The sequence below is a fragment of the Pseudomonas sp. GW822-FHT02G04 genome, from assembly GCF_058802085.1.
The window spans coordinates 1-112854 of the sequence record NZ_JBXANU010000001.1 but is presented as its reverse complement, the minus strand read 5'-3'; the positions used below and the strand labels follow the sequence as shown (position 1 = coordinate 112854).

Annotated in this window: 105 protein-coding genes, 2 tRNA genes and 2 pseudogenes (1 of these 109 only partly in view); 48 read left to right on the top strand and 61 right to left on the bottom strand. The window is 60.1% G+C overall.

Going from position 1 to position 112854, the window contains the following annotated elements; all coding sequences use genetic code 11:
* Positions 1 to 10 carry the 5' end (the start) of an ABC transporter substrate-binding protein gene (locus AC1RO5_RS00545; RefSeq protein WP_493171793.1) on the bottom strand. 938 nt of this gene lie to the left of the window's left edge, so 10 of the gene's 948 nt are visible here — the first part of the coding sequence; its start codon is at positions 8 to 10; its stop codon lies beyond the left edge, outside the window.
* Between the two features lie 295 nt (positions 11 to 305).
* On the opposite strand from AC1RO5_RS00545, the gene AC1RO5_RS00540 reads away from it, so the two are divergent.
* The 3 genes from AC1RO5_RS00540 to AC1RO5_RS00530 are packed head-to-tail and all read left to right on the top strand — an operon-like array spanning position 306 to position 2897.
* The gene (locus tag AC1RO5_RS00540; RefSeq protein ID WP_493171791.1) at positions 306 to 1292 is read left to right on the top strand and encodes an aliphatic sulfonate ABC transporter substrate-binding protein; all 987 of its coding nucleotides are present in this window, start codon (positions 306 to 308) and stop codon (positions 1290 to 1292) included.
* Between the two features lie 51 nt (positions 1293 to 1343).
* A complete protein-coding gene (locus AC1RO5_RS00535; protein WP_493171789.1) occupies positions 1344 to 2180 on the top strand; it encodes an ABC transporter permease in 837 nt (278 codons plus the stop codon).
* 3 nt (positions 2181 to 2183) lie between these two features.
* Positions 2184 to 2897, top strand: a complete 714-nt coding sequence (locus AC1RO5_RS00530; protein ID WP_493171787.1) for an ABC transporter ATP-binding protein — start codon at positions 2184 to 2186, stop codon at positions 2895 to 2897.
* Positions 2898 to 2950: 53 nt separating this feature from the next.
* Here the strand turns inward: AC1RO5_RS00530 and AC1RO5_RS00525 are convergent, their stop codons facing one another.
* From AC1RO5_RS00525 to AC1RO5_RS00515, 3 genes are all read right to left on the bottom strand, one after another.
* Entirely contained in the window at positions 2951 to 3109 is a 159-nt protein-coding gene (locus tag AC1RO5_RS00525) for a hypothetical protein (RefSeq protein WP_493171785.1), read from the bottom strand.
* Between the two features lie 61 nt (positions 3110 to 3170).
* Complete coding sequence (locus AC1RO5_RS00520; protein ID WP_162830927.1) at positions 3171 to 3482, bottom strand: AzlD domain-containing protein; 312 nt, start codon at positions 3480 to 3482, stop codon at positions 3171 to 3173.
* Positions 3482 to 4180, bottom strand: coding sequence for an AzlC family ABC transporter permease (locus tag AC1RO5_RS00515; protein ID WP_007936007.1), 699 nt, complete (start codon positions 4178 to 4180; stop codon positions 3482 to 3484). The genes AC1RO5_RS00520 and AC1RO5_RS00515 overlap by 1 nt, the downstream gene beginning before the upstream one ends.
* Positions 4181 to 4597: 417 nt before the next feature.
* Here AC1RO5_RS00515 and dapA point away from each other — a divergent pair, with 417 nt between their 5' ends.
* Both dapA and AC1RO5_RS00505 read left to right on the top strand, forming a co-directional pair.
* Positions 4598 to 5473, top strand: a complete 876-nt coding sequence (gene dapA, locus AC1RO5_RS00510) for a 4-hydroxy-tetrahydrodipicolinate synthase (protein WP_493171783.1) — start codon at positions 4598 to 4600, stop codon at positions 5471 to 5473.
* Between the two features lie 60 nt (positions 5474 to 5533).
* Positions 5534 to 5929 (top strand): DUF2784 domain-containing protein, encoded by a 396-nt coding sequence (locus AC1RO5_RS00505; protein ID WP_493171781.1) that lies wholly within the window; start codon positions 5534 to 5536, stop codon positions 5927 to 5929.
* 2 nt (positions 5930 to 5931) lie between these two features.
* On the opposite strand, the gene AC1RO5_RS00500 is transcribed toward AC1RO5_RS00505, so the two are convergent.
* The 3 genes from AC1RO5_RS00500 to AC1RO5_RS00490 form a co-directional block, all read right to left on the bottom strand.
* Complete coding sequence (locus tag AC1RO5_RS00500; protein WP_493171779.1) at positions 5932 to 7509, bottom strand: sensor domain-containing diguanylate cyclase; 1578 nt, start codon at positions 7507 to 7509, stop codon at positions 5932 to 5934.
* Between the two features lie 247 nt (positions 7510 to 7756).
* A complete protein-coding gene (locus AC1RO5_RS00495; protein WP_493172416.1) occupies positions 7757 to 8536 on the bottom strand; it encodes an ABC transporter substrate-binding protein in 780 nt (259 codons plus the stop codon).
* Between the two features lie 90 nt (positions 8537 to 8626).
* The gene (locus AC1RO5_RS00490; RefSeq protein ID WP_493171777.1) at positions 8627 to 9796 is read right to left on the bottom strand and encodes a M20 aminoacylase family protein; all 1170 of its coding nucleotides are present in this window, start codon (positions 9794 to 9796) and stop codon (positions 8627 to 8629) included.
* A gap of 120 nt (positions 9797 to 9916) precedes the next feature.
* Between AC1RO5_RS00490 and AC1RO5_RS00485 the strand changes: the two genes are divergently transcribed.
* On the top strand, positions 9917 to 10870 hold the full coding sequence (locus AC1RO5_RS00485) for a LysR family transcriptional regulator (protein ID WP_493171775.1): 954 nt from the start codon (positions 9917 to 9919) through the stop codon (positions 10868 to 10870).
* Positions 10871 to 10876: 6 nt separating this feature from the next.
* On the opposite strand, the gene AC1RO5_RS00480 is transcribed toward AC1RO5_RS00485, so the two are convergent.
* Positions 10877 to 11404, bottom strand: a complete 528-nt coding sequence (locus AC1RO5_RS00480) for a DUF3087 domain-containing protein (RefSeq protein ID WP_096480646.1) — start codon at positions 11402 to 11404, stop codon at positions 10877 to 10879.
* A 228-nt stretch (positions 11405 to 11632) separates the two neighbouring features.
* Here AC1RO5_RS00480 and ppnN point away from each other — a divergent pair, with 228 nt between their 5' ends.
* Positions 11633 to 13006 (top strand): nucleotide 5'-monophosphate nucleosidase PpnN, encoded by a 1374-nt coding sequence (gene ppnN, locus AC1RO5_RS00475; RefSeq protein WP_096480647.1) that lies wholly within the window; start codon positions 11633 to 11635, stop codon positions 13004 to 13006.
* A 139-nt stretch (positions 13007 to 13145) separates the two neighbouring features.
* On the opposite strand, the gene AC1RO5_RS00470 is transcribed toward ppnN, so the two are convergent.
* The 8 genes and pseudogenes from AC1RO5_RS00470 to AC1RO5_RS00435 all read right to left on the bottom strand — a co-directional run bounded on the left by AC1RO5_RS00470 (position 13146) and on the right by AC1RO5_RS00435 (position 28423).
* Complete coding sequence (locus tag AC1RO5_RS00470; RefSeq protein WP_493171773.1) at positions 13146 to 13505, bottom strand: DUF6124 family protein; 360 nt, start codon at positions 13503 to 13505, stop codon at positions 13146 to 13148.
* A 452-nt stretch (positions 13506 to 13957) separates the two neighbouring features.
* Positions 13958 to 14374, bottom strand: a complete 417-nt coding sequence (locus AC1RO5_RS00465) for a hypothetical protein (RefSeq protein WP_493171771.1) — start codon at positions 14372 to 14374, stop codon at positions 13958 to 13960.
* A gap of 709 nt (positions 14375 to 15083) precedes the next feature.
* On the bottom strand, positions 15084 to 15719 hold the full coding sequence (locus AC1RO5_RS00460) for an SMI1/KNR4 family protein (protein WP_493171768.1): 636 nt from the start codon (positions 15717 to 15719) through the stop codon (positions 15084 to 15086).
* Between the two features lie 3 nt (positions 15720 to 15722).
* A complete protein-coding gene (locus AC1RO5_RS00455; protein ID WP_493171766.1) occupies positions 15723 to 24008 on the bottom strand; it encodes a two-partner secretion domain-containing protein in 8286 nt (2761 codons plus the stop codon).
* A 31-nt stretch (positions 24009 to 24039) separates the two neighbouring features.
* The gene (locus tag AC1RO5_RS00450) at positions 24040 to 25749 is read right to left on the bottom strand and encodes a ShlB/FhaC/HecB family hemolysin secretion/activation protein (protein WP_493172410.1); all 1710 of its coding nucleotides are present in this window, start codon (positions 25747 to 25749) and stop codon (positions 24040 to 24042) included.
* Between the two features lie 400 nt (positions 25750 to 26149).
* Complete coding sequence (locus AC1RO5_RS00445) at positions 26150 to 27577, bottom strand: FAD/NAD(P)-binding protein (protein ID WP_493171763.1); 1428 nt, start codon at positions 27575 to 27577, stop codon at positions 26150 to 26152.
* Between the two features lie 14 nt (positions 27578 to 27591).
* Positions 27592 to 27727 (bottom strand): annotated as a pseudogene (locus AC1RO5_RS00440) (ABC transporter ATP-binding protein); the annotation flags it as partial.
* A gap of 132 nt (positions 27728 to 27859) precedes the next feature.
* Positions 27860 to 28423 (bottom strand): helix-turn-helix domain-containing protein, encoded by a 564-nt coding sequence (locus AC1RO5_RS00435; RefSeq protein ID WP_493171761.1) that lies wholly within the window; start codon positions 28421 to 28423, stop codon positions 27860 to 27862.
* Between AC1RO5_RS00435 and AC1RO5_RS00430 the strand changes: the two genes are divergently transcribed.
* The 7 genes from AC1RO5_RS00430 to AC1RO5_RS00400 all read left to right on the top strand — a co-directional run bounded on the left by AC1RO5_RS00430 (position 28418) and on the right by AC1RO5_RS00400 (position 35764).
* Positions 28418 to 29446, top strand: a complete 1029-nt coding sequence (locus AC1RO5_RS00430) for a DMT family transporter (RefSeq protein ID WP_493171759.1) — start codon at positions 28418 to 28420, stop codon at positions 29444 to 29446. The two genes, AC1RO5_RS00435 and AC1RO5_RS00430, sit on opposite strands and share 6 nt — an antisense overlap.
* Before the next feature lie 242 nt (positions 29447 to 29688).
* Positions 29689 to 32619: a monovalent cation/H+ antiporter subunit A gene (locus AC1RO5_RS00425; RefSeq protein WP_493171757.1), complete on the top strand. Its 2931-nt coding sequence runs from the start codon at positions 29689 to 29691 to the stop codon at positions 32617 to 32619.
* Positions 32619 to 32963 carry a Na+/H+ antiporter subunit C gene (locus AC1RO5_RS00420; protein ID WP_019649262.1) on the top strand — a complete coding sequence of 115 codons (345 nt, stop codon included), beginning with the start codon at positions 32619 to 32621 and terminating at the stop codon, positions 32961 to 32963. The genes AC1RO5_RS00425 and AC1RO5_RS00420 overlap by 1 nt, the downstream gene beginning before the upstream one ends.
* Positions 32960 to 34645, top strand: a complete 1686-nt coding sequence (locus AC1RO5_RS00415) for a monovalent cation/H+ antiporter subunit D (RefSeq protein ID WP_493171755.1) — start codon at positions 32960 to 32962, stop codon at positions 34643 to 34645. Before AC1RO5_RS00420 ends, AC1RO5_RS00415 begins: the two co-directional genes overlap by 4 nt.
* Complete coding sequence (locus tag AC1RO5_RS00410; protein WP_493171753.1) at positions 34642 to 35130, top strand: Na+/H+ antiporter subunit E; 489 nt, start codon at positions 34642 to 34644, stop codon at positions 35128 to 35130. The genes AC1RO5_RS00415 and AC1RO5_RS00410 overlap by 4 nt, the downstream gene beginning before the upstream one ends.
* Positions 35127 to 35405: a K+/H+ antiporter subunit F gene (locus AC1RO5_RS00405; RefSeq protein ID WP_493171751.1), complete on the top strand. Its 279-nt coding sequence runs from the start codon at positions 35127 to 35129 to the stop codon at positions 35403 to 35405. Before AC1RO5_RS00410 ends, AC1RO5_RS00405 begins: the two co-directional genes overlap by 4 nt.
* Positions 35402 to 35764, top strand: coding sequence for a Na+/H+ antiporter subunit G (locus tag AC1RO5_RS00400; RefSeq protein ID WP_493171749.1), 363 nt, complete (start codon positions 35402 to 35404; stop codon positions 35762 to 35764). The genes AC1RO5_RS00405 and AC1RO5_RS00400 overlap by 4 nt, the downstream gene beginning before the upstream one ends.
* Before the next feature lie 83 nt (positions 35765 to 35847).
* Here AC1RO5_RS00400 and AC1RO5_RS00395 read toward each other — a convergent pair whose 3' ends face one another.
* Complete coding sequence (locus tag AC1RO5_RS00395; protein ID WP_493171746.1) at positions 35848 to 36285, bottom strand: DUF3995 domain-containing protein; 438 nt, start codon at positions 36283 to 36285, stop codon at positions 35848 to 35850.
* A 95-nt stretch (positions 36286 to 36380) separates the two neighbouring features.
* On the opposite strand from AC1RO5_RS00395, the gene AC1RO5_RS00390 reads away from it, so the two are divergent.
* On the top strand, positions 36381 to 36767 hold the full coding sequence (locus tag AC1RO5_RS00390; RefSeq protein WP_493171744.1) for a DUF2946 domain-containing protein: 387 nt from the start codon (positions 36381 to 36383) through the stop codon (positions 36765 to 36767).
* 89 nt (positions 36768 to 36856) lie between these two features.
* Positions 36857 to 38990, top strand: a pseudogene (locus tag AC1RO5_RS00385) (TonB-dependent receptor).
* Positions 38991 to 39128: 138 nt separating this feature from the next.
* Here the strand turns inward: AC1RO5_RS00385 and AC1RO5_RS00380 are convergent.
* From AC1RO5_RS00380 to AC1RO5_RS00370, 3 genes are all read right to left on the bottom strand, one after another.
* On the bottom strand, positions 39129 to 40145 hold the full coding sequence (locus AC1RO5_RS00380; protein WP_493171742.1) for an ABC transporter substrate-binding protein: 1017 nt from the start codon (positions 40143 to 40145) through the stop codon (positions 39129 to 39131).
* Between the two features lie 119 nt (positions 40146 to 40264).
* Positions 40265 to 40468: a hypothetical protein gene (locus AC1RO5_RS00375; RefSeq protein ID WP_007935975.1), complete on the bottom strand. Its 204-nt coding sequence runs from the start codon at positions 40466 to 40468 to the stop codon at positions 40265 to 40267.
* Positions 40468 to 40938, bottom strand: coding sequence for a hypothetical protein (locus tag AC1RO5_RS00370; protein WP_493171740.1), 471 nt, complete (start codon positions 40936 to 40938; stop codon positions 40468 to 40470). The genes AC1RO5_RS00375 and AC1RO5_RS00370 overlap by 1 nt, the downstream gene beginning before the upstream one ends.
* A 410-nt stretch (positions 40939 to 41348) precedes the next feature.
* On the opposite strand from AC1RO5_RS00370, the gene AC1RO5_RS00365 reads away from it, so the two are divergent.
* From AC1RO5_RS00365 to AC1RO5_RS00355, 3 genes are all read left to right on the top strand, one after another.
* Positions 41349 to 41597: a hypothetical protein gene (locus tag AC1RO5_RS00365; RefSeq protein WP_493172408.1), complete on the top strand. Its 249-nt coding sequence runs from the start codon at positions 41349 to 41351 to the stop codon at positions 41595 to 41597.
* 159 nt (positions 41598 to 41756) lie between these two features.
* Positions 41757 to 41987: a hypothetical protein gene (locus tag AC1RO5_RS00360; protein ID WP_018928020.1), complete on the top strand. Its 231-nt coding sequence runs from the start codon at positions 41757 to 41759 to the stop codon at positions 41985 to 41987.
* Positions 41988 to 42126: 139 nt separating this feature from the next.
* Positions 42127 to 42366 carry a DUF2789 domain-containing protein gene (locus AC1RO5_RS00355; RefSeq protein WP_493171738.1) on the top strand — a complete coding sequence of 80 codons (240 nt, stop codon included), beginning with the start codon at positions 42127 to 42129 and terminating at the stop codon, positions 42364 to 42366.
* A gap of 9 nt (positions 42367 to 42375) precedes the next feature.
* Here the strand turns inward: AC1RO5_RS00355 and AC1RO5_RS00350 are convergent, their stop codons facing one another.
* The 15 genes from AC1RO5_RS00350 to AC1RO5_RS00280 form a co-directional block, all read right to left on the bottom strand.
* Positions 42376 to 42579 (bottom strand): hypothetical protein, encoded by a 204-nt coding sequence (locus AC1RO5_RS00350; RefSeq protein ID WP_018928022.1) that lies wholly within the window; start codon positions 42577 to 42579, stop codon positions 42376 to 42378.
* A gap of 310 nt (positions 42580 to 42889) precedes the next feature.
* Positions 42890 to 44113: a methyl-accepting chemotaxis protein gene (locus tag AC1RO5_RS00345; RefSeq protein ID WP_493172406.1), complete on the bottom strand. Its 1224-nt coding sequence runs from the start codon at positions 44111 to 44113 to the stop codon at positions 42890 to 42892.
* A gap of 630 nt (positions 44114 to 44743) precedes the next feature.
* Positions 44744 to 45148 (bottom strand): TraR/DksA family transcriptional regulator, encoded by a 405-nt coding sequence (locus tag AC1RO5_RS00340; RefSeq protein WP_007935965.1) that lies wholly within the window; start codon positions 45146 to 45148, stop codon positions 44744 to 44746.
* A gap of 326 nt (positions 45149 to 45474) precedes the next feature.
* Positions 45475 to 46497: an ABC transporter permease gene (locus AC1RO5_RS00335; RefSeq protein ID WP_018928024.1), complete on the bottom strand. Its 1023-nt coding sequence runs from the start codon at positions 46495 to 46497 to the stop codon at positions 45475 to 45477.
* Between the two features lie 57 nt (positions 46498 to 46554).
* The gene (locus tag AC1RO5_RS00330) at positions 46555 to 48120 is read right to left on the bottom strand and encodes a sugar ABC transporter ATP-binding protein (protein ID WP_493171736.1); all 1566 of its coding nucleotides are present in this window, start codon (positions 48118 to 48120) and stop codon (positions 46555 to 46557) included.
* A gap of 69 nt (positions 48121 to 48189) precedes the next feature.
* Positions 48190 to 49116 (bottom strand): sugar ABC transporter substrate-binding protein, encoded by a 927-nt coding sequence (locus tag AC1RO5_RS00325; RefSeq protein WP_493171734.1) that lies wholly within the window; start codon positions 49114 to 49116, stop codon positions 48190 to 48192.
* 367 nt (positions 49117 to 49483) lie between these two features.
* Positions 49484 to 50536, bottom strand: a complete 1053-nt coding sequence (locus AC1RO5_RS00320) for a Gfo/Idh/MocA family protein (RefSeq protein WP_493171732.1) — start codon at positions 50534 to 50536, stop codon at positions 49484 to 49486.
* 130 nt (positions 50537 to 50666) lie between these two features.
* Entirely contained in the window at positions 50667 to 51527 is an 861-nt protein-coding gene (locus AC1RO5_RS00315; protein WP_493171729.1) for a sugar phosphate isomerase/epimerase family protein, read from the bottom strand.
* 137 nt (positions 51528 to 51664) lie between these two features.
* On the bottom strand, positions 51665 to 52690 hold the full coding sequence (iolG, locus tag AC1RO5_RS00310) for a bifunctional inositol 2-dehydrogenase/D-chiro-inositol 1-dehydrogenase (RefSeq protein ID WP_493171727.1): 1026 nt from the start codon (positions 52688 to 52690) through the stop codon (positions 51665 to 51667).
* Positions 52691 to 52722: 32 nt separating this feature from the next.
* Positions 52723 to 54654: a 3D-(3,5/4)-trihydroxycyclohexane-1,2-dione acylhydrolase (decyclizing) gene (gene iolD / locus AC1RO5_RS00305; protein WP_493171725.1), complete on the bottom strand. Its 1932-nt coding sequence runs from the start codon at positions 54652 to 54654 to the stop codon at positions 52723 to 52725.
* A gap of 31 nt (positions 54655 to 54685) precedes the next feature.
* Complete coding sequence (locus AC1RO5_RS00300; protein ID WP_493171723.1) at positions 54686 to 55507, bottom strand: TIM barrel protein; 822 nt, start codon at positions 55505 to 55507, stop codon at positions 54686 to 54688.
* 25 nt (positions 55508 to 55532) lie between these two features.
* Entirely contained in the window at positions 55533 to 57035 is a 1503-nt protein-coding gene (locus AC1RO5_RS00295; protein WP_493171721.1) for a CoA-acylating methylmalonate-semialdehyde dehydrogenase, read from the bottom strand.
* A 30-nt stretch (positions 57036 to 57065) separates the two neighbouring features.
* The gene (gene iolB / locus AC1RO5_RS00290; RefSeq protein ID WP_493171719.1) at positions 57066 to 57875 is read right to left on the bottom strand and encodes a 5-deoxy-glucuronate isomerase; all 810 of its coding nucleotides are present in this window, start codon (positions 57873 to 57875) and stop codon (positions 57066 to 57068) included.
* The gene (gene iolE, locus AC1RO5_RS00285) at positions 57872 to 58765 is read right to left on the bottom strand and encodes a myo-inosose-2 dehydratase (RefSeq protein WP_493171717.1); all 894 of its coding nucleotides are present in this window, start codon (positions 58763 to 58765) and stop codon (positions 57872 to 57874) included. The genes iolB and iolE overlap by 4 nt, the downstream gene beginning before the upstream one ends.
* A 202-nt stretch (positions 58766 to 58967) precedes the next feature.
* Positions 58968 to 60905, bottom strand: coding sequence for a bifunctional 5-dehydro-2-deoxygluconokinase/5-dehydro-2-deoxyphosphogluconate aldolase (locus AC1RO5_RS00280; RefSeq protein ID WP_493171715.1), 1938 nt, complete (start codon positions 60903 to 60905; stop codon positions 58968 to 58970).
* Between the two features lie 311 nt (positions 60906 to 61216).
* Between AC1RO5_RS00280 and AC1RO5_RS00275 the strand changes: the two genes are divergently transcribed.
* Both AC1RO5_RS00275 and AC1RO5_RS00270 read left to right on the top strand, forming a co-directional pair.
* A complete protein-coding gene (locus tag AC1RO5_RS00275) occupies positions 61217 to 62137 on the top strand; it encodes a MurR/RpiR family transcriptional regulator (RefSeq protein ID WP_007939390.1) in 921 nt (306 codons plus the stop codon).
* Between the two features lie 109 nt (positions 62138 to 62246).
* Positions 62247 to 62858 carry a glutathione S-transferase gene (locus AC1RO5_RS00270; protein ID WP_493171713.1) on the top strand — a complete coding sequence of 204 codons (612 nt, stop codon included), beginning with the start codon at positions 62247 to 62249 and terminating at the stop codon, positions 62856 to 62858.
* 148 nt (positions 62859 to 63006) lie between these two features.
* Here AC1RO5_RS00270 and AC1RO5_RS00265 read toward each other — a convergent pair whose 3' ends face one another.
* Together AC1RO5_RS00265 and AC1RO5_RS00260 are read right to left on the bottom strand one after the other, a co-directional pair.
* Positions 63007 to 64248, bottom strand: a complete 1242-nt coding sequence (locus tag AC1RO5_RS00265) for a M20/M25/M40 family metallo-hydrolase (RefSeq protein WP_493171711.1) — start codon at positions 64246 to 64248, stop codon at positions 63007 to 63009.
* 84 nt (positions 64249 to 64332) lie between these two features.
* Entirely contained in the window at positions 64333 to 65406 is a 1074-nt protein-coding gene (locus AC1RO5_RS00260) for a diguanylate cyclase (protein ID WP_493171708.1), read from the bottom strand.
* A gap of 245 nt (positions 65407 to 65651) precedes the next feature.
* On the opposite strand from AC1RO5_RS00260, the gene AC1RO5_RS00255 reads away from it, so the two are divergent.
* From AC1RO5_RS00255 to hglS, 5 genes are all read left to right on the top strand, one after another.
* Entirely contained in the window at positions 65652 to 66596 is a 945-nt protein-coding gene (locus tag AC1RO5_RS00255) for an alpha/beta fold hydrolase (RefSeq protein ID WP_493171706.1), read from the top strand.
* A 63-nt stretch (positions 66597 to 66659) separates the two neighbouring features.
* Entirely contained in the window at positions 66660 to 68159 is a 1500-nt protein-coding gene (gene glcD / locus AC1RO5_RS00250; RefSeq protein WP_493171703.1) for a glycolate oxidase subunit GlcD, read from the top strand.
* Positions 68159 to 69208, top strand: a complete 1050-nt coding sequence (gene glcE, locus AC1RO5_RS00245; protein ID WP_493171701.1) for a glycolate oxidase subunit GlcE — start codon at positions 68159 to 68161, stop codon at positions 69206 to 69208. The genes glcD and glcE overlap by 1 nt, the downstream gene beginning before the upstream one ends.
* Position 69209: 1 nt before the next feature.
* Positions 69210 to 70427 (top strand): glycolate oxidase subunit GlcF, encoded by a 1218-nt coding sequence (gene glcF, locus AC1RO5_RS00240; protein WP_493171699.1) that lies wholly within the window; start codon positions 69210 to 69212, stop codon positions 70425 to 70427.
* Positions 70428 to 70556: 129 nt separating this feature from the next.
* Positions 70557 to 71948, top strand: coding sequence for a 2-oxoadipate dioxygenase/decarboxylase HglS (gene hglS / locus AC1RO5_RS00235; protein ID WP_493171697.1), 1392 nt, complete (start codon positions 70557 to 70559; stop codon positions 71946 to 71948).
* A gap of 159 nt (positions 71949 to 72107) precedes the next feature.
* Here the strand turns inward: hglS and AC1RO5_RS00230 are convergent, their stop codons facing one another.
* Positions 72108 to 72890 (bottom strand): tellurite resistance TerB family protein, encoded by a 783-nt coding sequence (locus AC1RO5_RS00230; RefSeq protein ID WP_493171695.1) that lies wholly within the window; start codon positions 72888 to 72890, stop codon positions 72108 to 72110.
* A 107-nt stretch (positions 72891 to 72997) separates the two neighbouring features.
* Between AC1RO5_RS00230 and AC1RO5_RS00225 the strand changes: the two genes are divergently transcribed.
* The 3 genes from AC1RO5_RS00225 to AC1RO5_RS00215 all read left to right on the top strand — a co-directional run bounded on the left by AC1RO5_RS00225 (position 72998) and on the right by AC1RO5_RS00215 (position 74680).
* A complete protein-coding gene (locus AC1RO5_RS00225; protein ID WP_493171693.1) occupies positions 72998 to 73363 on the top strand; it encodes a VOC family protein in 366 nt (121 codons plus the stop codon).
* A 196-nt stretch (positions 73364 to 73559) separates the two neighbouring features.
* Positions 73560 to 74282, top strand: a complete 723-nt coding sequence (gene pcsA / locus AC1RO5_RS00220) for a phosphatidylcholine synthase (RefSeq protein WP_493172404.1) — start codon at positions 73560 to 73562, stop codon at positions 74280 to 74282.
* An 11-nt stretch (positions 74283 to 74293) separates the two neighbouring features.
* Positions 74294 to 74680 carry a DUF488 domain-containing protein gene (locus AC1RO5_RS00215; protein ID WP_493171691.1) on the top strand — a complete coding sequence of 129 codons (387 nt, stop codon included), beginning with the start codon at positions 74294 to 74296 and terminating at the stop codon, positions 74678 to 74680.
* Here the strand turns inward: AC1RO5_RS00215 and cuyB are convergent.
* A complete protein-coding gene (gene cuyB, locus AC1RO5_RS00210; protein WP_493171689.1) occupies positions 74677 to 76176 on the bottom strand; it encodes a cysteate racemase in 1500 nt (499 codons plus the stop codon). The two genes, AC1RO5_RS00215 and cuyB, sit on opposite strands and share 4 nt — an antisense overlap.
* Positions 76177 to 76187: 11 nt before the next feature.
* On the bottom strand, positions 76188 to 77480 hold the full coding sequence (locus AC1RO5_RS00205; protein ID WP_493171686.1) for a dicarboxylate/amino acid:cation symporter: 1293 nt from the start codon (positions 77478 to 77480) through the stop codon (positions 76188 to 76190).
* 233 nt (positions 77481 to 77713) lie between these two features.
* On the opposite strand from AC1RO5_RS00205, the gene AC1RO5_RS00200 reads away from it, so the two are divergent.
* Complete coding sequence (locus tag AC1RO5_RS00200; RefSeq protein WP_493171684.1) at positions 77714 to 78649, top strand: LysR substrate-binding domain-containing protein; 936 nt, start codon at positions 77714 to 77716, stop codon at positions 78647 to 78649.
* A gap of 79 nt (positions 78650 to 78728) precedes the next feature.
* Positions 78729 to 79655, top strand: coding sequence for a universal stress protein (locus AC1RO5_RS00195; RefSeq protein WP_493171682.1), 927 nt, complete (start codon positions 78729 to 78731; stop codon positions 79653 to 79655).
* Between the two features lie 181 nt (positions 79656 to 79836).
* Here the strand turns inward: AC1RO5_RS00195 and AC1RO5_RS00190 are convergent, their stop codons facing one another.
* The gene (locus AC1RO5_RS00190; protein WP_493171680.1) at positions 79837 to 80649 is read right to left on the bottom strand and encodes a class I SAM-dependent methyltransferase; all 813 of its coding nucleotides are present in this window, start codon (positions 80647 to 80649) and stop codon (positions 79837 to 79839) included.
* A gap of 37 nt (positions 80650 to 80686) precedes the next feature.
* Positions 80687 to 80959 (bottom strand): DUF4242 domain-containing protein, encoded by a 273-nt coding sequence (locus tag AC1RO5_RS00185; RefSeq protein WP_258673350.1) that lies wholly within the window; start codon positions 80957 to 80959, stop codon positions 80687 to 80689.
* Positions 80960 to 81192: 233 nt separating this feature from the next.
* Between AC1RO5_RS00185 and AC1RO5_RS00180 the strand changes: the two genes are divergently transcribed.
* Positions 81193 to 81651: a GNAT family N-acetyltransferase gene (locus AC1RO5_RS00180; protein ID WP_493171677.1), complete on the top strand. Its 459-nt coding sequence runs from the start codon at positions 81193 to 81195 to the stop codon at positions 81649 to 81651.
* Between the two features lie 17 nt (positions 81652 to 81668).
* Here the strand turns inward: AC1RO5_RS00180 and AC1RO5_RS00175 are convergent, their stop codons facing one another.
* The 3 genes from AC1RO5_RS00175 to AC1RO5_RS00165 form a co-directional block, all read right to left on the bottom strand.
* A complete protein-coding gene (locus AC1RO5_RS00175; RefSeq protein WP_493171675.1) occupies positions 81669 to 82880 on the bottom strand; it encodes a cytochrome c biogenesis protein DipZ in 1212 nt (403 codons plus the stop codon).
* An 88-nt stretch (positions 82881 to 82968) separates the two neighbouring features.
* A complete protein-coding gene (locus AC1RO5_RS00170; RefSeq protein WP_493171670.1) occupies positions 82969 to 83241 on the bottom strand; it encodes a hypothetical protein in 273 nt (90 codons plus the stop codon).
* 49 nt (positions 83242 to 83290) lie between these two features.
* The gene (locus AC1RO5_RS00165; protein WP_493171666.1) at positions 83291 to 83554 is read right to left on the bottom strand and encodes a DUF2790 domain-containing protein; all 264 of its coding nucleotides are present in this window, start codon (positions 83552 to 83554) and stop codon (positions 83291 to 83293) included.
* 317 nt (positions 83555 to 83871) lie between these two features.
* Between AC1RO5_RS00165 and AC1RO5_RS00160 the strand changes: the two genes are divergently transcribed.
* Both AC1RO5_RS00160 and AC1RO5_RS00155 read left to right on the top strand, forming a co-directional pair.
* A complete protein-coding gene (locus AC1RO5_RS00160; RefSeq protein WP_026345826.1) occupies positions 83872 to 84612 on the top strand; it encodes a response regulator in 741 nt (246 codons plus the stop codon).
* Positions 84609 to 85928 (top strand): ATP-binding protein, encoded by a 1320-nt coding sequence (locus AC1RO5_RS00155; protein WP_493171664.1) that lies wholly within the window; start codon positions 84609 to 84611, stop codon positions 85926 to 85928. The genes AC1RO5_RS00160 and AC1RO5_RS00155 overlap by 4 nt, the downstream gene beginning before the upstream one ends.
* A gap of 120 nt (positions 85929 to 86048) precedes the next feature.
* Here the strand turns inward: AC1RO5_RS00155 and AC1RO5_RS00150 are convergent, their stop codons facing one another.
* Positions 86049 to 86807: an HvfC family RiPP maturation protein gene (locus tag AC1RO5_RS00150; RefSeq protein ID WP_493171662.1), complete on the bottom strand. Its 759-nt coding sequence runs from the start codon at positions 86805 to 86807 to the stop codon at positions 86049 to 86051.
* On the bottom strand, positions 86800 to 87639 hold the full coding sequence (locus AC1RO5_RS00145; RefSeq protein ID WP_493172401.1) for an HvfB family MNIO-type RiPP peptide maturase: 840 nt from the start codon (positions 87637 to 87639) through the stop codon (positions 86800 to 86802). Before AC1RO5_RS00145 ends, AC1RO5_RS00150 begins: the two co-directional genes overlap by 8 nt.
* 300 nt (positions 87640 to 87939) lie before the next feature.
* On the opposite strand from AC1RO5_RS00145, the gene AC1RO5_RS00140 reads away from it, so the two are divergent.
* Positions 87940 to 88986 (top strand): class I SAM-dependent methyltransferase, encoded by a 1047-nt coding sequence (locus AC1RO5_RS00140; RefSeq protein WP_007939004.1) that lies wholly within the window; start codon positions 87940 to 87942, stop codon positions 88984 to 88986.
* A 230-nt stretch (positions 88987 to 89216) separates the two neighbouring features.
* On the opposite strand, the gene AC1RO5_RS00135 is transcribed toward AC1RO5_RS00140, so the two are convergent.
* Positions 89217 to 90110: a LysR family transcriptional regulator gene (locus AC1RO5_RS00135; RefSeq protein WP_019649313.1), complete on the bottom strand. Its 894-nt coding sequence runs from the start codon at positions 90108 to 90110 to the stop codon at positions 89217 to 89219.
* 153 nt (positions 90111 to 90263) lie between these two features.
* On the opposite strand from AC1RO5_RS00135, the gene AC1RO5_RS00130 reads away from it, so the two are divergent.
* The 3 genes from AC1RO5_RS00130 to AC1RO5_RS00120 are packed head-to-tail and all read left to right on the top strand — an operon-like array spanning position 90264 to position 92857.
* Positions 90264 to 90962, top strand: a complete 699-nt coding sequence (locus tag AC1RO5_RS00130; RefSeq protein WP_018928063.1) for a CoA transferase subunit A — start codon at positions 90264 to 90266, stop codon at positions 90960 to 90962.
* Between the two features lie 36 nt (positions 90963 to 90998).
* Positions 90999 to 91664: a CoA transferase subunit B gene (locus AC1RO5_RS00125; protein WP_018928064.1), complete on the top strand. Its 666-nt coding sequence runs from the start codon at positions 90999 to 91001 to the stop codon at positions 91662 to 91664.
* A gap of 11 nt (positions 91665 to 91675) precedes the next feature.
* A complete protein-coding gene (locus AC1RO5_RS00120; protein WP_493171659.1) occupies positions 91676 to 92857 on the top strand; it encodes an acetyl-CoA C-acetyltransferase in 1182 nt (393 codons plus the stop codon).
* Between the two features lie 194 nt (positions 92858 to 93051).
* Here the strand turns inward: AC1RO5_RS00120 and AC1RO5_RS00115 are convergent, their stop codons facing one another.
* Positions 93052 to 94371: an Nramp family divalent metal transporter gene (locus AC1RO5_RS00115; protein WP_493171657.1), complete on the bottom strand. Its 1320-nt coding sequence runs from the start codon at positions 94369 to 94371 to the stop codon at positions 93052 to 93054.
* 147 nt (positions 94372 to 94518) lie between these two features.
* Between AC1RO5_RS00115 and AC1RO5_RS00110 the strand changes: the two genes are divergently transcribed.
* Both AC1RO5_RS00110 and AC1RO5_RS00105 read left to right on the top strand, forming a co-directional pair.
* Positions 94519 to 95301 carry a hypothetical protein gene (locus tag AC1RO5_RS00110; RefSeq protein ID WP_493171655.1) on the top strand — a complete coding sequence of 261 codons (783 nt, stop codon included), beginning with the start codon at positions 94519 to 94521 and terminating at the stop codon, positions 95299 to 95301.
* Positions 95302 to 95380: 79 nt separating this feature from the next.
* Positions 95381 to 95968: a DcrB/PsbP domain-containing protein gene (locus AC1RO5_RS00105; protein WP_493171653.1), complete on the top strand. Its 588-nt coding sequence runs from the start codon at positions 95381 to 95383 to the stop codon at positions 95966 to 95968.
* Positions 95969 to 95979: 11 nt separating this feature from the next.
* Here AC1RO5_RS00105 and AC1RO5_RS00100 read toward each other — a convergent pair whose 3' ends face one another.
* Both AC1RO5_RS00100 and AC1RO5_RS00095 read right to left on the bottom strand, forming a co-directional pair.
* Entirely contained in the window at positions 95980 to 96696 is a 717-nt protein-coding gene (locus AC1RO5_RS00100; protein ID WP_493171651.1) for an alpha/beta hydrolase, read from the bottom strand.
* A gap of 158 nt (positions 96697 to 96854) precedes the next feature.
* On the bottom strand, positions 96855 to 97634 hold the full coding sequence (locus AC1RO5_RS00095; protein ID WP_493171650.1) for an ABC transporter substrate-binding protein: 780 nt from the start codon (positions 97632 to 97634) through the stop codon (positions 96855 to 96857).
* 320 nt (positions 97635 to 97954) lie between these two features.
* Here AC1RO5_RS00095 and AC1RO5_RS00090 point away from each other — a divergent pair, with 320 nt between their 5' ends.
* Positions 97955 to 98599, top strand: coding sequence for a type 1 glutamine amidotransferase (locus tag AC1RO5_RS00090; RefSeq protein WP_493171648.1), 645 nt, complete (start codon positions 97955 to 97957; stop codon positions 98597 to 98599).
* Positions 98600 to 98755: 156 nt separating this feature from the next.
* Here the strand turns inward: AC1RO5_RS00090 and AC1RO5_RS00085 are convergent, their stop codons facing one another.
* Entirely contained in the window at positions 98756 to 99190 is a 435-nt protein-coding gene (locus AC1RO5_RS00085; RefSeq protein ID WP_493171647.1) for a rhodanese-like domain-containing protein, read from the bottom strand.
* A gap of 101 nt (positions 99191 to 99291) precedes the next feature.
* Between AC1RO5_RS00085 and ftrA the strand changes: the two genes are divergently transcribed.
* The 5 genes from ftrA to AC1RO5_RS00060 all read left to right on the top strand — a co-directional run bounded on the left by ftrA (position 99292) and on the right by AC1RO5_RS00060 (position 103627).
* On the top strand, positions 99292 to 100263 hold the full coding sequence (ftrA, locus tag AC1RO5_RS00080) for a transcriptional regulator FtrA (protein WP_493171645.1): 972 nt from the start codon (positions 99292 to 99294) through the stop codon (positions 100261 to 100263).
* 228 nt (positions 100264 to 100491) lie between these two features.
* Complete coding sequence (locus AC1RO5_RS00075) at positions 100492 to 100680, top strand: DUF1843 domain-containing protein (RefSeq protein WP_413697660.1); 189 nt, start codon at positions 100492 to 100494, stop codon at positions 100678 to 100680.
* 41 nt (positions 100681 to 100721) lie between these two features.
* Positions 100722 to 101357: a DUF1842 domain-containing protein gene (locus AC1RO5_RS00070; RefSeq protein ID WP_413697661.1), complete on the top strand. Its 636-nt coding sequence runs from the start codon at positions 100722 to 100724 to the stop codon at positions 101355 to 101357.
* Positions 101358 to 101411: 54 nt separating this feature from the next.
* On the top strand, positions 101412 to 101993 hold the full coding sequence (locus AC1RO5_RS00065; RefSeq protein WP_493171642.1) for a DUF1842 domain-containing protein: 582 nt from the start codon (positions 101412 to 101414) through the stop codon (positions 101991 to 101993).
* Between the two features lie 170 nt (positions 101994 to 102163).
* A complete protein-coding gene (locus tag AC1RO5_RS00060) occupies positions 102164 to 103627 on the top strand; it encodes a GDL motif peptide-associated radical SAM/SPASM maturase (protein ID WP_258673305.1) in 1464 nt (487 codons plus the stop codon).
* A 95-nt stretch (positions 103628 to 103722) separates the two neighbouring features.
* Here AC1RO5_RS00060 and AC1RO5_RS00055 read toward each other — a convergent pair whose 3' ends face one another.
* On the bottom strand, positions 103723 to 104088 hold the full coding sequence (locus AC1RO5_RS00055; protein WP_493171640.1) for an SPOR domain-containing protein: 366 nt from the start codon (positions 104086 to 104088) through the stop codon (positions 103723 to 103725).
* Between the two features lie 250 nt (positions 104089 to 104338).
* Between AC1RO5_RS00055 and csrA the strand changes: the two genes are divergently transcribed.
* A complete protein-coding gene (gene csrA, locus AC1RO5_RS00050; RefSeq protein ID WP_007938114.1) occupies positions 104339 to 104533 on the top strand; it encodes a carbon storage regulator CsrA in 195 nt (64 codons plus the stop codon).
* 201 nt (positions 104534 to 104734) lie between these two features.
* Here the strand turns inward: csrA and AC1RO5_RS00045 are convergent, their stop codons facing one another.
* The 4 genes from AC1RO5_RS00045 to AC1RO5_RS00030 form a co-directional block, all read right to left on the bottom strand.
* Positions 104735 to 105190: a DUF2214 family protein gene (locus AC1RO5_RS00045; RefSeq protein WP_493171638.1), complete on the bottom strand. Its 456-nt coding sequence runs from the start codon at positions 105188 to 105190 to the stop codon at positions 104735 to 104737.
* A gap of 170 nt (positions 105191 to 105360) precedes the next feature.
* The gene (locus AC1RO5_RS00040; protein ID WP_493171637.1) at positions 105361 to 105936 is read right to left on the bottom strand and encodes a hypothetical protein; all 576 of its coding nucleotides are present in this window, start codon (positions 105934 to 105936) and stop codon (positions 105361 to 105363) included.
* A 178-nt stretch (positions 105937 to 106114) separates the two neighbouring features.
* Positions 106115 to 106582, bottom strand: coding sequence for an anti-virulence regulator CigR family protein (locus AC1RO5_RS00035; RefSeq protein WP_493171635.1), 468 nt, complete (start codon positions 106580 to 106582; stop codon positions 106115 to 106117).
* 200 nt (positions 106583 to 106782) lie between these two features.
* Positions 106783 to 106859: transfer RNA gene (locus AC1RO5_RS00030), tRNA-Val, on the bottom strand.
* A gap of 183 nt (positions 106860 to 107042) precedes the next feature.
* Here AC1RO5_RS00030 and AC1RO5_RS00025 point away from each other — a divergent pair.
* Entirely contained in the window at positions 107043 to 108326 is a 1284-nt protein-coding gene (locus AC1RO5_RS00025; RefSeq protein WP_493171633.1) for an NAD(P)/FAD-dependent oxidoreductase, read from the top strand.
* Between the two features lie 79 nt (positions 108327 to 108405).
* On the opposite strand, the gene AC1RO5_RS00020 is transcribed toward AC1RO5_RS00025, so the two are convergent.
* From AC1RO5_RS00020 to AC1RO5_RS00005, 4 genes are all read right to left on the bottom strand, one after another.
* Positions 108406 to 110829, bottom strand: a complete 2424-nt coding sequence (locus AC1RO5_RS00020) for a TonB-dependent siderophore receptor (protein WP_493171631.1) — start codon at positions 110827 to 110829, stop codon at positions 108406 to 108408.
* Between the two features lie 67 nt (positions 110830 to 110896).
* Positions 110897 to 111847 (bottom strand): FecR domain-containing protein, encoded by a 951-nt coding sequence (locus tag AC1RO5_RS00015; protein ID WP_493171630.1) that lies wholly within the window; start codon positions 111845 to 111847, stop codon positions 110897 to 110899.
* Positions 111844 to 112353, bottom strand: a complete 510-nt coding sequence (locus AC1RO5_RS00010; RefSeq protein WP_493171628.1) for a sigma-70 family RNA polymerase sigma factor — start codon at positions 112351 to 112353, stop codon at positions 111844 to 111846. Before AC1RO5_RS00010 ends, AC1RO5_RS00015 begins: the two co-directional genes overlap by 4 nt.
* A 259-nt stretch (positions 112354 to 112612) precedes the next feature.
* A tRNA-Asp gene (locus AC1RO5_RS00005) sits at positions 112613 to 112689 on the bottom strand.
* Positions 112690 to 112854: the final 165 nt, after the last annotated feature.

The following is a 112854-nucleotide window of genomic DNA, read 5'->3' as shown; positions in this document are numbered from 1 at the left end:
ACAGGTTCATAGAGGGCTCCTGGAACGTTATTTTTATAGACCATAACGCTCTTACAGATACCAAATTAAATTCTATTTATGCATAAGCTCATGACCGGGAACAATCGGTGTCTGCCCAGCAACAGCGACTCAACAGACTGTTTTCCCCGGTGCATTCCGATCCCCCTTCATCCGCCCCAATCCCCGATAAACCGGCAATTCCAGGACATGGCACAGAGCCTGCAATATTCCCATTACGCAGGACGCACTCAAGAAAAATGATTTTTCGGAAATAAGAATCTCGCCGCCTTGCCTGGAGCTGTCCCATGAAACCGATCTTCCGTTTTGCCAACGTCAGGTATCTGCTCAGCGCCTGCGCTCTGGCCCTGAGTTTGCCGACCTTCGCCCAGACGGCTGAAACGCCGCCGGCCGAGGTGCATCTGGACTACGCCTATTACTCGCCGGTCAGCCTGGTGCTCAAGCACTTCGGCTTTCTGGAAAAGGCCCTGCCACAGACCAAAGTCAGCTGGGTGCTGAGCCAGGGCAGCAACCGTTCGCTGGAATACCTCAACAGCGGCGGCGTCGATTTCGCCTCGTCCGCCAGCCTCGCCGCAGTGCTCAGCCGGGCCAACGGCAGCCCGATCAAATCGGTTTACGTGTACAGTCGCGCCGAGTGGACAGCGTTGGTGGTGCGCAAGGACTCGCCGTACAAAACCGTGGCCGACCTCAAAGGCAAAAAAATCGCCGCGACCAAAGGCACCGACCCGTACCTGTTCACCCTGCGCAGCCTGCAACAGGCCGGCCTGACCAAGGACGATGTGGAGCTGGTGCACTTGCAGCACCCGGACGGTCGCACCGCGCTGGAGAAAGGTGATGTCGACGCCTGGGCCGGGCTGGATCCGCACATGGCCGCGAGTGAAGTGCAGGCCGGTTCGCGCCTGCTGTACCGCAACACCCACTTCAACAGTTACGGCGTGGTCAGCGTCACTGAGACCTACGCCAAAGAACATCCGGAAACCATCGAAACAGTACTGAGTGCCTACGAAAAAGCGCGCGACTGGGCGGTGAAAAACCCTGACGAACTGGCGAAGTTGCTCGCCACCGAGTCCGGTCTGCCGCTGGAAGTGGCCAAGCTGCAACTGTCGCGCACCGACCTGAGCAGCCCGCAATTGACCGCCAGGGATGTGATCGCCTCCAAGGCTGCCGCGCCGATTCTGGTCTCCGAGGAACTGGTTCGCCGTGGGGTAAATGTCGATCAAGTGATCGATCAGTTGATCGACACCGGCTTCAAAGAAACCGTGGCCCGTCAGTAACGATTGCCGAATCCGCGCCTGGCGCGAATTCGTCGTCACTGGAGAACACCCATGACCAGCAACAGCAAAGACCTGCCCACCAGCCTGACGCTCCCCGCGCCGCGTCGCCTGAGCAACGCCTGGCCATTGCGCCTCAAGGGCCTGGCCCTGCCAGTACTGATCGTCCTTGTGCTGGAATTCGTCGTGCGCATCGGCTGGCTGCCGTCCTACCAAATGCCCGCCCCGAGCGACATCGCGTTGACGTTGAGAGATCTCGCCGAAGGCACACTCTGGAAGCACATCAGCGCCAGCCTGCTGCGGGTGCTGCTGGGGTTCGCCATTGGCGCCAGCCTGGCGCTGGTGTTCGCCGCATGGGTCGGTTTGAGCCGTGAAGCCGAAGCGTATCTGGAACCGACCTTTGCCGGCCTGCGCTCGATTCCGAGCCTGGCCTGGGTACCGCTGTTGTTGCTGTGGCTGGGCATCGACGAGACCTCGAAAATCGTCTTGATCGCCATTGGCGCGTTCTTTCCGGTGTACCTCAACGGCGTCGCGGCGATCCGCGACATCGATCGCAAACTGGTGGAAGTCGGGCAGATGTACGGTTTCAGCCGGCGTCGACTGGTACGGCGGATTCTGCTGCCCGCCGCCCTGCCCGGCCTGTTCACCGGGTTGCGCAGCGGCATGAGCCTGGCCTGGATGTTTCTGGTGGCCGCCGAGCTGATCGCCGCGACCAAAGGCCTCGGTTATTTACTCAGCGACGGGCGCGAAACGTCACGCCCGGACATCGTGCTCGCCGCGATCATCGTCCTGGCACTGCTGGGCAAACTCAGCGACGGCCTGCTCGCTGGCCTGGAGAAACGCTTCCTGGCCTGGCGCGACACCTTCAACGGCCAAAGCGCAGAGGATTGAGCCATGACCGAACACCTGCTGGACATTCGCCTCGAGCGCAAAGCCTTCGCCGCCGCCACCGTCCTGAAAAACATCCACCTGCAATTGCAACCCCGGGAAACCGTCAGCCTGCTCGGCCCCAGCGGTTGCGGCAAAAGCACCTTGCTGCGGATCATCGCCGGCCTGGAAAAAGACTTCCTGGGGGAGCTGCGCAACAACGCCGGCGAAGTCGCCTTCGTGTTTCAGGAACCGCGGCTGATGCCCTGGCTGACGGTCGAGCAAAACATCGGTTTCAGTGCCGACAGCGATTACGACAAGGCCTGGGTCGCGCAACTGATCGAAGAAGTCGGCCTCAGCGGTTTCGCCCAAGCCCTGCCCAAAGCGCTCTCCGGCGGCATGGCGCAACGGGTCGCCATCGCCCGCGGCCTCTACTCGCGACCGCAGGTTTTGCTGCTGGACGAACCCTTCAGCGCGGTGGACGCCTTTACCCGGATGAAACTCCAGGACCTGTTGCTGCAACTGGCCGAGCGCCACGCCATCGCCCTGTTGCTGGTGACTCACGACGTCGATGAAGCGCTGTACCTCAGCGACCGCGTGCTGGTGATGGACAACCGCCCCAGCAGCATTCGTCAGGAACTGGCGGTGGAACTGGCGCATCCCCGTGACCGGCGCGATCCCTTGCTCGCGCGGCTGAAGGCATTGTCGTTGACCGAGTTGCAACGGGCGCATGTCATCTGAAACTAAAAAGCCCCGCCATCAATTGGCGGGGCTTTTGGCTATGTGCAAGCGGATCAGGGCTTCAGCGGGCGTTCCTGGTCGCGGTCCGACAGTTCTTTACCGTCGTCGGGGTGCTTCCAGTCCGGCGTCGAACGCTTCTGCCGCTCGATTTCTTCTTCCGTCGGTTCATCGGTGTCTTCATCCAGGTCCGGACGCTTTGGTTCAGTGGCCATGTCCACCTCCCGTCCTCAAGGGATCATCCGTTAAGCGTAGAACAGTTTCACGCCGGACGACTCAGAGCCACCAGCGCAGCAAAAAGAAAAAGCCCATGCTCAACAACATGCTGAGCAGAGTATTGCGGGTGTAAAGCACCAGGCCCACGGCCACCAGCGAACTGATCAGGTAGGGGTTGTCCCACTGCAGGTTCAACTGTTTGTCGGGCATGAACACAATCGGCCCGCAGATCGCGGTGAGCATGCCCGGGACCGCGAAACCGAGGAACTGCCGGGCATTGCTGCTCAAGCGCACCGGCAGCCGAGGTTCGAGAAATACGTAGCGGTTCAGGAATACCAGCAGGCCCATCCCGATAATCACAGCCCAGACCATCATGTGCGCCCCACGTAGAGTTTGTTGCAGATAAACCCTGCAGTCATGCCCGCCAACCCCGACAGCACCAGCGCCGAGCCCCATTGCCAATAGCTGAACAGCACCGAACAGAACAGCGAGACCGCCACGCAAACCACCGTCGGCACGTTGCGCACCACCGGCGTGATCAAGGCGATAAAGGTCGCCGCGATGGAGAAGTCCAGCCCGAGGTGTTCAAGGCCCGGAATGCTGCTGCCCAGCACAATGCCCGCCAGGGTGAAGAGGTTCCATGCGATGTAAAACGTCAGGCCCACACCGAGGGCGTACCAGCGATTGAACTGCTGCTTGTCATGCTGGCTGGTCAGGGCGAACAACTCGTCGGTGAGCAAAAAGCCCAGCCCGATACGCCAGCGGCCCGGCAATGGGGAAATCACCGAACGCATGCTCATCCCGTACAGCAAATGCTGGGAGGTCAGCAGCAACGTGGTCAACAGAATCGAAAAGACCCCGGCGCCGCCCTTGAGCATGCCAATGGCGACCAATTGCGCCGCGCCGGCAAACACGATGCTCGACAGCCCCTGGCCTTGCAGGGGCGTGAGGTTGGCCTCGATGGCCATGGAACCGGCCAGCAATCCCCAGGGCGCGGTCGCCAGGGACAACGGCATGATGGCCGCGGCGCCACGAAGGAATGCACTGCGCGGCATGAGTAAGTTGGACATAACGCTCTACAACCAGGGAAAGACTTCAGACTGTGCCAGCAGTCATGGCCGATGGCTTGAACAATCTTGCGCACTTGCGAGACCACGTCTTGTTTTGCTGTTTATGTGCCGGGTCCGCTGATTTCACGATTGACAAATACTCCGCCGGCTTTTAAAACTGGGCGCCTCATTCAGGGTGTAAGCAACCATGTCCGCAACCTTCAACCTCAACACTGTCGTCATTGGCTTGATTGCCAAGGCGCAAGGTTGCGTTGCGCACGCCCCTAAATCGAAGAAACAGTCGCTCATGTGACCGGGGCGCGCTGTCCCGTCAGATGAGCTGACAGGACATTGAGCGCGACGGACACCCCTCCTCTTGCTGACTTCCTTCTACGCTTCTGACGGTGACGAAATCGGTCAACCTTCAGGAGAAAGTGCATGTCATCGTTTCAAGGTATCTGGGTTCCCATCGTTACGCCGTTTCACAACGGTGCGATCGACTTTGCCGGGCTGCGACGGCTGGTCAGTCATCTGCTGGAAAAAGGCGTCGATGGCATAGTCGTCTGCGGCACCACCGGGGAAGCCGCGGCGCTGGGTAAACACGAGCAACTGGCCGTGCTCGATGCGGTGCTGGAACAGGTTCCGCCAGAACGCGTGGTGATGGGCCTGGCCGGCAACAACCAAACCGAGTTGCTGCAATTTCAGAGCGAAATCCTGAAACGTCCCCTGGCGGGCTTGCTGGTGCCGCCGCCCTACTACATCCGCCCTTCCCAGGCCGGCCTCGAAGCCTTTTTCAAGACCGTCGCCGATGCGTCCAGCGTCCCGATTATTCTCTACGACATTCCCTATCGCACCGGCATAGCCTTCGAGCAGGCGACCCTGCTCCGGATCGTCGCCCATGAGCGGATCGTCGCGATCAAGGACTGTGGCGGCAACCCAGCCAACACCTTCGCGCTGCTCTCCAGCGGTAACGTCGACGTACTGTGCGGTGAGGACAATCAGATCTTCGGCGCACTATGCCTGGGTGCCAAAGGCGCGATTGCCGCCTCGGCCCATGTTCATCCCGAACTGTTCGTGACGCTGTATCAACAGATTCGCGACAACCGTTTAGCGGCCGGCCGAACGACCTTCTTCCAGTTGCTGCCGCTAATCCACAGCCTGTTCATCGAGCCCAATCCCGCTCCGGTGAAAACTGCCCTGGCCCTTGGAGGATTGATCCACGACGAGCTGCGAGCGCCAATGCAACGCAGCAGTGAAAGCACGACGGTGCGTTTGAAAGAAGTACTGACAGCGCTTGAAGGCGGCAATCGATAGAGCACAAGCGTCCAGCCCGAGTACCATGGAGCGATTCACCTAACGCGTCAGGGAATCGACATGTTTTACCGGATCGCCGCCGACGGGCTGGTGCTGTCTCACTTGTTGTTCATTCTGTTCGTGCTGTTCGGCGGGCTGCTGGTGCTCAAATGGCGCCACCTGATCTGGTGGCACCTGCCCGCCGCTGCATGGGGCGTGATCGTGGAAGTCTTTCACCTGGCGTGCCCGCTCACCGAATGGGAAAACCGCATGCGCCACGCGGCCGGGCAAACCGGTTACGGCGGCGGTTTTATCGAACATTACGTGTGGCCGATCATTTATCCGGCCGGGCTGACGCCCACGATTCAGCTGGGGCTGGGTAGCGTGGTGCTGGCGCTCAACGTGTTGATCTATGCGCGGCTGTTCCGGCAATGGAAGCATCCGACCCGTTCAGGCAGTAACCACCGCGCCGGTTGAACTCAGTTGGCAATGACGCTCATGTTCCGGCCACTGGCCTTGGCCACATACAGCGCCTTGTCCGCGGCACCGACGACGTCGTCGGGCTGGGCTTGCGAAGCCGGGTCGTAGGCGCAGACGCCCAGGCTGACCGTGACTACGCCTTCTACGCCTCCAACGTGTTTGATGTCGGCCTGTTGAACCGCACGGCGGATATTTTCCGCCACCAGAAATGCCCCCACATAATCGGTGGCGGGCAGCACCACCGTGAACTCCTCACCACCGAAGCGGGCCGCGAGATCGCCGGGGCGCTTGATGTTTTCGGTGATGATCGTGCTGATTTTGCGCAAACACTCATCACCCGCCAAATGACCATAGTGGTCATTGAAGCTCTTGAAGTGGTCGACATCGATCATCAGCAGCGCAAGATGGGTCTGGCTACGCCTGGCGCGGCCCATTTCCGCGAGAATGAACAGGTCGAATTGACGCCGGTTGGAAAGCCCGGTCAGTGCATCCTCCAGCGCCAGCAACTCAAGGCTGCGGTTGACCTCAATGAGTTTGTCCTGAGTCTCCAGCAGATTGTTCTGAATATGATTCTGCTGCTTCATGAGGCGGATCAGGCGATAACCGAGAGCCCCCAGAAACCCCAGCAGCAACAGGACGATACCCGCACTGAATATCGACTCCTGCCGCCAACTGGCCAGGACCTCATCCTTGTCGAGCGCGGCAAAGACGACAAGCGGATACCCCTCGACCCGCCGAAACCCCACGACCCGCACCACCCCATCCACATAAGACCTCACCGTTGCCGTACCGGAATCGCCCTTGGGCAACAGTTGGGTAAACAGCGGTCCTTTGGCGACACTGGTACCGATATCGGCTTCATTGAACGGGCGCCGAACGACGATGGTGGCGTCATCGGCGATCAGGTTGATCACCCCGTTATTGCCCATGTCGATACTGTTGTACAAATCCAGGAAATGCTTGAGGTAGATCGAAGCCACCACCACGCCGGCAAACCGGCCATCAGCGTGATTGATCCGGCGTGACACGGTCATGATCCACTCACCGGTCGACCGACTTTTTATCGACGGACCGATATGAGGACCGCGGTCGGGATGATCACGGTGGTAGATGAAATATTCACGGTCGGAATTATTGGCATTGGGCGGTATGACGTTAATGGCGTTGGCGAGCCAGCGTCCTTCTTCGTCGAACACGAACAGCCCATGGATCTGCGTCAGTTCACTGCGCTGGGCCTGGAGCAAACGTTGCAGCCGGGGAAATTTTTCCGGTTGCATGCCGTCGATTTCGAGGCGGTCCACCAGGGAAAACAACAGCGTGTCGGCCTGTTTGATCGATGCCTGCGCCTGCGAGGCCAGGGTTTGCGCCAGGTTGGACATCGCCACTTCGCTCTCACGCAGATGGTACTGACGCGAGTTCCAGCTTTCACCGATCACAATGGCCATCAAGGACAGGCACACCGCAATCAGCAGAGAAACCGCGTATCGAACCTTGAGTTTCGACTCAACCGGCTCGGGCACCCAAGGCGTGGCGAACCGGGTGTGTTCAATACGATCTTTGACGGACGGATGCCCCATGACGCTCCCTGAATCCCTTATGACATGGCGACTTTTCCCGTTCGCCCTTTTAGCGCCAGCCAGCCGTGACCGGCGCTCAAACCATTACAACCCGACACCGATACGATAGGTGATTTGCACGAGAACGCTCATCGAAATCATCCGCCGGATCAACAAGGATGATAGCACCCATTACTTAAGGCTCCCCGCCAGAAACTGCTTCAACCGCTCGCTCCGAGGCTGCTTCTGTTTCAGGTATCGAGAGGCGTCATTTCGCGCCGTAGACGTCGAAATCGAAGTACTTTTTGTTGATCCGCTCGTAAGTGCCGTTGGCCAGAATCGTCGCCAGCGCTTTGTTCAAGTCTTCGCGCAGCTCGACATCACTCTTGCGCAAGCCGATGCCGTCACCGACGCCGAAAAAACCGGGGTCATCCAGGGTGGCACCCGCAAATTCATAGTCCTTGCCCCGCGCAGTGTTCAGAAACCCGTAACTGGCCTGGATCGCGCCCTGCAGCGAGGCATCGAGTCGCCCCACTACCAGGTCGGCGTACACCTGGTCCTGATTCTGATAGGAGAGAATGTCCACGCCCTTCGAACCCCAGACAGCTTTGGCATAAGCCTCCTGGGTCGACCCCTGCTCCACGCCAATACGCTTGCCCTTGAGCGACTCCAGGGAGGGCAGCAAGCCCGATCCACGCCTGACCACCAAACGTGCCGGCGCATTGGACACCTTGTCGGTAAACGCAATCTGCTCCAGGCGCTTGGGCGTAATGGTCATCGACGAAGCCACCGCGTCGAACTTGCGCGCCAGCAGGGCCGGAATCATGCCGTCCCAGCTGCTTTCAACCCAGACGCAGCGAGCATGCAACTCGGCGCAAAGCGCCTCGGCGATGTCGACCCCGAAGCCGGTCAGCGTGCCATCCTGGTTCTTGTATTCCAGCGGTGGGTAGGTGGGGTCGATGCCCAGCTTCAATACTTTGCCGGACCAGTCGGCCGCCCCGGCCAGGCCGGATGCCGTGAACAACACCAGTGATACAGCCGCGATCATTTTATTCATTGTTATTTTTCCTCTATGGGCTCGCCGAGCCAGGTTACCGACAGCTTTTTGTACAACCGCAGCGCTTGAAAACGCCGCCGCTCAACGCAGAAAACCCTCGACCAGCTTCACCCAATAACTCGCCCCGATCGGCAGGCAGGCATCATTGAAGTCGTAGCCGGGGTTGTGCAGCAGACAGCCGCTGTCGCCCTGGCCATTGCCGATCACCAGATAGCTGCCCGGGCACTTTTCCAGGATGAAAGCGAAGTCCTCGCTGGCGGTGAAGGGGCGCAGGTCGTCAATCATTTGTCCTTCGCCCAGCCAGTCCTGCGCGACCTGACGGGCGAACGCTGTCTGCTCGGGATCATTGATCAACACCGGATGACAATGCTGATAGTCGATATGGGCCTGTGCGCCGAAACTGGCGGCCTGGCCCTCGACCAGCTCGGTAATTCTGAGCTCGAGCAGCCGGCGAACCTCAGGGGTCAACGCTCGCACGCTCAGGCTCATTTCGGCGAACACGGGAATGACATTCGAGGCGCTTCCGGCATGGATGGAACCCACCGTGATAATGGCCATGTCCTGTGGGTTGACGTTGCGCGACACGATGCTTTGCAAGGCAATCACGATCGAGGCGCACACCACCACCGGATCGATGGCCTTGTGCGGCACCGCGCCGTGGCCGCCGTGGCCGATGATTTTTATCGTCACCGTATCGGCAGACGCCATGAACGGGCCGCTGTAAAACCCCAGATGCCCGACGGGATAACCCGGTACGTTGTGCATGGCAAACACCGCCTCACACGGGAACCGTTCGAGCAGGCCGTCTTCAAGCATTTTCCTGGCACCGCCCAGCCCTTCTTCGGCCGGCTGGAAAATCAGATGCAATGTGCCGTTGAACGCCCGGGTTTGCGCCAGGTATCGAGCGGCCGCCAGCAAGGTTGCGGTATGCCCATCGTGGCCGCAGGCATGCATCACACCGTCAATCCGGCTGGCATACGGCAAGCCGGTGGTTTCCTGAATCGGCAGTGCATCCATGTCGGCGCGCAAGCCAACGGAGCGCCCCTCACCGTTTTTCAGCGTCGCGACAACCCCAGTCTGGCCCACACCGGTGCTGACCTCAAACCCCCACTGCGTCAAACACTGAGCAACCCGCTCACTGGTGGCGAATTCCTCAAAGCCCAACTCGGGGTGCGCGTGAATGCTGTGCCGCAAAGCGATCATTTCATCCTGGATCGCTGCAATACCAGGCAAGACAGGGCCGGCGTTCATTGTTGTATTCCCTCGATAGGTCTGGGCGGCTGTTGGGGTCGATCTTAGGGAACGGAATCCGGGCTGGGGAGACGCAGTTTGGTTATGATGACAACCATTGGTTGTCGTCATGGTGGGCATATGAAACTGCATCAACTACAAGCACTGATCGCCAGCGCCGAAACCGGCAGCATCCGCGCGGCCGCTCGCTCGCTGGATATGTCCCAGGCCGCGGTGACCAAAGCACTTCGCGAACTGGAAACCAGCCAGCAGTTGCCGCTGTTCACCCGAACGCCCAACGGCCTGAACTTCACGGAGTACGGCAAAGTGCTGCTGACTCACGCCCGGCTCGTGATCAAGCAACTCGAACATGCGCAGACAGAGCTCGATCACCTGCGAGGCAAGGCTCAGGGGCGGCTCTGTGTCGGGATCACGCCATGGATTGCCTTGACCTTCTTGCCCGAAGTGGTACTGGCCTTTCGGGAGCGAATGCCGGAAATCCGGCTGGAGTTGTTCGAAAGCCTGATGGCCGTGGCCCAACCGCTGCTGCGCGATGGCAGCATGGATTTTGCGATCGGCCAGCTTCACCCGGCGCAATCAACCCAGGAATTTGCCTGCGAAACCCTGCTCGATTACCAAACGTCGGTGTTGGTCCGCCAGGGCCATGCACAACAGAATGCTCGATCGATCCATGAGCTGCTGGAGCAGAACTGGACCTTGAACTACGCACCGGACGGTCACGATGGGCTGATGCAGGAGTTGTTCTGGAAACACGGTGCGCAGATTAATGAGAGCCGAATCGTCCGCGCCCATTCACTGGCCATCCTGCAAATGATGGTTGAGCGGGCCGACATGTGCACCTGGGGGCCCTCCATCGTGAGTATCGCCCCGCCCTTTCTCGGCCGAGTGGTTTCCCTGGGGCTGACCGAACAATTCGAACCCAGGCAGTTGAGCATCGTGACACGCCGCAATGGTGCGCTGAGCAATTCGGCACTGTGCTTCACCGATTGCCTGTTGCAGGTCATTCGGCGTCATGCCCGCTCGGCCAAAAAGGAAGACCGACAACTCTTTGAAACGCTGCACCTGCGGGTTTGAGAGAGATCAGGCGCGCGTCTGTTTCAATGACTCAAGCCAGGCCGGATTCAATTGCGTCTGCTCAGTATCGATGCCCAGTGCTTGCATCCGCGCCGCGTGTTGATCCATCTCGCGCGCCAGCTGACTATGATCGCTGGAGTTGCCGTCCAACTGGTGCATCTGGCTCAGCCCCAAGTGATAAAAACGCAGCAGTTTCATGGCGGCAGGGTCGCCCTGCTCCACCGCCGCCGTCACCTGATGCATGACGTTGGTGACGCTCATCAGGCTGCGCTTGAGCTGCCAACCATAGACCGCTGGCGCCATCCACTCCTGGCTCCAGAACTTGCCGCGCATCAGCGCCACCGTCAGCAACAACGCGGCAAACACACCGCCCACGTTGAACCGCAGATTATCGCCGCCGGGTTCACCGAACAACGTCACCGCCGCCGTCGACAGCACCATCGCCAGCGCCAGGAACATCAGGGCGATGATCACCGTGCTGCGCCGCGTCTGGCGTCGATAGGTTTCGGCATTCATTGGCTGGATTTCGAACATCGCGACGGGGTTCCTTGCATCGGTGGTAAAAGGCGCTGTGACAAAAAGACTGCGAGGCATTATCGCCTCCCGGAAGGATTTAGCTATGCTGGAGCTCCTTTTCATCTTTTCATCGTCAAACGGGAGCATGGCGATACAGCGCAGTTCGTGCCATCTTCATCATGGATACACACTATTCGGATGCCATGCGCCGTTGCTGGCGGGTGACATCGTTTTAAGGATCATTGAATGACCCAACGACATGTAATCAACGCCTCGGTCAGCCCTAAAGGCAGCCTGGAAACGCTCTCCCAGCGTGAAGTACAGCAACTGAGCGAAGCTTCATCCGGCATCACCTACACCCTCTTCCGCCAGTGCGCCCTGGCCATCCTCAATACCGGCGCCCACGTTGATAACGCCAAGACCATCCTGGAAGCCTACAAAGACTTCGAAATCCGCATTCACCAGCAAGACCGTGGCGTACGCCTGGAACTGCTGAACGCCCCGGCCGACGCTTTCGTCGATGGCGAAATGATTGCCAGCACCCGCGAAATGCTCTTCAGCGCCCTGCGCGACATCGTCTACACCGAAAACGAACTCGACGCCTTGAGCATCGACCTGAGCACCTCCCAGGGCATCAGCGACTACGTCTTCCACCTGCTGCGCAACGCCCGCACCCTGCGCCCCGGCGTCGAGCCGAAAATCGTGGTGTGCTGGGGCGGCCACTCGATCAACACCGAAGAATACAAATACACCAAGAAAGTCGGCCACGAACTCGGCCTGCGCAGCCTGGACATCTGCACCGGTTGCGGCCCTGGCGTGATGAAAGGCCCGATGAAAGGCGCGACCATCGCCCATGCCAAGCAACGCATCCACGGCGGCCGTTACCTCGGCTTGACCGAACCTGGGATCATCGCCGCCGAAGCGCCAAACCCGATCGTCAACGAACTGGTGATCCTGCCGGACATCGAGAAACGCCTGGAAGCGTTCGTGCGGGTCGGCCACGGCATCATCATTTTCCCCGGCGGCGCGGGCACGGCCGAAGAGTTCCTGTACCTGCTCGGCATCCTGATGCACCCGGACAACCAGGACCTGCCGTTCCCGGTGGTCCTCACCGGGCCGAAAAGCGCCGCGCCGTATCTGGAGCAACTGCACGCCTTCGTCGGCGCAACCCTCGGTGAAGAAGCGCAGCAGCACTACGAGATCATCATCGACGACCCGGCTGAAGTGGCGCGGCAGATGACTCAAGGCCTCAAAGCGGTCAAACAGTTCCGCCGCGAGCGCAACGACGCGTTCCATTTCAACTGGCTGCTGAAGATCGACGAAGGCTTCCAGCGCCCCTTCGACCCGACCCACGCCAACATGGCCAACCTGCAACTGAGCCGCAACCTGCCGTCCCACGAACTGGCCGCCAACCTGCGCCGCGCGTTCTCCGGCATCGTCGCCGGCAACGTCAAGGACAAGGGCATCCGCCTGATCGAAGAACACGGGCCGTACCAGATTCGCGGTGATGCCGAGGTCTTGCAGCCTCTGGACCACTTGCTCAAAGCCTTCGTCGCCCAGCACCGGATGAAACTGCCGGGTGGTGCGGCGTATGTGCCGTGTTACCAAGTGGTGGCTTGATTCCACAGAGCTCCAGGATGATCGTTCCCACGCTCTGCGTGGGAATGCAGCCCGGGACGCTCTGCGTCCCCTGGGGAGCTGGAACGCGGAGCGTCCCTTGAGGCATTCCCACGCAGAGCGTGGGAACGATCAATCCTCGCTAGCCTTGTGGATCGAGGTTATCCAGCACCCGGTTGACGGCCAGTTCACCGAGCATGACCACCGATTGAATCCCCAACATCACATTGCGATGTGGCATGTCCATCAATCCGGCGAACTCACTGAGCATCATGCTCGCTGACGCCAGGGATTCGCAGGCGTTGACCAGCAGGGTTTCGTTATCGACCTTCGCACCCACATGGTAAATGGTGCTGGGTTTGCGCTTGGTGTCTTTGGGGATGGGCGGCTTGAGGTAGTGGTCGAGGGCGCGGTCGGCGGCTTCGTGGAGTTTTTTGGAATCGAGGGATTCGTAAGGGGAGACGTCGTCGGTTTCCGGCGGATTGGGTGTGGCTTTGAACATAGTGATGCTCCTTGATTAGTGGAGCCGCCACGGTTCGCTGCGAAACGAAGGGAGGTGGCAGCTGTACGCAGGTTCGCAGACCGGGAATCAAGGAACCCGGCAGACCCGAAGATCTCCCGCGCACAGCCGCCATAACGCAATCCAGTAGACGAAAAAAAGCGCCAACTGAAAGGGAACGGTGGCGCAATGCGCCTTGATTGACCCGGGCTGCGAAACCCGATCGCTGATTCATCAGCGACCCGCAAACGATAGAGCCCGGCCTCAAGGCGTACAAGCCGGCGGATTCTGGCGTAGTCGTAGGCAACGGCGCAAGGCTGTGTAGCCTGAGTGAGTATCTGGAGATGTCGATTAAACATCGCCTGTTTATCGGTCTCACTTTGGGTTTTGCGGTGGATAGGCTGGCCCCTCCCCCCCAATACAATCTCTTTTTACTCACATGAATCAGCCCATAACTAATAGCGAATCCACTTTCCCGTACTTATTATTTCCGGACTATTACAATCAACCAAATAAAGCCATTCTGGATCATGCCCTACCGTACCTACCAAGACCCCTAGCGCGTCAGGATGATTGGGCATTGCAGCGTAGTGGACGGCCCCTATATAACTGCCTTCACCCTCGGGATTGTGCAGTTGAAAACGTAATGAGCCGTCAGCATTATAAATCGCAGCGTTATTAGGAAAATCAAAAAACCAGGGAGCTTCAGGACAATTAAATCTTGAAGGCTCCTTATCAAAAACAACCAAAACGCCAGTTCTATCAGGAAGCAAATTAAGCCTCTCATGCACCGGCATACTAATTTCAACACCACCATTTAAAACTAAAACCTGCTTAACATTTACAACCCTATGCTCTTGAGCATAGATCATATTTTTTTGAGCTCATCGAAACCTGTACATACCCCATCCCAACGGACGAACTGTTCGAGGAGCTGCCCACCATCAAACTCCCTCCTTGTTCTAACCTCACTAATTAACTGCATCACTCCAGCAACCTCAACGAGTTCATATTAACTTCATACATTTCCGGGTTAGTTCGGGGCGCCTTATCCATAGCATTAGGGGACAGACCATGTTTTTGCTTACCCGTCAAAAGATAATCGTGGTCTATCCCCTATTCCCACTTCGGGTTTTGTGGTGGATGGGCTGAACTCATTGCGAGAGCCAATGCCAACGACAGCCCCGCTACTGCAGCTTCTCCACACCAAGCCATTTGCAGAATGTTTCATACACAAAATCGTATGCTTGCTCCTCTGTATCAAGCACCGCAAGCTCAGCAGGTTTGTCACGCTCTACAAAATAAACCTTCCACTTGTCATTCTCTGCAACGACGCACACACAATCGCTGTGTCGGATCTCACCCAAAGAATAGCTAGTCGCATTAACACCGATAGCAGAAAGATTAGACAGCAATTGTTCTTTTTTTTATTTTGAAGACCCTTTAAACATCTATTATCTAAATACCATTTAACTGAATTTAAAAACAAGGGGGCAGATTTATTTCCAGGCCACTACACCCTAAGCAAACAAATAAATCCGCCCCCCGCTTTTATATAAATCTGTTATCTGCCATCAAAAATTAGCTGTCAAGATTGAATCTAATCTGGGCACCGTCTGGCAGGCCTTTAATTTGACTGGCTATATCAGCTCTAAATCTCATCCCCTCCACAGCATCAGCCAAGTACAAATTATCCAACACAAATTCACCGCCCAGTACGAACGGAACCTTAGGTAACAAACGCTTCCCGGCAGGGAGCTGACCGTTCTGCTTTTGCCATTGATGCGCTAACGGATAGCCCGTAAGCACCTCATAATCACTGAGGAGCATTTGTACCCAGCTTTCAATATCATCAGCCAAGTACTCTAACGAGCCTGTTTCTGGGTCAAAGGTATAGACCTTGCTATCTTTAATGCAGAACTGCCCACCAAAAACATCTTCAGCAAAAAAAAGGCAACCATCGGCCAGGCCTTTGTAGCCACTGCGCCACAGAGTACTCTCGTTCCAATCACAAATACCAATTTCGTGCTGACTAGAGTGTGTTGGAAATACATGCAAAGCGCTTTCTAGAGCATAAAAACCATTACGCTGACACAGCATTCCCAAAAGTTGATCAGCTAAAGTTCCTGCCAATCTACGCGATTGCCCTAACATTTCCGGTTCATGCTCGCTCAAAGATGAACTTGCGTTCGATAACAATTTATCCAAGCTGGCCATATTCTAATCCACCACGTCTATTCGAACCTTCGTTCCGTTTGGTAACTCTCTACATTGAGCACCAATACAAGCACCTGCCCCACGGTTGTCGCTAGCGTTGATATGTCTTACAGAGGACCCTTGACCACCTTCTTGGAACATTGCAGGTGGATACTCATCACGATCAAGGCCTGGTTTGGTTTCAATACCGCGCAAAGAATCACGCCTACGTGATGTCGCATTCGCGCGATCTATGGTCAGAGTGTCAGGCTTACCCGCGTCAATAGCATCTTCGATGTGTTGTGCTGACTCAGGAAAGCGGCTTTTGCTGACTGATACAACCTTTTCAGCATCACTCCCAGCCGCACCTACCTCTTTTGCATCCCCAATCCTCGCCTCAGCCGCCACCAACTCCGCCAGATTACCCCCAGCCTTCGGCCTCAGTCCACCCTCGGCGGTTTCGTAATAAAAGACACCATCAGAGCCGACGACTTCAGTATTACCGGTCCTGGTATTAACGACCCGACGATAGCCATCCGGCAACGCCCCCGTCTCGTTAAATGCCGCTCCTGCTGAACTACCCTCACGATAACCCGCTGGAAGTACAACATTGTCAGCGGCTTTAGCGACCGCACTCTCCGCCCCCAATTTGGCCAGCGTCTTAACCCGGTTCACCGGCAGGAAGTTCAACGCAAATTCAACATCGCTTTGCGCCCGGATCGCGGCGCTGGCGGCGGTGTTGCCCTGCATGTCGTACAGGCTTGCCAACGCCGCTTTGGTTTGGCTCGCCTCGACGCTGCTCATCAACGAGTCCAGCGGATGTTTGGTCAGCCCGACCAGGCCATTGGCGATTTGTTCGCTGCCTTGCGCCGGATTGCTCAGCAAGGCCCACGCCGAACCCGCTGCCTCCGACAAAGCCTTTCCCGTGCCTTGGGCGCTGCCGGTTACCGTGCCCCAATCTGTCAGGCCCGGGCTGACAGCCAGGTTCTTGCGGTAGAAGTTGGCGTATTCACCACTGAGATCACCCGCGTAGAAGCCCTGCAGGTTGACGACGTTGATGGAGTTGTCCGCGTACTGCGCCGCATGGGTGCTGCTGTAGTTGGCGATTAACGCGGCGGTTTCGGTGGGGGTGTAGGTTTTCTCGGGACCGGTTGCCGGAATATCCGTCGCCGCTGCGGGTGCGTACGTGGCGCCCAGCGGTGCCAGCGCGATGCCCAAGTGTTTGACCGTCACAGCATCGGGCGCAGCACCTTGGCCGCTCAGCACACCGTTCCAATCTTTGTCGGTGTAATAAACCAGCGCTTTGGCCAGGCGTCTTTCCGCTTCTGCAGGGCTGAGTCCGGCTTCCTTCGCCAGACTGTCGGCCTGTTTCTTCAGAAGCGGAATTTCGTCTGGATGAAGTTGGCGGTTGTACTGATCGGCCATCAGCGAAACCCAGGCCGCTTTCTCGACATCTTTACCGGCAAGACCAGCGGCGGTCAGGCCGACGATTTGTGCGGCGGCCTCGCGATATTCCGGCTGCTTGCTGAAGACATCATTCAAGGCGCCAGCCATGGCCTGGCTGGCACCGGCGGCCACCGCACCGGTCGCGAAGTCGCCGCCCGTGGCTGAGGACATCGCGCCACCCATCATGGCGTGCAGCGCGGTTCGTCCGGCGCCACCCTCAGCCCACAGTGCCATGCCGACCGAGTCTTTATTGGCCGCAGCTTTGAGGTACTCTTTTTGGGCGAAGCTGCCGACCTGGCTGAACCCCACCGCCGCGGCAACGGTCCCGGCCTGGGTCACAAGTTCATCGACCAGGTTGTCGCCCAGGCTGCCACCGTTGACCGCGGTTTTGACCACGCCCGAGGTAACGCCTTGTGCGCCGGCATGCACGGCGAAACCACCTATGCCCTCAAGGGTGGATAAGTCGAAACCCTTGGTGATGCTGTTGTAAGGCTTGGTTGTCCCGCCCAATTTCGGGTCGATCACGCCGGTGGTAAACCCGGCGACCATCCCGGAAATGGCAGCATTTTTCAGGCTGTCGCTGCTGAACGTGTCTTTAACAGCCGCGCCCAGATTTCCCTTGTTGTTGATTACGCTGACGGCCCCCGTGCTGGCCATGGACGTCATCGCCGCCGTCGCAATGACGTTACCCCAGCCTGCCCCAACATAGGTCGCCCCTGCGGCCACGGCCTCGGCCGTCGTCGCCGCCGCCATCGCGGAGGCAGTGCCAGCCTGAGCCCCGGCCGCCGCGCCCGCCAGGCCACTGGCCGCACCTGCGGTGAGGATCGTCACGACGATGATGATCGCCAGCATCGCGCCCTGACCCAGGCTGGAGTGGCTGTACTTGAAGGAGTCATGCACCTCCTTCACTTGGCGCCAGTCCACATCGCCGCGTTTTTCCGCTTCCTTGATCCAGGCCAGTTGCGGGTCAGCCTTGACCATCGCATCGATGGTCTGGCTGACGGTGTTTTGATTGATCTGTTTGATGTCGATTTTCAGCCCATCGACAGCCCGAACGGCCAAGGCACCCTGGGCAACCAGCGTGCTCTGACGCAACGTTTCATCGGTATTGCCCTTGCCCTTGGAGCTGGTCCAGGCCAGGTCGCTCTTGCTCTTGGTGTGGCTTTCGTCGTGGTAGTCCTTGACCCCCTCAAACGTGATGGCGCCGCCGCTTTCAAGGATCAGGTCTTTGCCACTGTTGAGCTTGGCAACCTGGTAGCGCTGATCACCGGCACTGGCGAGGGTGAGATTGCCGCCGGTGTTGATTTCGGTACCCACATGGGTGATCTGCGTCACCTCATCGCGCTGAGCCTTCTTCGCCCCCCAGTTCCCCTTCTCCTTCATGTCATACAGCGTGTGCGTGCTGTTCTGCGCCGCCAGCAGGTTCAGCTTGTTGCCGCTGTACAGATACGCTTCGTTGCCGGCGATGATCTTGCTGGCGATGAGGTTGGTGTCGCGAGCCGCCTGAGCGTTGAAGTTATTGCCCGCGCTCAGGACGCTGGCGACCTGAGTGGTGCGGTCGTTTTCTTCGGTGATGCGTTTTTTGCCGTCCTTGGTTTTGCTCTCGACGTTGTGAATGTCGTCAGCAGAGGTCACGTTGAAGTCTTGGCCGGCCTTGATGTCCAGGTTGTTCCCGGCCTTGACCTGGCTGGCAATGACATTGACGTCGCGGCCCGCATCCACGGTCAGGTTGCCACCGACAGTAACGGTCGCGGCGAGGTTCTTCACGTCGGTGGTGATGCTCGACTTGTGGCCGCCGTCGCGGAATTCGTGTTTCTCGCTGGTATCGGTTTTGGCCGCCAGGTTGATGTCCCGGCCCGCCGTCAGGGTCGCGTTACCGCCACTGTTTAATGCGCCGTGGCTGGTCAGGTCGCGGCCGGCCGCAACGGCCAGGTTTTCCCGGGCGCTGATGCGGCTGCCCGCATCGGTCAGGGTGCGCATGCCGGCGCCGTCGCGAACCCGGATCGCGGTGCGGTCGTTGATGATGTCGCCCCTGAGCGCGACAAGGCTGACCTGGCTGGCGCGGATCTCGCCGGCCATGGCGTTGCGAATGCTGTCTTGCGCCAGAATTTGCAGGTCGTTGCCGGCCTCGACCAGCCCACCCTGATAGACGCTGCCGGCGCTTTGAATGTTGAGGTTGTTGCTGGCGCGCAGTGTGCCGACGTTGATCAGATCGCCGCCGGTGAACAGGTTCAGGTCACGGCCCTGGACCAGGCTGCTGCCACGTACGTTGCGGGTGGTGGTCTGGGCCAGGTACAGCACTGGCACGAGGACTTTTTGCCCGTCGACGATGCGATTCTCCATCCAGACGATGTCATGGGTCAGCGCGCTGACTTGCTCGCCCGTCAACGAGACGCCAAGGCTTAGACGCAGTGCGTCCTTGCTGGCGAGGGCGTTGTCCATCAAGTAACGGTATTGCTCATAATCGCTGGTCAAGCCGCTGGCGAGAAAACGCTGGCCAGTCTGCGCCAGCACCGCATCGCGAATCAGGCGCTGCTCGTACAGGCCATCACCGAGTCGGCGCCAGTTGCTGTCGGCGTTGACGTTCAACTGCTTGAGCAGGTAGTCCGAACCAAAGAACCGCGACAGGTTCGTGAGGTTCGGGTTGGTTTCGATCAGGTAGTGACTGGTCGGATCGGGGTTCTTGATGAACATCCCGTAATCGCCGTTGGGCAGCTGGAAGGTGGGCCCGGACGTAGGGTCCACGGAGATGAACGGGATGCCGCTGTAATCCACCGGTTTGAAGACGCTCTGTACGCTGCTGTCCGTCGCGATACGCTCGCTGGTCACAGCGCCGGCATCGCTCGCCTGCGGGTTGAGGTTGATGTTGACCCCGCCAACCCCGACGCCGGTCTGGTCATCGCCCAGCGTACCGGTCAGTTGTTCGAGCGTATTCTGGTGCAGCGTTCCGTTTTGCACGGTGCGCGTGACGTTCAGGTTGACGGCGCCGCCGGCCTGAATCGTGGCGGCGTAGGTTGGCTGAAGATTGTCGGTCCAGACGGTGACGTTGCTTTGTTCGCGGAAGCGGCTGTCGCTGGAGCGCGATTTCAGCAGCTCGAAGCGGGCGTCGTCGTAGTTGCCGGCGGCCACGGCCGCGTTGAAGGCCGGGATGTCGACGTACTCCATCTGGTCCCAGTAGCCGGTGGAAATGCGCCCCGGAGTACCGATCTTGATGGTGTTCTGCCCGGTGCGGGTGGACGCGCCCTGATTGAGCAGGTCATCGGCAATGATGGTCAGGTTGTTGTTGGCGGCCAGCAGGCTGTAGCGGTTCTGCACGCTTGAGGCCTGGATGTTGAGGTCTTTGCCGGCAACCAGACGCGCCGAAGCAGAGTCCTTGGTGGCGCGCTCGATGAACGTTTGGCCGATGGTGATCTGGCCGCGTTTGAAGGAGTCATGACCGCCGCAGTGTTGGCCGCACACCCAGCTCAAGGTGCCGCTCACCCGTTCCTGGCCCAGTTCGAATTCGGCCTTGGCGTTTTCCAGCGAGGCGGCATAAAGGCTGATGTTGCCTTCGCTTTCAATCGTCCCGGAGAGGTTGCGCAAGCTTTGCGCCTGACTGTCACCGATACCGGCGAAGCTCAGATTGCCGACGCTGTAGAGGTCGCCATACCGGTTGAGCAGGCTACTGGCGCGCAGGGTCATGTCACCACCGCTGAACAGCAATGCATCGGCACCGTTGGTGATGCCGCCGGTGGCGGTGAGGTTGACCTTGCCTTGGGCACCCAGTGTGCCGCGGTTGTCGATTTGCGCCGCGTCGATGCGCAGGTTCTGGCGTGCAGTCAGGTAACCGAGGTTATCCAGCGTACCGCTCAGGTTGAGGCGTATGTCGGTGCCCGCGCCCATGCGTCCGCCGTTCTGGCTGATGTCATGGGCGGTGATGCCGAGTTTCTTTTGTGCGGATAACCGACCGCTGTTGAACAGATCGCCCGTAAGGTTCAGCGTGAGGTCGCCATCGCTGAGCAACTCGCCGCCGTTGTTCAGGCTTTCAAGGTTGAGCACCAGGGCGGTGCTGCTGGCCAGGCGATCGCCGGACCGCAGCGTCAGCGAATTACTGGTGTACGTCAGGGCCTCGTTGAGCTGTGCACGACCCAGCCCATCCACCGCGCCAAAATTCCAGTCGCCACTGCCCAGGCCGGTGATCCCACCACCGGCACCGGTCAGGCTATCGAGGTGCAGGGTACATAACCCGGAGTTGGCGTGCTCGAGGGTCCCGCCTCGGTTATCCAGCGAGCGGGATTCGAAACTGAACGACGTATTACCCACCTCAATGGTGCCGTTGCGGTTATTGACGGCGCCGTTGAAGTCGACGGTGCTGATGTCGTCTGGCGAGACGCGAAGCGTACTGGCCTTGTTGCCTAGCGCACGGATCCGCCCCGAAGCGCTGTTATCCAGCGTGTCGCCCTGAAGGGCCAGCCAGCTATTGGATTCGATCAGGCCACCCTGGTTGATCAGTTGGCTGGCCGACAGGTCAACGGTGTTGCCACTGAGCTGTCCACCGCTGTTGTCCAGCGTGGAGCCTTTGAACACCAACGCGGTTTTGGCGAAGAGTTTGCCGGCGCGGCTGATCAGCGAATCGACGGTCAGCTTCAGTTCGCCCGTCAGGCTGGCGATCATGCCGGCCTTGGTGCCGTCGCGGCGGTTATCGAGATTGCCGGCGGTCACCTCGACGGTGTCGCCCTGGATCGTACCGCCAAGGTTGTCGATGCTGCCCTTGCCGAGCTTCAGGCTGGCAAGCCCCGCGTCGGCGAGGAGCATGCCGCCGTTGTTGACCAGCCGTTGAGCATCGACCTCTATGGTTTTACCGAGCACCGTGCCGGCGCTGTTGTCCAGCCAGCCACCTTGCAGCAAAAGGCCGCCGTCGCTCTGAATGCGCCCTTTGTTATTGAGCAGCTGCGCCTTGGTGGCCGTCGGATCGAAGATCAGGCTCATGCCCTGGGCGCCTGCCGCCAGCAGCCCTGCGTTGCGGTTGTCGAGCCCCGAGGCGTTCAGATCAATGCGCTCGCCGACGATTTTCCCGCCGCGGTTATCGACCTGCCCACCCGGCGCGCGAATGCTGACCTTGGCCCCCAGCACGCTGCCGAGCTGGTTATGGAGGCTCGAAGCTTTCAGATCCAGGTCACCTTTGACCGCCAGCAGTCTGCCGCCCTGGTTGATGACCTCCTGGCCCGTGACTGACAGTTTGTTTTGCGCCTGGAGAGTGCCCGAAGTGTTGTCGAACCTGCCGCGGGTGTTCACCTGCGCATTACCGGCGCTGGCAGACAGCAGGCCAGAGCGATTATCCAGCGTGGCGGTATCGACAATGAGGCCGCCAGCGTCGATTTGCCCGTTACGGTTATCCAGCTGGCGAGCGGTGATTGTCAGGCTTCCGCCCAGCACCTGGATCAAGCCTTCGCGGTTGTCCAGGCTGTCAAGTTGCAAGGACGCCGCCTGCCCCGCGCCAAAGCGGATCACCCCTGTCAGGTTGACGATGGCTGGCGCATTGATCACCAGCGACCGGTCACCGACGATTCGCGCGGCAGCACCCTGGTTGGTCATCCGGGCGCTGGCCAGATCGACCGCCGCGCCCTGAACCATGCCCTGATTGGTCAGGCCTTTGCTCGCACGGATACTCAACGAGCGACTGGCTTCGAGACTGCCGCTGTTGGTCACGGAGGGGCTGGTGATGCTGAGGTCACCCGTGGTGTTGCGGCTGTTATTGGCCTCGATGCCCGCGGCAATCACGCCGGAGTTACTGAGTTTGTCGGCATTGATGTCGATGCGGTTGCGTGCGGCCAGGCTCTGCCGGTTGACCAGCTCGCCGGGCGTGCGCACATCGACACTGCCGGCGTAAACCTTGCCGGTCATCTCGACATTTTGCGCGTTGACCCGCAAGGCACCTTGGGCCGATGTCTGCGCCATGCTCAGATGGCCGCCGGCATCGATTTGAATATCGCCGGCACTGGCGGCCATGTTGCCCGCCAGCTTCACCCCGACACCCTGCTCGGTGCCCACCAGTTTGATGGTGTTGGCATACATCCCGCCCAGCGCCGCCGCATCGATTGCCAGTTGAGGCTTGTCGGCATCACGGGCCGCGCGAGGCGTGGTAGCGAGGCTGTCGGCGTTGACGTTGTTGGCACCGGTGATGACATTCAATTGCCGGGCATGGATGTTTGCGTTGATCTTCGCCGAACGGGTAATCAGGTCGAATTGATCAATGTTGGCCGCATCAAGCCCCATGCCATCGATGGTGATGCTGCCGCCATCCACCTCGAAGTGATCAAGCTTGCCGCTGCCGTCGAGCACAGGCTTGCCGGTGCTGAGGGTCACGCGCGGCGTGTTGATGAAGCCGCAACCGTTACAGCTCACGCCGTAAGGGTTGGCAATGATGACCCGCGCTGACTGGCCTGCCACTTCGGTGTAGCCGTTGAGCTGGCTGGGGCTACCGCCGTTGACTTCGTTGAGGATGGTGCCGGCTGCCCGTCCACCGAGCTGGCTGTTGCCCAGGATGTGGCCGCCCAGTTGGGTGTTCTGCACCGCGTTTGTCGCGTTGTTGAGGATCACGCCCTGTTGACCGACGTTGTAATCCTTGAACTGGTTGTGCGAAAGCCCGGCACCGTTGGGCGCGGCAATATTGATCACCGGTACGCCGTTGCCGGCCTGCCCCAGGCTGGTCTGAGTACCACCGCTGACGGCGATGCCCTCGGCTTGGGCCCAGATCGGCTGCCAGAACATGACGTTGGCCAGCAGCAATGCCAGCCAGCGTTTGGGCATGCCCAGGAAGTGCGTGCGAGGGGCCACGGCAGCCGAAGGCTGGCGGGACAGAAAGGCAAACTGGTGAACATCCATATTCAAAAATCCCGACGCGACGACAAATCAATTAGAGAAACAGGTCGACCTGGAAATAGATCGGCGCCTCGCGCTCGGTGAGCACGGTGGGGCGTTCCAGCGAGTGGGCGAAGGTCAAGCGCGTGCCGAGGTACTTGCCACGGGCAAAGAGCTCCAGAGAGTTGCTGGACATGCGGCCATGCACTTCGCCGTTGTATCGGTCATTGCTGATCACGCCTTGGTCATAGCCGACACTGGTGCCGTACTCGCTCAGGACCGGGCGCAGCCAATCGACGGTCACCGGGCGGGTCCAGCGCAGCTCATTACGCCAGTAGCCGCCGCTGTCCCCGGACAAGAACTGGTCTTTGTAGCCACGCACCGATGAGCTGCCACCCAGGCTGATGCGTTGCGGGCTGAACAGCACGTCTTCACTGCGCTGGCCCGTGGCGAGGCTGCTGAACGTGAAGGACTCGCCCAGCCAGTTGAATGGCAACAGGTAACTGGCCGTGGCGGTGTACTTTCGATAGCGAGCGTTGGCGGTAAGGTTGCCAGCCTCATCACGACGCTGGTCATTGCCTTGCGCATCCAGCGCGCCGATGCCCTGCTGCATGCCCAGGTCCAGGTTGACGAACGAATGGCCGATACGCCGGCCGTGGTTGATACCCAGCTGGGCTTCGGTAATCCGCTGGCTGCTGTTATCCAGGCGGCTGTCTTCGATGTAGTTGTTGGTGCGCAGGTGGGAGAAGCCGGCATTGATCGAGGTTTTGCTCACCGCATCGCGATGGACGAGGCGCTCGGCGCGCAATTGATGACTCTCGCTGTCGCCGCTCTGGCTGAAGCTGAAACCATTGCCTTGGGCCTGGGAGCGGTATTCGCTCTGGCTGTAGGTATAACTGAAGTTCCACCAGCCCCAAGGCACGTTGTAATAGAGCATGGCGTTTTTCGAGGTTTTCTGGTGATCGCTCACCGCGTCATGGCCGCCGCGCAACATCAACTGGTCGGCCAGCCCCAGCGGGCTGTCCCACTCCAGGCCTGCGCCCCACTGCTGTTCACCGGTGCTTTTCTGACCGTCGTTGTTACGCGACAGGCTGGCACGCCAAGGCTTCTGTGGGTTGTTCTTGACCAGCACGCTACTGCCGCCGACCTGAACGCCGGGGGTCAGTTCCATTTGCGCCTGATTGGAGGGCAAACGGTTCAACTGATCCACAAGTTGTTCTATTTCACGCAGATTGAGCAATTCACCCGTGTTACCGGGGAAGGTCATGGACAGTTCCCGATCGGAGATATGGCTGTCGTCGGCGCCCTTCAAACCCTCGAGTTTGCCCTCGACTACAAACACACTTAAGTGGCCGCTGGAGAGGTCTTGCTGCGGCAAGTAAGCGCGGCTGGTGATCATGCCCTTGCCGATGTAATGGTCGGTGATGACCTTCAGCAATTCGTTGAGTTGCGAGACGCCCAGGCATTGACCGATATAAGGCTTGAGCAAGTGCTCGCGGTCGGCAGCGGACAGACTGTCGGCGCCCTTGAGTTCGATGTCTTTGATAGGAAAGCAACGTGTATCCACCGGGGCGGCCGGTGTTGCGGGCAATGTTGGCTTGCCCGGCAGTTCCTTGAGTTCTTCCAGTCGACGCTGCTGTTCTTCAATCAGGCGGTTCTGGCGATCGCGGATCAAGTCCTGGTCGCCCGGCGTTGGCAGGCTGGCGCCATAGGCACTGCTCTGTGTACCCAAGCCAAGCAATAGCGCGCACAGCACCGGCCACATCCGTGGGGAGATAAACATAACGCTCCATGTCATAAGTGCTGAGGGCGCTAATTGATGCCCGCAGGGGAAGGGTCGTAGTCACCCTGAAATTGATGTCAGAAATACTGGCCAAGTGACAACGGCCATCATTGGCGTGAAACAGACCGCACACATTTTGAAAGATTCAGCCGACAGAAAAATTATTATCAGCTGCGTCAGAGCCACTGAGCGACGCGACGGGCTCGATGGCGTCTTCGGTGCAGTAATTCAAGATTGGACGGGATAAGCACCAAAGCCCTTGCATTGCACATGGGTGGCGAGGGGGCTGCTGTGAACCGATTTTTTACGAACATCGCAGATCAAACAGGTGCAAGCGAACCTGCTCGCGACAAAGCCCAAAAGAACCCCCTCCAACTCTCGTTCAATCCGCCAACCGCGCCGCAAGAGATTTTGCCTGGCTCGCCACGTCGGTCACCGCTGTACTCTCCCACCACATGCCGCGCAACGGCGGCCCCATGGCGAACAAACGGCTAGCGACCTGCCCATCGGCGCTTAACACCGCGCCATCAACTGCGGCGGCAATGCCCAATCCCAACGGCCCCGGACGCACCAGCCCGCGCGCCAATAACTGCTGCGGCAATGGCCGCGCCACTCGCCGCCAGTCGTATTCGATGCCGCTGGAGTTGATCAGCGCCGCGCCGTGCACCACGCAGGTTTGCGCCTCGCCACGCCGACGAAGGCGGATGCTGACCTCACCGTCCGACGCAGGCTCCAGTCCCTTGAACGATGCGGCATGAATCCGCAATCGCCCTTCCCCGTGCAAACGCGCCACCAACTCGGCACTCAACGGCGGCGAACGATGGTGATGGCTTTCCCACCACGGCCGCACATGCCGCACAAACTGCCGGCGTTGCCGATCCGTCGCCTGACTCCACAACCGCCCGATATGCGCCCGCACCGTGTCCAGCGGTGCTTGCCAGTCGATGCCTTGAGCGATGGCATCGCGGCAATGCCGACGTAGCTCGCGCACCAGCTGACGTGGTGTGCGAATGCCGTGATCCTCGGCGAGAAAATCCACCCACGTCGGCGGTTGCCTGCGCACATGCGGCAGCAAACCATGCCGGGAGAACACTTCGATCGGCCCGCGATGCCCGGCCTGCTCCAGCGACACCACAGCATCGACCATGGTCAGGCCCGAGCCGATGATCAACACCGTCGACTGCGGATCGAGTTGACGCATGGCGGCGACATCCCACGGGTCGAGCGCCGCTGCGTTCAAGCCGCTGGACTCGGTCTGCGGTGTACGCGCGGCGGGGAACATACCTGTGGCCAGCACCGCATAGGCGCCTTGCAAACGTTGCCCGTCACTCAAGGTCAGCAATACAGCGTTGTCCCGGGTTTGCAGGTCGATCACCTCGGCCCGTACATGCTCGACACTCGAACCATTCAATGCGCCCTCCACCTGCGCCTCGGCCAAACGCTGCTGCACATAAACGCCAAACAGCCCGCGCGGCGGAAACAATTCGCTGATCGGCACATGCTGCTGATCCGACTCCGGCCAGCCACCCGCAGCGATGTGTTCGGTCAACCATTGGGTCAGGTCATCGGCGTTGTCCGGGTCGACGCTCATACGCGCCGCGTTACCGTTGAGCGTATGGCCCAGCTCCACCGCGCTATAGGCTTCGCCACGGCCCAGTTCTGCTCGCGGCTCGATCACCAGAATCCGGCGCTGACCGGGCAACCGCAACAACTGCGCCGCCAGCATCGCACCGCTGAGGCCGCCGCCAATGATCAGGATGTCCGCGTGGCGGATGGCGTCGCTCGCCTGTGCGCGTGGGATGTCAGTCATGGCGTGCTCACTGATCAATGTTTCCCTAGATAGAAGTCGTGCAAATCGCCCCGTGCCAGTAACTCACCGGACGCTAGCCTGTGAAGCGTACTTGAGTGCCACGTTAATATTTTGCTCGGCCATCAGGAAGCTCACCTGCTCGTCTCGATGCCATCCCCACTGTTTTTCAGGAGCCGCACCTGAATATAATTTTCTTTTATTTCAACAAGTTGAATAATTATTCAAGAAACACTTGCAGCTTTAAAACAGCAAAGTGTTTATCCAGTGTTAGCCGGTAAACAGTCAAATCACCACATTACGCACAAACCGCGCCGCCACCACCCCGTCATTGCGATAGGAATGCGGCTGGTTGCTGGCGAACATGAAGAACTCCCCGGCGGTGATGTGTTGCTGCTTATCGCCCAGCACCAGGGTCAGGCAGCCTTCAAATACGTAGAGCTGTTCGCTCCAGCCATCGGCGTCCGGTTGCGAGGGGTAAATTTCACCCGGTTGCAGGCACCATTCCCATAGTTCCACTTCACGGGTGGCGGTGGCTTTTGACAGTAAAACGGCTTTGCTGCCAGGAATTTTTCCGGCCCAGGCGACTTCATTGATGCGGCTCGGGTCGCGGGCGTCGGGGGCCTGGATCAGGTCGCTGAAGGCTACGTCCAGCGCTTCGGCCACGCGGTCGAGGGTGGTCAGGCTGACGTTCTTCTCGCCGGCCTCGATGGCCACCAGCATCCGGCGGCTGACCCCGGACTTTTCGGCCAGGGCGCTCTGGCTCATGTCGGCGGCGTGGCGCAAACGTCGCACGTTCAGGCTGACGTGCTGGAGGACCGAAGCCCGTTGGGTGGAATCTTTGTGCACTATATTGCTCACTGGGTGGCGTTGGGCAGTATACTGCCCAACTTCGGGCGCATTGTGCGTCTCCCTCAGATGGCGCGCAAGGTCATGACGTCAATGAACGCTTCTCATACTTCCCCCCGTTTCTCCCGGTTCAGTAAGGCCGAGTGCGTGCTGGTGCTGATTACCATGGTCTGGGGCGGGACCTTTTTGCTGGTACAGCATGCGATGACCGTCAGCGGGCCGATGTTCTTCGTCGGGCTACGTTTTGCCGCAGCGGCGAGCATTGTGGCGCTGTTCTCCTGGCGTCATCTGCGCGAACTGACGCTGTTCGAACTCAAGGCCGGGGCGTTTATCGGCGTGGCGATCATGCTTGGTTACGGCTTGCAGACCGTGGGTTTGCAGAGCATTCCCAGCAGTCAATCGGCGTTTATTACCGCGCTGTATGTGCCGTTCGTGCCGCTGCTGCAATGGCTGGTGCTGGGGCGTCGTCCGGGGTTGATGCCAAGCATCGGGATCATGCTGGCCTTTACCGGGTTGATGTTGCTGTCGGGGCCTTCCGGCGCGTCGCTCAATTTCAGCCCCGGTGAAATCGCCACATTGATCAGCGCCGTGGCGATTGCCGCGGAGATCATTCTGATCAGCACCTATGCCGGCCAGGTCGACGTGCGGCGGGTGACGGTGGTGCAATTGGCGGTGACGTCGGTGCTGTCGTTCCTGATGGTGGTGCCGACCCAGGAAGTGATTCCCGACTTCTCGTGGTTGCTGTTGTGCAGCGCTTTGGGCCTGGGCGCGGCGAGTGCGGCGATCCAGGTGGCGATGAACTGGGCGCAGAAGAGTGTTTCGCCGACTCGGGCGACGTTGATCTATGCCGGGGAGCCGGTGTGGGCCGGGATTGCCGGGCGGCTCGCCGGGGAACGCTTGCCGGCGATTGCGCTGGTTGGGGCGGGGTTGATTGTGGCGGCGGTGATTGTCAGTGAGTTGAAGACCAAGGGTAAGGCGGTTCTTGTGGTTGAGGACGATCTGGATCGCGAAGCCGAGCACTGATCGTTCCCACGCTCCCGCGTGGGAATGCCTCAACGGACGCTCTGCGTCTGCTCTTGGGACGCGGAGCGTCCCGGGCTGCATTCCCACGCAGAGCGTGGGAACGATCGATACCCCATCTCCATTGAAACAATGATAAACAGGGTTTTTCCGTCTACCTTGTAGGATTCTGCGACAGCTTGGCGTTTGGTGATCGGGGAGCTGGCACGTATGATGCTTCACAAACTTCCGCAGATTAGAAGCCTATGTCCCTGATAGTTCTACTGCTTCTGCCTTTTATCGGCAGCTGTCTGGCAGCCTTGCTGCCGCACAACGCGCGTAATACCGAATCGCTGTTGGCTGGCCTGGTTGCCTTGATCGGCACCGTCCAGGTCGCCCTCCTGTACCCGCAAATCGCCCATGGCGGCGTGATCCGCGAAGAATTCTTCTGGCTACCCAGCCTGGGTCTGAACTTCGTGCTGCGCATGGACGGTTTCGCCTGGTTGTTCTCGATGCTGGTACTGGGCATCGGCACGCTGGTTTCGTTGTACGCCCGCTATTACATGTCACCGGACGATCCGGTGCCGCGCTTCTTTGCGTTTTTCCTGGCGTTCATGGGCGCCATGCTGGGGCTGGTGATCTCCGGCAACCTGATCCAGATCGTGTTTTTCTGGGAGCTGACCAGCCTCTTCTCGTTCCTGTTGATCGGCTACTGGCACCACCGCGCCGATGCGCGAAGGGGTGCCTACATGGCGTTGATGGTCACCGGCGCGGGCGGTTTGTGCTTGCTGGCGGGGGTCATGCTGCTCGGCCATGTGGTGGGCAGCTATGACCTGGACAAGGTCCTGGCCGCCGGCGAGCTGATTCGCGCGCATGCCCTCTACCCTATTCTGCTGCCCCTGATCCTGATCGGCGCCCTGAGCAAAAGCGCGCAATTCCCTTTCCACTTCTGGCTGCCCCACGCGATGGCGGCACCGACACCGGTCTCGGCGTATCTGCACTCGGCGACCATGGTCAAGGCCGGGGTGTTCCTGCTCGCGCGTCTGTGGCCGTCGCTGTCCGGCAGTGAAGAATGGTTCTACATCGTCAGCGGGGCCGGCGCCTGCACCCTGTTGCTCGGTGCTTACTGCGCGATGTTCCAGAACGATCTCAAGGGATTGCTGGCCTACTCGACCATCAGCCACCTGGGCCTGATCACCCTGCTGCTGGGCCTGAACAGCCCGCTGGCCGCCGTGGCCGCGGTGTTCCACATTCTCAACCACGCCACGTTCAAGGCCTCGCTGTTCATGGCCGCCGGGATCATCGACCACGAAAGCGGCACCCGGGACATTCGCAAACTCAGCGGCCTGGTCAAACTGATCCCGTTCACCGCCACCCTGGCCATGGTCGCCAGCGCCTCCATGGCCGGCGTGCCGCTGCTCAACGGTTTCCTGTCGAAAGAGATGTTCTTCGCCGAAACCGTGTTCATCAACGCCACGGCCTGGATCGAGATGACCCTGCCGATCGTCGCGACCATCGCCGGGACTTTCAGCGTCGCCTACTCCTTGCGTTTCACTGTCGACGTGTTCTTCGGCCCGACCGCCACCGACCTGCCGCACACTCCACACGAGCCGCCGCGCTGGATGCGCGCGCCGGTGGAGTTGCTGGTGTTTACCTGTCTGGTGGTGGGGATCTTCCCGGCGCAAGTGGTCGGCTCGCTGCTCGCGGCGGCGGCATTGCCGGTGGTGGGCGGTACGCTGCCCGAGTACAGCCTGGCGATCTGGCACGGCTGGAACGCACCGATGATCATGAGCCTGATCGCCATGTCCGGCGGCATCGTGCTCTATCTGCTGCTGCGCAATCAGCTCAAGCGCGGGCGTTTCATGCACCCGCCAGTGATCAACCGCTTCAACGGCAAGCGCCTGTTCGAGCGCAGCCTGGTGGTCATGATGCGTCTGGCCCGACGGCTGGAGCGGCGGATCAGCACCCGGCGCCTGCAAACCCAACTGTTTCTGGTGGTACTTGCCGCGGTGCTGGCCGGGTTGATCCCGATGCTGCACAGCAGCCTGAGCTGGGGCGACCGGGCGAAAATTCCGGGCTCGATCGTGTTCGTGATCCTCTGGCTGCTGGCGATTGCCTGTGCCCTCGGCGCGGCGTGGCAAGCCAAGTATCACCGGCTCGCGGCCCTGACCATGGTCAGCGTCTGCGGCCTGATGACCTGCGTGACCTTCGTCTGGTTCTCGGCGCCGGACCTGGCCCTGACGCAATTGGTGGTCGAAGTGGTGACCACGGTGCTGATCCTGCTCGGCCTGCGCTGGTTGCCGCGACGGATCGAAGAGGTGTCGCCGTTGCCGAGCAGCCTGCGCAAGGCGCGGGTGCGGCGGGTTCGCGACTTGCTGCTGTCGACTGCGGTCGGTGGCGGCATGGCGCTACTGTCCTACGCGATGCTGACCCGCCAGACGCCCAACGATATTTCATCGTTCTACCTCAGTCGCGCCCTGCCCGAAGGCGGCGGCAGCAACGTGGTCAACGTGATGCTGGTGGACTTCCGTGGCTTCGACACCCTCGGTGAAATCACCGTGCTGGTGGCGGTGGCCCTGGCGGTGTTCGCCCTGCTGCGACGTTTCCGCCCTCCGAAAGAAAGCCTGCAACTGCCGGCCCAACAGCGTCTGCTGGCGCCCGATGTGGTCACCGATCTGGTCAACCCGCGTCACGCCAGCGACACCGCGCTCGGTTTCATGATGGTGCCGGCGGTGCTGGTGCGCTTGCTGTTGCCGATTGCCCTGGTGATCTCCTTCTATCTGTTCCTGCGCGGGCACAACCAGCCGGGCGGCGGTTTCGTCGCCGGGCTGGTGATGTCGGTGGCGTTCATCCTGCAATACATGGTCGCCGGCACCCAGTGGGTCGAGGCGCAAATGAGCCTGCGCCCGTTGCGCTGGATGGGCACCGGGCTGCTGTTCGCCACCGTCACCGGGCTCGGGGCGATGGCGGTCGGGTATCCGTTCCTCACCACCCACACCTGGCATTTCGAACTGCCACTGCTGGGGGATATTCACATCGCCAGCGCGCTGTTCTTCGACATTGGCGTGTACGCCGTGGTGGTCGGTTCGACGCTGTTGATCCTCACCGCCCTCGCCCACCAATCGGTACGCGGTCATAAAACCAGCGCGCAAACCAGGCCCGCAGCCAAAACCGTTGTCAGCCAAGGAGCCATCTGATGGAAGAAGTCATCGCAATCGCCATCGGTGTGCTGGCCGCGTCTGGCGTATGGCTGATCCTGCGGCCACGGACGTTCCAGGTGGTCATGGGCCTGTGCCTGCTGTCCTATGGCGTCAACCTGTTCATCTTCAGCATGGGCAGCCTGTTCATCGGCAAGGAGCCGAGCATCAAGGACGGCGTGCCTCAGGATTTGCTGCACTACACCGACCCGCTGCCGCAGGCGCTGGTGCTGACCGCAATCGTCATCAGTTTCGCCATGACCGCGCTGTTCCTGGTGGTGCTGCTCGCCTCCCGTGGCCTGACCGGCACTGACCATGTGGATGGCCGGGAGCCTAAAGAATGATGGCGATGACCCACCTGATCGTTGCACCGATCCTGCTGCCGCTGCTGACCGCCGCCGTGATGCTGATGCTGGGCGAGAAACACCGCCCGCTAAAGGCCAAGATCAACCTGTTCTCCAGCTTGCTGGGGCTGGGCATTGCCGTGATGTTGCTGCAATGGACGCAAACCACCGGTGTGCCCGGCTCCATCGGCGTGTACCTGCCGGGCAATTGGCAGGCGCCGTTCGGCATCGTGCTGGTGGTCGATCGCCTGTCGGCGCTGATGCTGGTGCTGACCGGGATCATCGGTGTCAGCGCCCTGCTGTTCGCCATGGCCCGCTGGGACGGCGCCGGTTCGAGTTTCCATGCACTGTTCCAGATTCAGTTGATGGGCCTGTACGGCGCCTTCCTCACGGCGGACCTGTTCAACCTGTTCGTGTTTTTCGAAGTGCTGCTCGCCGCCTCTTACGGGCTGATGCTGCACGGTTCGGGCCGGGCGCGGGTGTCGTCGGGGTTGCATTACATCTCGATCAACCTGCTGGCCTCGTCGCTGTTCCTGATTGGCGCGGCGCTGATCTACGGCGTTACCGGCACGCTGAACATGGCCGACCTGGCGCTGAAAATCCCGCTGGTGCCGGAAGCCGATCGCGGCCTGCTGCATGCCGGCGCGGCGATTCTGGCAGTGGCGTTCCTGGCCAAGGCCGGGATGTGGCCGCTGAACTTCTGGCTGGTGCCGGCGTACTCCGCAGCCAGCGCGCCGGTAGCGGCGATGTTCGCGATCATGACCAAGGTCGGCGTCTACACCCTGCTACGCCTGTGGACGTTGCTGTTCTCCGGTCAGGCCGGGGCCTCCGCGTACTTCGGTGGCGACTGGCTGATCTACGGCGGCATGGCGACCATCGTCTGCGCCGCCGTGGCGATCCTTGCCGCGCAACGCCTGGAGCGCATGGCCAGCCTGAGCATTCTGGTGTCGGCAGGCATTTTGTTGTCGGCCATCGGTTTCGCCCAGCCGAACCTGATCGGCGCGGCGCTGTTCTATCTGGTCAGCTCGACCTTGGCCTTGAGCGCACTGTTCCTGCTGGCAGAGTTGATCGAGCGCTCGCGTTCGGCCAATGAAACGCCGCTGGACGATGAAGGCGAGCTGCTTCAACGGCCTCTGGAATCCTTGCAGCCACCCAAAGGCTTCAACCTCGATGACGACCAGAAAGCCGTGGTCGGCCAAGTGATTCCCTGGACCATGGCCTTCCTCGGCCTGAGCTTCATCGCCTGCGCCTTGCTGATCATCGGCATGCCGCCGCTCTCCGGTTTTATCGGCAAACTCAGCCTGCTCAGCGCCCTGCTCAACCCGCTGGGCCTGGGTAATGGCAGCGACGAACCGGTATCGAACGACGCGTGGGGTTTGCTGGCGTTGTTGATCCTGTCCGGATTGGCCTCGTTGATCGCTTTCTCGCGTTTGGGTATCCAGCGTTTCTGGACCCCGCAAGAGCGGCCGTCGCCCTTGCTGCGCCGCCTGGAATGCGTGCCGATCATCGTTCTGCTGGGGCTGAGCATCGCACTGACGTTCAAGGCTGAACCGCTGCTGCGCTACACCCAGGCCGCCGCTCAAGCATTGAATAACCCGCAGCAATACGTGATGGCGGTGCTCGGCACCCGTGCGGTGCCGAGCCCTGAAGCCAGCGCGGTACTGGTAGAGGTGCAACCATGAAGCGCCTGTTTCCTGCGCCGTGGCTGTCGTTGTCCCTGTGGCTGCTGTGGCTGCTGTTGAACCTGTCGATGAGCCCCGGCAATTTGCTGTTGGGCGCGGTATTGGGCTTCTGCGCTCCGCTGATGATGCGCAAGTTGCGACCATTGCCGATCCGCATTCGTCGCCCCGGGGTGATCCTGCGCTTGTTCTTGCTGGTCGGGCGCGATGTGCTGGTGTCCAACCTCGCCGTGGCCTGGGGCGTGCTCAATGCCGGGCGGCGTGCGCCTCGCTCGCGGTTCATCAAGGTGCCGCTGGACTTGCGCGATGCCAACGGTCTGGCGGCGCTGTCGATCATCTGCACGGTGATTCCCGGCACGGTCTGGTCGGAACTGGCGCTGGATCGCAGCATTCTGTTGCTGCACGTTTTCGATCTGGATGACGAAAGCCAATTCATCCAGCACTTCAAGACGACCTACGAGCGCCCCTTGATGGAGATCTTCGAATGAGCGAATTGCTGTCGAACGCGATCCTGCTGAGTCTGTTCATCTTTTCCGTCGCGATGATTCTGACCCTGATCCGCCTGTTCAAGGGCCCGTCGGCCCAGGATCGGGTTCTGGCCCTGGATTACCTGTACATCATCGCCATGCTGATGATGCTCGCGCTGGGCATTCGTTATGCCAGTGACACTTACTTCGAGGCGGCGCTGCTGATCGCCCTGTTCGGCTTCGTCGGCTCGTTTGCCCTGGCCAAATTCCTGTTGCGCGGCGAGGTGATCGAATGAGCGTTGAACTGTCTTTGTGGGTGGAAATACCGGTGGCGATTCTGCTGGTGCTCAGCAGTCTGCTTGCGCTGATCGGCGCGGTCGGGCTGCTGCGGATGAAGGATTACTTCCAGCGCATGCACCCGCCGGCGCTGGCCTCGACATTGGGTGCATGGTGCGTGGCACTGGCTTCGATCATTTACTTTTCGGCGCTCAAGTCGGGGCCGGTGCTGCATGCCTGGCTGATTCCGATTCTGTTATCGATCACGGTGCCGGTGACCACGCTGCTGCTGGCCCGGGCGGCGCTGTTTCGCAAGCGCATGGCGGGGGATGATGTGCCGGCGGAAGTGAGTAGTCGGCGCACGGAACCCGGGAGTTGAACGCAAAAGATCGCAGCCTTCGGCAGCGTCCGCAAGCGCGTAGGAGCTGCCGAAAGCTGTGATCTTTTGATCTTGCCTTGCCCTTAGACCCAGGCCACTGTCAGCAACCCGGCCCCCAACACCACGCACAACGGCGAATACGCCCAGGTGTCGAGCCGGGCAAATTTCGAATCCTTGACCTGCTTGAAGAACCCCACCAGATTCGAATCGCCGATCGCCCGAGCGAACATCAGCAGCGCAATCGCGCTAATCACCCATTGCAACGACCAGTGATGCACCGTGGGCAGATACAGCCCGACCCGCAGGCACACCAGCATCGCAATCAGCAGCAAACCCACCGCCACCAGCAACGTGCCAAAGCCCGAAGGCTTGAACGCCGGCCTTGATGCCTCACCGCCCTCCCCGGGTACTCGGGGCACCACTGCCTCGCTACCCCACTTGCCACCCGCCGCCCAATACAAGTGGATCAAGCTGATGACCAGAAAGATTGCAGCAATCCATTGCGCGACCAAAAGACTCATATTCAAACGTCCCGTGTGAAATGTTGCAGCAGAATGAACTTCCTTGCGTGTTTTTGTAAGGGCATTCGCCATCGGCGGTGGTAAAGTGCCGCCCCATGAGATTCGCCCGAACTGATCGCACATTGATGGCCTGGATGCTTTATTGCTGCGTCCTGTTCAACGTGCTCGCCTGCAGTATCGGTCACGGGCAAATGGTCGGGATGCAGCTCAACGGCATCGGCGGCCAATTCTGTGCGGTTGACCCTGCGACCCAGGCACCGGTCTCCCCGAACTCCTCCGAAGAGCAACTGCCGACCCTGTCCAAGGCGTTCGCTTGCCCGCTGTGTTCCACCGGCGGCATGGGCCCGGCGTTCAACTCCAGCCTGACACTGGCGATTCTGCCGCAGCAGCATAGTCCACCCTCGGAGGTGATCGCCAACGCGGACCTCCCTACTCGCTTCATCTGGCCGTCGGCCAACCCTCGCGCCCCGCCTTTCGCCTGAGTCTCCTTGCCTTTTCCGATCAGCCCACCGCGCCCACGCGTGGCGTTTGCCTGTGCGCTGTTTCCTAGCCAAGAATTCAGGATTTATCGATGAAACATTCTCTTTTACTGGCGAGCCTGTTCGGCTGCCTGTCTGTTAACGCCTGGGCGCAATCCACCGTAGAGCTCGCGCCAATCACCATTGACGGCGAACAAGAAGCTAAACCGGGCTTGAGCCTGGACCAATCCAGCGGCATGGCTTCGCGGCTCGGCCTGAGCGTGCGCGAAACCCCGGCCTCGGTGGCCATCGCCAATCGCAACGATATCGAACGCCGTGGCGCGCAGAACTTCCAGGACGCCGCCAATACCCTGCCCGGGGTGAATGCCAGCGCACCGCCCGGCTTCGGCGGTTTTGTCTCGTATCGGGGTTTTACCAGCAGCCAGATCACCCAGATGTTCAATGGCATCAATGTGGCCGCCGGTCTGGCGCGGCCGGTGGATGCCTGGATTTATGATCGAGTGGAACTGCTGGGTGGCCCATCTTCGCTAATCAATGGCGCCGGCTCCGTCGGCGGCTCGTTGAATTACGTGACCAAACTGGCCACACGCGAGGAGCAAGCCGTCGAAGGTCGGGTCAGCTACGGCAGCTACGACACCACCGAAACCGCGTTCGGCCTCAATCACGCCCTGAGCGAGGCAGGCGCGGACGTGCAGCATTACGCGCGACTCGACGTCAGCCACAACACCAGCAACGGCTACATCGACCGTCAGGAGCGCGATGCCTGGAGCGTGGCGTTTTCGTTGCTCAGCGACCTGACGCCAAACCTGTCCCACACCCTGGCCCTGGAATATCAGGATGAACACGAAGACAGCCCCTACTGGGGCACGCCGGTGCTCAACCCCAAGGCCGGCGAACTGAAAATCGACAAGCACAACCGCTTCAACAACTACAACGTCGAGGACGGTCGCTACGAGCAACGGACGATCTGGGTTCGTTCGATCATCGACTACCGGATCAACGACAGCACCACCCTGCGCAATACCCTCTACCACCTCGACAGTCAGCGCGATTACCGCAACCTGGAAACCTATCAGTACAGCGCCGACAACCGCGCGGTGAACCGTTCCACCGCCTATCAGGTGCGGCATCAGGGGGAGCAGAACGGCAACCAGTTCGAGCTGCGTCACGACAACACCCTGTTGGGCCTGGACACCACCTGGTCCGGCGGTTTCGAGTACAAGGTCAACCAGATCACCAACTCGCCGCTGACCGTCAAAGGCGCCAGCACCGTCGATCCAAACAACTTTCAGCCGGGGGCACTTTTACGACATTCCGGGCACCAAACCGGGCTTTATCAGCGACAAGACCAACGAAGTCACCACCAAAGCCTTGTTCGTCGAAAACCGTCTGGCGCTGACCGACAAGCTGTCGTTACTGACGGGCCTGCGTTATGACGACATCGAGCTGGACGTGACCAACCACCGCACCGTGACCGCCAGCAACCCACGGCACCTCAAGCGCAGCTGGGAACCGGTGACCGGCCGGGTCGGCCTGACCTACCAGTTCATTCCGACAGCCAATGTCTATGTGCAATACAGCACCGCCGCCGAGCAGCCCAATGGCACTCAGGACTTTGATGTGTCCACCGGCAAGCAATGGGAGGTCGGCAGCAAGTTCGATTACCTGGACGGTCGCGGCTCGGCGACGGTGGCGGCTTACACCATCGAGCGCAAGGATTTCGCGGTGACCGATCCGCTGGACCCGACCAAGAGCATTCCGGTCGGTCAGCAGACATCCAACGGCATCGAGCTGGCCAGTTCCTTCAGGATCACCGAAAAACTGTTGGCCGAGGGCAACTTCGCCTGGGTCGATGCGCAGTACGACGAGTTCACCGAGAAAAATGCCGCAGGTGTGGTGGTGTCCCGCAAGGGCAATACACCGACCAACGTGCCGGACCGGGTCGGCAATCTGTGGCTGACCTATGACTTTGCGCCGCAATGGCAAGGAGGCGTCGATGCGCGTTACGTGGCGTCGGTGTTTGCCGACAGTGCGAACACCATGACCGTGCCGTCGTACACGCTTTATGGCACGTTCCTCAGCTACAAGGTCGACCGGCACACCACCGTCACCGGCCGGGTGCGCAACCTGACCAACGAGGTGTATGCCGAATTCGCCCATGTGTCGCCAGCGTATTACCTCGGTACTCCGCGCACATTTGAATTGGCGGTGCAGACCCGATTCTGACCCGCGCTCTAGCGGATGTACCGATCCCCTGCGATCTTTTGACTTTGCTTCTAAAGGCAAGATCAAAAGATCGCAGCCTGCGGCAGCTCCTACGGGATTTATGTACATCCGGGAAATCCCGGGTGTACATAAATCGGTTCATTTCAACTCGGCAGACACCTTATCCGCCACATTCTTGGGCACCCAGGCCTGCCACACCTGCGGGTTCGCCTTCATGAACGCCTCGGCCGCTTGACGTGGCGGGGTGTGTTTTTCACTCATCTCCGCCAGGGCCTTGTTCAACGCTTCGATCGGTAAATCGACCTTGCTGAAGAACTCGGTGAGCTGCGGGTACTGTTTCTGGAACGGCGCGGACACACCGATGGACAGCTTCGAGGGCAGTGAGCGAGTCGGTTTCGGATTGGGGTTGTCGGCCTCGGTCAGGGTTTTCCAGGCTTCGGCGTCGAATGGCGGCTCTTGTAGCTGAATCAGCTTGAAACGGCCAAGCAATGGCGTCGGTGACCAGTAATAGAACAGCACTGGTTTGCCGCGACGAATCGACGAACTGATCTCTGCGTCCAGCGCCGCCCCCGAACCACTGCGAAAGTTCACGTAGCTGTCGTCCAGCCCATAGGCCTTGAGCTTCTGTTTGTTGACCACCTCCGACGTCCAGCCGATCGGGCTGTTCAAGAAGCGCCCCTTGCTCGGGGTTTCCGGGTCTTTGAACACATCCTTGTAGCGCGGCAGATCACTGACACTGCGCAGCCCCGGCGCCAGCGGCTTGATGCCCTTCGCCGGGTCGCCCTTGATCACGTATTCCGGCACCCACCAGCCCTCGGTGGCGCCCTTGACCGTATCGCCCAGGCTCGCGACTTTGCCCTCGGCCTCAGCCTTGACCCAGACCGGACTGCGGCCCGCCCACTCTTCGCCAATGACCTGAATGTCATTGTTGGCCAAGGCGGTTTCCAGGGTAATGGTCGTCCCCGGCAAGGTATCGGTCGGCAAGCCGTAGCCTTTCTCGACGATGATCCGCAGGGTCTCGGTGATCAGACTGCCGCTTTCCCAGTTCAGGTCGGCGAAGTGGATCGGCGTCTGGGCGGCGAATACCGGAACGGGTGAAACCAACAAGCCGAACGTGGCCAGGGTAGTGGCCAGTAACCGTCGAAATCCCCTCATGCTCTTGCACCTCGTGCTGTTCACAGCAATAGCAGGATGGCCTGACAAAGAAGACCGCAAGCCTCTGAATACTCAGTCAACTGACTGTAGTAGAGGTTTCTGCTTTCGAGGAGCGAGGATTATTTTTCGGAAGGTTCCTGTAAGCGCGCAAGCTCTCTTCTGACCATGCTGGCGTACGCCGCCGGACGCAACATATAAATCTGTGACGCCACCCAACTCAGCCAGGCTCCCTGCAGAACGGCCTTTTCAGCCAACAGGCGCTGGGCCTCGGCGTGTGCACTGGCCTGGTTCTGTTCGTGGAAATCGGCGCGGGTCTGGGTCATTACTCGCTGGCCTTGAAGGTCACCAGTTCGCCCTTGCGCCACTTGGCGGCCTTGCCAGTCACGGCTTTCAGGGTTTTGGTCAGGCCTTCCTGCAGCTGTTGGTGGGCCGCGAACACCATCACCACGCTATGACCTTCCTTGAACACAATGCCGTGGCCGTCGGCGGTGGTCACGAACGCGTAATCCCCCAGCCCGTACACCGTCAATTTGATTTCGCGGAACTTGATGTCCAGCTTGCCGCCTTCGCGGCTGGGCAATACGGAAGCGCTGAAATGATCGCCGACCTTGAGTTTCAGCCCGGGCTTGTCGTCTACCACCAGCGCAGATTCGGTATCGAGCTCGGCAATGTAAATGCCTTCAGCGTTCTGTTCGGTGATGTAGACGAAACGTGACTGAAACTGTTTAACCAGCTTTGCGCGCAAATCACCCAGTACGAACAAAGCATGCATATCGAGATTACTTACTGCCAAGGAAACATCCCCACATCTGAAAATGATGCCGCACACAGGAAACGCGCACAGCAGAAAAAAGCGGCAATGCCGAGGTGTAGCCAATGACCCGGGTCGAAATCCTGGAACGAGCAGAGGGCCCATCCATCGCGAGGTTTGGGAAGATTACTGGAACATCCCCCGCGTCGTCTTGCCTGGCGGTCGTCAGATGTTGAAGGAAAACGCCCTTCTAACGGCCAGAGAAAACCGGATTACTAACTTTAGGGAAAATTCTCTTTAAAAAAAGCACTTTTCCGACATATCGCCAGTAAAAAATTGCTTTAGATGGGCAGCAATCGCCAACCAGTGATGGCGATTCTAGAGCAGCCATGCTCACCGAGACTACCCAAAACAACCTACGCACGTCGGTAAAACCACGAAAAGGACTTCACATGTGCACACTGACTCACTTCGCCCAGCCTCACACACACCACACAAACGGCTCGTCACTTCTGCAATCGATAGTACTCCGCCAGCAGGATTTCCTCACTGAGGCGCATCTTCTCCCGCGTTTTCAGGTGGTATTGGCCGGCAACGCCTTTTTCCATATCAGGGAAATATCCACTGGACGTGTCAGAGGTTTCCGCGCCGACCATAACGAAGCCTGCGCCCTTGCCCGCTCACTCGAGTCGCGCAACTGACGCACCCTGCGGCATTCACTTCTATAGACGTTTCGTCACGCCGGCGACTTAACTCAGCCGCCGGCAGGCAACTGCTGCCATACTGCCCGCCCCATGAAACCCGTCCCCAGGGCGGACGGCGCTCACTACAACATAATATTTCAAAGGGAAGACTGCTACGTGACGGAATTTGATATCGGTGAATTTTTTATCCGGGGCGAAGCCAGAGAGGTCGACGGCGAATTCCAGGCAGTCATTATCATGCGCGCCAAACCGCCGTTGACCACGGTGTCGTATCACCAGGTTGAAAAGGATCGCTGGTTCAAGACCGCGGAAGTCGCGACGATTGCCGCCCAGGAGTCCGCCAAAGCCCTGAAGCTTGCCGTCGATGAGGGTGCGTTGAAGGGCTGACCACCGGGTTTACAGTCTATGCTCATCCCTGCTTTGAACATCGTAATCGAACTCCCTGGCGCGCGGCTCCCTCAGATGCAATGAAGCCGCACCTCAGATCTCGTACCCGAGGCGACTGATTATCTGCAAGGAGATGAAGATGGATTCACCCACACATGACTTGAAAGGCTTGTTCGACCAGCTCGGCCTGGACTCCAGCGAAAAGGCCATCGACAATTTCATTGCCCTTCATTCACCGTTGCCCGATGACAAGAAACTCATCGATGCCGAGTTCTGGGCCCCGCAACAAGCCCGCTTCCTCAAGGAACAACTGCGTGAAGACGCCGATTGGGCGCACGTGGTCGACGAACTGAACCTGCGCATGCACCAGATCCACTAGCCAAGAGGCTCAATGCAGGCTGTCGGGCATTTCGGCGTTCAATTGTGCCAACCAGGCAGCCCTGCACTCCTCGGCTTCATTGCGACTGGAGAACACCGTCCCCCGGCGCTCACCGTTGAGCAGTACCACCCAACAGACGCTCTGCCCCATCGCTCGCAAACTGGCGGGCACGCCGCTGCCAATCATGACGGCGACATCGACTTTGCTTTGCATGCTGACCTCTCGAATTTCATTAGCAACCTAACTATGCAGGCATGTTAATAAGTTCATCCTCGAGGAAACAGCAACGGCGCTGCACAGCTTCGTTGCATAACCGGTAACAATTAGACTCCTCAACGTAATGCTGTTCACTTAAACGCACTCTTCAATCATGCCTACCTTTGTGGCGAGCGAGCTTGCTCGCGCTGGGCTGCGTAGCGGCCCCAAAAATCTGACAACCATCGCCGATTTTTGTGAGTGCTGCGCACTCAAGCGGGAGCAAGCTCCCTCGCCACAGGTTTATCTGAGAACAGCATTAGTCCTCTCAGCGAGGACTTTGCGGTTTGTAACCCAGGCGCAAACCACCCCAATGCCGGCCCTTGAGCATGATCGGCACCGAGAGGTCGTGCATCAGTTCACCGGTGTCGCGGGTGTAGGTCTGCAACAGTACAGCCTGCTGGTGGCTGCCACAGCGAATCCCGGTGCGGTCGGCGAACTTGCGCTTGGTGCGGTTTTGCAGGGTATCGACCTGCGCGTCGCCGGTCAGCGGTTGACTGAACACGGTATTGTGGGTCGGCACATACCCCTGCTGCGTGCAGGCAATGGCGAACACCAGGCCTTCGTGACGCGGCAGCAACGGTTCCTGAATCGCCGGCAAGACCTGATCGGTGTAACGGTCGAAGCGGGTCTGGTATTTGGCCGGGCTGGTGTTGGGGATCGTCTGGTAATTGCGATCAAACAGGTCGTCGAGGCTGATCCGGCCCTGGTCGATATCCGCCTCGAAACGCGCCGCAATCTGACTCGCCCCTTCGCGGGCCAGGTCGTAAATCCGCTGGTGATAGTCATCCAGCCCGACTTCGGCGAGACGTTCGCTGATGGTTTCGGCCTGCCCTTCCATTTGCACCGCTGCTTGGGCCAGGCGCTGGGTTTGCTGGTCACTGATCGCCAGATCGCTGCGCATTTGTTCGATGGCATGGAACAGGCTGTCGAGTTGTTCGCGATTGGTGTCCGCGCCCTGAGCAATTTCCCCGACCTGCCTTTCAACACCGGCGGCCAGGCGCGCGATGTTTTCCAGGTGCTGCCCCGTGTGCTCGACCTGCGCAACACCGGTATTCAGGTCGCTGGCCAGTTGACGAATCTGCTCCACCACTTGTGCCGTGCGCTGCTGAATATCGGCGACCATCTCCCCGACTTCGCCGGTCGCCGTCGCCGTGCGCGCGGCCAGGCCACGCACCTCATCGGCCACCACCGCAAACCCGCGACCGTGTTCCCCGGCCCGCGCCGCCTCGATGGCCGCGTTCAACGCCAACAGATTGGTCTGGCTGGCGATGGACTGGATCACCAGCGTTACCCGCTGGATATCGTCACTGCACAGGCTCAGGGCTTCGATCAATTCGCGGCTGCTGCTGGCACGCTGACTGAGCTGATGCATGCGCGCAATGGACTCGACCAGTTCCGTGCGCCCTGCCGCGCTGCTCTGATGAGCTTCGCTGGCCGCGCTCAAGGCTTCCCGGCTGAGTGTCGACGTAGCGTGTTCGGTAGCGATCATCACTTCAGCACTGCTGACAATCTGCGCCGCAGCATCGAGTTGCGATTGCAGTTTGTCGGCCAGTTGCTTGACCGAAAAGGCCACGCCGGCGGCCGACAAGGCGTTATGACTGGTGGTGTAGGAAAGATCGCGAGTCAAACCGGCGATGGCGCTGGCGTTGTCAGCCGGGGTTGCCTGCGGCAGCGTGCGCGAACGCAGGCGCGGCAGCCAGATAATCAGCACGGCCAATGGCAGGCCAAGGTAAAGCGACCAGCCGGCCAATGCCATGCCGCACAGCAAGAGCATCAGGGCGATGCTTTGCAGGGTCGGCGTGAGCCACAGGTTGTTCGGCAAAAGTACAGCTGCGGGCACTGCCCCAGCCAGAGACCCGTCTCGCGTCATCGTTTGTCACCCCAGGCATCTTCTAATTGTTGTGTCCGCATTAAACGCCACCAGAAGGCCATTATCTATGGTCCATTAGTCGTGGGTGCTGAAGCAGATCAATAGAAGTGCGGGGATTTTTCGCAGACGTCGAAAAGCAAAGATCGCAGCCTTCGGCAGCTCCTGCATGGGTTCACATAAACCTGTAGGAGCTGCCGAAGGCTGCGATCTTTTCAAGGCAGCCAGTCATTAACTGGCTGCCTCACAGAATCAGGCCTGACGCTGGTGCTTGTCGATCTGCTCGTGACGTTCTTGAGCTTCGATGCAGTACTTGGTGGTCGGGCTGATCAGCAGGCGCTTGAGGCCGATTGGCTCGCCGCTGTCATCGCACCAGCCGAAGCTGTCTTCCTTGATGCGTTCCAGGGCCTGTTCCAATTGAGGCAGCATGCGCTGGTCGCGATCGATCGCGTTCACCAGCCAGGTGCGCTCTTCTTCGACGGAAGCCGCGTCAGCCGGATCGGCCGGGGTGTCCAGGCTCTCGATGGCGATGCGATTCTGTTCGATGCGCTCATGGGTTTCGACTTTCATGTTCTGCAACAGCTCAGAGAAAAAAGCATGTTGCTCGGCATTCATGTAGTCATCCGCCGGCATGGCCAGCAACTTGTCCTTTGTCATTGATATCTCTATAAAAAAACGTGCATTAAGGCGAATTAGGGAGCGTTCCGTTGAACCTTGCGCGGTCATTGGAACGGCGCCGTTTATTCCAAGCGCCACCCGGCACTCAATTTACGAGGGGCGGCAGTCTAAGGCCGACTTGAGGCCTCAGCAACTGAAAAGACTGCAAATCTGTCCGACAAAGCCCTGAAAGTGCTCTATGGCAAGCTTTGAGGCGCTTATCGGAGTGCGTTTATAGCAAGAAATTCAGTCCAGCGGCTGTATATAGAAGACAAACGGCTGCGCCACGCGGGTCAGGCGTGGCGCATTTTCGTGTTTCGTGTGGCTCAGCGCTTGAGTTTGCGCTTGTTGCGGTACTGGTCGATGACCACCGCCACCACAATAATCAGCCCCTTGATGATGTCTTGAATATAAGCATCAACACCGACAAAGGTAAAGCCGCTGGCCATGACCCCGAGAATCAATGCGCCGATCACGGTGCCGGTGATGCGCCCTACACCACCGGCCAGGCTGGTGCCGCCGATGACCGCCGCGGCAATCGCATCCAGTTCATAAGACATGCCCATCCCGGCCTGACCGGTCGCGGCCCGTGCCGACGCCACCACCCCGGCCAGGCCTGCAAGCAGCCCGGCGATGCTGTAGACGATCACCAGATGCCGCTTGACGTTGATCCCGGAAGTGCGCGCCGCTTGCATGTTGCCGCCAATGGCGTAGGTGTATTTGCCGTACTTGGTGTAGCGCAGGGCAATGTGGAAGATCACCGCCACCACCAGAAAGATGATCACCGGCATCGCGCCATGTCCGATGGCCGTGTAGGAATCCGAGAGCATGCTCACCGGCTGACCTTCGGTGTAGTAGCGCGCCAGGCCGCGCGCCGAGACCATCATGCCGAGGGTGGCAATGAACGGTGGAATCCCGGTGATCGCAATGATGCTGCCGTTGATCGCCCCCGCCAGCAATCCCACCCCCAGCCCGGTGATCACTGGAATCCACACCGGCAAGTCGGTCAGGGACGGAAACACCGCCCGGGCAAAGTCCGAGGTCTGGGCCAGGCTGGCGGCAATCATCGCCGACAGCGCCAGCACCGAACCGGAGGACAGGTCAATACCGGTGGTGATGATGACCTGGGTCACCCCGATTGCCAGCAGGCCGATGATCGACACTTGCAGAATCATCAGCACCAGACGCTGTGAGTTCATCAGGAAGCTCTGGTCCCGCACGATCCAGCCGAACAGCTCGAAGACCAGGCCGATGCCGATCAGCACCAGGAAGATACTCAACTCGGTCGGAAAGCGCCGGCGACTCTTGACCGGTGCCATTGCAGGCTTGTTTTCCAGTATCGCGTTCATAACCACTCACCCTTCTATAGCGTCATCGACGGCGGCCATGGCCACCGCCGGCATCCATTAGTGAACCGCGGACATGCCCGAGGCCAGTTGCATCACTCGTTCCTGGGTCGCTTCGCTGCGGTCGAGAGTGCCCATCAGGTCGCCCTCGTGCATGACCATGACCCGGTCGCTCATGCCCAGCACTTCCGGCAGTTCCGAGGAAATCATGATCACCGCCATGCCCTCGCTGGCGAGGTATGCGATAAGCCGGTAGATCTCGGCCTTGGCACCGACATCGATGCCCCGGGTCGGTTCGTCGAGAATCAGGATTCGCGGGTTGGTCATCAGCCAGCGCGCCAGCAAGGCCTTCTGCTGATTACCGCCGGACAAGGTATCGATGCACTGCTCCAGCGACGGCGTTTTCACCCGCAGCTTCTTGCACATGTCTTCACACAACGCGCGCAGGGCTTTCTGCTGGATGAAGCCGTTGCCGACGTAATGAGGCAATACCGCCATTTCCATGTTTTCCAGCACCGACAGGCACGGGAACAAGCCGCTGAGCTTGCGATCTTCGGTCAACAGCGCGAAGCCCTTCTCGATGGCCATGTGCGGATCGGTGATGCGCACCACCTCGCCGTCGAGCCGGATTTCGCCACCGTCACTTGGAGTGATGCCGAAAATCGCCTCGGCGACATTGGTCCGTCCCGAACCCATCAACCCGGCGATACCGAGGATCTCCCCGGCATGCAGGTCAAAGGAGACATCCTTGAAAATGCCGTCCAGCTTGAGGTCGCGTACCGACAGCAACAGATCGCCAATCGGTTTCTCGCGCACCGGGAACAACTGGCTCAGCTCGCGGCCGACCATCATCGAGATCAGGCTGTCGCCATCCATGCTGTCGGCCCGTTGCAGGCCGATGTAGGCGCCGTCGCGGAACACCGCCACTTCATCGGCGATGCTGAACACTTCGTTCATCTTATGAGTGATGTAGATGATGCCTTTGCCCTGGCTCTTGAGGTCGGCAATGATCGAGAACAGATGAGCGACTTCTTTATCGGTGATGGCCGAAGTCGGTTCGTCCATGATCAGGATGTCGGAGTCGTAGGACACCGCCTTGGCGATCTCGACCATCTGCCGTTCGGCGATGCTCAGGTTGCCCACCTGCTCTTCCGGGTCAAGATTGATCCGCAGACGTTCCAGTAGCTTGGCGGTGCAGCGGTGCATTTCGCGGTGATCGATCATGTGCAGGCCGTTGAGCTGCTCACGGCCGATCCAGATGTTCTCGGCGATGCTCATGTGCGGCATCAGGTTGAGTTCCTGGTGAATCATCGCGATCCCGGCCTGGAGTGCAGCCAGTGGCGTTTCGAAGACCACCGGCTTGCCCCGCAGGCGCAATTCGCCGGCGTCCGGCTGGTAGATGCCGGCAATGATTTTCATCAGGGTGGATTTGCCGGCACCGTTTTCGCCCATCAGCGCCAGCACGGAACCGGGACGCACCCGCAGCTGTACGTCGGACAAGGCCACCACACCGGGAAAACCCTTGCTGACGTTGATGATCTCCAGCAGGTACGGCTCATCGACAGGTGTTGCGGTTGGCTGGATACCCACCAACGGGGTGCTCGAAGCAGTCGCTGAAGCGAACATGATCAGGTACTCCATCAGCAAGGTCGCGTCGCAACCTTGCGTGCTTATTGTTGTTATCGAACGGACGGACTATTTGAACTGGTCAACGTTTTGCAAGGTGATCAAGCGGTACGGCACCCACACAGCCTGCTCAACCGGCTCGTTCCTGGCCATTTTCACCGCCGTGTCGACCGAACCGTCGGCCTGACCCTTGGCGTCCTGGAACACCGAGACCACCAGAGAGCCCTTCTTCACCGCGTTCAAGCCGTCGGGTGTACCGTCGACACCGGCGATCAGCACACTGCCTTTGGCGACACCCGCCTGTTGCAGGGCCATGGCCGCGCCAATCGCCATCTCGTCGTTGTTGGAGACGACCGCGTCGAACTTGCGGCCCTGGGTCAGCCAGTCGTTGACCAGGGTCATGCCCTTGTCTCGCGACCAGATGCCGCTCTGCTCTTGCTCGATCTTGATGTTCGGGTACTTGGCCAGCACCTCTTTTACGCCCTTGGTGCGGTTAGTGGTGGAGTTGTTGGCCAAATCACCGAGCAGAATCACGATGTCGCCCTTGCCGCCCATTTTTTCCGCCAGGTACTGCATTTGCATCTGACCGGCCTCCAGATCGTTGGAGGCGACAGTGACCACGCCTTTGGGCAGGTTCAGGTCATCGGGACGGCGATTGACGTACACCAGTGGAATGCCGGCCTTGACCGCCGCTTCGGTGATTTTTCTGGTGGCGGCGGTATCCACCGGGTTGACCACAATGGCATCGACTTTCTGGCTGATGAAGCTTTCTACCTGGCTCAACTGCCTGACCACGTCGCTGCGCGCATCTTCGAACTGCAGCTTGACGCCATCAGGATAGGACTTGGCTTTGGTATCCATGGATTCGCGCAGGTAGGTCAGCCAGGTGTCATCGAACTGCGCCATGCTGACGCCGATCTTCATGTCAGCAAGTGCGGCACCGCTGGCGAGCATCAGGGACAAGGCGAGTGAGGCGAAACGGGTCTTGGTCTTCATGAAAGGTCTTTCTCCACATTCTTGTTGGTTTTTATGGATAAGGCGTGACGATTTCAGTGAGCGGGCAAGCGGACAATCGGCGCACCCGGAATGCAGCAGACCAGGGCGCCCTTGCGTTCGACGCAAAGCAAGCGAGAGATGGAATGAAACGAGACGCGAGGCAGGTCGCGAGAGAGGTGCAGCGCGGAACGTAAAGCATGCAGAGCAGAGTTGAAGGTTTTCATCGACGGTACCTGGCTTTGTTTCTTGTTTTTGGTGCGTCCTTCACTCGTTCAAGGCCTGCTTGAGCGTGATCAGACGTTGATAGTCGGCAACCTGGAAACGACTTTATTGGAAAATAATTTCTATATCAACTCATTTTAGAATTTTATTCTGATTTTGTTCCATGACTTTCAAATGGGCTCAACGCCACCACTTGATGGCGCTCGAAACTGAGCCGCGCAGCGTCTAGCACGCGGGTGGTCGCCAGTGCATCACGGGCCTCGACCGGCAGTGGGCCACCGCTCTGTAACGCGGTTTGTAGCTGCAAATAGAACTGGTTCCAGCAGCCTCGTTCGGACGGCACCCGCTCGCGCACCTCGCCTTGTTCGAACCAGCCCCAGCGACGATGCTCTTCGACGCCCCAGCGCTCGCCCTCGGATTTGGGCGTGAGCCCGGCCAGGGTCGACGCCTCTTGCCCGTCCAGACCATCGACGCTGTAGCAGCCCTGGGTGCCGGTCACGCGAAAGCGCGGGCCGGGAGTGTTTTGCAGGCAACTGCCACTCAGGTGCGAGATCACACCGCTGGCATGGGTCAGGGACATGAAGAAGCCGTTGTCGAAGGTCTGGCCTTTTTCGAGGTAATCCAGTTCGGCGTAAACCCGGGTGACGGGGCCGAACAACAGCAGCGCCTGATCCACCAGATGGCTGCCCAGATCGCGCAGGAAACCGCCGCCGCTGCCGTTGTTCACCGACTGTGGCGAGTAGCGTTCGATCCGTGACTCGAAACGGGTGACCTGGCCCAGGGCACCGGACTCGATGAGTTTGCGCACGGTGAGGAAATCCGAGTCCCAGCGTCGGTTTTGGTAGACGCTCAAATGCACGCCCTGACGCTCGGCCATGGTGATCAGGGTTTGCGCCTGTTGCGTATCGGCAGCGAACGGCTTGTCGCTGACCACCGCCACCCCGTGTTCGATGGCGTCGAGCACCAGCGCCGGACGACCTTTGAGCGGCGTGGACACCACCAGCACATCGACCCCGGCTTCGACCAGTTGACCAATGCTGTCGAAGGCCGGCACCCCGGGATGTTCCGTGGCCAGCAGTTGTCGGCGCTCGGCGGAACGGGTGACCACGCCCACAAACGTCGCTGCCGGCAAACTGCTGATCAGCGGAGCATGGAAAAACCGGCCGCCATGGCCGTAACCGACAAGTCCGATACGCATGTTGTTCTCCTTATGATCGTTCCCACGCTCTGCGTGGGAATGCCGCCATGGACGCTCTGCGTCCGCTTTGTGACGCGGAGCGTCACGGGATGCATTCCCACGCAGAGCGTGGGAACGATCGGTTACAGGGTTACTGGCAGAGTTCGCGGGTCACGCGTTCGAGCATCATTCGGTTGGACTCGTCCGGCCGGTCTTCCCAGGCGAACACCGAGACGGTGGCGATGCCATCGAACTTGATCTCGCGCAAGGTGCCGAAAAACGCTTCCCAGTCCACCTCGCCCTGGCCGATGTCCAGATGCTGGTGCACGGTGGCGGTGACGCCCGGCGGGTTGACGATGTAGCGCAAGCCTGAGGAAGCCTTGTGGTTGTAGGTGTCGGCGATGATCAAGTGACTCAGTTTCGAGCCGGCGTACTTGAGCATCGAGGTGATGTCACCCACGCCATCGTCATAGAAAAACGTGTGCGGCGCGGCGTAGAGATAGTTGATCCAGTCGCGGTCCAGACCGCGAATGATGTCCACCGACTCGTTGTTGCGCTCGCAGAAATCATAAGGGTGGGCCTGGATATCGAGCTTGATGCCTTCGCGTTCGAACTCGGGGATCAGTTCGTCCATGGAACGCATGAACTGGTTCTCGCAGACCAATGGGTTGTCCGACTGGCCGGTGAACTCGGTGTTGACCAGTTCGCAGTCCATCTCCACGGCAATCTGGATCGCCCGCTTCCAGTTGCGCACGGCGGCTACGCGCAGGCCTTCATCGGCGGCGGCCCAGTGGTACATCGGTAATAAAGAAGAGAGTTTGACCCCGGCGTCGCTCAGGGCTCTGCGAAATTCCTTGATCCGCGCCTTGTCGACCCGCGGGGCTTTATAGAACGGCAGGAAATCTTCCCGGGGCGACAGCTCGATGTGTTCGTAACCGAGCTCGGCGACCTTGTCGACCATTTTGCCCAGGGACAGGTTGCGGTACATGTAGGGGTCTAGTGCGATGCGCATGTTTTTTTGTTCTCCATCACCTTACGCTGAGCGTTCCCACGCTCTGCGTGGGAACGCCGCCATGGACGCTCTGCGTCCGTTTTTGTGACGCAGAGCGTCACGGGATGCATTCCCACGCAGAGCGTGGGAACGATCGGTCAGCCGTAGAAGCGTGGGCGATCCGGCAGGCCGACTTTGACGATCTGGCCGCTGTTCTGCGCCTCAATGCAGGCATCCGCCGCGACGGCGGCAGCCAAACCGTCCCACGCCGATGGCCCGCCGACCTGCCCGGCCCGCACGCCATCGATGAACGCCTGCAACTCGACGTCATACGCGGCGATGAACCGGTCCTTCCAGTCCATCAGAATCGCATTGGACAGTTTCGCCCCGCTACGCAACTGAACCTGCGACGGTTCCGGCAGTTTGGCGATGCCCGTCTCCCCCACCACTTCGCACTGGATGTCGTAGCCGTACTGGCAGTTGACGAACACTTCCACGTCGATGCGCGTGCCCTTGGCGGTTTCCAACAGTACGATCTGCGGGTCTTTCAAATGGGCGTGGGCCTTGCTGGTCTTGCGCGGGAACACCACTTGCACCGACACATAGTCGTCGTCGAGCAACCAGCGCAACACGTCCAGCTCATGGATCAGCGTGTCGGTGATCGCCATGTCGGTCTTGTAGTTTTCACCCACGGTCGGGTTGCGGTGAGCGCAATGCAGCATCAACGGTTCGCCGATCTGGCCACTGTCGATTACCGATTTCAATGCCCGATACCCTTCATCGTACGGGCGCATGAAACCAACCTGCACCAGCCGTTTGCCGTGGGCCACTTCGGCCTCGACGATCTTGCGGCAGCCTTCGGCGGTGACCGCCAGCGGTTTCTCGCAGAACACCGGTTTGCCCGCCGCAATGGCCGCCAGCACAAACTCTTCGTGGCTCGGGCCCCAGGAGGTGACGAGGACTGCGTCGACGTCCGGCGCCTTGATCAGCGCGTGGCCATCGGGATAGACCTCGGCGGTCAGTTTCAGGTCGGAGACGACCTTGGCCGCTTGCTGCAAATTGATGTCGGTGACCGCGACGACCTGGCTGTTGAGCAAGGTCTGACTGCAACGACGGATATGGTCCTGGCCGATGGCCCCGGTGCCGATGACGCCAATGCGCAACGAATTTGAAAGCGAAGACATATAAACACTCCTGTTTGTTCGTTTCAGGGCAATCAGTATTGACGGGCCTTGGCCAGTCGCTCGTTGAGGGTCTTGGCCACCGCATCGGTGCGCGCGCTGGTAGAAACTTGCGCCACGCCGACCCGCCACCACGACAGGTATTTGTGAATCATGGTTTTGGGCAGGACCTTGATATCGATCAGCGTCGACACCGTCTGCAACCGCGCATCGGCCAATGCGGCTCGCAGCTCCTCGACAGTGTTGACCTTGTAGGTCTTGCAGCCGTAGGCCGCCGCGCTCATGGCGAAATCCACCGGCACGAAACCGCCATCGAGCTTGCCTGTTTCAGGATTGCGGAACCGGAACTCGGTGCCGAAGCTGTCCATGCCGTGTTCCATTTGCAGGTTGTTGATGCAACCGAAGGTCATGTTGTCCAGCAGCACCACGTTGATCTTGCGGCGCTCCTGGATCGAGGTTGCCAACTCCGAGTGCAGCATCATGTAGGAGCCATCGCCTACCAGTGCATAGACCTCGCGCTCAGGCTCGGCGAGCTTCACCCCCAGTGCGGCGTTCACCTCATAACCCATGCACGAATAACCGTATTCGACGTGGTAGGTGTTCACACCCTTGCTGCGCCAGCTGCGCTGCAAGTCGCCGGGCAGGCTGCCGGCGGCGGCGACGATCACCGCATCATCGGCCAGGGTTTCATTGAGCACACCGAGCACCCGGCTCTGGGTCAGGCAGGAACCGGTCAGTTCGATGAATTCGCGCAGCACCGCCGGGTCCAGGTGGTCGTTGATTTCCGGAACGAAGTCTTGAGTCTGGTACTCGACCTGATAGATGCGGTCGACTTCCTCGTCCAGCTGCGCCTTGGCCTGCCGGGGTAGATCGCCCCAACCGGAGCGATAGTCGCCCAACAGATCGGCCAAGGCGTTCAAACCGGTCTTGGCATCCGCCAGCAGTTGCACGCCATCGAGTTTCAGGGCATCGCAGGGACTGATATTGAGGTTGAGGAATTGCACGTCCGGGTGTTTGAACAAGGATTTCGACGCGGTGGTGAAATCGCTGTAGCGGGTGCCAACGCCGATGATCAAATCAGCGTCCTTGGCCAACAAGTTCGCCGCCAGACAACCGGTTTCACCGATCCCGCCGACATTCAGCGGATGGCTGGACACCACCGCGCTCTTGCCGGCCTGGGTTTCGGCGAAAGGAATATCAAAGCGCTCGGCAAAGGCCTGCAACGCTGCGTTGGCACCCGAGTATTTGACCCCGCCGCCGCAGATGATCAGTGGTTTGCGCTTGCCTTTGAACAGCGCCACGGCATCGCCGAGCATCGCTTCGGTGGCCGGACGGCGCTCGATGCGGTGCACGCGTTTCTGCAGGAAGTAATCGGGATAGTCGTACGCCTCGGCCTGCACGTCTTGCGGCAGGGCCAGGGTGACGGCGCCGGTTTCGGCGGGATCGGTGAGCACACGCATGGCGTGGATCGCTGCGGTCATCAGTTGCTCGGGGCGGTTGATCCGGTCCCAGTATTTGCTCACGGCCTTGAACGCATCATTGGTGCTGATGCTCAGGTCGTGGAACTGCTCGATCTGTTGCAACACCGGGTCCGGTTGGCGGCAGGCGTAGACGTCGCCGGGCAACAGCAGCAAGGGAATACGGTTGGCGGTGGCCGTCGCGGCAGCGGTCAGCATGTTCGCCGCACCCGGGCCCACCGATGAAGAGCAGGCGTAGATCTTGCGCCGCAGATGTTGCTTGGCAAACCCGATCGCGGCGTGGGCCATGCCTTGTTCGTTGCGGCCCTGATGGACAATCAGGTCACCGCTGTCCTGTTCCAGGGCTTGTCCCAGACCCAGCACATTGCCGTGGCCAAAAATGGTAAAGATCCCGGCGACGAATTTGCTCTGAACCCCATCGACCTCGATGTACTGGTTATCGAGGAATTTCACCAGGGCCTGGGCCATGGTCAGTCTTGTTGTGGTCATGCTTGCACCTTTTCCGTATGCAAATCCGATGTCAGCTCAGGGATTTCTGCAGGTGATCCATGCTCGCGCCAATTGCCGTCTGGATATCCGCCAGGCCATGGACGCTGTCGGCAAACGGTTCGAACGACAGGTAGCCGCTGTAGCCGCTACTGAGCAAGGTGTCGATCTGCGCCGCGTTGCCGAGGATGTCGCCCTCGCCCACCAACACCCGATGGCCGTCACGAATGGTCGCCAGTGGCGCCTCGGCATCTTCGACGCCGGAGATGTGCACCAGCCCGGTCAGCTCAGGGAAGAATTCATGTTCGCTGGCCAGGTGATGGTGGAAGGTGTCATGCACCAGACGGAACACATCCAGCCCGCCGATGGCCTTGATCGCATCCACTGCCGTGCATTTGCGCCGCAGCGAGCACTCTTCGAAACCCAGCGGCTCGATGAAGCCGAGAATGCCGTGATCGCGCAGGATTGGCGCCAGCTCACTCAACGCCGTGCGCAGGCCAGACGCGCGCTGCGCCTCGGTTCGTGGATCGGCGCGGTCGTTCAATGGGCACATCACCAAGCCCTGTGCACCACAATCACGGGCATAAGCGGCAAGCTTCAGGGCGTGTGCGCGGCGCTCGTCATTCCAGACATCGAACGGATACAGCGCGTTGATCGACAGCACAGTGATGCCTTTGGCCGCGCACAGTTCACGGACGTGTTCGGGTGCGGTGCCGTCTTCGATCTCGACGCCTTTGAGGTCATTGCGAATCTCGATGGCGTCGGCCTTGAGGGTCACCGCCAATTCGATGAATGCTGGCAGGGACAATCGTGGGGCGACCATACGATTCAAGGCGAAACGCAGGGGTTTGCTCATTTTTGTTGTTCTCCGCACAAGTGAATTATTTGGCTGTCGGCATGCTGAATTCAGGGCCCTTGGCGATGCTGTCGGGCCAGCGCTGCATCACGCTTTTGTAGCGGCTGTAGAAGCGAATGCCTTCTTCGCCATAAGCGTGGTGATCACCGAACAGCGAGCGCTTCCAGCCGCCGAACGAGTGCCAGGCCATGGGCACCGGAATCGGTACGTTGATGCCGACCATGCCGACCTTGATGCTGCGGGCAAACGAACGGGCAATGCCGCCATCGCTGGTGAAGCACGACACGCCGTTGCCGAATTCATGGGCGTTGATCAGCGCCACGGCGCTGGCGAAGTCCGGCACACGCACAATGCCCAGCACCGGCCCGAAGATCTCTTGCTGGTAAATGCTCATCTCGGTCGTGACCTTGTCGAACAACGTGGCGCCGACGAAGAAGCCGTTCTCGGCACCCGGCACCTTGAAGTTGCGCCCATCGACAATCAGCTGCGCGCCCTGGGCCACGCCTTCGCCGATAAAGCCCTCGACCTTGGCCTTGTGTTCGGCGGTCACCAGCGGCCCCATGTCGCTGTCGCCCTGCATGCCGTTGCCGACCTTCAGTTGATCGATGCGCGGCAGCAGTTTGGCAATCAATTGGTCGCCGACATCACCGACGGCCACGGCAATCGAAATCGCCATGCAGCGCTCACCGGCCGAGCCGTAAGCCGCGCCGATCAGTGCATCTGCCGCCTGATCCAGATCGGCATCGGGCATGACGATCATGTGGTTCTTCGCCCCGCCCAGCGCCTGTACACGCTTGCCGCGCGAGGTGGCTTGCTGGTGGATGTACTCGGCAATCGGCGTCGAGCCGACAAAGGAAATCGCCTCGATGTCCGGGTGTTGCAACAAGGCGTCGACCGCGCTCTTGTCGCCCTGGACCACGTTGAACACACCGTCCGGCAACCCGGCTTCGGTGAGCAAACGGGCCATCAGCGAACTGGCGGAAGGGTCGCGTTCGGACGGTTTGAGGATGAAGCAGTTGCCGGTGACCAGCGCCAGCGGGATCATCCACAGCGGCACCATCACCGGGAAGTTGAACGGCGTAACGCCCGCGCAGACACCCAATGGCTGGCGCAGGTTCCAGTTGTCGATGCCACCGCCGATGTTGTCGCTGAAATCGGTTTTCAGCAGGTTCGGCGCGCCACAGGCGTACTCGACGATTTCAATGCCACGGGTCACTTCGCCCTTGGCGTCGGAGAACACCTTGCCGTGTTCGCGGCTAATGATTTCGGCCAGTTCGTTGTGATGGCGGTCGAGCAATTCCTTGAACTTGAACATCACCCGCGAACGGCGCAGGGACGATTGCTCGGACCAGGCCGGGAACGCCTTCATGGCCGAAGCGACGGCCTCGTCCACGGTCTTCTGGCTGGCCAGCCCGACCCGCGCCTGAACGCTGCCGGTGGCCGGATTGAAGACATTGCTGAACCGCTCGCTGCCGCTGTCCTGCACCTGACCGTCGATGTAATGGCCTATGACCGGGGCGTCGCTCATTATTCTTGTTCTCCCTTTGGATGTTGGAATTTAAAGATCCAGTAGCCAGCTGTGCTGCGGATCGTTATGGAACTGCCAGACGCGTTTCGGGCCGGCCATCACATTCAGGTAATACGACTCATAGCCGTAGGGCACGCTGACCGGGTGATAACCCTTGGGCACCACCACCAGGTCGCTGTTTTCCACCGCCATGGCCTGATCGATACTGCGATCGTCGGTGTAGACCCGCTGGAACACGAAGCCCTGGGGCGGGTTGATCTGGTGGTAATAGGTTTCTTCGAGAAAGCTCTGGTGCGGCAGATCGTCGGTGTCGTGCTTGTGCGGCGGGTAGCTCGACGAGTGACCGGACGGCGTACGCACTTCCACCACCAGCAGCGAATGGGCGGGCTCGGTGTCCGGCAAGATGTCGCAGACATAACGGGTGTTGGCACCCTTGCCGCGCACGCTGCGTTTCATGCTGTCGGGTTTGATCAGCCGTGCGCCGAGGTTTTCGGCGGTCAAACCGGGCGCCGCGCAAACGGCGATTTGCACGTCGCTCAACGCCACCACCTGGGCCTGGCTGCCGGGTGGCAAATACACGGCGAACGGTGATTTGTCTTCGAACACCGACTGGCGATCGCCGATGTTGTCCCAGTCGAACGCGCCCTGCCCTGGCGCTTCGCCCTTGATGCCGACCCGACCGCTGAGCAGCACCAGGCACAGCTCCTTGTCACCCGCGCTGACCGGCAAGGTTTCGCCGAGACTCAGGCGGTAAGCCGCGAAGCCGACATATTCCAGCTCCCCCTGCCCCAGTTCGACCATGGTCCGACCGCGGGCATTGCTCTTGACCAACAGGCTCATTGCGCGGTCCTCTCGTCGAGCAAGGCACGCAGGGTGTCGTAGCCTTTTTTGGCGTAGACGTAACTCGGTGCCACCGCCGGATCCTGCTCGGCCTCGACCACCAGCCAGCCGTGATAATCGGCGCCCAGCAGCACGTCGAGCAAGGCGCCGAAATCGATATCGCCATCACCTGGCACGGTGAAGGTGCCGTTGATGATGCAGTCCGGGAAGCTCCACAGGTTGTTGCGCGCCAGTTGCACCACCGGTTTGCGCACGTCCTTGAAATGCACATGGCAGACCCGTTCGATGTGTTTGCTCAGCACCTGCAGCGGTTCGCCACCGCCCATGTAGCAATGGCCCGAATCGAACAGCAGGCCGACTTCGCTGCCGGTCAATGCCATTAGTTTGTCGATGTCGGCCGGGGATTCGACGTAGGCGCCCATGTGATGGTGATAGGCCAGACGCACGCCTTGGGACAGGGTGAAACGCGCCAGTTCGGTGAGTTTGTCGGCGTATTCTTGCCAGGCTTGTTCGGTGTGGAAACGCGGGCGCTCGACCAGTGGAATGCGCTGGCCTTGAATGGAGTCGGCGACTTCGCCATAGACCAGCACCTTGGCGCCGTTCTTCGCCAGCAGCTCGACATGGCTGCCGATGGCGTCGATTTCCTCGGCCACGGAACGGCGGGCCAGACGGCTGGAATACCAGCCCGACACCAGCGCCAGGTCGTAAGGCCGCAGCACATCGCCGACGCCCTTGGCGTCCTTGGGAAACTTGCCGTTTAGTTCGAAGCCTTCGTAGCCGATGTCCTTGCCTTCGCTGAGGGCGGTACTCAACGGCGTTTCACCACCGAGGGACGGCAGGTCGTCGTTGCTCCAGGAGATCGGGTTGATGCCAATTCGGATAGCGGGCATGGCTGCACCTTTTATTGTTTTCTCAAAAATGTTCAACCGATCACCTGTGGCGAGGGAGCTTGCTCCCGCTGGACTGCGAAGCAGTCCCGAATCAACCAGCCCGGTGTATCAGGTAAACCGCATTCACAGGTTTGCGACTGCTTCGCAGCCGAGCGGGAGCAAGCTCCCTCGCCACAAAAGCCCCATCAATCAATTAATGTGTTCAGGCTCGGGCCGTGCGCCAGGCATCGATCAGTTCGACGAAGGTACCCTGCACCTGGCAAATCAGCGCTTCGTCGTCGATTTCACCGGCCATCCACGCGCGGCTCGGTTCCTGGAAGATCGTCCGGCCCACGGCGAAACCACGGCAGGTCTGGCTCTGGCTGGCCTGTTGAAACCCTTCGGCCAGGGTCGCCGCCGGGGCATTCAGGCCCAGCAGCACCACGCCACGGCAATACGGATCGCGCTCCTGAATCAGCTCGTCGAGTTGTTGCCACTCCTCGGCGCTCTGCGCTTCGATCTTCCACCACGCCGGGTAGATGCCCAGGTTGTAGAGGCGTTTGAGGGCGCGATAGAGCACGTCCGGATGCGCTGATGGATGATCCTTGGGCGGAATGATCTCCAGCAGCAACTCATGCCCGCTGACTTGCGAGGCCTGATACAGGCCCTTGATCTGCGCTTCCTGCTCCAGACGCAGCAGAGGCTCGTCGTCGGGATGGAATTGCACCAGGCATTTGATGATCTGTTCTTGCGGCCAGGCGATCAGGTTACTGCCGATCGAGCGCCCGTGTTCGAACGCCAATGGCCGCGAACCCTGCACTTCCACTGGCCGTGCCACCCACCAGCCACGACCGGTGGCGGCGTTCAGCGAGTCCTGACCGAAACGTTGATCGGCCAGCAAGCCGACATCGGCGTCGACACCCTGCTCACGCAAATCCGCCTCGACCCGTTCCACAGCTTTGATAAAGAGTTGTTTGAGTTCGCAGATAGCGTTCAGGTCGCGCCCGCCCTTGTGGGCCAGCTCCACCAGTTGCCCGCGATGATCGAAGGCAAAGATGAACAGTTGCTTCCACTGTTTGCGCGGTACGCTGACTTGATGCAGACGCTGCAATGTCACGTCCTGATCCGGCCGGGTGATCGGCACCGGGCTGTTGAACAGGTAATCGAGTTCGGCGCGGGTCGGCATCGCCGGGGCGCAGGCATGGCGCGACACCACCAGACCGCCGCAGGCATTGGCCAACTGGCAGCAGCGCTCGTCGCTGGCGTCCTCCAGCCAGCCACTGAGGAAACCCGACATGAAGGCATCGCCGGCCCCCAGCACATTCAGCACTTCGACGCGCACACCGGGATAGATCGCGCCCTCTTCGAGACGCGCCGGGATCGCCCCGTGGATCACCGTGCAACCTTGCGGGCCGAGCTTGACCACCAACGTCGCCGCGCTCAGGCGCCGGACACTGCGCAGCGCGGTGAGCAAATCCTCGGAGCCGCCGGCGATCAGGAATTCTTCTTCAGTGCCGACGATCAGGTCGAAACGCGGGAGGATTTTCTGCACATGCTCGCTGACGTTCTGGTCGGCAACGAAACGGGTTTCGCCGTCCGCCTTGCCGGCCAGGCCCCAAAGCACCGGGCGGTAATCGATGTCCAGCACCCGCTTGACGTTGTGCTTTTCGGCGTAGTCCAGCGCCTGAATGCTCGCCTTGTAGACACCGTCGGTGGAGAAATGGGTGCCGGTGATCAGCAGGGCTTTGCTGGAAGCAATGAAGGCTTCGCTGATGTCTTCGGCGCGCAACGCCATGTCGGCGCAGTTTTCGCGGTAGAACACCAGCGGAAAGGTTTCGCGATCCTTGAGACCCAGCAGGACCATGGCGGTCAGGCGTTCCGGATCGACCTTGATGCCGCTGACGTCGCAGCCTTCACGGGCCAGGGACTCAACGAGGAAACGGCCCATGTGGTCGTCCCCTACCTGGCTCAACATCGCCGATTTCAGCCCCAATCGAGCGGTGCCAAAGGCGATGTTGGCGGACGAACCGCCCAGGTACTTGGCGAAGCTGCTCACATCCTCCAGCCGCGCCCCGACTTGTTGCGCATAAAGATCGACGCCAAGGCGTCCGAGGCAAATCAGATCCAATTGACGCCCATTGGCAAAACGAGTCTGGCCCATGCTGGCTCCTGTTATTTTTATCAGCCTGTGTTCGGGGCGATGAAGGCGCCGAACACTCTTGGTGGATGCAGACTAAAACGACCGGGGCCGAACAATCAATAATTATTCTATATATTTTTTACGTGGAATATTTTTTCCAATAAACTTTGATACAAGCGTTCCAGACACCGTGCATCGTTTCAGCAGGCCCCAGGCCGATTGCGAGCTCAAGATTTTATTCCGGCCTACCCTGTAGACTGCGCACAGCCAACCTATTGTCAGGGGATGACGAGAACCGTCATCCCCATAAGAACAAGCCAGAAGGATTCCTTATGTCCCGCACCGATCAGCCGGCTACGACCGAGAGCTCGCCCGACAGCGATCTCGCCAGCCCTCCGATCAATGCCGAGCGTCTGTTGCAGCTGATCACCGAGGAGTACGAAAGTCTGCCGCGCCAGCTCAAACGCATCGCCAGCTACATGAGCCAGCAGAGCGACCGGATCATGGTCGACCGCATCAGCGACATCGCCCGCGAATGCGAAGTGCACCCGTCGGCCATCGTGCGTTTTTCCCAGCGCTTCGGCTTCAGCGGGTTCAGTGAAATGCAGGCGCTGTTTCGCGAGGCCTACACCCACAAGACCACACCGGTGCAGAATTACCAGCAACGCATCCGCAGCATGATCGCCAACAAGTCGCAGAAGGCCAGCGGCGGCGACCTGGCGCGCGAATGCATCAACGCCACCCTGTCGGGCATCGAACGATTGGGGCTGGAACTCGATGACCAGGCTTTCGACAAGGCCGTGGACCTGGTGGTGAATGCCGACAACATCTACGTGGTCGGGGTGCGTCGGTCATTCGCGGTGGCCGATTACCTGGTCTACAACCTGCAACACACCAACAAGCGCATCCACCTGGTGTCGGGCCTTGGCGGCAGTTACCGCGAGCAGATGCGCAGCGTGCGCGCCAACGACCTGGTGATCGCCATCAGCTTCACGCCCTACGGCAAGGAAACCCAGCACTGCCTGCGCATCGCCCAGCACCATCAGGCGAAAACCCTGATCATTACCGACAGCAACCTCTCGCCATTGGCCAAGCGCGCCAACACCGTGCTGCTGGTCAACGAAGGCAGCTCATTTGCCTTCCGTTCGCTGAGCGCCACCTTGTGCCTGTGCCAGGCGCTGTTCATCGCCGTGGCTTATCGACTGGAATTGAAGGTCGATGAGATTCATGAGCAGGCAGGCTTTGAGGATTAGCCTTCGAGGATGAACAATAGGCCTGAGGATTAGCGCGAAACCGTTTGCACGTCGCTGAACCTCGGCTAAGGTTGTCCATCCCCAAGGACCGTCTGTAAGGAGAGGCTCAATGAAACTGATCGGCATGCTGGATTCGCCCTACGTGCGGCGCGTCGCCATCTCCGCCAAATGCCTGGGCATCCCGCTGGAACACCAGTCGGTTTCGGTGTTCAGGAATTTCGAGCAGTTCCAGCAGATCAACCCGGTGGTAAAGGCGCCGACCCTGGTGCTGGATAACGGTGAGGTGTTGATGGACTCGACACTGATCATTGACTACCTCGAAGCCCTGGCTGCGCCGGGTAAAAGCTTGATACCCGACAATCCGGTTCAACGCTTGCGCTCGCTGCGGTTGATCGGCCTGGCGTTGGCGGCGTGCGAGAAGTCGGTGCAGCTTTACTACGAACGCAACCTGCGGCCAGCGGAAATTCAGTACGCGCCGTGGGTGGAACGGGTTGAAGGGCAATTGGCGGCGGCGTATTCGGCGCTGGAGCGGGAATTGGAAAAACAGCCGCTGAAGACCGACGGCTCGATTGCGCAGGACGGGATTAGCTTGGCGGTGGCCTGGAGCTTTACCAACCTGGTGGTGCCGGATCAGGTGGATGCCGCGCAGTTTCCACGAATCAGCGCGTTCACCGCGTATGCCGAAGAGCTTGAGGTGTTTGTCGATACACCGATCGAGTAGCCGAATCACTGAAATCCTTGTGGGAGCAGGATTGTGTGGCGAGGGAGCTTGCTCCCGCTGGGTCGCGAAGCGGCCCCAAAAGCTTTGCGACGGAGCAAGCTCCCTCGCCACAGGAGCCTGCACCCGATTATGGAGGCGATCTGGCCGATTACTGCTTGGCCAATTCCATAATCATCCGCGACAGCAAATAAATCCGCGGCGCCACGCTTTCTACCTCGGCATATTCCTCGGGCGTATGGATATTGCCGCCAACAATCCCGAACCCGTCCAGCGTCGGCGTACCAACACCAGCGGACAAACTCGCATCCGCCGCCCCGCCGCTGCCTTCTTCCGTCAACTTGCGGCCAATTTCGCCGTAAATCCCTTGGGCCATGGCCATCAAGCGATCCGATTCCGCCGTTTGCGGCATCGGTGGCAAGCCGCGTTTAAGGCTGGTGGTGACGTCCGTATCGGCAATCAGTTTGTCCTTCGACACCCGCGCCAGGTCCTTTTCGATCCGGTCGAACTCTTCCGGCACCGCTGCCCGCACGTCAGCCTTGGCCGTGGCCTGATCCGGAATCACGTTGGTACGGTCGCCGGCCTTGAGCACGGTGAAGTTGATGGTGGTTTTCTTCGCTTCATCGCCCAGTTTGCCGAGTTGCAGAATCTGGTGCGCGGCTTCCATGGCAGCGTTACGCCCCAACTCCGGCGCAACCCCTGCGTGAGCCGCCTTGCCTTTGACCTCGACCACGGCGGTGGCGCTGCCTTTGCGCCATACCACCAGGCCATCGGCCGGACGACCCGGCTCAAGGTTGAGCGTCACGTCATGGGCCTTGGCGGTTTTCTTGATCAAGTCGGTAGCGACGTCCGAGCCGGTTTCTTCACTGGCATCGAGCAGGAAGGTGATTTGCGCGTAGTCCTTGAAGTCAAGGTTCTTGAGGATTTTCAGCGCGTAGATCCCGGCGACGATACCGCCCTTGTCGTCCATCACACCCGGCCCATAAGCGCGACCGTCCTTGATATGGAACGGGCGCTCGGCGGCGGAGCCTTCCTTGAACACGGTGTCCATGTGCGCCATCAGCAGGATCTTCGCCTTGCCGGTGCCCTTGAGGGTGGCCAGCACATGGTTGCTCTCGTCCGGGGTGTTGGGCACCAGTTCGATGGTGGCACCGAGCTTCTTCAACTCTTCGATGGCGATGTCACTCACCTGGGTCAGGCCCGGTTCATAACCGGAGCCGGAGTCGATGTTCACCAGCCGCTCCAGCAGCTTCAGGGCTTCACCCTTGTACTGTTCGGCATCGGCGAGGACTTGTTTGTGGGGTTCGGCGAAGGCTGCGGGGGTGAAGGTGCCGAGAGCGAGGGTCAGGCCAAGGCTGGTGGCCAGGAAGGAACGCGGGAGCTTGAACGTCATGAATCGATCCTTGTTTCGTGTCGGGGTCCTGAAACCCTACCTGACTACGACACAAGGCTCTACACCGGATGCGACACATGGGGGTCAGACCGAGTCGAGCAACTCTTTACGCGGCTTGCCGTCGCCATGGCAAATGACGCGGTTACGGCTGGTGGTCTTGGCTTCGTAGAGCGCCTGGTCGGCGTCGTTGAGCCACAGGGTCGCTTCCTCGTGGGTCGGGTTGAAGGCCGCCAGGCCGATGCTCAAACTGACTTTCAGCGCCGGGTTCTGCTCGTACCCCAATGTGGCGAAACGAGCACGCAGCGCATCCATCGCCACAGCGGCGCGCTCCAACGGCAGGTCCGGCAACAGCACGCAGAATTCGTCGCCGCCATAGCGCCCGGCGACATCCGCCGCCCGCAGGTTCTGCTTGAGGATTTTGCTCAGCTGACGCAAGACGATATCCCCGGCAACATGGCCGTAGGTGTCGTTGATGGTCTTGAAATGGTCGATGTCGATCAACGCAATCGCCCCGCCCTGCTGCTGGCGCCGGCAACGCTGAAACTCGATTTCCAGCTGGTCTTTCCAGGCACCGTGATTCAGCAGGCCGGTCAGGCTGTCGGTGCGGCTCAGGGCCAGCAACTCGCGTTTGTGTCGGCCGAGGGTGTGGGCCTGACGGAAGCAGATCCAGCCCAGGGACATCGGATAAATCGACAGCAAAGGCAAACAGGCGTATAGCTGAAATGGACTGGTTTGCGGGACAAAGGCCGGCATGAACACCAGCAGCCCGAGGCCGATCCCGAGCACCTGCACAACGGCGCCCACCAACAGAAAACGCAAACCACCGATGGCCACGTTGTGCATCGCCATCATCGACAGTGTCGCCGCGCTGGGCAGCGGATTGAACTGCATGGCGGCCACCCAGAAACCGCCGAGAAACGCGTCCAGCAGAATGTTGCGGTGTTCGGCGTGGTAAGGAACCTTCGCCCGACGCGCCCATTGATAGGCCACATGCGGCCAGATGACGCCATTGAACAACATCACCACCCAGACCCAGGGCGCGGGGTCGAGTGGGTACATCCCTGCACCGACACACAATAATCCGAGGGCCAGCCCCAGGATGCGCGACCCATAAAGCCTCCTGGCCAATGAAAGTCCCTTTCCTCCCTTTTTTTCCATAGAGGCCTCTGTACTACTGAACCGAGCCTGACAACACATGGGTGAAAGTGTGTTTGAAGTCTATCAGGGCAACGTCAAATAGCCATCTCCGGCTGGCAATCTGAATAACATGGCATTGCCATGAGGCGAGTGCCCAATGTTTGTCTATACATGAAGGAAGGGATCGATAAACAACGATAACGGGAGACCCATGCCGAGGCTCCGCCAACCACATTCCGTCCTGATCATTGCAAAGGAATAGCCTGATGCTTTTGTTGGTTGTCGCTATCGCTGTCTTCGTGGCCTGGAGCTGGTTGAGCTACCCGGCCATCGGCTATTGGCTCTATGACTTGAACATGGCGCTGGAAGCCCGGCTGTATCGGTTGCACAAGCTTATCGTGCCGATCACCGAAATGACCGTCTCGACCTGGCAAGGCGGACCCTACGAAGCCTCCAGCAACATATTGATGCTGCACGGCTACAGCGCCGACAAGAACGTCTGGCTGCGTTTCGCCCGGCATTTTGTCAACGACTACCGGGTGATCATCCCCGACCTCGCCGGCCATGGCGAAACCGGCTTCAAGGCCGGTGGCGGTTATGACATTCCGGTCCAGGCCAAGCGGTTGATCCAGTTGCTCGATGTCTGCGGGGTCGAGAAGGTGCATGTGATCGGCAACTCCATGGGCGGCTACATCGCGGCATGGCTGGCGGCCAATTACCCCGAGCGTATTGTTTCGCTGGCGCTGCTCGACCCGGCCGGCGTCACTGCCCCGCAGGCCAGTGACATGGAGCGGCACCTGGCTCGCGGCCACAACCCGTTCCTGATTCATTCCCGTGAAGAGTTCCAGCACTTCTACGACATGACCATGGCCTCGCCGCCATGGGTACCGGGGATCGTGCTGGACGCCGTTGCCCAGCGCTATGAACAGCAGCGCGACGAGCTGGAAGAAATCTTCAGGGACTTCCGGGCCAGCCCGCCGATGGAGCCAAAACTGCCCGATATCAAATGCCCGGCGCTGCTGTTGTGGGGGCGCAAGGACCGCTTGATCGACGTCAGCAGCGTGCCCGTCTGGAGCAAGGGCATCGCCGATCTGCGGGTAGAGATATGGGACGGTGTCGGTCACATGCCGATGGTTGAACAGCCGACCAACACAGCACGGTTGTACCGGGAGTTTTTGCGGGCGCATCACATGACCCCCACCGCCTCGTAGCAGCTGCTACGGTTCGGCAGATAATTCGGGGGGATGCTCGGCGATTCATACGAGGCGCGATTGATGAACATTCTTTACGACGAACGCATCGACGGCGCCCTGCCCAATGTCGACAAGGCCGTGCTGCTCAAGGCCTTGCAACAGGAGGTGCCGGACCTGGACATCCTCTGGCGCGAGGAAGAGCTCAAACCCTACGAGTGCGACGGTCTCTCGGCCTATCGCACCACGCCGATGCTGGTGGCCCTGCCCCGGCATCTGCAACAGGTGCAGGCACTGCTCAAGCTCTGCCATGCCCGGAATGTGCCGGTGGTGGCACGTGGGGCCGGCACCGGGTTGTCCGGCGGTGCACTGCCGCTGGACAAAGGTGTGTTGCTGGTGATGGTGCGGTTCAACAACATCTTGCACATCGACCCAGCCGCCCGCACCGCACGAGTCCAGCCGGGGGTGCGCAACCTGGCGATATCCCAGGCAGCGGCGCCCTTCGGTTTGTATTACGCGCCGGACCCGTCCTCGCAAATCGCCTGCTCCATCGGCGGCAACGTCGCGGAAAACGCCGGCGGCGTGCATTGCCTCAAGTACGGCCTGACCGTGCACAACCTGCTGAAACTCGAAATACTGACCCTTGAAGGCGAACACCTGACCCTCGGCGCCGACTCGCTGGACGCGCCGGGGTTTGACCTGTTGGCGCTGTTCACTGGCTCCGAAGGCTTGCTGGGGATCATCACCGAAGTCACGGTCAAACTGCTGCCCAAGCCCCAGGTCGCCAAAGTCCTGCTGGCCAGTTTCGACTCCGTGGAAAAGGCCGGCCGCGCGGTGGCCGAGATCATCGCCGCCGGGATCATCCCCGGCGGTCTGGAAATGATGGACAACCTGGCGATCCGCGCCGCTGAAGACTTCATCCACGCCGGTTACCCGGTGGACGCCGAAGCGATCCTGCTCTGCGAACTGGACGGCGTCGAAGCCGATGTCCATGACGACTGCGAGCGAGTCCGCGAGGTGCTGCAACAGGCCGGCGCCAGCGAGGTGCGCCAGGCGCGGGACGAGTCCGAGCGCGTGCGGTTCTGGGCCGGGCGCAAAAACGCCTTCCCGGCCATCGGCCGACTTTCGCCTGATTACTACTGCATGGACGGCACCATCCCCCGCCGCGAACTGCCCGGCGTGCTCCAGGGCATCGCCAATCTGGCGCAAGAATACGGCTTGCGGGTGGCCAACGTGTTCCACGCCGGCGACGGCAACATGCACCCACTGATCCTGTTCGACGCCAACCAGCCCGGCGAACTGGAACGGGCCGAAGCCCTCGGCGGCAAGATCCTCGAACTGTGCGTGAAAGTCGGCGGCAGCATCACCGGCGAGCACGGCGTGGGCCGGGAGAAAATCAATCAGATGTGCGCACAGTTCAACAGTGATGAGTTGACCCTGTTTCACGCAGTGAAAGCCGCATTCGACCCGCAGGGTTTGCTCAACCCCGGCAAGAACATCCCGACCCTGCACCGCTGCGCGGAATTCGGCGCGATGCATATCCACGCCGGGCAGTTGCCGTTCCCTGAGCTGGAGCGTTTCTGATGGTGGATTTCGATGCCAGTGAAGCCCTGCTCGATCAGGTCAGGCAGGCGCAGGAAAACGCCACGCCGCTGCGTATTCAGGGCGGTAACACCAAGGCCTTTCTCGGCCGTGAAGTGGCCGGAGAAGTGCTCGACACCCGCGCCCACTGCGGCATCGTCAGCTATGACCCGACGGAACTGGTGATCAGCGTACGCGCCGGCACACCGCTGAGTGAATTGTTTGCCGCGCTGGACACAGCAGGGCAAATGCTGCCTTGCGAACCGCCGTCGTTCGGCGAAGGCGCCACTGTCGGCGGGATGATCGCCGCGGGGCTGTCCGGGCCACGGCGCCCGTGGGCCGGCTCGGTGCGGGACTTTGTCCTCGGTACGCGGGTGATCAGCGGCCTGGGCACTCACCTGCGCTTTGGCGGCGAAGTGATGAAAAACGTCGCCGGTTATGACCTGTCGCGCCTGATGGTCGGCAGCTACGGCTGCCTTGGCGTGCTGACCGAAGTCTCGCTCAAAGTGCTGCCCAAACCCCGGCAATGCCTGAGCATCAGCCTGGACATCGACTGCGCCCGCGCCTTGGCCAATCTGGCGCAATGGGGCCAGCAACCGTTGCCCATCAGCGCCGCCAGCCACGATGGCCAGCGTTTGTACCTGCGTCTGGAAGGCGGCGAAGGCTCGGTCACGGCGGCCCATCAACGGCTCGGCGGCGAACAGATGGACTCCGCTTATTGGCCCGACCTGAACGAACAACGGCTAGACTTTTTCAATGAAGGCCTGCCGCTGTGGCGCCTGTCATTACCCAACAACCTCGGGCCTCTGGACTTGCCCGGCGAACAACTGATCGACTGGGGCGGCGCGCAACGCTGGCTGAAATCCGCGGCCGATAACATTCAATCGCGAGCCCTTGAACTCGGCGGTCATGCCACCTGTTTCAGCCATGGCGTCACAGACACGCCTTTCCAGCCGCTGGCCCCGGCGCTGCTGCGCTATCACCGGCAACTCAAGGCGCAATTGGACCCGCAAGGGCTGTTCAACCCTGGGCGGATGTACGCGGAATTCTAGTATGCAAACCAACCTCAGCGAACAGTCCCGACAATTGCCCCGCGCCGAAGAAGCGGACAAGATTCTGCGCACCTGTGTGCATTGCGGGTTTTGCAACGCGACATGCCCAACCTATCAACTGCTCGGCGACGAACTGGACGGGCCACGCGGGCGTATCTACCTGATCAAGCAAGTGCTCGAAGGCGCCCCCGCCACGGCCAAAGCTCAGTTGCACCTGGACCGCTGCCTGACCTGCCGCAACTGCGAAACCACCTGCCCGTCCGGAGTCGACTATCACAACCTGCTGGACATTGGCCGCGCGGTGATCGATCAAGCGGTGCCGCGCCCGGCCAGTCAACGGCTGTTGCGTCAGGGCCTGCGGGCATTGGCGCCAAACCCGAACCTGTTCAAGACTCTATTGCAGATCGGCGCCACCTTCCGGCCGTTGCTGCCACGGGGCGTTGAGGCGAAATTGCCCCACGACCTCCCCGCCGCCGGTGAGCGCCCTGCCCCTCGGCATGCGCGACGGGTGTTGATGCTCGAAGGCTGCGTGCAGCCCGGCCTGTCGCCAAACACCAACGCCGCGACGGCGCGTGTGCTGGATCGGCTGGGCATCAGCGTAATTCCGGCGCCGGAAGCCGGTTGTTGCGGTGCGCTGGACTATCACCTCGATGCCCAAGCCATGGGCCTGGACCGCGCCCGACGCAACATCGACGCCTGGTGGCCGCACCTGGAAAACGGCGCCGAAGCCATCGTGCAAACCGCCAGCGGCTGCGGTGCGTTCATCAAGGATTACGGGCATCTGCTGGAGCGCGACCCGGTTTATGCGGCCAAGGCCCGGCGGGTCAGCGAAATGGCCCTGGACCTGGTGCAAGTGCTGGCAGATGAACCGTTGGAGCGGGTCTGCACCGCCACCGACCGACGGATCGCCTTTCACTGCCCCTGCACCTTGCAGCACGCGCAAAAACTCGGCGGCGCGGTGGAGGCCGTGCTAACGCGGTTGGGCTTCAATCTCACAGCGGTGCCCGACAGTCATTTGTGTTGTGGCTCGGCGGGCACCTATTCGATCACCCAACCGGAGCTGGCCCGGCAACTGCGCGACAACAAGCTCAACGCCCTGGAAAGCGGCCACCCCGACGTCATCGCCACCGCCAACATCGGCTGCCAGAGCCACCTCAACAGTGCCGGACGCACGCCAGTCAGGCACTGGATCGAACTGGTGGACCAAGTGCTGCGTTAACCGAACACTTCTGCGTTGCAACAACAGTCCTTGGCAGAATGAAGTTCGTCAGAAACTTCGTTTGTCGGCGCCGCCGAAGGCTGCGATCTTTTCCGGCATCCGTTACGTCACTGCGCCAGGATTTTTTTCATGAGCCACCCGAACTTCGTCAGCCCTGACCTGATCCGCCAACGCTTCTCCAAAGCGATGTCCGACATGTACCGCGAAGAAGTGCCGCTGTACGGCGCGCTGATGGAGCTGGTGGAACAGGCCAATCGCCATGTGCTGGACAGCAACCCGCAAATCGCCCGACAGTTGCACAGCACCGGGGAAATCCAGCGGCTGGACCTTGAACGCCACGGTGCGATCCGCGTCGGCACCGCCACTGAACTGGCAACCCTCGCCCGCCTGTTCGCGGTAATGGGCATGCAGCCGGTGGGCTATTACGACCTGACCCCGGCCGGCGTGCCGGTGCACTCCACCGCGTTCCGCGCCGTGCATGAGGCGGCATTGCAGGTCAGCCCTTTCCGGGTGTTCACCTCGCTATTGCGCCTGGAACTGATCGAAGACGCCAAACTGCGGGCCTTCGCCCAGTCAGTGCTGGACCAGCGTTCGATCTTCACCCCGGCCGCGCTGACGCTCATCGAACGCGCCGAAACCCAAGGCGGCCTGACCGAATACGAGGCGCAGGACTTCGTCGCACAAGCCCTGGAAACCTTCCGCTGGCACCACAGCGCCACCGTCACCGCCGAGCAGTACCAGCAACTCAGCGCCCAGCATCGACTGATCGCCGACGTGGTGGCGTTCAAAGGCCCGCACATTAACCACCTGACGCCGCGCACTCTGGACATCGACATCGTCCAGGCACAAATGCCCGCCCATGGCATTACCCCCAAAGCGGTGATCGAAGGCCCACCCCGCCGTCAATGCCCGATCCTGCTGCGTCAGACCAGCTTCAAGGCGCTGGATGAGCCGATTGCTTTTACCGATCAAGCCGAGATGCGTGGCAGCCACAGCGCCCGCTTCGGTGAAATCGAACAACGCGGCGCAGCGCTCACGCCCAAGGGCCGGGCGCTTTACGACCGCTTGCTCAATGCTGCCCGGGATGAACTCAAGGAATTCCCCAACGAAGCCAATGCCGCACGCTACAACGCACTAATGACGCAGCACTTTGGCGAATTCCCTGACACCGTCGAGGACATGCGCCAACAGGAACTGGCGTACTTTCGCTACTTCGTGACGGAAAAAGACCTGGCGGCGGATGATCTGAACGGCGCGTCGCTGGAAGATTTGCTCCACGACGGGTATGTGCGGGTTGAACCGCTGGTGTACGAAGATTTCCTGCCGGTCAGTGCGGCGGGGATTTTTCAGTCGAACCTGGGGGACGCGGCGCAAACCCACTATGGCGTGCATTCGAACCAACAGGCGTTCGAAAAGGCGTTGGGGCGGTCGACGATTGATGAGTTGGGCTTGTATGCCGAGACGCAGCGGCGATCGATCGAAGAGTGTTTTGCAGCATTGGGTTTGAAGGTTACCGATTAGGTGGCCACAAAAAAAATCGCAGCCTGCGGCAGCTCCTACACCGGCCGCATGTACCCCGGGTCAACGGATGTACGCAACACCTGTAGGAGCTGCCGAAGGCTCGGGCCGCGTTCGGACGATCTTTTGATTTTCAGCAGTTCCGAAAATGCCAAAGGTCCTTCAAGCAACGCCGCCCTTGGCCTGTTGCTCCAGGTGCAGTTGCAGCTCTGGATCGATCTTCAGCGCAGCAGCCAGTTCATCCAGATAATTGCGCTCGGCGTCCTGCTGATCGTCCACCAGCATCACGCTGGCCAGGTACATCTCGGCGGCCATGCCCGGGTCCTGGGCGGACTGCGCCACATCGGCGGCGTCCAGCGGCCGGGCGACTTCGTCATCGAGCCATTGTTGCAATTGCGGGTCGTCGGTATGGCGGCCGATTTCGGTGCTGATCATTTGTTTCTCGGCGTCGTCGATACGGCCGTCGGCCTTGGCGGCGGCGATCAAGGCGCGAAGGATGGCGTGACTGTGGTCTTCGATTTCCGGACCGGATAACAGATCAACGGTACGCGGCGCCTGTTGTGGTGCCGAGGCCTGGTTACGTTGCCATGCCTGATAGGCCTGGAACGCCATCATCCCCAAAGAGGCCAGCGCCGCGTAATTGGTGCCGCCCGAGCGCGTCTGGCTTGAACCGCCCAAAGGGGAACCGCCGCCCAACAGACCACCGAGCAAACCTCCCAAACCTCCGCCGCCAGCACCGCCACCCGCGCTGCCACCCAACAGGCCACCGAGCAAGCCACCCAGGCCGCCCAAGTCGCCTTGAGTCGACGCCGCACCACCACCTTGTTGCGACAATGAGCCCTGACCGGCCCGCAGTAATTGCTCAAGCAAATCGCTGGTGTTCATGACGACGTCCTCATTGATGGGCAGAAACTCAGTCAGGCAACGATAGTCCTCGCCGGACATTCCGCCAACTCCGTCTGGCTGACGTCAAAAGGTGCCCCTTCACACTCCTGACAGAAACTGACAGCGCCTCCTTTTATGCTGCGTCCACCTTCTAATGGAGCAACCCCATGATCACTCCCCGTTTCATTTTGCTTTTCGTGGACAACCCCGCCGTCAGTGCACGGTTTTATGAGTTTCTGCTGGAGCGCAAGCCCGTGGAAGAGTCGCCGACCTTCGCCCTGTTTGTCCTGGACGGCGGCTATAAACTGGGGCTCTGGTCACGGCATACCGCGGAACCTGCGGTGACGGTAACGGGCGGCGGGACTGAACTGGCGTTCCCGATGGAGTCCGCCGAACAAGTCGATGCACTGTTTGCCGACTGGAGCGCTCTCGGGCTGACCATGGTGCAAACGCCGACAGAACTCGACTTCGGTCGCACCTTCGTCGCCCTTGACCCGGATAACCATCGACTGCGCGTGTTCTTTCCTCGTTAAGCTGACGATACAAGCGTGTAGTGCTCAACGCGTACCCCGGAATTTTCGGGGTATTTTTTTGCGTGGCGTCTAAGATTCAAAGGTGGTGAACCTTATCCCCGAAAATCCGGTCGATACCTGCAACCCGACCCGGTTTGCCGACGCCCTCAATAGCAGGGTGATGACTGGCTTGCTTCATTTTCTGGAGAACGCCCCCGTGATATCCACCGTACACATCGCCAGACTCAAAGCATGGGGCGCCCATGGTTTTACCGCCACCGGCGTGGTCACTGCCTTCCTCGCGACCCTCGCCCTGCTGGAGAACCAGCCCACCCATTGCCTGCTGTGGCTGGGCGTGGCGCTGATCGTCGACGGGCTGGACGGCGCGCTGGCGCGCAAGGTCAATGTGCAATCGGTGCTGCCGAGTTTCGACGGTTCGATCCTCGACCTGCTGATCGACTACCTGACGTATGTGTTTATCCCGGCGCTGTTCATCTACCGTTACATCCCGTTGCCGGACTACACCCTGCTGCTGACCGTGTCGCTGATTCTGGTGTCGTCGCTGTTCTGCTTCTGCAACGTCAACATGAAGAGCAAGGACAACTACTTCCAGGGCTTCCCCGCCGCGTGGAACGTGGTTGCGTTGTGCCTGTACATCATCGGTCCGTCGCCGTGGATAACGTTGCTCACCGTGATCGGCCTGGCGCTGTTGACCGTGACCCGAATGAAATTCCTGCACCCGTTTCGCGTGCGCCGCTTCATGCCGATCAACATTGCCGTGACGGCCATCTGGTTGCTGTGCAGCTTGTCGCTGGTGCTCAACCATCCGGTCATCAACCCATTGGTGATGAGCCTGTGGCTGCTGATGTCAGCGTACTTCCTGGGGATCTGCATCTGGCGCACGGCGCTGGAGTGGTTCGACGGCTCGCGGCTCAAATAGGCACTGCAATCATGCCCATCCATATCGTGCGACTCGGCTCACCCCGCACCGCGAATGAAGGCCTGCGCCTGGGCACAGTACGCCGCCCGCCCCGTGGCGTACCGAAGGCCGAATTCGCCAGCCGTGATTTCTATGATGTGTGGCAACCGCTGCTGTCCCCCAGCCCCGAACTGGTGGCCGAAGCCAAGGCGGCAGAAGATGCCAAAGCCTGGGAGGCTTTCAAGCGCAAATTCAAGGCCGAGATGAACCATCCCGCGCCCAGTCAGCTGCTGGACCTGCTGGCCGCCCTCTCCCATCAAACCTCACTGGCCGTGGGGTGTTACTGCGAAGACGAAGCGCACTGCCACCGTTCCGTATTACGGGAGTTGCTGGAGGCACGGGGCGCAAAGGTTGTTTAGCCAAGATGCAAATCCGATCGCTCCCGCGAATGTTCACGGGCAAGCCGAATACACTTCATAGCCAGAATGGTCGTCGGGTCGATCAACGCCACTTGATGACCTTTGATCATGAAGGCCTCGCTATGCTGCAGCACCAGCGGTAACTCCGTACATCCCAGGATGAGCACATCGGCGCCCAGTTCACACAAGTGTTCTGCGGCGATCAGCAGCTGATCTTTACACAGGCCCTCGGTGAACCCGGCCTTGATCCCAAGCGCCCCATAAATCGCATCCATGACCAACGCCTGGTAATCCACACCGGGGGCGACTATGTGCAACCCGGCTCGCCGGGCCGCCTCATGGTAAACCTGACTTTTGATCGTGCCTGACGTCGCCAGCAGTCCCACTGTTTTCTCGGCGCCGTACTGCTGGACGATAGCCTCTACCGTCTCGGCCAGCATGTTCACAATGGGCACACGCAAGTGTGCCTGGATACGCTCGACAAACGCGTGAGCGGTATTGCACGGGATCGCAATCGCATTGGCTCCGGCGCTTTCAAGCCGCTTGCAGGTGGCATACATCGCCATCGTCGGATCGGTTTCGTCATACAGCAGGCTGGCGGTACGATCAGGAATCTGGGGGTTTTGTTCGACCACCATTTTGATGTGTTCCTGATCGCGGCCGGCCGGTGTATGCGCAACCACTTTCCCCATGAAATCGACCGTTGCCGCAGGCCCCACCCCGCCCACGATCCCAAGCTTGAAGGGGGGGCGATTCGACTGACCTTTCTCCACGGTCGCGAAGCCGGCATAAATCTCATTGATGTCCAGCACCGTGATGCCCCGACGCTGCAGGTCGCCGCAGACCAACGAGAGCTCGGTCATGCCCGGCAAGACTATCGCGGCCCCCTGCTCCTGAAGCGAAAGGCAGGCCCGATACACACACTCCAGCGGCACACCGTCAAGGTATCCATCCTTGATACCGTTGACGCCATACATCGCCTCCATCAACCCTGACTGCTCGTCATCACCTGGGTAAACGAGCTTGAAATCGCTGCCGAAATAGCGCTCGAACATGCCGCAGTGGCGAACATAGTCTGAGGCGAGAATGCCCAATGCACTGCCGGGTTCAGCGACATGATCGATGTACCTGCGCAACGCGGCCATCATGTCCAGAACCGGTATGCCTATCTCCTCCTGTATCTCTTCGCGGAAGGTGTGGCTGGCAAAACAAGGCAGTACGATCGCGTTGACCCCACTGGCCTCGAAGGTCTGGCAAACCTGGAACACATAGAACTTTCTGGAGGTCATGCTCGCGCCCCGATCCAATGGCATCAGCACATCTTTGAACGGGTGCTGCTCGAACAGAAAGTGATAACGGCCTTGATCCTCGAGCACCGCCCTGGACTTCACCAACTTGTAGAACAGATCGCCGCCGGCCAGTGAGCCAAGCCCGCCAACGATCCCCAGTTTGCGTACAAACGACGACTCACGGGACAGCTTCGATTCAGCTTTCATGGTGATAACTCTCAGGCAGTGGCTACAGTGCGAACAGGACGTGGGGATGCCTCGGTTTGAGGGACGTCGTCCGGCTCCTCGCAAGGCTCCGATTTAGCGACCACTGCCGTTGCGATGCTGTTGCCCACCACGTTGGTGGCAGTCCTGGCCATATCGAGGAATTGATCGATGCCCAGGATCAGCAAAATGCCCGCTTCCGGCAGATTGAACATGGGCAACGTCGCCGCGACGACAACCACTGAGGCCCGGGCTACACCTGCCATGCCCTTGCTGGTCACCATCAGCGTCAGCAAGATGAGAAGCTGCTGTGTGAGGCTCAAGTCAACGTTGTAAGCCTGGGCAATGAACATGATCGCGAAGGCTTGATACATCATCGAACCGTCGAGATTGAATGAATACCCCAATGGCAGTACGAAGCTGGATACGCGCTTCGGTGCGCCGAACTTCTCCAGCGCCTCCATGGTTTTTGGATAGGCGGACTCACTGCTGGCCGTCGAGAATGCCAACAGCACGGGTTCTCGGATCAACTTGCCCAACGTAAATACCGAACGCCCCAGAAACAGGTAGCCAGCAGCGAACAACACGCCCCACAGAATCACAATGCCCAGGTAGAACTCGGCAATCAGTTTTCCGTAATCGACCAGCAAGCCCAGACCTTGGGTGGTGATGGCCGAAGCGATGGCGGCAAAGACACCGATCGGTGCAAGCGCCATGACATAGTCGGTGATCTTGAACATCACCTTCGCCAGCTCTTCAATACTGTCGGTGATCTTTGTGTAGCCGGCGCGCTTGACACCCGCCAACGCGAAACCGAAGAACAGCGAGAACACTACAATTTGCAGAATCTCGTTGTTGGCCATGGCTTCAGCAATGCTGCGAGGGAATACGTGGCTGATGAACACCTTGAGGCTGAAGTCCCCCGTGTTTACCGCTATAGGTGCCGCGCCGGCCTGAGTCGTCTGAAGATCCAGGCCTGCGCCTGGCTGGAAAAGGTTCACCAGCAACATACCGATCAACAACGAAATCACTGAAGCGGAAACGAACCAGGCCATCGCCCTCGCCCCGATCCGTCCTACCGATCGGGAATTGCCCATGCTGGCAATACCACCGACCAATGTGGCGAAAACCAAAGGTGCGATGATCATCTTGATCAAGCGCAGGAAAATGTCCGTCACCATCGAGAAGTAGGAGGCAATCTCTTTGGCGGCTTTCTCATCCGCTGAAAAATGGTGGCAAGCCCAACCTACGATGACGCCCATCGCGATGCCGATCGCGATCTGGCGGGGTAAATTACTTTTTTTCACGGTGCTTTCCTCAAGTGATGTTGTAGCTTTTTTTACTTGGCAGAAGACAAGACTGGAATGACCCGATGCTCTGCGGCAGCGGGGCTACAGCACCGATTCTAGGGACGCCATTGGCGCGGGATGATGAGTAATCACCATAGGGTGATGCGTTTTTGGAATAGTTTGCGAAATACCCTCAATGACTCCATTGCACCGCAGTAAACTCTTCGCCAGAGGCGCAATGAGGAGCCAACATGCAAACCAAATGGTTGGACGATCTTCTGGCGATTGCCGAATGGAAGAACTTTTCTCGAGCCGCGGAAGTGCGTTGCGTCACGCAGTCCGCGCTGTCTCGGCGCATTCGTTCACTTGAGGAATGGGTGGGAGCCGAACTGGTGGATCGCGGCACCTATCCTGTCCAACTGACTCAAGCGGGCCGCAGCTTTTGTGAAGAGGGGCGCGAGGCTTTGTCGGCGTTGCTGCAATTGCGACTGGCTCTTCGCGAAGGAGAAAGAATGCCGGGGCGCTCGATTCAGGTCACCGCCGGGCACAGTCTTTCAATGACATTTCTGCCTAAGTGGCTCACCCAGTTTCAACAACAGAATGAGCCCTTCAATGCTCGCGTGGTGGCGGCGAATATCCACGATGCGGTCATTGCGCTGGAGGAAGGCAGCTGCGATTTGATGATCGTCTACCACCATCCCCTCGCCCCGATCCAGCTCGACCCCGAGAAGTTCGGCAGTTTGACCCTGGGGCACGATTCGTTTGTTCCACTGTGCGCGCCGGACAAGAACGGCAAACCCTTGCATCGGCTACCGGGGACGGCCGCCAAGCCAGTGCCGCACCTGGCGTATACCGCGACCACCTTTTTGGGGCGCGTGGCCGATATCGTCATCAAGAATGCGCCGACGGCTTGCGTGCTTGATCGTTGCTTTGAGGCGGACATGGCCATGCTGTTGATGAGAATGGCGATCGAGGGCTACGGCGTTGCCTGGTTGCCCTTGAGCGCCGTGACCGATGAACTGGAGCGAGGGCAATTGGTGCTGGCCGGCGGCGATGAGTGGAAGGCCCGACTGGAGATACGTTCGTATTGTTCGATCGCCAATCAAAACCCGACGATGCGCGACCTTTGGAAAACGCTTGAAGTCGCATCGCGAGCAGGCCCATTCGAGCGACCAGACGCCCCTTAGACTGATCATGGTCAATAATCAAAGGATTGAGATGTATTGAACGACCACCGTCTGCTCGTTTACCCACGGGAGGTTTGTCATGTCTGGTCAACCGCGCTTCATGCTGGTCGCCTCACCGCTGATGGAACACAGCCCCGCCTTCGACCGGGCTGCGATGCTGGCCAAGGCCGAGGGGGCGGCCCTGCACATCGTGGCCTTCGACTATCTGGAAGGCCTGGCGACCGCCAGCCTGGTCAACGAAAAGGCCATGGAGCAGATGCGCTTGGGCTATGTCGAGCGCCACCGCCAGTGGCTTGAAGAACAGGCCCACCCCTTGCGCAAGATAGGTGTGAACGTCACCACCGAGGTGGCCTGGGTCGAGAATCCGCTGGAGGAGATCCTGATTCACCTCAAAGAGCAGCCGATGGACGTGCTGATCAAGGCGCTGGAACATCAATCGCGGCTGTCGCGGCTGGTGTTTACCCCCCTCGACGTGCATTTGTTACGTGAATGCCCGGTGCCGTTGCATTTCGTCAGCCATGCCACTCGCGCGTTGCCGCGCAAGATCGTCGCGGCGATCGACCCGTTTCACCGCGATGATCAATACAACAGTTTCAACGACCGGATCCTTCACGAAGCCTCAAAACTGGCGAGCGCCTGCAATGCCGAACTCGATGTGGTCTACGCCTATGACCTTTCATCTATCAGCGCGGACGAGTTCAACTTCTATAACGGTTCGGCGCTTTTCTCTTCGGACCAGGTCAAGACCCTGTTCGACCTCCAGGAGAATGCCTTCAACGAACTGGCCGCGCGCAACGGCATCGCGCCGGAGCAGCGGCACATGGTCATGGGCAACCCCACCAAGGTACTGACCCACTACACCGAGACCCATGATGTGGATGTGATCGTCATGGGCCGGATCGGCCATCGCGGCATGGGCCGGTTGATCGGCAGCACGGTGGAGCATGTGCTGTACAAAATGCCGTGCAGCGTGTGGGTGGTGTATACCGAGTCACTGGATGAGTGACTGCAACGGCTGAATACCAAATTGTGCACATACCTTTGTGGGCGCGACCCCTGTGGCGAGGGGGCTTGCCCCCGTTCGGCTGCGAAGCAGTCGCAAAGCTTTTGGGGCCGCTTCGCGACCCAACAGGGGCAAGCCCCCTCGCCACAGGAGGCCGTTCCCACAGGGATTTTGTGTTCTCGACTCAGCGCCGGGTGATCACCACCTCCAGGTATTCACTCGGTACCACCAACGACCGCTCCCCCGCTCGGTTCAGGCGATTGAGCAGTTCTGTCAGGTCGTTTTCCAGAGCGGCACCCCCTTCAGGCGGCAGGGTCGCAAAGGCCTTGTGAACCGGGCCATACCAGGTGCGGAAGGTGTCGATGAAATGAGCGGCCGAGCGGTAGCGGAAGTTGAACAACCGCCGTGTGACCTGGAGCAGAAAGTCGCGCTGATCGAACTGTGAGTGCAACCATGCTTCGGAGCCCCAGTTTGAAGGCGGCTGAGCCCCGGCGGGTGGCGGCATGTGGCGCCCCAGCACCTTGAACATCTGCCCGACGAAGCCTTCAGGCGTCCAGTTGGCAAGGCCGATCCGGCCTCCCGGGCGGCACACCCGCGCCAGCTCCGTGGCGGCCTTGGGCTGATCCGGGGTAAACATCACCCCAAAGGTCGAGAGCACGGCATCGAAACTGGCGTCCTCGAAAGGCAACGCCTCGGCGTCGGCCACCTGAAAGGTCACGTTCAGGTGCTCCGCCCGGGCACGGTCTTCACCACGTTCAAGCAACTTGGCCACGTAGTCGGTGGATGTGACCTTACAACCCCGGCGCGCAGCGGCAAGCGTTGCATTACCGTTGCCCGCAGCGACGTCCAGCACCCGCTCATCACAGAGCAAGTCACAAGCTTCAGCCAATTGCTCGCCGACGATCTGTAGGGTGGTGCCGATCACGGCGTAGTCGCCACTGGCCCACGCAGTCATCTGACGGTTTTTCAGGGCGGTGAGATCAATGGGTGTGCTCATGAAGTCTGCTCCGCTGCGGGTTGGAACGGGTCTCGGCTTACTCCGCCGTGGTGGGGTCGATGATGCTCATGACTCGGGAAACGCTGTTGATCGGAAAGCCACCTTGTTTGGCATGCTCCCTGATGAGCTCCTCGCTCGGCGCGATGTACACGCAATAAATCTTGTCGCCCGTGACGTAACTCTGCTGCCATTGCACTTGCGGCCCCAACCCGCGCAACACATCGCAGGATTTTTGCGAGATCGCTTTGAGTTCCTGTTGCGCCAGTGCGCCGGCTCCCGGAAGCTCGCGTTCAATAATGAACTTAGGCATAACCCTCTTCCTTTCATGATTGTAATGGCAGGGTCGCAAGTGACCCCGTCCACACACTAAAGCTCCCGGATACGTATCCGTCCTGCCCGGTCGTCCGGCAGACTCACGAAATACACCGGTCTCCGATGCATGGTCATGCATCTGTAACGCCGGATTAACACCCCGGAACCCGGGATTGCCGATGCGCCCTGAATCAGCTCTTATGGGCTATCGAATTTTGAAAGGACTCTCCCATGCCTCGCCTGGACTGGCTCGTTCACCACATGCACCACAGCGACACTTTCGCTTCATGGATTCACCAACAATTCCACTATGAATACGCCGACCAGCCCTTGCCTCAGTGGCAACGGGAATTCGCTGACGGCCAATTCGACGGCAAGTGGCAATGCTTGATCGCTCTGGATGAAGACCGCCTGCTGGGCGGCGCGGCACTGGCCGCCGCCGACCTGGCTCACCGGCCTGACCTGGGTCCTTGGCTGGCTTGTGTGTTCGTCACACCCCAAGCAAGGGGAAAAGGATTGGCGGAGCGTTTGATTGACGGGATATGTGCGCAGGCCAGGGAATGTGGCGTGGCGAAGATCTATTTGCATACCCGGGACCAGAACAACTACTACGCCAGACGCGGGTGGACAGTGCTGGAGCGTTTTCAGGCCTGGGAAAACAACCAATGGCTCATGGTGCGAAACCTGTGAGCCATTGATTTGAACGGTTACGCGGCAGGCGTCTTGGCCTCTTCCAACAGCTGCCGGATCATCTGCTCCTGAGTCTCGTAGCGACCCTCGCCAAAATGGCTGTAACGCACCTGCCCCTTCGCATCGATCAGGTAGTGAGCCGGCCAGTATTGGTTGTCGAAGGCGCGCCAGATTGCATAGTTGTTGTCGATCGCCACTGGGTAGGTGATGCCGAGTTTTTTCACCTGGTCACGGACGTTGTCGATGATGCGTTCGTAACCGTATTCCGGGGTGTGCACGCCGATCACCACCAGGCCGTCCTTTTCGTATTTCTTTGCCCAGTCCTTCACGTAGGGCAAGGTGTGCTGGCAGTTGATGCAGTCGTAGGTCCAGAAATCCACCAGCACCACTTTGCCGCGCAAGGAGTCGTTATTCAGCGCTGGCGAGTTGAGCCATTCGACCGCGCCGGAGAGTGACGGCATCGGGCCTTTGGCCGAGTCCATGGTCGAGTCGGCCTTGACCTTGCTGACCAGGTAATCCACCACTTTCGGCACGGTTTCCAGCACCTGCTGTTCCACCGTGGTAACGCCTTCGGACGAGGTGCCCGCAAGCAGCGTGTTGTCGGTTCCGGTGGCAATGACCGCCGCCGCGACCAACACCGCAGCACCCGCGCCGCGACGCAGCCAGCCGGTGACTGGAATCGACGGTTTCAAGCGATTGACCAGTCCGCGACCGGCGAAGATCAAGGTGCCCAGGGACAACGCACTGCCCAGGCCATACGCCACCAGCAGCAAGCTGGTCTGGGCATTGGCGCCTTGCAGCATCGCGCCGGTGAGGATCACCCCCAGGATCGGCCCGGCACACGGTGCCCAGAGCAGACCGGTGGCGACGCCGATCATCACCGAGCCCAGTGGGCCGGACATTTTGCGGGTGTTGGGGTCAAGGCGATTGCCCAACAGTACGAACGGCCGCACCAGCCAGCCGCCGATGCGGGCGGAGATCAGCGACAACGCAAACAGCACCATCACGATCAACGCCACGTGACGGCCGGTATTGTTGGCTTGTATCACCCAGTCGCTGCTGACCACGGCCAGGCTGGAGATCAGGGCGAAGGTCAGGGCCATGCCGCCGAGGGTGAGCAGGATCGAGGAGCGTGTGCGTTTAACACCGGCAAACAGAAACGGCACGACCGGGAGGATGCAGGGGCTGAGGACGGTCAAAATGCCGCCCAGGAATGCGATGAGAAACATGGGTATCACCTTGAGAATACGAGTCCCATGTGGGAGCGAGCCTGCTCCCACACTGGGAATATTGAGTTCATCAAAACAGTGCCTGGCTTCAAGCCATCTGGTTTTCCAACTGCTGGCCCTGTGGTGTGCGGCTGTAGCCGTTTTCTGCAACCAATTGCCCCTGCGGTGTGTGGCTGGAGCCGTTCTCTGCAATCAGCTGCCCCTGCGGTGTGCGGCTGGAACCAGCCTCGGCCAGCAGCGGCGTCAATTGGAAACAAGTGCTGCTGCCACAGCTGCTCTGTTCAACAGAAGCGTTGGCATGAGCGGCGACGCCGGCTACGGAAAAGACGATGGCGGTCAAAAAGCGGGTGACGTTGTTCATGGGGTTCTTCCTGTTTCAAAATGGGATTGATGATGGATAAGCAAAGGACTCAGTTGCCTTCGTTGCAGTCGTCAGCGAATTTGCTGTAATCCAGAACCTGGGTTTTGCCTTGGGAATCCAGGTAGGTCATCCGCGCATTCACAATCCCGCAGGAAGGCGTGGCGTCCTGTTTCATCGACAACACTTTCTGGATGTCCAGGTGCGTGCCGTAGGTGTAGGTTTGGGGAGTGACATCGGCTTCGGCGCGGGCCGATAAGGTGCAGATGTTCAGGGCGGCAAACAGGCAGGCGGCGTAGATGGCTTTGGTGTTCATGGTGGTTTCCTCGGGGCTTCAATAGGTCAATCGTTGCCAAATCGTTGATGGGTCCGAGGCGGTTTGGGTTTGCCTCGATGGAAGCCATTAGAAGCCCGCGAGGTATCCCGTCTGTGTCTGGAACAGGCGCGGGTAAATTGCTATGTATCAACGCCGGCCTGCGATACACAGCGATACAAAACCCCTGAAACCGGCTGTTTTTGCGTCCCCGTGTATCCGCCGACAGGCCAGATACACTGCAATACAAACCGCTGCGGGCGAGCGAGCCTTGACTCGGTAGACTGCGCGAAAATTCCTACTCAAGAGGCATGGCGACCATGGAACACGTCGATCACATTCTCATCGTGGACGATGACCGCGAGATCCGGGAACTGGTAGGCAATTACCTGAAGAAGAACGGCCTGCGCACCACCGTGGTGGCGGATGGGCGGCAGATGCGCGCATTTCTGGAGACCACGCCGGTGGACCTGATCGTGCTCGACATCATGATGCCGGGCGACGATGGCCTGCTGCTCTGCCGCGAGTTGCGTGCGGGTAAACACAAGGCCACGCCAGTGCTGATGCTCACCGCGCGCAACGATGAAACCGACCGCATCATCGGCCTGGAAATGGGCGCCGACGACTACCTGGTCAAACCGTTCGCCGCCCGCGAACTGCTCGCCCGGATCAACGCAGTGCTGCGCCGCACGCGGATGCTGCCGCCGAATCTGGTGATCACCGAAAGCGGTCGCCTGCTGGGGTTCGGTCGCTGGCGCCTGGACACCTCGGCCCGGCATCTGCTGGACCAGGACGGCACCATGGTCGCCCTCAGCGGCGCGGAATATCGTTTGCTACGAGTGTTCCTCGATCATCCTCAGCGGGTGCTCAATCGCGACCAGTTGCTCAACCTGACTCAAGGCCGCGACGCTGATCTGTTCGACCGCTCCATCGATTTGCTGGTCAGCCGTTTGCGTCAGCGCCTGCTCGACGATGCCCGGGAACCTGCCTATATCAAGACCGTACGCAGCGAAGGCTATGTGTTTTCCCTGCCGGTGGAAGTGCTCGGTGCGCCGTCATGAGTCTGGCGCTGCACTGGCCCCGTACGCTGGCCTCGCGGCTGTCGCTGATTTTCCTGATCGGCCTGATTCTCGCCCAGGCGCTGTCCTTTGGCGCGCAGTACTACGAGCGTTATGAAAGTGCGAAAAGCACCATGTTGGGCAACCTGGAAACCGACGTCTCGACCTCCCTCGCCATCCTCGACCGCTTGCCGGCCGACGAACGCGCGAACTGGCTGCAGCGACTGGAACGTGCCAACTATGGCTATCTGCTGAATGAAGGCTCACCCGGCACACCCATGGCGCCCGGCGATGTACCGATTGCAGTCCCCTCGATTCAGGACGCCATCGGCCATGAATATCCGCTGACCTTTACCGACATCCCCGGCCCGAAGAAACACTTCCAGGCCCATCTGAAACTGAAGGACGGCAGCCCCGTCACCATCGATGTGCGACCCGCGATGGTGCCGTTGTCGCCGTGGTTGCCGGCGGTATTGCTGGGGCAACTGGCGCTGCTGATCGCCTGCACCTGGCTGGCCGTGAGAATCGCCATCCGCCCGCTCACCCGCCTCGCTCAAGCGGTGGAAACCCTCGACCCCAACGCTCATGCCGTGCACCTCGATGAAAAAGGCCCGACCGAAGTCGCCTACGCAGCCAGGGCGTTCAATGCCATGCAGGCGCGCATTGCGGCGTATCTCAAGGAGCGCATGCAACTGTTGGCGGCGATTTCCCACGACCTGCAAACCCCGATCACACGGATGAAACTGCGTGCCGAATTCATGGACGACTCCAGCGAAAAAGACAAACTGTGGAACGACCTCGGCGAGATGGAACACCTGGTGCGCGAAGGCGTGGCCTACGCCCGCAGCATCCATGGCGCCACCGAGGAAAGTCGCCGCACCGATCTGGACTCGTTTCTCGACAGCCTGGTGTTCGACTATCAGGACATGGGCAAAGACGTGCAGCTGGGCGGCAAAAGCGCCGCAGTCATCGACACCCGGCCCCATGCCCTGCGGCGAGTGCTGGTGAACCTGGTAGACAACGCGCTGAAATTCGCTGGCGCGGCTGAGTTGTGGGTGGAAACGAAGGCCGACGGCAGCTTGTCGGTGAAGGTCATGGACCGAGGGCCGGGGATTGCCGAAGAGCAATTGGCCCAGGTGATGCAGCCGTTCTACCGCGTGGAGAATTCGCGTAATCGCAGCACCGGCGGGACCGGGTTGGGGTTAGCGATTGCCCAGCAATTGGCGTTGGCGATTGGCGGGTCACTGACCTTGAGCAATCGCGTGGACGGTGGGTTGTGTGCGGAACTCAAATTGCCGGCTCAAACTGCACCACTGTAGGAGCGAGGCTTGCCCGCGAAAGCGGTGTGTCAGACGACATCTATGTTGACTGTGCCGCCGTCTTCGCGGGCAAGCCTCGCTCCTACAATTGATGTGTGGTGGCTGGAGGATTACGTACGGTCAGGCCGCTATACCGATTACCCCTTCTCCGTGCATCTGCCGCAGCAACGCCATGCCACTGTCGATGAATTCCAGCGACCCGGCCATCCCCGCCTCCACCGCCAGCCCTTCCAGTTGCGACCGGCCATCGAGCTGAGGAAATCCCCCGATCCGCTGCAACAATCGCCACGCCAACGGGCTCAATTCGGAAAAGTGCACACTCCAGTCCTCGGCCCGACGCACCAACAGCAACGTCGGCTGAGTCGGTGGCACTTGCGGCCGATAATCCGGCCCCACTTTTTGCACCGGCCAGCCATAGGCCAACGGCCAGGCCAGTGGTGAAACCTGCAACGGTTGATCCAGCAGCAATCCAGCATCACTGGCCGGCAACGGCTCAGCGTCGGATTGTTGCAGGGCCATTTCGACCCATTCGTAATGCGCCAGCTCGACCATGAACGGTGGCCACGGCCCATCGTTCAGCGCCTGAGGCATCGATGCGAGGAACTCGACAAACTCCCGGGCGATCTCGCCGAATTTGGGCGTGTGAGCGCGGTAGTCCCGCAGGAAGATTCGCACCAGAGAACGCCAGTCACTGTCCCCCAGTATTCTCACCAACACCGGAAAGGTGCCACTGAGCAACGACGACAGATTCGAGAACACCAGATCGCGATAAACCTGTGCCCGTGCCACCTCCATCCCGGCGGGCGGCGCATAGCGGTCGGGGTCGCGCAGGTAACGAGTCAATGTGTCTTGCTGCTGATACAGCGTCGGTTTATCCACGGTTCGCCTCCTCCTCTTGCAGTCGGCGGATGGTCTGCAACTCGCTCACCAATTCAGAAAACGCCGGGTAGTTGAAGTCCCGCTCAAGCAGCGTCGGCTGCACACCGAACCGCGCATACGCCTCCGCCAGCAAAGCCCAGACCACCGGTTTGACCGAGGCGCCATGGGTGTCGATTTTCAGCGTATCGGACTCATCGAAGTGTCCCGCCACGTGCATTGCAACCACCCTCCCCGCGTCGAGGCCGGCCAGAAACGTCTGCGGATCAGAACCGTGATTGATCGAGTTGACGTAGACATTGTTGACGTCCAGCAGCAGGTCGCAATCGGCTTCGCGCAGCACTGCGTTGGTGAACGTCAGTTCGTCCATGTCCTGTTGCGGGGCGGCGTAATAGGAGACGTTTTCCACCGCCAGGCGCCGACCGAGAATGTCCTGTGCCTGACGAATCCGGGCGGCGACGTGGTGCACCGCTTCTTCGGTAAATGGCAACGGCAGCAGATCGTAAAGATGCCCGTCATCGCTGCAGTAGCTCAGGTGTTCGCTGTACAGCGGCACCTTGTAGTGATCGAGGAAACTCCGCACTTCCCGCAGAAACCCGACGTCCAGCGGCGCCGGCCCGCCTAATGACAACGACAAGCCGTGACAGGACAACGGATAACGCTCGGCCAGGGCACGAAACGCCGCGCCATGCGCGCCGCCGATGCCGATCCAGTTTTCTGGCGCGACTTCCAGAAAGTCGAAAGCGCCCTTCGGGGCCGCTTGCAGGTCCTTGATCAAACCGCGGCGCAAGCCTAGCCCGACAGTCGTCTGCGTTGATGTGCGGGGAATTTGCATGATGTCGATCTCATCCTGGGATCCGGTCTCCAGCGCCTGAATGCTCAGTGCCGGCCGGCAGGCCCAGTTAAGCGACGCGGTGTGTCGGGTCTGTGTGCGCAAACGCCCCTCTTCTCAGCGCACTGTATCGGACAGGCAGCCAGATACAGAGGGATACACGAACTAGACTTGTTGATTACCCCCGTAGGGGGGAGCCAGGACGCGGTTATCGTCCTGTTCATTCCCACGATCACCGCCCACAGGTGCATGCCTCGACAAACAATGCCTGCGGGCTGTGATCCTGTTGAAGGAGCACACAAGATGGACGAGGCCAGACTCAATGATTTCATGGGCAAACTGGTGAGCGACATGGGTGGCGCGGCGATGCTCGCCAACGTCATCCTCGGCGAAGAACTCGGCCTGTACCGGGCCATGGCCGACAGTCAGCCAGTCACCCCCGAAACACTCGCCGCGAAAACCGGCTGCAACACCCGCCTGCTACGTGAATGGCTCAGCGCCCACGCCGCCTCCGGTTACATGGAACACCGCGACGGCCAATTCCGCCTCCCCGAAGAGCAAGCCCTGGCGCTGGCGATCGAAGATTCACCGGTTTATGTAGCCGGCGGTATGGCGGTGGTTGCCTCGTTTTTCCATGACAAGGACAAACTGGTCAACGCCATGCGCGGCAACGGTGCCCTGCCCTGGGGCGATCACCATCCGTGCATGTTCAGCGGCACCGAGCGGTTCTTCCGTCCAGGCTACAAAGCGCATCTGGTCAGCGAGTGGCTGCCGGCGCTCGACGGGGTGGTTGCCAAACTGGAGGCTGGCGCGAAAGTGGCGGACATCGGTTGCGGCCACGGCGCCTCGACCGTGATCATGGCCCAGGCCTTCCCGGATTCACGGTTCGTCGGTTTCGATTACCACGCGCCTTCGATCACCGTCGCCACTCAGCGCGCCGAAGAAGGTGGCGTGTCCGGACGGGCACGGTTCTTCCAGGGCAACGCCAAGAGTTATCCGGGCGACGACTATGACCTGATCTGCTATTTCGACTGCCTGCACGACATGGGTGACCCGGTCGGTGCCGCAAAGCATGCCTATGAATCGCTCAAACCCGACGGTACGGTGCTGCTGGTGGAGCCCTTCGCCAACGACACGCTCGACGAGAACACCAACCCGGTGGGACGGCTGTTCTACGCCGCCTCGACCTTTATCTGCACACCCAACTCGCTGTCCCAGGAGGTCGGCCTCGGGCTCGGCGCCCAGGCGGGCGAGGCTCGGTTGCGCAAGGTCTTCACCGAAGCGGGTTTCACCCAGTTCCGGCGAGCCACGGAAACGCCGTTCAACCTGATTCTGGAGGCGCGTAAGTAACACCAGGATCATCACCCAGACTGGCGAAACCCCAATCTCTGTGGGAGCGAGCTCGTGTGGCGAGGGGGCTTGTCGGAACGCCGCATCGCCCCGTTCGACTGCGAAGCAGTCGTAAAACCAGTCACCGCGTTCTAAATCCAAGATCGCGGTGATTGGTTTTAGGGGTGCTTCGCGCCCCAACGGGGGCAAGCCCCCTCGCCACACGAGCCCGCTCCTACAGGTGACCGTGATCAGCTCAGACGCTCGCCGAGGTTTTCAGCCTTGAGAATATCGAACAATGCCTGCGCCGCCGCCGACAGTTCTTGCCCCGTCGTCAGCACCCCGATCGCCCGTTCCACCACCGGGTCGCGCAGGGTGATACAGCGCGCGCCCAACTCGCGCATCTGCCCGGCGCACAATGCTGGCACCGCGCTCACGCCCAATCCGCTGGCCACCATCCGCCCGACCGTCGCCAACTGATGACTTTCAAACTCCACCGGCAATTTCATGCCCCGCGCCTGCAAGTGCTCTTCGAGCATCACCCGCACCGTGGACGGGCGCTGCAAGGTAATAAACGGCTCCTTGAGCAGGGTTTGCCAATCGATATCGCCCAGGTCCGCCAGCGGTGAATCAAGCGGCACCACTGCCACGAACCGGTCGATGTACAACGGGGTAAATTGCAGCGACGAACTCTGGGTCGGCTCAAACGCCACGCCCAGCTCCACCTGGCGGTCGCGGACCATTTCCAACACCTGCTCGTTGATCACGTCGTTCACCGTGACGTTGACCTTGGGATAACGCGCGCGGAAAGTCTTGAGGATCGGCGGCAGCAGGTTGCCGGCAAACGACGGCATCGCCGCCAGTGTCACGCGGCCGCGCTGAAGGGTGAAGCGTTGGCGCAGTTCATCCTCGGCATTGTCCCAGTCCGCGATCAGCCGGCGGGCCAGTGGCAGCAGCGATTCACCCTCGGCGGTCAGTGCGACGTTGCGGGTATTGCGCGTGAACAGGCGCCCACCCAGGCCCTCCTCCAGCGCCTTGATGGTCAGGCTCAACGCCGACTGGGACAGGTGCAGCCGCTCGCAAGCCACGGCAAAGCTCAAACTCTGGGCCACGGCCAGGAAGGCGCGAATCTGTTTAACGGTCATGCCCGTATCTCCAACCTCGTACGCACACCCTAGAATTAGTGAGTTTTATCTATCAATCAACCTTAAAAATCAACTTAACAAATAAATCACGCAGCGAGACACTCCCTCCCCATCCGGCTAGCCAGCCGCCCACAAAGAATAAAAGAGGTGCATATGGCAGGGTTCGACAAGCGCGTGTATTCCTATGAAGAAGCGATGGCCGGTCTTGAAGACGGCATGACCGTAATCTCCGGCGGCTTCGGCCTGTGCGGGATTCCGGAAAACCTCATCGCCGAGATCCAGCACCGGGGCACCCGTGACCTCACCGTGGTCTCCAACAACTGCGGCGTCGATGGGTTCGGCCTCGGCGTGCTGCTGGTAGACCGGCAGATCCGCAAAGTGGTGGCCTCCTACGTCGGCGAGAACAAACTGTTCGAAGACCAACTGCTTAAAGGCGAAATCGAAGTCGTCCTGACCCCCCAAGGCACCCTCGCCGAGAAAATGCGCGCAGGCGGCGCCGGCATCCCGGCGTTCTTCACCGCCACCGGCGTCGGCACTCCGGTCGCTGAAGGCAAGGAAGTGCGCGAGTTCAAGGGCCGCCAGTACCTGATGGAAGAATCCATCACCGGTGACTTCGCCATCGTCAAAGGCTGGAAAGCCGACCATTTCGGTAACGTGGTCTATCGCCACACCGCACAGAACTTCAACCCGCTGGCCGCCACCGCCGGCAAGATCACCGTGGTCGAAGTCGAAGAAATCGTCGAACCCGGCGAGCTGGACCCGTCGCAGATCCACACCCCTGGCATCTACGTCGACCGGGTCATTTGCGGCACGTTCGAAAAGCGCATCGAACAGCGCACCGTGCGTAAGTGATCCCCTGCCCCCGGACCGAATGAAGGAATAACAACAATGGCACTCTCCCGCGAACAAATGGCTCAGCGCGTCGCCCGCGAAATGCAGGACGGCTACTACGTAAACCTCGGCATCGGCATTCCGACCCTGGTCGCCAACTACATCCCCGAAGGCATGGAAGTCATGCTGCAATCGGAAAACGGCCTGCTCGGCATGGGCGCCTTTCCGACCGACGCCGAGGTCGACGCCGACATGATCAACGCCGGCAAGCAAACCGTGACCGCGCGTATCGGCGCGTCGATTTTCTCCTCCGCCGAATCGTTCGCGATGATCCGCGGCGGCCACATCGACCTGACCGTGCTCGGCGCGTTCGAAGTGGACGTCGAAGGCAACATCGCCTCCTGGATGATCCCCGGCAAACTGGTCAAGGGCATGGGCGGCGCGATGGACCTGGTGGCCGGTGCGGACAACATCATCGTCACCATGACCCACGCCTCCAAGGACGGCGAGTCGAAACTGCTGCCGCGCTGCAGCCTGCCGCTGACCGGCGCCGGTTGCATCAAACGCGTGCTGACCGACCTGGCCTACTTGGAAATCCACAACGGCGCGTTCATTCTCAAGGAACGCGCGCCGGGCGTGAGTGTCGAGGAAATCGTCGCCAAGACCGCCGGCAAACTGATCGTGCCTGACCACGTCCCGGAAATGCAGTTCGCTGCCCAGTGAGGAATCCGTCCATGCAAGACGTTGTGATTGTTGCTGCCACTCGCACTGCCATCGGCAGTTTCCAGGGCTCGTTGGCCAATGTGTCCGCGGTGGACCTCGGTGCTGCGGTGATCCGCCAGTTGCTGGCGCAAACCGCTCTGGACCCGGCGCAGGTCGATGAAGTGATCATGGGTCAGGTATTGACCGCCGGTGCCGGGCAGAACCCTGCGCGTCAGGCTGCGATCAAGGCCGGCATGCCTCACGCCGTACCGGCCATGACCTTGAACAAGGTCTGCGGCTCGGGCCTCAAAGCGCTGCACCTGGCGGCGCAGGCGATTCGCTGCGGCGATGCCGAGGTGATCATCGCCGGTGGTCAGGAAAACATGAGCCTGGCCAATTACGTGCTGCCCGGCGCGCGCACCGGTCTGCGCATGGGCCACAGCCAGATCGTCGACACGATGATCAGCGACGGTTTGTGGGATGCGTTCAACGATTACCACATGGGCATCACTGCCGAGAATCTGGTGGACAAGTACGGCATCAGCCGTGAAGCCCAGGATGCGTTCGCTGCCGCCTCGCAGCAGAAAGCCGTGGCCGCCATCGAAGCCGGGCGCTTCGTCGATGAAATCACCCCGATTCTGATCCCCCAGCGCAAGGGCGATCCGCTGGCCTTCGCCACCGATGAACAACCGCGGGCCGGCACCACCGCCGAGTCCCTGGGCAAACTGAAACCGGCCTTCAAGAAGGACGGCTCGGTGACCGCCGGTAACGCATCTTCGCTGAACGACGGCGCGGCCGCCGTGATCCTGATGAGTGCCGAGAAAGCCAAGGCCCTCGGCCTGCCGGTGCTGGCGAAAATCGCCGCGTACGCCAACGCGGGCGTCGACCCGGCGATCATGGGCATCGGCCCGGTCAGCGCCACCCGTCGTTGCCTGAGCAAGGCCGGTTGGTCCATCGATCAACTGGAGCTGATCGAAGCCAACGAAGCCTTCGCCGCACAATCCCTGGCGGTGGCCAAGGACCTGGAATGGGACCTGAGCAAGGTCAACGTCAACGGCGGCGCCATCGCTTTGGGCCACCCGATCGGTGCCTCGGGTTGCCGGGTGCTGGTGTCCTTGCTGCACGAGATGATCAAGCGTGACGCCAAAAAAGGCCTCGCCACCTTGTGCATCGGTGGTGGTCAGGGCGTGGCATTGGCCATCGAGCGCATGTAAGCCTGTTCGAGACACCAATCCCCTGTGGCGAGGGAGCTTGCTCCCGTTGGGCTGCGCAGCGGCCCCAAAATCTCGGTACTTTCCGCAGATTTTGTGAGTGCTACGCACTCAAGCGGGAGCAAGCTCCCTCGCCACAAACCGGGTTCCTTTTTGTCTGGTCCTCAGGCAAATTTCACCAGGTTCACCCTCCGGGATCAGCCCACAAACTGCAAAATCAACCAGCTGTTGGCCGCACTGATTACCGTAAACAATCCCCACGCCAACACCCGCGTTGGCAGCCGATTCACAAACGGCCCCATGAGCGTCTGATCATTGGTCATGCGAATCAGCGGATACAACGCGAACGGCAGTTGCAGGCTGAGCACCACCTGACTCAACACCAGCAGTTTGCCGATCGCCCCGTCGCCCATTAACCACACGCCGATAAACGCCGGGATCAGCGCCAGCCCACGAGTGATCAAGCGCCGTTGCCAGCAGGGCAAGCGCAGGTTCAGGTAGCCCTCCATGATCACCTGGCCCGCGATGGTGCCGGTGAAGGTCGAGCTCTGCCCCGACGCCAGCAATGCCACACCAAACAGCACGCTGGCCAACGCCCCGCCCACCAACGGATCGAGCAAGTGATAGGCATCCTGGATGTCCACCACGTCGGTATGCCCGGTCTTGTGAAAGGCCGCGGAAGCAAGAATCAGAATCGCCGCGTTGACCAATAGTGCCAGGGCCAGAGAGCCGATGGTGTCGATGCGCGCCAGTTTGACCGCGTCCTGTTTACTGGCCAGGTCCTTGCCGATCATCCGCGTCTGTACGATCGAGGTATGCAGGAACAAGTTATGCGGCATCACCGTGGCCCCGAGAATGCCGATGGCCAGGTACAAGGGCGCCGCATCGCCGATCGCAGTAAGTGACGGAGTGAAACCGCGAGCGACGTCCGGCCAATAGGGTTTGATCAGCAACAGTTCGACGAAGAAACACGCGCCGATAGTGCCCACCAGCACCAACATGATTGCCTCCAGCCGACGAAAGCCGCGGTTTTGCAGGGCCAATACCAGCAACGTGTCGAAAGCGGTGAGCGCGATGCCAAACGTCAGCGAACAGCCCAACAGCAAGTGGAACGCCAGGGCGCAGCCGAGCACTTCGGCGAGGTCGGTGGCAATGATCGAAATTTCCGCCAGCAGCCACTGGGTCCGTGCGGTCCGCGTGCTGTAGCGCTCCCGGCACAACTGCGCCAGATCGCGCCCGGTGGCGATGCCCAGACGCGAACACAAACACTGCACCACCATCCCCGCCAGGCTCGCCAGCAACACCACGAACAACAGGCTGTAGCCAAACCGCGAACCGGCCTCGATGGCCGTGGCCCAGTTGCCCGGGTCCATGTAACCGATGGACACCAGCAAACCGGGGCCGGCAAAACGCAGAACGCGCTTGAAGAACGATGCACGAGGGTCAACGGCAACCGTGCCGGCCACTTCCGGTGGGCAAAACGGCGCGGTGCCGACTTTGGGCAAACTGAATTTCACGCAAGCATCCGATAACAGGTGGGAGCGCGCAGCTTAGACGTTTCACGCACTCGGGTGTAGGCGCTCAACGCTTGCGCAGAGACCTCCTTAAGCAAACCATCGCCCGCAATGCTAACGTGACCGGCACACACAAATGGAGATGCGTGCGTGCTGATGCTCAAACTGCTGGTGATTCCAGGGTTTCTGTTGCTGATTTCCCTGGCCGGTAAACGCTGGGGACCGAGCGTGGCCGGTTGGCTGTCGGGGTTGCCGGTGGTGGTCGGGCCAATTCTGTTGTTCCTCGCCATCGAACAAGGCCATGTGTTCGCCGCTCAAGCGGCAACGGCGGCGCTGTCAGCCATGTTCGCGATGATTGCCTTCTGCGTGATGTATGCCCAGATCGCACAACGCTTGAGCTGGCCGTGGGCGCTGACGATGGCGCTGCTGGTCTGGGCGCTGGTAGCTGTTGTGTTGTCGCTGATCCCGCCGTCGCTGACGCTCTCGGTGATCGCCGCCGCCACCGCGTTGCTGGCCGCGCCGTACCTGTTTCCCTCGGTGCAACCCGTCGTTTCAGGCACGGCGCCAAAGTCCGACAAACTGCTGCTGCGCATGATGGCTGGCGCCCTGCTCACGTTGGCCGTGACGTTGCTGGCCAGCACCGTCGGCGAACGCTGGAGCGGATTGCTCGCGGTATTCCCGGTGCTGGGCAGTGTGATGGCGGTGTTTTCCCAGCAGACTCGCGGGCCGGCGTTTACTGCGGCGTTGCTGCGGGCTACAGCTACCGGGATGTATTCGTTTGCGGCGTTTTGTCTGGTGCTGGCGTTGGCGTTGCCGAGGTTCGGCTGGATGGGATTTGTATTGGGGATCGGCGCCTCGTTCGGGATGTTGTTGGTGACTAAACAACGGGCATTGCGCCCAACGCCTTATCGCCTCAACGAACGGCAACGATGATCACCACGCACCCGGTGTAGCAAATCGCGATCCGTGGGATGATCGCCGTCATAGCGCGACCATCCCTCGGAGAGTTTGAATGTCATTGTTGAGTAAAAAAGCCGTTGTTCTGCTGCTGACAGCGGCTGCCAGCCTGGGAGCCTTGAATGCGCAGGCGGCCAAGGCCACTTCCAGCGACAAAGCGCCGACCCAGAAGGTCTCGATGCTCGGCGGCAAGTTCACCTTCACCCTGCCCAAGGGTTTCATCGCCAACCCATTGCCGGCCGGCGACGCGGCCACCGGTACCGCCGGGGCGACGGGTACGATGTACACCAACCAGACCACTAAAACCGTAGTCATCGCCGCTGAAAACACCATTCCCGGCGGCGCCAACGTCAAGGACAACGACGGTGAGTTCCTCGACGCCACGGTGTCCGCTTTCGCCACCGAGCAACGCAAGGCCCTGCCGGACTTCAACAAACTGAGCGAAAAAAGCCTGACCCAGAAAGGCACGGGGCTGGGCCTGCGACAGATCGACAGCACCGCCACCCAAGGTGGCGGCATGACCCTCGACACCTCGCTGATGGCCGCTTCCGGCACGCGCATGGCCATCGTTCAGATCATTTCCCGCCCCAACGACACAACCGGCCACGAAACGCTGGTGAAACAAATCGTCAGCGGCAAATAAGTCCGACCGACTCAGGGATTGAGGCGCTGCAACCAGGCGCTCAAATCCTGCATCTCGGTGGCGCTGATGCTGTGACCGACACCCGGATAGGCATGAAACTCGGGCTTGAGTAACAGGCGCTGCAACAGACTGTCGGCCTCAGTGCCGTCGTTGTAGGGCAGGAGTTTGTCAGCGGTGCCATGACCGATGAAAATCGCCAGCTGCTGGCGTTTTTCATCCGGTTTGAGCTCGGATTCGAGCACCGGCAGGATGCGCCCGCTCAACGCCGCAATCCCGCCTACCGCCTGGGGATGACGCAACGCGACCTCGTAGGACATCATCGCGCCCTGGCTGAAACCCACCAGGAATACCTTGTCCGTTTCGGTGTGATATTTCTTTGCCGCTTGTGCGACGAAATCCAGCAGCACCTGGCGACTGGTCTTCAGGTCATCCGTCTCGCCGTTATAGGCGCCCTCGCCCTTTTTGCGAAACCACTGGTAACTGCCCTCTTCCAACGTCATCGGCGCCCGCACCGACAGGTAGTTGTACTGCGGCGGTAATTCATCCTTGATGCCGAACAGGTCCTGCTCGTTGCTGCCGTAACCATGCAGGAAAATCACCAAGGGCTGGTTACGGGATTCAACGTTGGCCTGTTCCAGGTATTTGAGCGGCAGATCGGTGTGTAGCGGGATTTGAGCGTGGACGGCGGTGGACGCCAGCAGCGTGAGCAGAGCGAGAAACTTCAACATAAACCTTCCTTCACAGCGCGCAGGATTCGGGACAGAGCCTAACATCTCTTCCCGCTGATGCACCGTCTCCCTCTGATGCACCGCGCGCCCGTAGGATGTGTTTCGCAGGTAAAAAAATGGCCACCGCATCCACGGTGGCCAATTTTTTCTACGGCGTATTAATGGCCGTAAACATCGAAGTTGAAGTATTTGTCCTGCACTTGCTTGTACTTGCCGTTGGCGCGGATTTCAGTGATGGCGGTGTTGAATTTGTCTGCCAGCTCTTTATCGCCCTTGCGCACGGCAATACCGGCACCGCCGCCGAAGTACTTGGCGTCTTCGTAGGTCGGGCCGACAAACGCGAAGCCTTTACCGGCGTCGGTTTTCAGGAAACCGTCGTCCAGGTTGACCGAGTCGGCCAGCATCGCATCAATGCGACCGGCAACCATGTCGAGGTTGGCTTCCTGCTGGGAACCATAACGCACCAGGTCGATGCCGGCCGGCACCAGCACTTCAGTGGCGAAGCGGTCGTGGGTACTGGCGCGCAGCACACCGACTTTTTTGCCTTTGAGCTCGGTCAGCGGATCCTTGACGTCGGTGCCTTCCTTCATCACGAAGCGCGCCGGGGTGTGGTAGTACTTGATGGTGAAATCGACGTTCTTCTTGCGGTCGTCAGTGATGGTCATGGACGACAGGATCGCGTCGATTTTCTTGACCTTCAGGGCCGGGATCAGGCCATCGAACTCTTGCTCGACCCAAGTGCACTTCACTTTCATCTGTTCACACAGCGCGTCACCGATGTCCACGTCGAAACCGGTGAGTTTGCCGTCAGGGGTTTTCATCGAGAATGGTGGGTAACCGGCTTCGATCCCGAGGCGAATCGGTTTGGCGTCTTCGGCCACGGCGGTCAGGGACAACATCGACAGTGCCAGGGCACCGAACATCACTCGCTTCTTCATTTATAACTCCTGTGTGCGGAGGCTTTTATTGGCAGCTTTCGATTGGCAACTTTCGGTTAGTGAAGACCGAAGTGGCCGGCAGTCTAGAGCGGCTACAGGAGGGCAAATTGTGTTTAGGCGACAAATACTTATAGAAAAGAAGCCGAAGGATTCGAGGCACTTGAAGTGTGCTCCGAGGTGGTGCAAGGACTGTAGGACAATCCTTTGTTTCAGACAAAACCTACATGTTTTCGGTACTGATCCGATCGAAGAGTCGCACTGGCGATGAATAACTATTTGCGTCACATTGACCCGCCAACCGCCCCCTCAAGAGAAACGTGATGCCCGCGCTGAATCTGATCCAGCACCATCCTGCCGAAGGCCCCGGCGCCATTGCCGAATGGGCCCGGTCCCGAGGCATTACCCTGAACGTGTTTCGCGCCGACCTCGGTCAGTTGCCGCCGGTGAGCGCGGCACCGCTGATTCTGTTGGGCGGGCCGTATGAATCCGGTGCCGGGCCGGCGTGGCTGGAAACGGAGCGTCAGTGGCTGGCGGGCAGCCTGGATCAGGGCGCGGCGGTGTTCGCGATTTGCCTGGGGGCGCAATTGCTGGCGCTGAGCCTGGGCGGCGATGTGCGGCGGATGCCTCGCACAGAAACCGGTTGGACTACTGTGACCTTTATCGATGGGCAGACGCTGAAGGTGCTGGAGTGGCATGAAGACGCGATCGATCTACCGCCCTCTGCGCAGTTGCTGGCCAGCAGTGAGGTTTGTGAACAGCAGATGTATCGCGTCGGCCCGACGCGGGTGGGGTTGCAGTTCCACCCGGAATGGAATGCCGAATCGGTGGCAATCCTCAACGAGCACTTTGGCGAGGAATCACCACTGCGGCGGGAACCACAGGACAGCGCCGCCTACGCAGCGGTGTTTGACTGGTTGCAGGTGACGCTGGATGGATGGTGGAACGCTTCATCAGCTAATCGCTGAATCTGTGGCGAGGGAGCTTGTCGGATCGCCGCACCGTCCCGCTCGGCTGCGAAGCAGTCGTAAATACTGAGAACGCGGTTTATTCAGGGGGCGTGGTTGGCCGTTCTCAGGGCCGCTTCGCGACCCAACGGGAACAAGCTCCCTCGCCACAATTAGTCAGCATTCACAACTTAGGGGCATCGCAACGGCGGGTTGCACCGCAACACTCAATTCAAACCCTTCATCCAGCCACCCGGTCACCCCGCCGATCATCTCCTTGACCGGGTAACCCAGCGCCGCCAGTTTCACCGCCGCCTTGTTGGCGCCGTTGCAGTGAGGTCCGGCGCAATAGACCACAAACAGCGTGGACTTCGGATAGGCCGCCAGGCCATCAGCCGTGATCAATCGACTCGGAATGTTGATCGCGCCCGGCACATGTCCGCGTTCGAACGCCAACGGTCCGCGCACGTCCACCAGAACAAAATCCACCTCGCCGGCCTCTTGGCTGCTGTAGACGTCGGAACAATCGGTTTCGAAGGTCAGACGATTGCTGAAGTGCATCAGGGCGATGGCGGACGGGGCTGCGGGAATCTCGCGAACCAGGCTGGGCATGGGCTGTACTCCAAAGTCTCGGTGGGTGTGAGAAGACTTTATCTGTTCCGGTCTTGCCGCTACAGTGGCGCACAAGACACTCACCGGGAACTTTCCGCCAAATGCAACCCACTCCAGGTTTAGTCGCGATTCTGGCCTACGATGGCCTCTGCACCTTCGAATTCGGCATTGCCGTGGAGATCTTCGGCCTGGCGCGGCCGGAGTTCGATTTCCCTTGGTACGAGCACTGCATCGTCGCCGTCGACCAAGGGCCGATGCGCGCCATGGGCGGCATTCAGGTGCTGGCCGACGGCGGGATGGAACTGCTTGAGCGCGCCCGAACCATCATCATACCCGGCTGGCGCGACCGCAGCGCGCCGGTGCCCGCCCCCTTGCTCGCTGCCCTGCGTCAGGCTCATGCCCGAGGCGCGCGGTTGCTGTCGATCTGTTCCGGGGTATTCGTACTGGCGGCCACTGGTTTGCTGGACGGTCACGGCGCCACCACCCATTGGCGCTACACCGCTGAACTGGCCGAGCGTTTCCCGAACATTCTGGTGGATCCGGACGTGCTCTATGTCGATTCGGGTCAGTTGATTACTTCGGCCGGCAGCGCCGCCGGCATCGATGCTTGCCTGCATCTGGTCGCGCGGGATTTCGGCACGCAGGTGGCCAACTCGGTGGCCCGGCGGTTGGTGATGTCGCCACAACGCACCGGCGGGCAGGCACAGTTCATTCCGTCACCGGTCAGCCCGACGCCGCGCAGCGATCTGTCGCGGGTCATGCAGTGGGCGCGGGAACGTCTGCATGAACCGCTGGAGGTTCGCGACCTCGCCAGCGAGGCGGCCATGAGTGAGCGCACGTTTCTGCGCCGGTTCACCGAAGCCAGCGGCATGCCGCCCAAAGCGTGGCTGCAGCATGAACGCCTGGCCCGGGCCCGGGAGCTGTTGGAGAGCACGAATCAAAACACCGATCAGATTGCCCAGCACTGCGGCTATCGCTCGGTGGAGAGTTTCCGCGTGGCATTTCGCAGCGTGGTCGGCGTGCCACCGTCAGTGTATCGGGAGCGGTTTGGGCGCAAGGTCAGCGCTGTTTGAATCCATCACTCATTATCAATGGCGATAACAACAATAATGAATGATGAGAAAGCGCGTTAATCTATCGCCATTCTTAATATCAAACACTTCATATCCAAACGCGTCGCTATTAATAAAATAATATTAAACATTACTCCGGTGCAGTCCATTGCATATTTATCGGCGCCTGCTTAACTGCAAAAACTGCTGATGACAGCAGTGCCCGCAAATACCACGGAAGGAGTCGTTATGAGCAGTTCAACTCGCCATAGCATGCCCCCCTATGGGGTGGCCATCCAAGGCGCGATCAAGGCAGGCGACCTGCCGCAAATGAAGACGCTGTTGAAACAACGCGATGCATCCACGCCAGAAAATAAAGAGCTAAAAACCGCTTACGAGCAGTTGGTGAAGGAAGTCGCACGCCTGGAAAAGCACTAATAGCTATTTCCGCTCCCCTTATTGCAATGGAGGCAATAATTATGTCTGGTTCTAATCAGCAACCTGTCGGCTTGTTCCCACTCTGCTACCGAATTGGTACTTCAGCACCGGGCGCACAAAGTCTGGCACTCAATCTTCTGGTATTTACCCCTGACCAAACGGTAAGCGGTACTTCCACGATCACTCAGGCCACCAACCCGCCGCTGGATGTGCACTCCGATGTCTGGGGCGAATACACCTACCTGACGGTCATGAGTCCTGGCGTCAGCAAGATCCTGATCACCGCTCAAGGCAATAACGGCGGCCCGGGCTCGAACTCCGTCGTGAATTTCAAGTTGCATCTGGTGGTCGGTAGCGACTGGAGAGAAGGCGTCGCCAATTACGAGTACTTCAATGGCGAACGGTGGGTCCAGGTCACTGCCCCCGCTCATCTTGTCGAGTCTGTACCCTCCAACGCTTATAAATCAGTGCCTTTGGAGCCCGGCCCGGTCATTCTGCCGTATCCACCGATCATGCCGCTGTACGCCGCGCCGATTCAAAGTGCCATTGCCAGCGGTGACCTGGCCCAGATGAAAAACCTGGCGCGCCTGGCCCAACAACAACTGGATCAGCAACCCCAACTGCAGAGCGCGCTTGAAACGGCCAAGGGCGAAATCAGCCGGCAGGAACGCCGCTGACCCGCTCACGAAACATGCCCGAGTTGTCCTGAATACAAATAAGGGAGTAGCACCATGTCAATCGGACTTTTTCATACCCGCCTGAATGTCAGCAATCATCTACTGGGCTCACCGGTTTTAACCCTGGATCTGCTGGTAGATACCGTAAAGAAAAAAGTCAGCGGGGTTGCCAGCATTTTCCAAAGCACCTATCCGCCTCTCAACTTCCGTGCCCGTGTATGGGGTGAGTACTCTGAGGCCAAACTGGTGCCGACGGCCGAGAACCACATCATCCTCACCCTGGCGGGCAGCCCGAGCGGCCCTCTCAGCCAGATCGCCCAGACTTTCGGTTTGAAAGGCATTTTAGGCGCCGATTGGGCGAGCGGTTATGTCGACTACAAGTACCAGGACCAGGGTATCTGGCATTACGTGAAACACGCAGCCGTCAGCCAGGCTCCCGTGATTGAGCGCCCAGAGCATCCGTACCACCCGGTGCCGCTCTATGCCGTCGCGGTACAGCAAGCGCAAACCAGCGGTGATCTGGCGCAACTGAAGTCCGTGGTGAGCCAGGGTGAACAGCAATTGGCCAACAGTGGTGCCCTGCGCAGCGCGCTGGGGCAGCTGAACGCTGAAATCGCGCGCCTGGAGGCCCGCTAACCCCAGTCAGTTAAGCGCAAACCCCTGTGGGAGCGGGCAAGCCCGCACCTACAGGGTCCGCGCTATTGATCAACAACAAAAGGTAAATCCGGTCGCGCCATTGACTCAAGGAAGGCGCGAACACTTCGATGGATTCGTGCCGCGCACGCGTTGGTGCGCAAGGATTTCCCATGTCAGACAGTCGCCCTGCCCGCTACCTCAGTGAAACCGACCTCAAACGCTACGTGCCGGTGCATGTGGTCTGGGAAATCACTCTGGCCTGCGATCTCAAATGCCTGCATTGCGGTTCACGCGCCGGCCATCGACGCCCCGATGAACTGAACACCCGGGAATGCCTGGACGTCATCGATTCCCTGGCAGCACTCGGCACCCGCGAGATCACCCTGATCGGCGGCGAAGCGTATTTGCGCAAAGACTGGACCCAGCTGATCCAGGCCATCCACGATCACGGCATGTATTGCGCCATACAAACCGGTGGCCGCAACCTGACGCCCGCGAAAATGCAGGCAGCGGTGGATGCCGGGCTTAATGGCGTCGGTGTGTCACTGGATGGACTGGCCCCATTGCATGACGCAGTGCGCAATGTTCCGGGCTCGTTCGACAAGGCGGTGGACACCCTGCGACGCGCCAAACAGTCCGGGCTTGCGGTGAGCGTCAACACACAAATCGGCGCGGCCACGTTGCCCGACCTGCCCGAGCTGATGGACCTGATCATCGACCTCGGCGCCACTCACTGGCAGATCCAGCTGACGGTCGCCATGGGCAATGCCGTCGATCACCCGGAGCTGCTGTTGCAGCCCTATCAACTGCTGGAAGTGATGCCGTTACTGGCGCGCCTCTACCGTGAAGGGGTCGATCGCGGCCTGCTGATGAACGTGGGCAACAATATTGGTTACTACGGCCCTTACGAGCACATGTGGCGTGGTTTCGGCGACGAGCGCGTGCACTGGAGTGGCTGCGCCGCCGGCCAGACCGTGCTGGCGCTGGAAGCCGACGGCACGGTAAAGGGTTGCCCGTCATTGGCAACGGTGGGGTTTTCGGGCGGCAACGTACGCAACATGAGCCTGCACGATATCTGGCACTACAGCGAAGGCATGCACTTTGGGCGCCTGCGGGGGGTCGATGACCTGTGGGGCTACTGCCGAAGCTGCTATTACAACGACGTCTGCCGTGGCGGCTGCACCTGGACCTCGCATTCCCTGCTCGGCAAACCCGGCAACAATCCCTACTGCCATTACCGCGCGCTGGACCTGCAAAAGCGCGGGTTGCGCGAGCGCATCGTCAAACTCGAGGATGCGGCAAAAACCTCCTTCGCCGTCGGACGTTTTGATCTGATTACCGAACGCATCGATACCGGCGAGAAGGTGAACAGCGTCAGCGACAGCGGCCAGGTGATCAAACTGGCCTGGGCGAACCAGGGCCAGAAATCGCCGGACGAAGGACGTATTCCACCACAACTGGCGCTGTGTCGTGGATGCTTGCAGTACATCCATGCACACGAAGTGACGTGTCCCCACTGCGACGCTGATGTTGCCGCCGCGGAAGCCGTGCACCAGACAGACCGTGCCCGGCAACAGGCGATCATCAACACCCTGACCGGCCTGCTGGGGTTGCCGCAAAATACCTTGATGTAACGTTTATGCCGACACATCATCAGGGGAGCGACCTCGCAGATCGCTTCCCTGGCACATCGCCCGGCATGCGGGTCTGCGCGTTGCGAAAAGGACGGTTACTGGGCCGCCGGGTGTTCGACGATCAGCGATTCGATGTTCATTTTTTTCGCCCGGGTGAGCGCCGCCGTTATTTCAGCCTGCCTGGCCTGCGCCTCGGCTTGCGAACCGAACGGCCCGACCAGAATACGAACCTTTCCATTTTCCTTCACGACGTTGGGAACGAAGCTGTGTTCAATCAACCAGCCGCTCAGGTCACTGACCGCCTGAGGTGTCTCACCGCGCACTTCGACGTCCCACTGCGGGCCCGTTACCGCTGCGGGGACGGAGGCGACTGCCGGTTGCGGCTTTTGAGCGTCAACCCCTTTATCCTCACCGCATCCGGCCAGCGTCAGTACCGCGATTACCAAGACTATTTTGCGCACAACGCTTTCCTCCGAATGCTTAAAGCGGCGATTTTAACATCCATGGATCCATCCCGAGTGCCGCAAAATGGGCTCAAAACAACGAGAATGATGGTGGCGGCCTCTGTATAGTTACACCTTGGGAATTAATGCAGCATCTGCGCGTCAGAAAGAGGCACCCAAACCGTGAAACTTCGCACTAATCTATATCTAATACCGACCTCTGCACTGTCCGAACCAGGTGCCCTACAAAGCAATCAAGGAGAAAACCATGCTGATACTCACCCGCAAAGTCGGTGAAAGCATAAACATCGGTGATGACATTACGATCACCATTCTGGGCGTTAGCGGCCAGCAAGTCAGGATTGGCATCAACGCCCCGAAAGACGTTGCGGTGCATCGCGAAGAAATTTATCAACGCATTCAGGCTGGCCTGACCGCCCCGGACAAGCCACAAACGCCCTGAATCCTGCTGCAGTCAGTAGCCAGCCCATTCTGCCTCGAGTAACGGCTGGCTAAGATTCAAGTGCCGCATCGTTCTGCGTTCTGCGCTCCGTCTCTCTTTGCGATGCTATCGCAACACGGAGCCGATACTACTGCCTTGGCTCCTGCCATGACTGTCAGACGTTTCGGATTTGCTGCGAGAAAGAGCGTCCCCCTTCCCCGGCTAACCAAACGTCACGCCACGCGCCATGCCCGTGGCCGCTACGACCATCAGTACCAGCAACAGCGCTTCGATATGACTGATACGGGCAAACAGCGTTGCACGCCCGGTATCGATAGCCGCGCCACGCCCCAGCGCAATCCGCCATTTGATCAGCGCCACCATCGGCGCAATCTCGAGCAACAGGATGAAGACGAAGAGCGTCATCTTGAGATGAAACAGGGGTTGGTGAAGATAGTAATCAGTGCCTTTTTCGTACCCGCCAAAGGCACGCATCCCACCCGTGATCAGGAGAGTGACTGCAGAGATCCCCCACAGGTTATCTGCAATCAAAACACGGCGAGCGTCCCCTGCCCCGGCACTCAGACGACGTAACGCGGTGCCGCGGGTCAGTACAGCCCAAAAGCCCAGACCAAAGGCCAAGAGGTGAATCGCCGCCAAAAACCAGTGAGCCAGCATCGACATGCTCCTATCAGGACAAAGTTGAATCAGCCTTACAGTAGTAGTCCATCGTGTGGGATTTGCTCACGCAGGTGGCGGCGACGATTACCCGCACATCACCATTGGGCAAATAGCAGGCGAAAAAAAACCGGGCCCCTGATGGGAACCCGGCTTTGAGAGACCAGGACTTAATCCAGTCGTTTTGAAATCGAAGTGCGAGCGCTGGTCAACCCTTTCGTGTTGTGATCACCAGGCGTAGTGGCCGAAATGGCAGAGGCCTTCGCCACTCCTCGCGTGTCCCTGGAATGCGCAATGCCCGAAGTGACGGAGCCATGGCCGCGGCCACTGTTACGTTCGCTACCAAAGTGATTGCCGTTGACGCCATGATCTCGAACGGCTTTGCCGGCATGATCACTACTCAAGCCGGCGCCACGGCCGACATGGGCGCTGCTCAAGCCTGCGCTACGGCCGACATGGGTGCCACTCAAGCCTGCACCAAGGCCGACATGGTCGCTACTCAAGCCTGCGCCACGGCCATTGCTACTGACGCCGCCGGAATGGCCGGAGCCGCCGTTGCCACCATGACCGCCGCCGTTACCGCCGCCATTGCCACCACCGTTACCACCGCCGCCACCACCGCCATTGCCACCATCCTTCGCGTAGGCGGAGCTCATGATGGACAGTTCAGCGGGCAATAACGGGGCGGCTGCAAGCATCATCACGCAGGACATGACGGCAACAAAACTCTTGTTTTTTAATAGCATGGCGGGGTTCCGTGGAGGTTGATATTGCACGGAATAATTGACCGTCTCCCCCCCACACAGTTCAAAGGCCGGCGACCAGCGGGCAGGCAATGTGCAGCGATCGAACCGGCACACTGCTTCCCGTGATGTTGCTGGTCGTTATGCTGCGGGGGCGCAATTGAAATTTATCGCCCTCACATCAATCGAACGCACCATTGAGCACCTCGTAGATGATCCCGGTAGCGATGGCCACCAAAATCAAGTCAGTGCCAGCCTGCTGCCACTCATAGCCGTCGTAGTGGGGAAGCTGGCCGAGCAGACGGCCATCGAGTTTTTTGGCGATCCCCGGCGGCAGAGGTTTACCGCGTGCGAGGTTTTTCTGAATACCGGGTGGCAAGGCCGGCCCGGGGCTCCAGTAGTCACGATAACCACCCACGATGCCAAGGATGCTACCGTGGTTGATGCTCGGGCCGTGACTCCAATCGTCCCCCCCTGAACCTTTCCCCTTGTTGCCATGGCCGGAGTTGCCATGGTCCTGGTTGTATTGTGGATTACCCTTGCCTCCTCCCTGGCCTTTCCCGTTTCCCGGGTCGGCCAATGCAGTCACTGAACCGGACACCAGGGCTAGACACGTCATAGCGGCGATCAACGAGCGAGATCTAAACATATCCGTTCTCTCAGAAAGGGATGTCCCGTGCAAATGTAGACGGCTATGGCGGTATTAGCTCAGAAACTGTGTTTAGTGGAGGTGGGGTGCCGAGTTGGCATTTTTGAGGGTTTTGCAAAAGTTTTGCAAATCGCAGACAACAAAAAAGGGCCCACCTTTCGGTGAGCCCTTCCAGACCGCCCAGCAGAGCGGATTTTGTTTGGTAGGCGCGATTGGACTCGAACCAACGACCCCCACCATGTCAAGGTGGTGCTCTAACCAACTGAGCTACGTGCCTGCTGTGAGGCGGCATTCTACGGAATTCCGGAGGGGTGTCAACACCTTTTTTTCACCTAACCCTATGAATATGCAAAATATTTAATTTCGCTGTGGCAAAGAAGATTTTCCGGTGGCTGGCGGTCGATTTTTAACTCGGGTAGGATCAACGCACTCGTAAAATATATTAAACAGAGGCTGCAGGATGGCGAACACTCCCTACCCAGAGTCCTATTACGCCGCGTCGGCCAATGCGGTACCAGCGCGCCCGGCCTTGCAGGATGATGTAGAGACTGATGTCTGTGTAATCGGCGCCGGTTACACCGGCCTGTCCTCTGCCCTGTTCCTGCTGGAAAACGGTTTCAAGGTTACGGTGCTGGAAGCCGCCAAGGTCGGTTTCGGTGCGTCGGGACGCAACGGTGGCCAGATCGTTAACAGCTACAGCCGTGATATCGATGTTATCGAGCGCAGCGTCGGCCCCAAGCAAGCTCAGTTGCTGGGACAGATGGCATTCGAGGGCGGGCGGATCATTCGTGAGCGAGTGGCCAAATATAATATCCAGTGCGACTTGAAGGATGGCGGTGTGTTCGCCGCCATTACCGACAAGCAGATGGGCCATCTGGAGTCCCAGAAGCGCCTGTGGGAGCGCTTCGGTCACACGCAACTTGAGCTGCTGGATCAGCGTCGCATCCGCGAGGTAGTGGCTTGCGATCAATACGTCGGCGGCATGCTCGACATGAGCGGCGGACATATTCACCCACTCAATCTTGCCTTGGGCGAAGCAGCAGCCGTGGAATCGTTGGGCGGCACTATTTACGAGCAATCGCCGGCAATGCGCATCGAGCGCGGTGCCAACCCGGTGGTGCATACGCCTCAGGGCAAGGTCAGGGCCAGGTTCATCATCGTCGCCGGCAACGCGTACATCGGCAATCTGGTGCCGGAGCTGGCGGCCAAGTCGATGCCCTGCGGGACTCAAGTGATCACCACCGAACCCTTGGGAGATGAATTGGCCAAGCGCCTGCTGCCTCAGGACTACTGCGTCGAAGACTGTAACTACCTGCTCGACTACTACCGCCTGAGCGCTGACAAGCGCCTGATATTTGGTGGCGGCGTGGTATATGGCGCGCGGGATCCAGCGAACATCGAGGCGATCATTCGACCGAAGATGCTCAAGGCCTTCCCGCAACTCAAGGACGTGAAAATCGATTACGCCTGGACCGGCAACTTCCTGCTGACCCTGTCGCGTCTTCCCCAGGTCGGGCGCCTGGGCGACAACATCTACTACTCCCAGGGCTGCAGTGGCCACGGCGTGACGTATACGCACCTGGCGGGCAAGGTACTGGCCGAAGCATTGCGTGGTCAGGCTGAACGCTTCGACGCCTTCGCCGACCTGCCCCACTACCCGTTCCCCGGCGGGCAGTTGCTGCGTACGCCGTTCGCGGCGTTGGGCGCCTGGTATTACGGATTACGGGACAAGCTCGGATACTGACCTATAGAGGTGAAAAAGGGGCCGCTGAACGCGGCCCCTTTTTTGTATCCGCCGGGGAAGTCTCAGACCCGTCGTTGATTCAGAAGTCGACCGTCGCCGAAACGAGGTAGGTTCGTGGGGTCGAGAGCGTCAAGCCCGGCTCGCTGTCATCCGAGGCTCCGGCCGAACTCCAGTAGCGCTTGTCCGCCACGTTCTCGACATTGGCACGCAGAGTGATGTTCTTTTCGTCGATCTTGAACCCGTAGCGTGCACCCACGTCGAAACGCTCCCAGGCGTCGATTTCCTTGTCGTTGGACTGGTCCAGATACTGCGAACTGGAATAGATACCGCGGCTGGTCAGGGTCAGGCCCTGCACGGTCGGCACGTCCCACTCGGCGCCCAGGTTGACGTTGTATTTCGGCGTCGCAGGCGCCCGGTTGCCGTCAAAGGTGCCATTGGTGGTATTGGTCAACTCGCTGTCTATGTACATGACACCGCCGAGCAGGCGAAAACCTTTGAGCGGCTCACCGAACACACTCAGTTCCACACCGTCGTTTTGACGCTTGCCGTTCGGGCCGAAGACTCGCGTCGTGGCGTTGGTCTCATAGGCCGGCTGCTTGATCCGGAACACCGCGGCGGTCACGGCGAACGCACCCGCGTCATACTTGGCGCCGACCTCGACCTGCCGGCTGATGAACGGCGGAAATATCTCGTCCTCGTTCACCGAGGTCGACGGCGCGATCTTGCCCTGGCTCAAGCCTTCCATGTAGTTGGCATACAGCGACAATTTGTCGGTCGCTTTGAACAGGATGCCACCCGACGGCGAAACCTTTTCCTCGTCGTAGGCCGTGTCGCCTTTGACGTTATCCGTCCAGTCATCAACCTTCACCCGCTGCCAGCGAGCGCCGAGGGTCAGCAGTAGCCGATCATCGAAGAAACCCAGTGTGTCGGACAACGCCACGCCGCTGAAGCGGTTCTCGGTGTAGACCTTCGAATCGAATCGAGTGGGTCTGACAGGTGTGGGTGTTTCCACGGGCTCGTAGAGGTTGCTGCGGGCCGCGGCATAACGGGCACCGCCATTTTCGAAGTCCATGTAGAAATAGCTGGCGGCCAGGTTGACTTCATGGCTCACCGGACCGGTATGAAACCAATTGCGCACCCCTGCCGTGGCCGTCCGGACATTTTCGTCACGGGTGAAATCACGCGGCTGAACGCTGAAATCACCTGCGTTATTGGTGACTGCAACGGCATGACGAAGAAAGTCATGGTTGCTTTTACGCGCGCCCACACCGCCGTACAGCATGACGGAATCGCTGACATCGAATTCACCGTTCACCGCGCCGAAAGTGTCGTTGGTACTCGCTTTGCTCCAGGGCTGCGCATAGTTGTGACGGACATCGCTGGCATGCGGAACCTGCGCGTTGGCGCCAACCTGCACGCGTTCCTGTGGCGCGTCGGTATCGCGCTCGGTGCGCCCGATATCCGTCGAAAGTCGCAGGCGCTCACCACGAAAATCCAGGCCCAGCACGGCCATCTCGCGGTCGACACTCTGATGATCCCATTCGGTGTCGCCGGACTGCTTCACGCCGTTAAAACGAATACCGAACTTGTTGTCTTCACCAAAGCGCCGGCCAACATCCACGGCGCCGCCGACCTGGTTGTCGGAAGCGTAGCTACCGGTAAACGAAGTGATGGGTTTGTCGGTGGCGCGCTTGGGCACCACGTTGATCCCGCCACCGACGCTGCCCCGCGGCGAAATTCCGTTGATAAGCTGGCTCGGGCCTTTGAGGATGTCGACGCGGTCGGCCATCTCCATGTCGATCGTATAGGTCGGCAGGACGCCGTAGAGACCGTTGTAGGCGACATCACTATTGAACAGGCTGAGCCCGCGAATGGTGAATTGCTCATAACGCCCACCCGCCGGGTTGGTGGCGCGAACCGAAGGATCGTTGGCGATCAGGTCACCCAAGGTACGAGCCTGCTGGTTTTTGACCACTTCACTGGTGTACGTGGTCATGCTGAACGGCGTTTCCATAAAGTCTTTCGAGCCCAGCAAACCTTGAGAACCGCGGCGTGCGACCTGGCCGCCGGCATACGGATCGCCGCCCGCCGATTCAGTGGCACCGAGAATCGAGGTGGGGGCCAATTGCAGGCTGCTGCCTTCTGGCGTCGGGGTCAGGATGTACGCTTGTTCGCTCAACGGCTGCAGCTGCAGGCCGGAACCCTGCAACAGTCGGGTAAAGCCCTCCTCGACCGCGTATTCGCCGGAAAGACCCGCGCTGCTGCGACCGCTCACCAGCGCCGGGTCGACCGACAGATTGACCCCAGCCAGGCCGGCAAACCGGGTCAGCGCATCGCTCAGGCTCCCGGCAGGCACCTGATAACTGCGCCGAGTGGCATCTTCGGCCCAACTGGAAGTGATAAACAACGGACTGGCACTCAGGCTCAGCAACAGGCTCAGGTGCAACAACGGACGCAGGCCGGAAGAAGCCGGACGCGGACAGCAAGGCATTACTGCGGGCATTGAAGAAGTTCTCTTGATTCGCTCAGTTGCCTTGAATGACAAGCGAGTCAGAAAAAAGGGACAGGCTTCACACACTATTTTTGCGCGGCAGCAACATCACCCAGTAACGCGTACGCGAATGCACCTCCAGCGGCAGACTGGCCGCGAGCAGCGCCAGCACGCGATCGGTGTCGTCCAGACGGAAACTGCCGGTGACGCGCAGCGCCTCGAGCGCAGGCTCCCAGCGCAGGACACCCGGTCGATAGGTGCTGAGCTCACGCAGGAAATCCCCCAACGGCAGGTTTTTGGCAATCAGCACGCCTTCGCGCCAGCCCGGCGCGAGCACATCAAATGCGGCTATCGACCCGGCACCGGCTGCTCGAAGGTCAACCTGCAAACCACCGCGCAATACCAATGCCGGCCCCTGCAACGGCTGCAATTGCACAGAACCGTTGTACACCGACACGCGGCATCCGAGTGCCTCCTGCCGCACACAGACCTCACTTTGACTGACAATGACTTGCCCGAATCGGGTCTGGATCGTCAACGGTGAGACGCCAGGCACCTTCAGCGATATTTCGCCCTCTACCAACGTCAAGCGTCGGCCCTGCACATCCACATCGACGGCGCTGGCCGTGTTGAGCTGCAAGAAACCGCCATCGGCGAGCTGCACCTGTTTGCGCTCCCCGGTGGACGTATGCAAGTCGGCCCGCCAGACCTCCAACGGTAATTGCCGGCTGATCAGCCACGCCGCCGGCACCAACACCACTGCACCCAATGCGCGCTTGAGCACCACCCGTCGAGCTGGCTCAGGGCGATCCAGACTTTGCAGCGCCAACGCTGAAGGCAGATCGGCAAAACGCTGACGTAGGGCTTGAGCTTTCTGCCAGGCCTGTTCGTGACTGGTACAACTGTCGCGCCACCGCTGCAGGCCAGCGTGATCCTGCTCATTCGCGCTGCCGGACTCCAGCAAGGCGAGCCACTGCGCGGCGGCGCGCGCTATCTGGCGGGCCTCCACCGAAGGCGACGGACTGCTCACAGCTCCACCAACAGGCAATGCTCGTAGGCTTGCGCCATGTAGCGTTTGATCGTGCGCTCCGACACCCGCAGGCGGTCGGCAATTTGCTGGTAGCTCAAGCCTTCCAGCTGACTCCAGAGAAACGCCCGTCGCACCGCCGTCGGCAGTCCGTCGAGCAATTCGTCCAGGGCTTGCAGGGTTTCCAGCAGCAGCCAGCGCTGCTCGGGTGACGGCACACTGCCTTCAGGCAGCGAGGCCAGGGCATTCAAATAGGCCTGCTCGAGGCTACGACGCTGATAGAAGTTGCTCAGCAGTCGTTTGCCCACAGTCAGCAGATAAGCGCGGGGCTCCTGCAGGTCGGCAATCCGTTGAGAGCTGGCGAGCAAGCGCAGGAACGCATCTTGACTGAGGTCCGCCGCATCACACGCGTTGCCCATGCGCCGCCTCAACCAGCCTTCAAGCCAGCCACGGTGATCGCGGTACAGGTCGTGGAGGGTTTGCTCCTTCGGCATCGCTGCATCACTCATCTCAAGAAGCCCTGTGCCAAGGAGTTATCGTAAATGAGAGTGATTCTAATTAATGTCGATGCCGTGAACCAAGTCCTTTGTGCATCGGGCGTGCAAAAAGGTAGAAGCGGGAAGACGCGAGAGGAGCAAAAGCCAAATCGCAGACACAAAAAACCCCGGTCTTTCGACCAGGGTCTTTGCTATCGACTCGAAGTAGACACTGGCTATACCAGCGTTTTCTTCGTAGCTCCAAGGCGTTCAGTGGGCCTTGAGGCAGATATGGCGCAGCGGACGGGACTCGAACCCGCGACCCCCGGCGTGACAGGCCGGTATTCTAACCGACTGAACTACCGCTGCGTATCGCTTTGAGCTGACGCTCAAGTAACTCGTCTGATTGAAAGCTTCGAGGCTTTTCAATCTCGAGGCAGGCAAACCTGACTCGGAAAATATGGCGCAGCGGACGGGACTCGAACCCGCGACCCCCGGCGTGACAGGCCGGTATTCTAACCGACTGAACTACCG

Bases quoted from the DNA above. Each gene is read 5' to 3' on its own strand.
- iolD (WP_493171725.1), bottom strand. From the start codon at position 54,654: ATGACCACAACAAGACTGACCATGGCCCAGGCCCTGGTGAAATTCCTC.
- AC1RO5_RS00505 (WP_493171781.1), top strand. From the start codon at position 5,534: ATGTTTTACCGGATCGCCGCCGACGGGCTGGTGCTGTCTCACTTGTTG.
- AC1RO5_RS00260 (WP_493171708.1), bottom strand. From the start codon at position 65,406: ATGGAAAAAAAGGGAGGAAAGGGACTTTCATTGGCCAGGAGGCTTTAT.
- AC1RO5_RS00125 (WP_018928064.1), top strand. From the start codon at position 90,999: ATGGCACTCTCCCGCGAACAAATGGCTCAGCGCGTCGCCCGCGAAATG.
- hglS (WP_493171697.1), top strand. From the start codon at position 70,557: ATGAGCCACCCGAACTTCGTCAGCCCTGACCTGATCCGCCAACGCTTC.
- AC1RO5_RS00380 (WP_493171742.1), bottom strand. From the start codon at position 40,145: ATGAGGGGATTTCGACGGTTACTGGCCACTACCCTGGCCACGTTCGGC.
- AC1RO5_RS00190 (WP_493171680.1), bottom strand. From the start codon at position 80,649: ATGAGCACACCCATTGATCTCACCGCCCTGAAAAACCGTCAGATGACT.
- AC1RO5_RS00540 (WP_493171791.1), top strand. From the start codon at position 306: ATGAAACCGATCTTCCGTTTTGCCAACGTCAGGTATCTGCTCAGCGCC.
- AC1RO5_RS00075 (WP_413697660.1), top strand. From the start codon at position 100,492: ATGAGCAGTTCAACTCGCCATAGCATGCCCCCCTATGGGGTGGCCATC.
- AC1RO5_RS00410 (WP_493171753.1), top strand. From the start codon at position 34,642: ATGAAGCGCCTGTTTCCTGCGCCGTGGCTGTCGTTGTCCCTGTGGCTG.
- AC1RO5_RS00100 (WP_493171651.1), bottom strand. From the start codon at position 96,696: ATGTTGAAGTTTCTCGCTCTGCTCACGCTGCTGGCGTCCACCGCCGTC.
- AC1RO5_RS00395 (WP_493171746.1), bottom strand. From the start codon at position 36,285: ATGAGTCTTTTGGTCGCGCAATGGATTGCTGCAATCTTTCTGGTCATC.
- AC1RO5_RS00120 (WP_493171659.1), top strand. From the start codon at position 91,676: ATGCAAGACGTTGTGATTGTTGCTGCCACTCGCACTGCCATCGGCAGT.
- AC1RO5_RS00160 (WP_026345826.1), top strand. From the start codon at position 83,872: ATGGAACACGTCGATCACATTCTCATCGTGGACGATGACCGCGAGATC.
- AC1RO5_RS00400 (WP_493171749.1), top strand. From the start codon at position 35,402: ATGAGCGTTGAACTGTCTTTGTGGGTGGAAATACCGGTGGCGATTCTG.
- glcE (WP_493171701.1), top strand. From the start codon at position 68,159: ATGGTGGATTTCGATGCCAGTGAAGCCCTGCTCGATCAGGTCAGGCAG.
- AC1RO5_RS00365 (WP_493172408.1), top strand. From the start codon at position 41,349: ATGTGCACACTGACTCACTTCGCCCAGCCTCACACACACCACACAAAC.
- csrA (WP_007938114.1), top strand. From the start codon at position 104,339: ATGCTGATACTCACCCGCAAAGTCGGTGAAAGCATAAACATCGGTGAT.
- AC1RO5_RS00045 (WP_493171638.1), bottom strand. From the start codon at position 105,190: ATGCTGGCTCACTGGTTTTTGGCGGCGATTCACCTCTTGGCCTTTGGT.
- AC1RO5_RS00355 (WP_493171738.1), top strand. From the start codon at position 42,127: ATGGATTCACCCACACATGACTTGAAAGGCTTGTTCGACCAGCTCGGC.
- AC1RO5_RS00215 (WP_493171691.1), top strand. From the start codon at position 74,294: ATGCCCATCCATATCGTGCGACTCGGCTCACCCCGCACCGCGAATGAA.
- AC1RO5_RS00485 (WP_493171775.1), top strand. From the start codon at position 9,917: ATGAAACTGCATCAACTACAAGCACTGATCGCCAGCGCCGAAACCGGC.
- AC1RO5_RS00420 (WP_019649262.1), top strand. From the start codon at position 32,619: ATGGAAGAAGTCATCGCAATCGCCATCGGTGTGCTGGCCGCGTCTGGC.
- AC1RO5_RS00085 (WP_493171647.1), bottom strand. From the start codon at position 99,190: ATGCCCAGCCTGGTTCGCGAGATTCCCGCAGCCCCGTCCGCCATCGCC.
- AC1RO5_RS00095 (WP_493171650.1), bottom strand. From the start codon at position 97,634: ATGAAGAAGCGAGTGATGTTCGGTGCCCTGGCACTGTCGATGTTGTCC.
- AC1RO5_RS00375 (WP_007935975.1), bottom strand. From the start codon at position 40,468: ATGACCCAGACCCGCGCCGATTTCCACGAACAGAACCAGGCCAGTGCA.
- AC1RO5_RS00345 (WP_493172406.1), bottom strand. From the start codon at position 44,113: ATGATCGCTACCGAACACGCTACGTCGACACTCAGCCGGGAAGCCTTG.
- AC1RO5_RS00530 (WP_493171787.1), top strand. From the start codon at position 2,184: ATGACCGAACACCTGCTGGACATTCGCCTCGAGCGCAAAGCCTTCGCC.
- AC1RO5_RS00450 (WP_493172410.1), bottom strand. From the start codon at position 25,749: ATGTGGCCGGTGCTGTGCGCGCTATTGCTTGGCTTGGGTACACAGAGC.
- AC1RO5_RS00195 (WP_493171682.1), top strand. From the start codon at position 78,729: ATGTCTGGTCAACCGCGCTTCATGCTGGTCGCCTCACCGCTGATGGAA.
- AC1RO5_RS00130 (WP_018928063.1), top strand. From the start codon at position 90,264: ATGGCAGGGTTCGACAAGCGCGTGTATTCCTATGAAGAAGCGATGGCC.
- AC1RO5_RS00200 (WP_493171684.1), top strand. From the start codon at position 77,714: ATGCAAACCAAATGGTTGGACGATCTTCTGGCGATTGCCGAATGGAAG.
- AC1RO5_RS00460 (WP_493171768.1), bottom strand. From the start codon at position 15,719: ATGGCCAGCTTGGATAAATTGTTATCGAACGCAAGTTCATCTTTGAGC.
- AC1RO5_RS00145 (WP_493172401.1), bottom strand. From the start codon at position 87,639: ATGCAAATTCCCCGCACATCAACGCAGACGACTGTCGGGCTAGGCTTG.
- AC1RO5_RS00020 (WP_493171631.1), bottom strand. From the start codon at position 110,829: ATGCCCGCAGTAATGCCTTGCTGTCCGCGTCCGGCTTCTTCCGGCCTG.
- AC1RO5_RS00390 (WP_493171744.1), top strand. From the start codon at position 36,381: ATGAGATTCGCCCGAACTGATCGCACATTGATGGCCTGGATGCTTTAT.
- cuyB (WP_493171689.1), bottom strand. From the start codon at position 76,176: ATGAAAGCTGAATCGAAGCTGTCCCGTGAGTCGTCGTTTGTACGCAAA.
- AC1RO5_RS00135 (WP_019649313.1), bottom strand. From the start codon at position 90,110: ATGACCGTTAAACAGATTCGCGCCTTCCTGGCCGTGGCCCAGAGTTTG.
- AC1RO5_RS00180 (WP_493171677.1), top strand. From the start codon at position 81,193: ATGCCTCGCCTGGACTGGCTCGTTCACCACATGCACCACAGCGACACT.
- AC1RO5_RS00325 (WP_493171734.1), bottom strand. From the start codon at position 49,116: ATGAAGACCAAGACCCGTTTCGCCTCACTCGCCTTGTCCCTGATGCTC.
- iolE (WP_493171717.1), bottom strand. From the start codon at position 58,765: ATGCCCGCTATCCGAATTGGCATCAACCCGATCTCCTGGAGCAACGAC.
- dapA (WP_493171783.1), top strand. From the start codon at position 4,598: ATGTCATCGTTTCAAGGTATCTGGGTTCCCATCGTTACGCCGTTTCAC.
- AC1RO5_RS00320 (WP_493171732.1), bottom strand. From the start codon at position 50,536: ATGCGTATCGGACTTGTCGGTTACGGCCATGGCGGCCGGTTTTTCCAT.
- AC1RO5_RS00425 (WP_493171757.1), top strand. From the start codon at position 29,689: ATGTCCCTGATAGTTCTACTGCTTCTGCCTTTTATCGGCAGCTGTCTG.
- AC1RO5_RS00165 (WP_493171666.1), bottom strand. From the start codon at position 83,554: ATGAACACCAAAGCCATCTACGCCGCCTGCCTGTTTGCCGCCCTGAAC.
- iolG (WP_493171727.1), bottom strand. From the start codon at position 52,690: ATGTCTTCGCTTTCAAATTCGTTGCGCATTGGCGTCATCGGCACCGGG.
- AC1RO5_RS00185 (WP_258673350.1), bottom strand. From the start codon at position 80,959: ATGCCTAAGTTCATTATTGAACGCGAGCTTCCGGGAGCCGGCGCACTG.
- AC1RO5_RS00300 (WP_493171723.1), bottom strand. From the start codon at position 55,507: ATGAGCAAACCCCTGCGTTTCGCCTTGAATCGTATGGTCGCCCCACGA.
- AC1RO5_RS00350 (WP_018928022.1), bottom strand. From the start codon at position 42,579: ATGCAAAGCAAAGTCGATGTCGCCGTCATGATTGGCAGCGGCGTGCCC.
- AC1RO5_RS00520 (WP_162830927.1), bottom strand. From the start codon at position 3,482: ATGGTCTGGGCTGTGATTATCGGGATGGGCCTGCTGGTATTCCTGAAC.
- AC1RO5_RS00230 (WP_493171695.1), bottom strand. From the start codon at position 72,890: ATGTCCGGCGAGGACTATCGTTGCCTGACTGAGTTTCTGCCCATCAAT.
- AC1RO5_RS00490 (WP_493171777.1), bottom strand. From the start codon at position 9,796: ATGAACGCCGGCCCTGTCTTGCCTGGTATTGCAGCGATCCAGGATGAA.
- AC1RO5_RS00040 (WP_493171637.1), bottom strand. From the start codon at position 105,936: ATGCTATTAAAAAACAAGAGTTTTGTTGCCGTCATGTCCTGCGTGATG.
- AC1RO5_RS00405 (WP_493171751.1), top strand. From the start codon at position 35,127: ATGAGCGAATTGCTGTCGAACGCGATCCTGCTGAGTCTGTTCATCTTT.
- ppnN (WP_096480647.1), top strand. From the start codon at position 11,633: ATGACCCAACGACATGTAATCAACGCCTCGGTCAGCCCTAAAGGCAGC.
- ftrA (WP_493171645.1), top strand. From the start codon at position 99,292: ATGCAACCCACTCCAGGTTTAGTCGCGATTCTGGCCTACGATGGCCTC.
- AC1RO5_RS00295 (WP_493171721.1), bottom strand. From the start codon at position 57,035: ATGAGCGACGCCCCGGTCATAGGCCATTACATCGACGGTCAGGTGCAG.
- AC1RO5_RS00340 (WP_007935965.1), bottom strand. From the start codon at position 45,148: ATGACAAAGGACAAGTTGCTGGCCATGCCGGCGGATGACTACATGAAT.
- AC1RO5_RS00060 (WP_258673305.1), top strand. From the start codon at position 102,164: ATGTCAGACAGTCGCCCTGCCCGCTACCTCAGTGAAACCGACCTCAAA.
- AC1RO5_RS00330 (WP_493171736.1), bottom strand. From the start codon at position 48,120: ATGTTCGCTTCAGCGACTGCTTCGAGCACCCCGTTGGTGGGTATCCAG.
- iolB (WP_493171719.1), bottom strand. From the start codon at position 57,875: ATGAGCCTGTTGGTCAAGAGCAATGCCCGCGGTCGGACCATGGTCGAA.
- AC1RO5_RS00500 (WP_493171779.1), bottom strand. From the start codon at position 7,509: ATGGGGCATCCGTCCGTCAAAGATCGTATTGAACACACCCGGTTCGCC.
- AC1RO5_RS00535 (WP_493171789.1), top strand. From the start codon at position 1,344: ATGACCAGCAACAGCAAAGACCTGCCCACCAGCCTGACGCTCCCCGCG.
- AC1RO5_RS00525 (WP_493171785.1), bottom strand. From the start codon at position 3,109: ATGGCCACTGAACCAAAGCGTCCGGACCTGGATGAAGACACCGATGAA.
- AC1RO5_RS00225 (WP_493171693.1), top strand. From the start codon at position 72,998: ATGATCACTCCCCGTTTCATTTTGCTTTTCGTGGACAACCCCGCCGTC.
- AC1RO5_RS00090 (WP_493171648.1), top strand. From the start codon at position 97,955: ATGCCCGCGCTGAATCTGATCCAGCACCATCCTGCCGAAGGCCCCGGC.
- AC1RO5_RS00315 (WP_493171729.1), bottom strand. From the start codon at position 51,527: ATGCGCATCGCACTAGACCCCTACATGTACCGCAACCTGTCCCTGGGC.
- AC1RO5_RS00140 (WP_007939004.1), top strand. From the start codon at position 87,940: ATGGACGAGGCCAGACTCAATGATTTCATGGGCAAACTGGTGAGCGAC.
- AC1RO5_RS00025 (WP_493171633.1), top strand. From the start codon at position 107,043: ATGGCGAACACTCCCTACCCAGAGTCCTATTACGCCGCGTCGGCCAAT.
- AC1RO5_RS00415 (WP_493171755.1), top strand. From the start codon at position 32,960: ATGATGGCGATGACCCACCTGATCGTTGCACCGATCCTGCTGCCGCTG.
- AC1RO5_RS00275 (WP_007939390.1), top strand. From the start codon at position 61,217: ATGTCCCGCACCGATCAGCCGGCTACGACCGAGAGCTCGCCCGACAGC.
- AC1RO5_RS00515 (WP_007936007.1), bottom strand. From the start codon at position 4,180: ATGTCCAACTTACTCATGCCGCGCAGTGCATTCCTTCGTGGCGCCGCG.
- AC1RO5_RS00280 (WP_493171715.1), bottom strand. From the start codon at position 60,905: ATGGGCCAGACTCGTTTTGCCAATGGGCGTCAATTGGATCTGATTTGC.
- AC1RO5_RS00105 (WP_493171653.1), top strand. From the start codon at position 95,381: ATGTCATTGTTGAGTAAAAAAGCCGTTGTTCTGCTGCTGACAGCGGCT.
- AC1RO5_RS00065 (WP_493171642.1), top strand. From the start codon at position 101,412: ATGTCAATCGGACTTTTTCATACCCGCCTGAATGTCAGCAATCATCTA.
- AC1RO5_RS00465 (WP_493171771.1), bottom strand. From the start codon at position 14,374: ATGATCTATGCTCAAGAGCATAGGGTTGTAAATGTTAAGCAGGTTTTA.
- AC1RO5_RS00455 (WP_493171766.1), bottom strand. From the start codon at position 24,008: ATGGATGTTCACCAGTTTGCCTTTCTGTCCCGCCAGCCTTCGGCTGCC.
- AC1RO5_RS00175 (WP_493171675.1), bottom strand. From the start codon at position 82,880: ATGTTTCTCATCGCATTCCTGGGCGGCATTTTGACCGTCCTCAGCCCC.
- AC1RO5_RS00265 (WP_493171711.1), bottom strand. From the start codon at position 64,248: ATGACGTTCAAGCTCCCGCGTTCCTTCCTGGCCACCAGCCTTGGCCTG.
- glcD (WP_493171703.1), top strand. From the start codon at position 66,660: ATGAACATTCTTTACGACGAACGCATCGACGGCGCCCTGCCCAATGTC.
- AC1RO5_RS00270 (WP_493171713.1), top strand. From the start codon at position 62,247: ATGAAACTGATCGGCATGCTGGATTCGCCCTACGTGCGGCGCGTCGCC.
- AC1RO5_RS00255 (WP_493171706.1), top strand. From the start codon at position 65,652: ATGCTTTTGTTGGTTGTCGCTATCGCTGTCTTCGTGGCCTGGAGCTGG.
- AC1RO5_RS00170 (WP_493171670.1), bottom strand. From the start codon at position 83,241: ATGAACAACGTCACCCGCTTTTTGACCGCCATCGTCTTTTCCGTAGCC.
- AC1RO5_RS00035 (WP_493171635.1), bottom strand. From the start codon at position 106,582: ATGTTTAGATCTCGCTCGTTGATCGCCGCTATGACGTGTCTAGCCCTG.
- AC1RO5_RS00470 (WP_493171773.1), bottom strand. From the start codon at position 13,505: ATGTTCAAAGCCACACCCAATCCGCCGGAAACCGACGACGTCTCCCCT.
- AC1RO5_RS00155 (WP_493171664.1), top strand. From the start codon at position 84,609: ATGAGTCTGGCGCTGCACTGGCCCCGTACGCTGGCCTCGCGGCTGTCG.
- glcF (WP_493171699.1), top strand. From the start codon at position 69,210: ATGCAAACCAACCTCAGCGAACAGTCCCGACAATTGCCCCGCGCCGAA.
- AC1RO5_RS00335 (WP_018928024.1), bottom strand. From the start codon at position 46,497: ATGAACGCGATACTGGAAAACAAGCCTGCAATGGCACCGGTCAAGAGT.
- AC1RO5_RS00445 (WP_493171763.1), bottom strand. From the start codon at position 27,577: ATGACTGACATCCCACGCGCACAGGCGAGCGACGCCATCCGCCACGCG.
- AC1RO5_RS00010 (WP_493171628.1), bottom strand. From the start codon at position 112,353: ATGAGTGATGCAGCGATGCCGAAGGAGCAAACCCTCCACGACCTGTAC.
- AC1RO5_RS00480 (WP_096480646.1), bottom strand. From the start codon at position 11,404: ATGTTCGAAATCCAGCCAATGAATGCCGAAACCTATCGACGCCAGACG.
- AC1RO5_RS00070 (WP_413697661.1), top strand. From the start codon at position 100,722: ATGTCTGGTTCTAATCAGCAACCTGTCGGCTTGTTCCCACTCTGCTAC.
- AC1RO5_RS00495 (WP_493172416.1), bottom strand. From the start codon at position 8,536: ATGATCGCGGCTGTATCACTGGTGTTGTTCACGGCATCCGGCCTGGCC.